The organism is Trinickia mobilis (assembly GCF_017315705.1).
Classification (GTDB): domain Bacteria; phylum Pseudomonadota; class Gammaproteobacteria; order Burkholderiales; family Burkholderiaceae; genus Trinickia_A; species Trinickia_A mobilis.
Genome location: NZ_JAFLRF010000007.1, coordinates 2,178 through 117,520, shown reverse-complemented (window position 1 = coordinate 117,520; position 115,343 = coordinate 2,178). Strand labels below are relative to the sequence as shown.

Genomic DNA, 115,343 nt, shown 5'->3' with positions numbered 1-115,343 from the left:
CCGTATTCCTTGGCGACGTTTTCCGCCGTGACGCCCATGTGGTACTGGTTGTAGACGTCCCACAGGCCGTCGACGATCATCGTGTCGATCAGCTTCGCGTCGCCCATGCGAAAGCCGTCGCGCGAACCGAGCAGCACGTGCGGCGCGGCGGTCATGTTTTCCTGACCGCCGGCGACGACGATCTCCGCCTCGCCCGCGATGATCGCGTTGGCGGCCAGCATCACGGCCTTCAGGCCCGAGCCGCACACCTTGTTGATCGTCATGCCCGGCACCGCGCTCGGCAGACCGGCCTTGATCAGCGACTGGCGCGCCGGGTTCTGCCCGGAACCGGCCGCCAGCACCTGTCCCATGATGACTTCGCTCACTTGCTCGGGCTTGATGCCCGAACGCTCGAGCACCGCGCGGATCACCGTCGCGCCGAGCTCGGGTGCTGCGATCTTGGCGAGAGCGCCGCCGAATTTGCCAACCCCGGTACGGGCGGCCGATACGATCACTACGTCAGTCATTTCCAAGTCCTCCGAGCGAAGCGGCGCATGGCGCCGCAACTCGTACAGTTAAAAAAACCATTCCTGCGCGACTCGTTCCCACCGGTGCTCCGAAGCCATGCCTCGGGAGCCGGCTAACGGCCTTGGTCCGCCGGCCGCGAGTTCAGGCGCGCTGCTGCACATAGCGCCCCGGCGCCGCCTCGATCACGGGATACTCCGCGGAACCGAGTTGCGCCGACGGCTTCACTTTCTTGCCGCCGTATTGATCGAGCCAGCTGACCCAATCCGGCCACCAACTGCCCGGCTTTTCGGTGGCCTGGCCGAACCATTCGTCCGGATTCTCAGGCAGCGTCCTCTCTTCGCTTTCGCCTGCCCAGTAGCTGCGCTTGTTCTTCGCAGGTGGATTGATGACGCCCGCAATATGCCCCGACGCGCCCAGCACGAAGCGCTGCGGCCCGGTGAGCAAAGGCGCGGACGCATAGGCCGTTTGCCACGGCACGATATGGTCCTCGCGTGAACCGTAGATGAAGGTGGGCACATCGATGTGCGACAGATCGACCGCTTCACCGCATACGGTCAGCGCACCCGGCTCGCGCAAGCGATTTTCCAGATACGTATTGCGCAGATACCAGGCATACATCGGCCCCGGCAGATTCGTCGAGTCGCCGTTCCAGAACAGCAGATCGAACGGCGCAGGTGTACGGCCCTTCAGATAGTTGTCGACGACGTAGTTCCACACGAGATCGTTCGGACGCAGGAACGAAAACGCATTGGCGAATTCAATGCCGCGCATCAGGCCCGGCGGCGTGCCGTTCTTGCCGCCGATCGTTTGCTCGCGCATCTGCACGTGCGCCTCGTCGATGAAGACATCGAGCACGCCCGTATCAGAGAAGTCGAGCATCGCGGTCAGCAGCGTCATCGACGCCGCGGGATGTTCGCCGCGCGCGGCCAGCACCGCGAGCGCCGTCGCGAGCATCGTGCCGCCGACGCAGAAGCCGAGCGTGTTGACCTGCTCGCGCCCGCTCACCTGCTTGACGACGTCGATGGCGGCAAGCACGCCATCTTCGATGTAGTCGTCCCACGTCTTGCTCGCAACCGACGCATCCGCATTGCGCCACGAAATCATATACACCTGATGCCCGCTTTCCACGGCGTGCGCGACGAGCGAGCTTTCGGGCTGCAAATCGAGGATGTAGTACTTGTTGATGCAAGGCGGCACGAACAGAAGCGGCCGTTCGAAGACGGTGCCCGTGCGCGGCTTGTACTGAATCAGCTGGATCAAGTCGTTTTCGAAGACGACAGCCCCTTCGGTCGTCGCCAGATTCTTGCCGAGCACGAAACGCGATTCATCGCTCTGCGAAATCTTCCCGCGCTGCAAATCGGCGAGCAGATTCAGCACGCCCTGCCGCAAGCTCTCGCCTTGACTTTCCAGTAAGGTTTTCTGAGCCTCGGGATTCAGCGCGAAGAAATTGCTGGGCGCCGCGGCTGCCGTCCATTGTTGAACGGCGAAGCGGATGCGCTCGCGCGTTTTCGGGTCTGTCTCGATCGCATCGGCCAGCTCTTGCAGATAGCGGGCATTGAGCAGGTACCACGCTGCGGTGTACGCATAAGCCGGCGTGGCTTTCCATGCGTCCGCGCTGAAACGCCGGTCCTTTAATTCAGGCACCGTATTGTTTGCTGTGCTGGCTTGCTTAAGGAGTTCGAGACAATCGCGCGAGTAGTCCGCCTGCAACTGCTGCAGACGAGTGGGCGGAACGGCTGCAGTCGGCACTTTCAGGCCGGCGAGCGCTTGCGATGCCGCCTGGCCGAAGGCGGCCCCTCCGAAATCCGGCATCCCCGGCATCCCCGGCATCGAGGGCATGGACGGCATCTGCGGCATCGAGAACGGAAACGCTCCGCCGTTGCCCACGGCGCCCATCTGAGCTGCCGCCTGTTGGCCGGCTTGCTGCCAGTTTGCGGGATTCGCGAGCGAGCGCCACGTATTCATCCAGGCGTCGAACATTTGCTGCATGTCGGCGGCGCCTGCTCCGGCTTGCTGCTGCGCGCGGCCCGACGAGGCGCCCGTGTGAGAGGAAGTCGATGAATTTTTTGATGCAGTCATACCCGCTTTTGACCTGTGAGTCTCGGAAGACCGATTGAGAGGCGGGCGTTCGCGCACGCGGGCGAATTCTCGCAACCTACGACACGCTCGCCCTTGCGAGGGGTCATTCTTGCTCCCCGCCGCAAGCCGTGTCAATGCTTACATTCCGATTTTGCCGCAGTGCGATAGTTTTTTAATTATCGTTTTCCCCATGTCGATTGATGCGACCTTGCCGTGTTTTGCCGCGTGTCTGTCGTAGTCCTCGAAGTTTTGCCAGCGAGGCAATCCAGGCGCGGCTCGCGCTCGATCGATTCGTCCGCTGCGGCAGTCAATCACGGCGCTATATGCGGTGCCGCATAGACATGGTTTGCGCGGCGCATTGCAGCAAAAAGCGTCGTCGACAGTCAGACAATTGCCCGTTTTCAAGCACCCGCGGCGATAGGCTGCGCTGATGCAATTTGCATATCGCACGAACGTTCGGCACCACGAAATCGATCTCAGTCGGCAAGCCAGATCATCGCGGCCATGCGGCCGGTCACGCGATCGCGCCGATAGGAATAGAACCGCTCCCGGTCGGTTACCGTGCATGCGTCACCGCCGCTGATCTGCGCAATGCCGAGCCGCGCGAGCCGCACACACGCAAGCGCATAGAGATCGGCGAGGTATTTGCCGGGCGTCGACCCATGATCGACGAAGGCACGCGCGACGAGATCGCGCTCGCCGACGCGGGCTTCGGTCATGAACACGTCACGCACATCTGCCCCGACTTCGAAGGCGCCGGGACCGATCGCAGGTCCAAGATAGGCGCAAAGATTTTCGAGTTTCGCGCCGGCCAATTCAGCCACACGCTGCGCCGTCTTTTCGACGATTCCAGCGGCGAGGCCCCGCCACCCCGCGTGCGCCGCGCCGACAGCGCGCCCCGCCTCATCGCATAGCAGAACCGGCATGCAATCCGCGACCATCACGAGGCACGCCACTCCGGGCGTCGCGGTCACGCTGGCGTCGGCACGTACCGCCGGCGCCCCACCGCTATCGGCAGCGGCGATCACATCATCGGCGAGCACCACTTCGTTGCCGTGCACTTGTACGAGCCACGCCGCACGCGTGCCGGCGAGCGACAGCAAACGCGCGCGATTCGCAGCGACCGCGACCGGATCGTCACCCGTGTGCAGGCCGAGGTTCAACCCGCCAGCCTGATCGGCGCCCGCGGTCCAACGCCCATAGGGCGGTTCGCTCACGCCGCCGTTGCGTGTCGTCACGAGCGCGCGCACGTGCGGCGACACGCACCATCCGGGTTGCAGGCAATCAGCGAACGTCAGGTTCGGCAAGGTCATGCGGATCGATCCTCGTTTTCATTGTTGGTGGATGTCCGGCGCGCGCCGGCGCGTCGTCTGATTTATTCGTCCTCGTCCTCGTCTTCGTCGCAGGACGATTCGTAGCCTTCGCCGGCGCCGTCGAACTCGTCGTCGTAGACATCGTAGTCGTCATCGAGTTCGGACTCGCCGCCGCCCAGACCCAGCGCCTGGGCGAGCGCGGCCATGTCCTCGGGCGGGTCCGCACGCCACTGCATCGTGCGGCCCGTGCGCGGATGAATCAGGCCGAGCCGCCATGCGTGCAGCGCCTGGCGCGCGAAGCCGCCGGGCAGCGGCTTCACTGAACGCTTGCCGCGCGCGTGTCCATAGACGGGGTCACCGAGCAGCGGATGACCGATATGCGCGCAATGCACGCGGATCTGATGCGTGCGTCCGGTCTCCAGGTCGCAGTGAATCGCAGAGACGGGCTGGCGCTCCCAGATTGTTTCGTCGACCGTACGAAAATGCGTGCGCGCAGGCTTGCCCGCGGCGCCGGTCACGACGGCCATCCGCGTGCGTTCGCGAGGATCGCGGCCGATCGGCGCGTCGATCGTGCCGTCGGACGGCATGTTGCCCCACACGAGCGCGAGATAGCGCCGCTTGACCGTGCGCGCCTGCAGCTGGCGCACGAGGTCGGTCTGCGCTTCGAGCGTGCGCGCGACGACCATGAGCCCCGAGGTCTCCTTGTCGAGCCGGTGGACGATTCCCGCGCGCGGCAGCCCGGCCGCCGCGTCGCCGTAGCGATGCAAGAGGCCGTTCAGAATCGTGCCGCTCCAATTGCCGGCGGCCGGATGCACGACGAGGCCCGCGGGCTTGTTGATGACAACGAGCGCGTCGTCTTCGTAGACGATATCGAGCGGCACCGGCTCCGGCGCGAACGCGAGCTGCTCGGGCAGCAGATCGGGCGTCAGCTCGATGGTGGCGCCAAGCGGAACCGGCTGCCGCACTTTCGCGGGTGCGCCGTCGACGAGCACGCGCTCCGCTTCGATCCAGCTCTGCAGACGGCTGCGCGAAAACTCCGGGAACACCTTCGCGAGCACCTTGTCGAGCCGTTCGCCGGCGAGTTCCGGAGGTACGAGCGCAACGCGCGGCTCGGTATCGCCGGCATGGCGCCCCGCGGTGCCGGATGCGTCGTCCGCACGAGCGGCGAGGGAATCCGGCGCGTCGCCCGCGAAATCGTCATCTAGGGGTTCCCCTGCCAGCGCGTCGGCGGGGTCGGCGCTTGGGCTATAATCTTTGTCGGAATCTTTGGGGCCGGATTTGCTACGTGAATTGGCGCCTGAAGCACTTGAGCGGGTCATTTTGACTGGGTCACTGAGACTTATAGCTAGGAAATGCGAGCCCTGAACACCATCATCAAATCGGCCCTCGGCGCGGCCGCCCATGCGGCAAAGCACGCAATCAACCCCGTTGGCACCTATCTGGCACTGGGCGCAACTGCTGCGCTCGTGGCAGCTTGCCACGGCCTGCCGCAAAAGACCGATGAAACGGCGACCTGGACGAACAACAAATTATACTCGGAGGCCCAAGACGCCTTGAGCGGCGGGGATTGGGGCAAGTGCGCGAAATACTTCGAAGCGCTTGAAGGCCGCGACCCATTCGGCCACTTCGCGCAGCAGGCGCAGATCAACGTCGCCTACTGCGACTGGAAAGACAGCGAAACGGCCGCTGCCGACACCGCTGTCGATCGCTTCATCCAACTGCACCCGGATCACCCCGATATCGCGTACGCACACTATCTGAAGGGAATGATCCACTTCAACGACGACCTCGGTCTCTTCGGCCGCTTCTCCGGCCAGGACATGAGCGAGCGCGATCCGAAGTCGCTGCGCGAGTCGTATGATGCGTTCAAAGTCGTCGTCGACAAATATCCGAACAGCAAGTACGCTCCGGATGCCGCCGCCCGCATGCGCTACGTCGTGAACGCGCTCGCTTCGCACGAAGTGCACGCTGCCGACTATTACTATCGCCGCGGCGCCTATGTGGCAGCCATCAATCGTGCCCAGCTCGCGATCAAGGAATACAAGAACGCACCGGCGATCGAAGATGCGCTGCATATCATGATGCTGTCGTACACGCAGTTGAACGAGCCGCAACTCGCCGACGATACGAAGCGCGTGCTCGCCGCCACCTTCCCCGACAGCCCGTACCTCACCGGGCGTGCGCGCTCCGGCGAAACGAAGTCGTGGTGGCAGATCTGGTGAGCCGCCTTCTCCGATAACGGCGAACCGCTAGTAAAAAAACCCGGCTGACGCCGGGTTTTTTTATTGCCTGCTTCGTCGCACATCAGCGCGCCTGGCCGGGCGGGTCCGGCCGACGCGGACCGATCACCCGCCTGCCGCCGCACGCTCCGCGAAGAATTCACGCACGACGTCGATCTCGCGCGTCCGCTTGAACGGCGGAAGACTCTGCCAGATGCGCCGGCCGTAGGGTTTGTCGACGAGACGCGTATCGCAGATCATCAGCACGCCGCGATCGGTCTCAGCGCGGATCAGGCGCCCCGCGCCCTGCTTGAGCGTAATCACCGCCTGCGGCAACTGATGGACCGCAAACGGACTCAGGCCCTTCTTCGCCAACGCATCGAGCCGGGCAGACAGCACCGGATCGTCCGGCGGCGCGAACGGCAGCTTGTCGATCACGACGAGCGACAGCGCGTCGCCGCGCACGTCCACGCCCTCCCAGAAGCTCTGGCTGCCCACCAGAATCGCGTTGCCGTACGCGCGAAAGCGGTCGAGCAATTCGGTCCGGCTCGCGTCGCCCTGCACGAGCAGAGGTGTCTTCCAACCGCGAGATTCGATGACGTCGCGCAGCTTGGCCGCGATCCGGTCGACGGCGCGCAGCGTCGTGCACAGCATGAAGACGCCGCCCCCGGACGCTTCGATCGCCGGCAGCGCCGCGTCGAACACGGCATCGGCAAACATCGGCGAGGAAGGTTGAGGCAAGTTGCGTGGCACGTACAGCAAGCCTTGCGTGCCGTAGTCGAACGGGCTCGGCAGCGTCATCGAACGCTGGGCGCTCAAGCCCATTTGCGCGGCGTAGTGCGTGAAGTCGCCGCGCACCGAGAGCGTCGCCGAGGTGAAGATCCACGCGCGCGGAACGCCCGCACGCTGCTTCGCGAAGATCGGCGCCACCGACAGCGGCGTCTCGTGCAACTGCACCGTGTGCGAGAACACTTCGATCCAGCGTACCTTTTCGTTCGGATCGCCGGCTGCGTCCTGCTTTGTTTCGGATTCGGAGCCCGGCACTTCGGCCTCGGGCAGCGCAGTCCAGCCCTTCAGCAAATCCTGCAATTCGCGCGCGCGTCGCTGGCAGGCGCCGATCGATTCCGCGCGCTCGGCCTGCCCCGCCAGCGCCACCGCGAGCGCATTCAGTTCGGTCTCCAATGCATCGAGCGCCGCGAAGAGCGGGTGATCGCCAGACAATTGGCTGAGCGACAGCCGCACCGAGTCTTCCTTGAATGCGAGCCGCACGTCGCGCGCCGCCCGCTCCAGCGCGGCGCCGAGCTTCACCCACTCGACGGCGTCGCGCGCATGGCTCAAACCTTCAGCGACCGAATCGCGGGCGAGTTCGAGGATCTGCGCGGTCGACAGGGTCTCGCCGAAAAATAGCGTCGCGGTCTCGGGCAACTGGTGTGCTTCGTCGAAGACGATCGTGTTCGCGGACGGCAGCAACTCCGCCATGCCCGTATCGCGCAGCATGATGTCCGCGAAAAAGAGGTGGTGGTTGACGACGACGATATCCGCCTGCTGCGCCTCGCGGCGCGCCTGCATCACGAAGCATTCCTTGTAGTGCGGGCATTCCTGGCCGAGGCAGTTGTCGCGCGTCGACGTGACCATCGACCAGACAGGCGCCGTCTCCGGCACGCTCGCGAGTTCCGCCTTGTCGCCAGTGCGCGTGAGCTTCGCGAAGCGGACGATTTCCTGCAGATAAGCCGTGTCTTGCCGCGACGGCAGGCGGCCGTTGTCGGCCGTGCGTTGCAGGTAGTAGTGACAAAGATAGTTCGCGCGCCCTTTGAGCATCGCGACCGTGACAGGCACGGCGAGCGCGTCGCGGACGGTGGGGATGTCGCGCTGGAAAAGCTGATCCTGCAAGTGCTTGGTGCCGGTCGAGACGACGACCTTGCCGCCCCACAGCATCGCCGGGACAAGGTACGCATAAGTCTTGCCGGTCCCGGTTCCCGCCTCGACGATCAGCGTGTTGTCCCCGGTATCTTCGGCGACCTCGCGTGCGATCTCGGCCGTATCGGCACCGCCGCGCTCGCCGCTTTTTTGCAAGCGGCGCGCCGGGCGCGCTTGCGCCTCGAACATCGCCGGCTCCTGCATCGCCCGCCCCGACGCCTCCATCGCGGCCGCAACCGCGCGCGCCATTTCGATCTGCGACGCACGCGGCCGGTAGCCGTCGATCCGCTGCGCGAGCAGACCGTCGGCGGCGAAGATCGCATCGAGTTCGGCGCCGCGTTTCGGATTCAGCGGAAGCGGCTCGCGCGCGGACGTCCGCGCGTCGGAAGCGCCGGCGCGCGGCTTGTTGGAAGAAGCATCGAGCGGTGAATTCAAGGCAAGCGGTTCCTGCAAAGACCGGTGCGCCCGGCGCGACACCGGCGCTTGCCAGGTCGCAGCTTATGCGTGCGTATCCGGTTCGAGCTGCAATTGCAGCAAGAGAATGTTGTCTTTGACCTTGAGCTTGCGCTTTTTGAGGCGCTGCAGTTCGAGGTCGCTGATATCCGACGAGGTCGCCAGTTGGTCGATCATGCGATCGAGCTCACTGTGCTCCGACTGCAACTGCAAAATCCGGTCACGAAGCACATCCGGTTTGATCGCTTGCTGCTCGCGCATGCTGGCCTCCTCGGTCGAAAAGGCGTCGCGCCGCTCGTCGCGGCCCCGGCACCTGAGGTTGCTGTACGGCAAAAAACGCGTTATTCGCTCTGTTGCTGTTGTTGCTTGAGCTGCTCTTGCTGCTGTCGTTCCTGCAACTGCTGCTGTTGCTGTTGTTGCTGCTTCTCGGCGGCCTGCTTCTGGCGCGCTGCGACATCCGCCTTGTGCTGCGCGGCGTCGGACTGTTTCTGCTGGTAGCGCTGCACGTTTTCCGCGCGCTGCTGAGCCTTTTGCGCGGCTTGCGCATGAGCCTCGTCGAGCTTGCGCTGATAGTCGGCCTGCTTTTGGTTGTACGCCGCCTCGTTAGCCGCGCGCTGCGGGCCTTCCGCGTTGCGCTGCGCCTGATCGAGTTCGTGCTGGCGTTGCTTGTCTTCGAACTGTTGCTGGTTGTGCGCCTCGTTGGCCGCGCGCTGCGGCGCGTCCGCCTCGTCCTGCACACGCTTGATCGCCGCCTGCTCGTCGCGTTGCTGCGCGCGCGCGGCGCGCTCTTCGTCGTTGAGCGCCAATTGCCCTTTGCGGATCTGCGAGCGGACGTCGCGCATTTTGTCGCGTGCGTTGCCGAGGCAATGATTCACGAAGAACTTGCTGTAGCAATCGTGAGCCGCCACGCCGTACTCGTAGTCGTTCTGTTCGCTGCGGCGATCGAGCGCTTTCTGGCGTGTGTCGAAGTCATTGGCTGGCGCCGCGCCAGATGCGCCTTGCGCGGCTGTGCCAAACGTGATGGCGCTTGCCGCCGAAGCCGGCATATCCTGTGAGAAGGCAGCAGACGGCAGCCCGAGCGGCACCGCGAAGGCAGCCGCAGTCACCCACGCAGCGGGCGAAGCAAGCAAAAAACGGGAGGTTGGCAACGTCGTAGAAGAGCATCGGGACATGCTCGAAATTCTAACACCCCGCGCTTGAGCGCTCGGGCATTTATGGCAAAATGCCCCGCTTCGACAACCCCGGCTCCCGCCTCCCGCGCCGTCCCCGGCTGCGGATATCCGGGTTGGAGCCCCGATTGAGCCTCGCAGGCCGACGCACTTCACATGACGGAAACCGTAGCACTCAAGATCGTACAGCGCATCGCCACTGAATTGACCGTCCAGCCGCGCCAGGTCGCGGCGGCGGTTCAACTTCTCGACGAAGGGGCGACCGTTCCGTTTATCGCCCGTTACCGCAAGGAAGTGACCGGCAATCTCGACGACACGCAACTGCGTCAGCTCGAAGAGCGGCTCCTGTATCTGCGCGAGCTGGAAGACCGGCGCGCCGCGATCCTTGCGAGCATCGACGAGCAAGGCAAGCTCACCGACGAGCTGCGTACGGCGCTCGAAGCCGCCGACAGCAAGCAGGTGCTCGAAGACCTGTACCTGCCCTATAAGCCCAAGCGCCGCACGCGCGCGCAGATCGCGCGCGAAGCCGGCCTGGAGCCGCTCGCGCAGGCGCTGCTCGCGAATCCGCTGCTCGATCCGCAGACGGAAGCCGCCGCGTACGTGGACGCCGAAAAGGGCGTCGCCGACATGAAGGCAGCGCTCGACGGCGCCCGCGACATCCTCTCCGAGCAATTCGGCGAAACCGCCGAGCTGCTGGGCAAGCTGCGCGATTACCTGCACAGCCAGGGCAGGGTGTCGTCGGCCGTCGTCGAGGGCAAGGAAGGCGAAGAAGGCGAGAAATTCCGCGACTACTACGACTACTCGGAAACCATCAAGACGGTGCCGTCGCACCGCGCGCTCGCCCTCTTCCGCGGCCGCAATGCAGGCGTGCTGATGGTGAAGCTCGGCTTGGGCGAGGAACTCGACGCCCAGGTGCCGCATCCGGGCGAGGCGATGATCGCGCGCCATTTCGGCATTGCAAACCAGAACCGTCCCGCCGACAAATGGCTTTCCGACGTGTGCCGCTGGTGTTGGCGCGTCAAGGTCCAGCCGCACCTCGAGAACGAATTGCTTACGCAGTTGCGCGACGAAGCCGAGCATGAGGCGATTCGGGTGTTCGCGCGCAACCTGAAGGATCTGCTGCTCGCAGCCCCTGCCGGCCCGAAGGCCGTGATCGGTCTCGACCCGGGCCTGCGCACGGGCGTGAAGGTCGCCGTCGTCGACCGCACGGGCAAGCTGCTCGCCACCGACACGATCTACCCCCACGAGCCGCGCCGCGACTGGGACGGATCGCTCGCGAAGCTCGCGCGCATTGCCGCGCAGACGCAGGCTGAGCTCATCAGCATCGGCAACGGCACGGCCTCGCGCGAAACCGACAAGCTCGCGAGCGAGCTGATCTCGCGCCATCCCGAGCTGAATTTGCAGAAGATCGTCGTGTCCGAAGCCGGCGCGTCGGTCTATTCGGCTTCCGAACTCGCTGCGAAGGAATTTCCGGAGCTGGACGTATCGCTGCGCGGCGCCGTGTCGATCGCGCGCCGCCTGCAAGACCCGCTCGCCGAGCTCGTGAAGATCGAGCCCAAGGCGATCGGCGTCGGCCAATATCAGCACGACGTGAACCAGCGCGAGCTCGCGCGTTCGCTCGACGCGGTCGTCGAGGATTGTGTGAACGCAGTCGGCGTCGATGCAAACACGGCGTCCGTCGCGCTGCTCGCGCGGGTGTCGGGCCTGAATGCGACGCTCGCGCGCAATATCGTCGAGTATCGCGACGCGAACGGTCCGTTCCCGTCGCGAGACCATCTGCGCAAGGTGCCGCGTCTCGGCGACAAGACTTTCGAGCAAGCCGCAGGCTTCCTGCGCATCAACGGCGGCGAGAACCCGCTCGACCGTTCGTCCGTTCACCCCGAAGCGTATCCAGTCGTCGAGCGGATGCTCGCGAAGATCAAGAGGCAGATCGGCGACGTGCTCGGCAACCGCGACGCGCTCTCGGGTTTGTCACCGACGGAATTCGTCGATGAGCGCTTCGGCCTGCCGACGGTGCGCGACATCCTGACCGAACTCGAGAAGCCGGGCCGCGACCCGCGCCCCGAGTTCAAGACCGCGACGTTCCGCGAAGGCGTCGAAAAGGTTTCCGATCTGGTCCTGGGCATGGTGCTCGAAGGTGTCGTGACGAACGTCGCGGCGTTCGGCGCATTCGTCGACGTCGGCGTGCATCAGGACGGCCTCGTCCACGTGTCGGCGATGTCGACAAAGTTCATCAAGGACCCGCACGAAGTCGTGAAGGCCGGCCAGGTCGTGAAGGTGAAGGTGCTCGAAGTCGACGTGAAGCGCCAGCGCATCGCGCTGACGATGCGCCTCGACGACGACGCGTCCGCGGGCTCGTCGTCGCGCGGCGGCGCACAGCAGGACCGCAGCGGCCGCCCAGGCGGCGGCGCACGGCCGCCGCGCTCGCGCGATCCGGAACCGGCTGGCGCAATGGCCGCGGCGTTTGCGAAGCTAAAACAGCGCTAGGCACATGGGCTGGCAGCGCAATGCCAGCCGCAGTGCCAATAAGAAAAAAAGCCCACGCTAAATTTCGGCGTGGGCTTTTTGTTGTGCACGCAACGGACGCATTCACGTTGCGCGCTCGTTCAGCACGATCAGATCTCGATCTTCGTTCCGAGCTCGACCACGCGATTTGCTGGAATCGCGAAGAAGTCAGTCGGCTTCGCAGCATTCTGATGCATCCACGCGAACACGCGCTCGCGCCACACCGACATGCCCGGCAACTGTGTCGGCACGACGGTTTCGCGCGCGAGGAAGAACGAGGTATCCATCAGCTCGAACGTCAAGTCGTACATGCGGCCGACTTCGAGCAGCGTCGCCTTCACGTCCGGCGTTTCGTTGAAGCCGTACGCCGCCTTCACGATATAAAGCCCGCCCCCGACATCGCGCACGGTGACGCGGTCTTCATCCTTCACATACGGAATGTCGCGCGTGACGAAAGTCAGGAAAATGGTCCGCTCATGCAGCACTTTGTTGTGCTTCAGGTTGTGCAGGAGACTGACTGGCACGAGCGTATCGCTGCCCGTCAGATAGATCGCGGTGCCCGACACGCGGTGCGGCGGATGCGCGAGCAGGCCTTGCAGGAACGGCGCGAGCGGAATGCCGTCGGCGGCCGTGCGCTCCTTCACGATCATGCGGCCCTTGTGCCAGGTCATCAAAAGGAAGAACAGCACCGCGCCAATGCCGAGCGGAAGCCAGCCGCCCTCCTCGACCTTCAGCAGATTCGCGCCGAAGAAACCGAGGTCGACGATCATGAAAGCGCCGATGATGAAGGCCACCAGCGCCTTGTTCCACTTCCAAACCTTCACCATCGAGACGCACAAGAGGATCGTCGTGATGACCATCGTGGCCGTCACTGCAATGCCGTACGCCGCGGCCAAATTGTCCGAGCTCTTGAAGCCGATCACGATGCACAAGATGATGAAGAGCAGCATCCAGTTCACGACCGGCACGTAAATCTGGCCGATCGCCAACTCCGACGTGTGCAGCACCTTCATCCGCGGCACGTAGCCGAGCTGGATCGCTTGTGACGTGAGCGAGTACGCACCCGAAATCACGGCTTGCGAGGCGATCACGGTCGCCACCGTCGACAGCACGACGAGCGGCAGCAGCGCCCAGTCGGGCGCGAGCAGGAAGAACGGATTTTCGATTGCCTTCGGGTCCGTCATCAGCAATGCGCCCTGGCCGAAGTAATTCAGCACGAGCGACGGCATCACGAGCACGTACCAGGCCATCCGGATCGGCTTGGCGCCGAAGTGACCCATGTCCGCATAGAGCGCTTCGGCGCCGGTCAGCACCAGCACGACCGAACCGAGCACCACGTACGCTTGCAGCACGTGCGCCGACATGAACGATGCCGCGTAGTAAGGATTGAGCGCGGCTATGACGCCCGGCGTGCGGACGATGTGATAAGCGCCCAGAATGCCGATCGTGATGAACCAGATAATCATGATCGGCCCAAACAGCTTGCCCACGAGCGCTGTGCCGTGCCGCTGAATCCAGAAAAGCGCAATCAGAATGACGATCGTAATGGGCAGCACGAGATGCGATAACTGCGGCGTCGCGATCTCCAAACCCTCGATGGCCGAAATGACGGAAATCGCCGGGGTAATGACGGCATCGCCGTAAAACATGCAGGAACCGAAGATTCCCAGCGCCATCAACACGGCGGCCGCCTTGCTTTTCGTATCGAACGAACGCAGCGAGAGCGCCATTAACGCGAGCACGCCGCCCTCGCCGTTATTGTCGGCGCGCATCACGAAAAGCACATATTTGATCCCGACCACGATCACGATCGCCCAGAACAGCAGCGAAATGACGCCGAGAATCGAATTATTGGTGAGCGCAATCCCGTGCGACGGGCTGAATGCTTCCTTTAGCGAGTAAAGCGGGCTGGTTCCGATGTCGCCGAAAACCACACCGATCGCCGCAATGGCAAGAGAATGCAAAGGCTGCTTATGCGTATGTGCCTGGTTGTTATCTTTCATAAACGCGGGGTAAATCCGATCTCGGAGGGGCGGAAGAAACGAGCGCAATTCTAACGGGGCACGCAAACGCGCCGCCTTGCGTGTTGTGCATACGCTACGAGCGGCAGCCCGCGAAGTTTAGCATCGCCATGCACCAGAGTCAGGCGCATTTTGCGCACTGCAGCATGATTGCGGTCAACGGGCGGGCTAAAGCGCATGCACCGCGTTGCATGGGGCCCGAGTAACCGCTGAAGCGCTAACTCGGGTCGACATAAAAAAAGCGGAGTCGGAAGACTCCGCTGGACCATGGTGCACCAACGATCGCACGGCAGGGTCGTGCTAAACGTCACTCGTTCGACGCCGAATTTCGCGCCAAGCCGCGCTTGATCCATGCCCCGAGATTGTGCGGACGCACGGTATCCCATTCCTCGAACGGCTGGTGAATCCACGGGTTCGTCGGAAGGTATTGCACGTGGTAGTCGGGCTTGACCTTCGAGCAGCCCTTATACCAGAGCACCGCGGAACGCACGGCGGCAATCGCCGGATAGCGGTCCTTCAAATGCTGCTGCACGCGCGACAGTGTAACGCCGGAATCGACCAGGTCGTCCACGAGCAGCACGTTGCCCGACAGCTCGCCGCGCGTCATCGTGATGTATTGCGCGATATCGAGCTCGCCCTGCTCGGTGCCGGCGGCCTCGCGATAGGAACTCGTTGCAAGGATCGCGAGCGGCAGGTCATAGATGCGCGACAGTTGGTCGCCGACGCGCAGGCCGCCGCGCGCGAGGCACAGGATCTTGTCGAACTTCCAGCCGGATTCGTGAACGGCCAGTGCGAGCAATTCGATCAGCCGGTGGTACTCGTCCCAGCCGACCCACAAATTCTTGTCGTCGTTGCGCGGGTCCGTCATCGCGATCATGGTCAAGCCTTGCGTCATCGTTAAACCTTGAACGGATGGCGAAGCAGAATCGTCTCATCGCGATCCGGGCCAGTCGAAACCATGTCGATCGGCACGTCTGCCACTTCCTGCACGCGCGTCAGGTAGGCTTGCGCGTTCGCGGGCAGCTTGTTCCATTGCGTGATGCCGATCGTGCTTTCCTTCCAGCCGCCGAACGTCTCGTACACCGGCTCGCAGCGTGCGACTTCCGACGCGCCGCGCGGGAGGATGTCGGCGTCCCTGCCGTCGATCTTGTAGCCGACGCACAGCTTGACTTCGTCGAGGCCGTCGAGCACGTCGAGCTTCGTGATGCACAAGCCCGAAACGCCGTTGATCTGGATCGAGCGGCGCAGCGCGGCGGCATCGAGCCAGCCCGTGCGGCGCGGACGGCCTGTGACGGAGCCGAATTCCTTGCCGACGTTCGCGAGCGTCACACCGATCTGGTCCTGGCGCGCCTCGTTCTCAGCGTCGTACAGCTCACTCGGGAACGGCCCGGAACCTACGCGCGTGCAGTATGCCTTCGTGATGCCGAGGATGTAGTTGAGCTTCTGCGGACCGACGCCCGCGCCTGCAGCCGCCGCACCGGCGACGCAGTTGCTCGAGGTGACGAACGGGTAAGTACCGTGATCGATGTCGAGCAGCGTGCCTTGCGCGCCTTCGAACAGGAAGTTGCGGCCCGCGGCGTTTTCGTCATACAAGCGGCGCGAAACGTCGGTGACCATTGGCGCCAAGCGATCCGCGTAACTCAGCATCGTATCCAGCGTCTGCTGAAAATCGACGGCCGCGGCGCCCAGGTATTGGGTCAGCACGAAGTTGTGGAAATCGAGGCTGTCGCGCAGACGTTCCGCGAACGCCTCCGGCTCGAACAGGTCTTGCACGCGCAGCGCGCGGCGGCCGACCTTGTCTTCGTACGCCGGACCGATGCCGCGCCCGGTCGTGCCGATCTTGCCGGCGCCGCGACGCGCCTCGCGCGCCTGGTCGATCGCGACGTGATAAGGCAGGATCAGGGTGGTCGCTTCGGAGATGAACAGCCGCTTCTGGACGTCGACACCGGCGGCTTCGAGCTCGCCGATTTCCTTGAAGAGCGCCTCGGGCGACAGCACCACGCCGTTGCCGATATAGCAGGCGACGCCTGCACGCATGATGCCCGAAGGAATGAGGCGCAAGATGGTTTTCTTGCCGCCGATGATGAGCGTGTGGCCAGCGTTGTGACCGCCCTGGAAACGCACGACGCCTTGGGCGTGGTCCGTCAGCCAGTCGACGATCTTGCCTTTGCCCTCATCACCCCACTGGGTCCCCACGACGACGACGTTGCGGCCGGGGGTCACATTCACTGCACTGGCAGACATGTTGATTCGTTAGCTGGTTAAAAACGTATTCTACCCATGTTCGCCGACGGTTCCGAGTTTTTCCGTTTCGGCTCAACGGCATGGGTCATTTTTGCGATGCTGCCGGAAACGCCCGGAAGGCCGTCTCGAGCAGCGCCGCGAAGGCCCCTGACGCCCCGCTCTAGCGAGCCTCGACGACCCACGCTCCGTTGCGCTCGACGAGCACGCGGTCGCAGGCGAATTCGTCCAGCGCGTGATCGTGGCCGGGCAGCGCCTGAATCACGACTTCGCCCGCGTCGCGCAACAAGGCGACACTCGCGCGCAGCGCATCGTCGTGCTTCCAGGGCGCGAGGATCGCGCTGCTGCGTGCCTCGATCGGCGAAATGCGCGCGACTTCGCGCAGATCCAGCGAAAAGCCCGTCGCGGGCCGCGCGCGCCCGTACGCCTGCCCGACGTGGTCATAACGGCCGCCGCGCGCGACCGCGTTCGGCACGCCATCGACATAGGCCGAGAACATCGCGCCGCTGTGATACGCGTAGCCGCGCAAATCGGCCAGATCGATCGTGACCTCGGCGCCGTCGACCTGTGCGGCCAAAAACTCGAGATCGCCGAGCGCGCTTGCAATCGCCGGCAGATTCGGCAAACGCTGCCGCGCCAGCGCGAGCATCGACGCGTCGCCGTAAAGCGCGGGCAGCGCGCGCAGCGCGTCGCGCGCCACGTCGCTCATGCCCTGTGTCAGCTCGTCCAGGCGCGCGACGTCCTTGCCCGCGAGCGCCTCATAAAGCGCTTCACCCGCCGCGGCCGCCGTCGGATCTTGCGCAAAAATCGCAGACAGCACGCCCGCGTGACACAGGTCGAGACGGATCTTCGTCAGACCGGTAAGCCGCAAAACGTCGAGCATGAGCTGCTGGATTTCGATGTCCGCTTCGAGGCCCGCATGACCATAAATTTCCGCGCCGACCTGAATCTGCTCGCGCGTTGCGTGCAGGCCCCGCGGACGCGTATGCAGCACGTTGCCCGCGTAGCACAGGCGCGTCACGCCTTGACGATTAAGCAGGTGCGCGTCGATGCGAGCCACTTGCGGCGTCGTGTCGGCGCGCAGCCCGAGCGTGCGCCCCGACAGTTGATCGACGAGCTTGAACGTGCGCAGGCTCAAATCGCTGCCGCCGCTCGTCAGCAGCGACTCGAGGTATTCAAGCAGCGGCGGCATCACCATCTCGTAGCCGTATGCTCGGAAGCGATCGAGCAGCGCGCGTCGCAATTCTTCGATCTTGCGCGCCTCCGACGGCAGCACGTCGGCGATATTTTCAGGAAGCAACCAGGTCGACATCGGTACAGTCCTACTGCGAAAGTGAGCGGCACGCCAGCGCATGCCGCGAGATGAAGATTCGACGAAACCGCCAGTCAGGCGGTAAAACACACCCGCCAAATCGGGGCGAAGTTCGGCGCAAGGCGCTCAGGTCGCCGCGAGCAGCAGCAACAGCCCGAGCGCCATGACGATGAGCCCGCCGATCCGGATGTGGTTGACCGGCCGCTCCGCTATTCTACGAAACGTCTCCCGCCAGGCGGTGGGAAACACGAAGGGAAACATCCCCTCGATGATGAGCATCAGTGCGATCGCGAGCAGTAACGAGCCGGCCATGTCCATACGAATGCCAGCGCCGCAACTCGTGTGCGGCGCCCCTGAATCAGTGTTTGCGTGAGGCTGCTGCGGGCGCGGGAGCGCTGCCGTCGGCGCTGCGCATGAAGCGGAAGAAGTCGCTGTCCGGATCGACGACGATCACGTCGTTCGGCTTGAAAATGCTCCGGTACGCCTGCAGGCTTTGGTAGAACTGATAGAACTGCGGATCGCGGCTGAATGCGTCCGCAGCGATAACCGCAGCCTTGCCGTCGCCCTCGCCCTTGATCGACTGAGCCTGCTTATAGGCGTCCGCCAGCACCGCCTGCTGCTTGCGCCCGGCATCGGCCTTGATCTGCTCCGCTTCGGCCGCACCCTGTGCGCGCTCGTGATCCGCTGCCTGTTCGCGGGCAGCAATCATCCGCTTGTAGACGGCATCCGTCATCGCGGCCGGAAAATCGACGCGCGTGAGTTCAATGTCGACGATATCGATGCCGAGCGGGCTCGCCTGCTTCTGCATCGCCTCGCGCGCCTCGCCGGCGATCGCCTGCTGCTTGCCGAGCGCATCGGCGAGCGCGTACTTGGCGAATGCATCGCCGAGCACGCCGCGCAATTGCGTGACGAGCTGCTCGGACACGCTCTGCGGATCGCCCTTCGTTTCGACGAACAGCTTCAGCGGGTCGGAGACGCGGAACTTAAGTACCGGGTTCACGAGAAGATCGATCTTGTCGGACGTCGCGTAACGGTCGGCATCCGGCGCATCGAGCGTCTGGATGCGCGTATCGACGAGCGTTGCAGTCTGCAACGGCGGCGGCAGCTTGAAGTGCAGCCCCGGACCTTCGACCAGCGGGTTCGCCCCGCCATGCGACGAAACGACGGCGGTTTGCTGCTGATCGACGACATAAATCATCGACGACCCTGCGAACAGGACGGCCACGACAACCACGACGAGCGCGATGATTCGATTCATGTGTTTGCGCTCCTTATTACGGCAGATCGTCTTCGCGGCCGCGGCTGCGGAACGCATCGCGCGAACGCAGGACGTCGCTTGCCGCGGCGGCCTGACTTGCCGCGCTCGGCGCAGAAACGGCGGCCGACGACGCGGCGGCACTGCTGGCGGCTTGGCTCGCGCCCGCCGCGGACGCGCTGGAGGCGCCGCTTGCCGCTTCGCTCGCACGCTGACGGCCTTCCTCGACGATCTTGTCGAGCGGCAGGATCACATTGGCGCCGGTCTTGCCCCCGACGTAGACCTTCGTCACGTTCGAATAGATTTGCTGCATCGTTTCCAGGTACATCCGCTGGCGGATCACCGCGGGCGCCTTCGAATACTGCGCATAGACTTGCTCGAAGCGTTCGGCATCGCCCTGCGCTTCGGCCACGACGCGGTCCGCGTAGGACTTCGCATCGTCGATCATGCGCGCGGCGTCGCCTTGCGCGCGCGGCACGAGCTCGCTCGCGTAAGCTTGCGCATCGTGTTTCGCGCGCTCGCGGTCCTGGCGCGCCTTGGCCGCGTCGTCGAACGCGCTTTGCACCTGCTCCGGCGGCGTCACGCTCTCGATCGTGACACCTGTGACGGCAAGGCCGGTCCGATATTGATCGAGCTTGCGCTGGATCGAATCCTGCAGCTGCTGACGCATTGCTTCGCGATCCTGATAAAGCATGTCTTCCGTGCTGCGCGTGCCGACGATTTCGCGCACCGACGCCTGCGCGGCCTGCGTCACGCTTTGATCAGGATCGGTGGTGCGGAACAGATAGTCGGTGGGTGTCTTGACCTGGTATTGGACTGCAAAGCGCACATCCAGGAAATCGCCGTCGCGCGTGAGCATCGACGAGTCCTTCACGTTGGCGCCGGCAACGGCGTTGTTGCGCCCGATTTCCACCGCGCGCACCTGTCCGACGTTGACGATTTCCTGCGTTTCGAACGGAAACGGCAGGCGCCAGTGCACGCCTTGCTCGACGGTTCCCCGGTATTTGCCGAATTGCAGCACGACGCCGGCCTGGCCGTCCTGCACGATGAAAATGCCGCTGCCGAGATAAATCGCGACCAGCACGCCGATCACGATACCCACGCCGACGCGCGCGGCGCGCCCGTTATCGGGACGGCGGTCGCCAGGGCCCAAACCCTTCCCTTTACCCTTGCCGCCGAACAAGCCGCTCAGGCGGCGATTGAAGTCGCGCCACATCTCGTCGAGATCGGGCGGCCCTTCGCCGTCGCCTTGCGGACGCTTTGGCTCATTCGGGCGCTGCTTGTCGCCATTACCTTCGCTACGCCCCCATCGAGGATCGTTGATCGAAAGAATGGCGCGCAAACGCAGCCAAGTACTCCGCTCTTTGTATTCGTTCACCTGTGTTCGTTCACTTGAGTAGTGAGGGCCCCCAGACCTGCCGCTACGCGCCAGGCCCCCCGAGGGGAGCAATAAAACTTGGGGCGGCCCGGCGTTTTCTTGAGAGGGTCGGTCAAAGCAAATTGGAACGCGTCAGCACCTCGTTTCCGGCGTCCATCGCGACCTTGAGTTCTTCGCGTTGTTCTGCCAACCGGTCTTCTTCCGGCAGTGCTCGCCCAGTGTCTGGAAGATTTTCTGAAGTCGCGATCTCGGCGATCGCGGCACGCAGCGCGTCCAATCCTTGGCCCGTGCGCGCGCTCAAAAAGACGCGCGAAATATTACCATACTCGTCCCTTTCGACCGCCTCGCCACGCGCCGCCAGCTCGGGCACGGCGTCGATCTTGTTGAAGACGAGAATCTGCCGGATCGAGTCGGCGCCGATCTCGTGCAACACGTCGTTCACCTGATCGATCTGGTCGAGCCGCACCGCACTCGATGCATCGACCACATGAAGCAACAAATCCGCATGAATCGTTTCCTCGAGCGTCGCGCGAAACGCCGCGACGAGCTGGTGCGGCAACTCGCGGATGAACCCGACCGTATCGGACACCACCACTTGCCCCGCTTCGTCGCCCAAGTAGACGCGGCGCGAGGTGGTATCGAGCGTGGCGAACAACTGATCGGCCGCATAGGCCTGCGCCTTCGTCAATGCATTGAACAGCGTCGATTTGCCGGCGTTGGTGTAGCCGACGAGCGACACCGACATCGTCCGATTGCGTTCGCGCTGGCGGCGCTGCGTGCCGTGCTGGCGGCGCAGCTTGTCGAGCCGCGTCTTCAGCATCTTGATGCGCTCGCCGATCAGCCGGCGGTCGGTTTCGAGCTGAGTTTCGCCGGGGCCGCGCAGACCGATACCGCCTTTCTGCCGCTCGAGGTGGGTCCATGCGCGGATCAGCCGCGTCGACAGATACTGCAACTGCGCGAGTTCGACCTGCAGCTTGCCTTCGTGGCTGCGGGCGCGCTGCGCGAAGATGTCGAGAATCAGGCTGGTGCGGTCGACGACGCGCCTGTTAAGCGCACGCTCCAGATTGCGCTGTTGCGCGGGAGCCAACGCGTGATTGAAGATGACGATTTCTATGTCGTTCGCTTCGCAGGCAAGGCGCAGTTCTTCGGCCTTGCCGCTGCCGACGAACATCGCGGCATCGGGGCTGGAACGTCGTCCGGTAAGCGTGACGGCAGGATGGGCTCCCGCGCTCTGCGCGAGCAGGCTGAGTTCTTCTAGACTGGCTTGGAAATCGATCTTTCCAAAGTCGATGCCGACGAGGGCTGCGTTGATCAAATTGGAGGATGTCAAAATGAAGCGACCGGCATGTATCGCCGACGGCGACGCAATGCCGGCCGCGACGATGGGTTTAGGACTGTTCGGTATCCGGGTGGAAATTGACCGGACGGGCAGGCACGACAGTCGAAATGGCGTGCTTGTACACCATCTGGGTCACGGTATTCCGGAGCAACACGACGTACTGGTCGAACGATTCGATGTTCCCCTGGAGCTTGATGCCGTTGACCAGATAGATGGACACCGGCACATGCTCTTTACGCAGCGCGTTCAAAAACGGGTCTTGTAACAATTGCCCTTTGTTGCTCATAGCAAACTCCGTCATTTTTTTGCAGGTTGATCGTGATTGAGCGGCGAAGAAAAAGAAATTCCCCGTCAATCGCTACACTATAGCCGATTTTCGTTATCGCACCAGCGGGCTAGCCATTCGGCCAAACCCTTGACGCACGCGGGTTTCAGCCTTTGTCCGCGTAAGGGTTCGTCGACGAACGAAACTCTATTCGTAATGGAGTCCCCGTCAGCGAGAAAGTTTCTCGGAAGCGGTTCTCGAGGTAGCGCTTATAGGTTTCAGTCACCGCGTCGAGCGCATTGCCGTGGATCACGATGATCGGCGGATTCTGCCCGCCCTGGTGCGCATAGCGCAGCTTCGGACGAACCGGTCCACGGCGCCGCGGCTGCTGGAACTCGACCGCCTCGATCAGCGCGCGCGTGAGCTTCGGCGTCGGCAGCTTCGCCATCGCGGCAGCATACGCGTCGTCGACCGAGCGCATGAGTGCGCCGATCCCCGTCTTCTCCACCGCCGATATGTAGTGGAATTTCGCAAATTCAAGGAATTTGAGCTTGCGCGTCAATTCGGATTTCGTGCGCTCGCGCACATGCGAATCGAGCCCGTCCCATTTGTTCACCCCGACCACGAGCGCACGGCCCTGCTCGACGACGAAGCCTGCGATGTGCGCATCCTGATCCGAAATGTCCTGTTGCGCGTCGAGCAATAAAATCACGACGTTCGCGTCCGAGATCGATTGCAGCGTCTTCACGACCGAGAATTTCTCGATCGCCTCGAACACCTTGCCGCGGCGGCGCAGGCCCGCTGTATCGATCAGCGTGTACTTCTTGCCCTGCCGCTCGAAATCGACGTAGATCGAATCGCGCGTCGTGCCAGGCATGTCGAACGCAATCACGCGGTCTTCGCCGATCAGCGTGTTCACGAGCGTCGACTTGCCGACGTTCGGCCGGCCGACAATCGCGATCTTCACGCCGCGATGCGCCTTTTCCTCCTCGCTCTCTTCCGGATGGCCCGCGTACGCGACGCCGAGCGCCTCGTCGATCATCTCCGTGACGCCGTCGCCATGCGCCGCGGAAATCGCGCGCGGATCGCCCAAGCCGAGTTCATAGAAATCGGCGGCGACCGACGTGTACTTCATCCCCTCGGCCTTATTGACGACGAGGAAAATCGGCCGGCCGGTCTTGCGCAAATAATCCGCAATCGACTTGTCCTGCGGCGCGAGCCCGTTGCGCCCGTCGACGATGAACACGACGATGTCCGACTCCTCGACCGCCTGACGGGTCTGGCGCGCCATCTCATGCAGGATGCCGTCCTTCGCGACCGGCTCGAAGCCGCCCGTGTCGACCACCAGATACGGCCGGTCGCCGACGCGCCCTTCGCCATAGTGGCGATCGCGCGTGAGGCCCGGCAGGTCCGCGACGAGCGCGTCGCGCGAGCGCGTCAAGCGGTTGAACAGAGTGGATTTCCCCACATTGGGGCGCCCGACGAGGGCAATTACGGGTTTCATCTGATGTTGTCTAAAGTGAAACGCAGAGGCGTCGTCCCCTTGCTGCCGCGGCGATGCCGCCCGGCAACCGACAGGCTGCGTTTGACAAAAATTATCACGAATTCATTGCGGCCCGGCTCCGGCCGGCCGCCGTGTCTTAAGCGGGCGATAGTTCGGCCGAAGGCACGGTGGGCTGGCGCCCTATGCCTTCGCACTGCCGATAAAAACGCGTGCAGGCCGGCACGGGCCGGCCTGCACGACGTACGTACAGAAAATACAGAAAACGGTTGCGAACCGTTACAGGCAGCCGCGTTTATTGCGGCCGAAAACCGTACAGATCGCCGTCGCGCGTCTGCACGACGAGGGTATCGCCCGCCATCACCGGCGCCGAAATGATCGGGCTGCCGTCCGTCTTCATCCGCGCGACGAACGAACCGTTGTCCCGCGACAGGAAGTGCACGTAACCCTGATAGTCACCCACCACCACCGACGGCCCCAGCAGGAACGGCACGCCAAGATCGCGGCTCTTGAGCTTGTCATTGCTCCAGAGCTTCTTGCCGCTTTGCACGTCGAACGCGCTCATCACCGACCAATCGTCGGGCGCCGCGACGATCGCGTCGTCCTGCGCCACTCCGCGCGCGCTCGAGAACGCTTTCTGCCACAGCGGGCGGCCCGAGTTCGCGTCGAAACAGCCGATTTGCCCCTGGAACGTCACCGCGCAGGTCTCGGCGCCGATCAGCGTCGGTGCGCCCGTCACGTCGTTGATCCGCTCGACTTCGGTCACGCCCTTCGGATACGACACCGGCGCTTCCCAGTACTCGTCGCCGGTGTGCAGGTTGATCGCCGCGAGGCCGCCGCCGGGGAAGCCGGCGAGCACCGCGGCGTCGCCGGCGAAAGTCATGCCGGCCGACACGCGCAGATTGAGCGGCACCGCGCGATTGCGGTACACCCACTTCAACTCGCCCGTATCCGCGTTGAATGCGCTGATTGCGCCGTCGATCGTCCGCACGATCACGAGACCGTTGCCGACGAGCGGCGGCGAAATGATTTCGCCTTGCGCCGTTGCCTTCCACAGCAGCTTGCCGTCCGCGCCCAGTACGTAGACCCCGCCCTTTTCCGCGCCAACAGCGGTCAGCGTGCCGTCGCTGCCGACGCCCGCGGTCAGGTCGACGCCCACCTTCGTGCGCCACACTTCCTGACCGGTCTTCGCATCGATCTTCTCGACCGAGCCGTTCGCACCTGCGGCGTAGACCGCGCCACCGGCCGCGACCGGCGCGAACAGATAGCGCCCGCCCTTGCCGACGCTAGCCTTCCAAGCCTGCTGAACGTTGAGCACGGGCTTGAAGTCAGTCAGCGGCGTCGGCACGCGGCGCTCGTCTTTCGTGGATGAGCAAGCCGCCACGGCGAGGACGGTCATCGCACAGACAACGGGCGCAGCGTAACGTTTCAGCAGATTCATCGGTGGGCAAGCTAGGTAAGGTTGGTCAATGGAAAGGGAGCCGAGCGCGGCGCACACGGCGCCGCTCAGCTACCCAGCGCGTCCAGCTTGAACTGGATCAGTTGGCGCGCTGACGTATCGTTCTTCGCCACCGTGTCGAGTGCGAGTTGATAGGCCGTGCGGGCGTCGTCGCGCTTACCCTGGGCGGCCAGCAAATCGCCGCGGCGGTCTGCGACGAGGCCCTTGAACGCGTCCGGCGGCGTATCGCCGAGGAGCGCGAGGCCCTGGTCGTATGCCTTCTCGTCGAGCAGCAGTCCGGCCAGGCGCAGCTTGGCGATTTCCTTGTACTCGTCGTCCTTGGCGTGGTCGACGGCCCATTGCAACTGCGCCTTCGCCGCGGCTTCGTCGCCCGCGTCGTAGAGCGCCTTCGCCGCGGCGAGCGCCGTCATCTGCCCGTAGGCCGTACTGCCGTAGCGGTCTTCCATGTCGGCTGCGACGCGGCTCACCTTTGCCTTGTCGCCCGATGCGACAGCCTGCTGGACCTGCTCGTAGAACACGGCGGCTTGCGCCGCTTCGCGCCGCTGCCAGAAATTCCAGCCGTTCCAGCCTGCCCCGGCAACGAGCGCGATGAGCACGATCCAAGTGGTGGCATTGCCCCACTGCGCCCACCAAGCCTTGACACTTTCTATCGATTCTTGTTCGTCGTGGTAACTCATCGCTAAGCGATTCCTTCTTCTACGTGCCTAATGTTTATCGAGCGACAGCCGCTATTCAGTCGCGGCCGTCATCGGCGGTTGCAACCATCGCATTGATCAGAAATTCGGTCAAGTCTTCGACTGGCACGTTCCGTTGTTCGTTCTTTCCGCCACTTTGCGCCATGTCACGCAACGGTTTCACGCCGACTGTACCGTTCGCGACCTCGTCTTCGCCGAGGACAACCGCGAATGCGGCACCGCTCGCATCGGCGCGCTTCATCTGCGATTTGAAGCTCGCCGATGCGCCGTCGGCGCTGCAATGCAGGATCACGTCGAGCCCGGTGTCGCGCAGGCGCTCGGCGATGATGAAGGCCTGCTCGCGCGCCGCGTCGCCCTGATGCGCGACGTAGACGTCGCAACCGTCGTCTTCCGGTACGAGGCCGTCTTCCTTCAGCAATTCGAGAATCCGCTCGACGCCCATCGCCCATCCGCATGCTGCCGTCGGCTTGCCGCCCAATTGCTCGATCAGCGGATCGTACCGGCCGCCGGCCGCCACCGTGCCTTGCGCGCCGAGCTTGTCGGTGACCCACTCGAACACGGTCAGGTTGTAGTAGTCGAGGCCACGCACGAGCCGCGGATTGATCGTGAACGGAATGTTGTTCGACTTCAGGATGCGCTGCAGCCCTTCGAAGTGCGCGCGCGATTCGTCGCCGAGAAAATCGATCAGCTTGGGCGCGTTTTCGGCGATCTGCTGGAGCGCCGGGTTCTTCGTGTCGAGCACGCGCAGCGGGTTCGTATACAGGCGGCGCTTCGCGTCTTCGTCGAGCGCCTCGACGTGCTTCTCGAGGTAGGCGATCAGATCGACACGGTGCGCGGCGCGCTCCTCGGCGAGACCGAGCGAGTTGATCTCGAGGCGGATGCCCGTCAGGCCGAGGTCGTCCCACAGGCGCTGGCACATCAGAATGATTTCCGCATCGGCATCCGGACCCGCGAAACCGAGCGCCTCGACGCCGACCTGATGGAACTGGCGATAACGGCCGCGCTGCGGACGCTCGTGGCGAAACATCGGCCCGACGTACCAAAGGCGCTTCGGGCCGTCATACAGAAGATTGTGCTCGATGGCGGCGCGCACGACGGCCGCGGTGTTCTCCGGACGCAGCGTCAAGTTTTCGCCGTTCAGCGAGTCGGTGAAGCTATACATCTCCTTCTCGACGATGTCGGTCACTTCGCCGATGCCGCGCGTAAACAGCTGCGTGTGTTCGACGATCGGCGTACGGATGTTCTGATATCCGTACGCGCGCAACATCGACTTCACCGTCGTTTCGAAGAATTCCCACAACCCGGCATCCTGCGGGAGGATGTCGTTCATGCCTTTTACGCCAGTCAGCTTTTCGAGCTTTCTCTTCTGTTCAGTCATCGGTATTCGGTTGACGAATTAATTGGCGGCACTCGCGCACCCGTAACGGCGCTCGACGTAGTCGCTCACGATTTGCTGGAATTCTTCTGCGATGCGCTCGCCGCGCAGCGTCTTGACCTTTTCGCCGTCGATGAACACCGGGGCTGCCGGATTCTCACCCGAACCCGGCAGGCTGATGCCGATGTTCGCCTGCTTCGACTCGCCCGGGCCGTTGACGATGCAGCCCATCACCGCGACGTGCATCTTTTCGACGCCGGGGTACTGGTCCCGCCAAACGGGCATCTGCGTGCGCAGGTAGGTCTGGATTTGCGATGCGAGTTCCTGGAACAGCGTGCTCGTCGTGCGGCCGCAGCCCGGGCACGCGATGACCATCGGCGTGAACGAGCGCAGGCCCATCGTCTGCAGTATTTCCTGGCCGACGATCACTTCGCCGGTACGCGACGCTCCCGGTTCCGGCGTCAGCGAAATGCGGATCGTGTCGCCGATGCCCTGCTGAAGCAGCACGCCGAGCGCCGCCGTCGACGCGACGATGCCCTTCGAGCCCATACCGGCCTCGGTGAGCCCGAGGTGCAGCGCAAACGAGCAACGGCGCGCCAGCTCGCGGTAGACGGCGATCAGGTCCTGCACGCCACTCACCTTGCACGACAGGATGATCTTGTTGCGGCTCAAACCCAACTCGACCGCGCGTTCGCCAGAACCGATCGCCGATTGGATCAGCGCTTCGTACATCACGCTCTGCGCTTCCCACGGCTCGGCGCGCGCGGCGTTCTCGTCCATCATGCGCGCGAGCAGGTCCTGGTCGAGGCTGCCCCAGTTCACGCCGATGCGCACTGGCTTGTCGTACTTGATTGCGGCTTCGATCATCTGCGCGAACTGCGTATCGCGCTTCGCGCCCTGGCCGACGTTACCGGGATTGATCCGGTACTTCGACAGCGCCTCGGCGCAAGCCGGATAGTCGCGCAGCAGCAAGTGGCCGTTGTAGTGAAAATCGCCGATGAGCGGCACCGACACGCCCATGCGGTCGAGCTGATCGCGGATCGCCGGCACGGCCGCCGCGGCTTCCGGCGTATTGACCGTGATGCGCACGAGCTCCGAACCCGCTTGCGCAAGCTCCTTGATCTGAACCGCGGTGCCGATCGCGTCAGCGGTATCGGTGTTCGTCATCGACTGCACGCGCACCGGCGCGGCGCCGCCGATCGTCACAAGCTGCCCGCCCCAGCGGACGTCGACCGCGTGCGACACACGACGCGGCGCATGGCCGCCGAAAATCGGTTCTGAGGAACAAATCTGACTGCTGCTTTCGGAATGTGCTTCGGAGTGCATCGAAGGACCCATTGACACCGAATGCGGCGCGCCCGAAAGCGCGCCGCATGAATTGAAAAAGCGCCCTGACCGCCGGCCGGGGCGCCTGCCGTCAAGGCAGCGAGAAGCGAGCCACGTTGCCCTTTGCTGCCGAATACTTCGCGGAATCGACCGGCTGACCGTCGAGCGTCATCGATTCGAGTCCCGCCTTGTTGCCGATCGTCACCTTGAACGGCGGCTCACCGGAAATCTCTTTTGCATCACCGGCGTGAACGAGACCGGAGAATACCTCTTTCCCGCTCTTGTCGCGCACGCTGAACCAACTGTCCTGCGTCACGCGGAGCGCCACGATCGATTCCCCGGCCGGCGCGTCGGCAACCGCTGACGCCGCGTCCGTGGCCGATGACACAGCAGCGGCAGCCGAAGCCGCCTTCACGGCCGGCGCAGCCGCTTGCGGCACGCTTGCGCCTGGCGTGACCGCAAGAGCGGCAGACGACGAAGTCGCTGCGGGCGGCGTTGCCGGCGCGGGGGCCGCCACGGCCGGTGCCGCGAGCACCGGCGCCGGCACTTGCTGAACAGCGCTTGCAGCCGCTGCCGCGCCGCTGGCCTCATTCGGAGCCGGCGCGGCCGTTGCGGCGGCGCCAGCCGATGCACCGTTTTCGACCGTCACAGCCGCGGAAGCCGCCGTCTGCCCTTCGACCGCCGTCGTCGGCGTGCTCCTCGCGGCGCCAGTCGCGCCGCCGGCTTTCAGGCGTGCGAGCCATGCCGACGAATCGCCGCCGCCCGTATGCCACATCGCGAGCGCAATTACGGCGACGATGATCGCCGCCACGCCCCAAAGCCACGAGCGATGCTTCGGACCGCCGCCCAGCGACACGGACACCTTTCCGCGCGGCAAGCCCGTGCCCGCCGACGCCGGCATAGAAAGATCAGGCTCCGGCACACCCTTTTCGCGGCGCAGCGCCTGGGTAAACGGTGCCGGATCGACACCCAGCATCTTGGCGTAGCTGCGCACGACGCCGACAGCGAAAGTCGTGCCGGGCAGTTGGCTGATGTCACCCGCCTCGAGCGCGCGCATTTTCGGCGACGGGACCTTGAGCCGGGCAGAGACATCGTCGATCGACAACCCTTTGGCCTCTCGAAGCTGCGCGAGACGCGCCCCTGTCGCCGCCAGCGAGTCAAGCCCCGCCTGCTCGCCTGCGGGCTGCGACGCAAGCGGCGTGACGCCTTGCCCGGAGGCCGGCTCAGAAGGCCCAGCGCTCGTATCGTTATCGTGTGGCTGCGGATGCTGCGGCTCACTCATCCCAAATCCTCGCGTCGATTCTCTTTTTGACCTGTGCGCTCCGGAACGTCCAAGTCCGGATTCGCAGACCGTTTATAACAAAATGTGCGGCTCGAGTGCCGTTTCCGATCGATTTGCTGCCTGCCTTACTGCTTACCTCAGCGCCCGCTGCCCCGTTTTCGGCGAGCGCTGCGTCAACTTCACGCCGCTTAATGCACCTGCCGTACTTCGATCACTTTGCCCGGTCGCGCCTCGGCCGTGCGCTCCATGCGCTCGGCAAGGCGAGTGCGGTCCTTCACCGCGCCGGCGAGCTGGCCGCACGCGGCGTCGATATCGTCGCCGCGCGTCTTGCGCACGGTCGTGACGACGCCCGCGTCGATCAGCACCTGCGCGAAACGCTTGATCTGTTCCGGCTTCGATCGAATCAGCCCCGATTCCGGAAACGGATTGAACGGAATCAGATTGAATTTGCACGGGACGTCGCGCGTCACCGCGAGCAGCTCGTGCGCATGTGCGTCGCTGTCGTTGACGCCGTCGAGCATGCAGTATTCGAAGGTAATGAAATCGCGCGGCGCGACTTTCAGATAGCGCCCACAGGCGGCCATCAGTTCGCGCAGCGGATATTTCTTGTTGAGGGGCACCAGCACGTCGCGCAGCGCGTCGTTCGGCGCGTGCAGCGAGACCGCCAGTGCGACGGGAAGATCGGCGCCGAGGCGGTCCATCATGGGCACGACGCCCGACGTGGACAGCGTGACGCGGCGGCGCGACAGACCGTACGCGTTGTCGTCGAGCATCAGCCGCATGGCCGGCACGACGGCGTCGTAGTTCAGGAGCGGCTCGCCCATGCCCATCATCACGACGTTCGTGATGACGCGCTCGCCCTTGCCTTCCTGCGCGGGGTCTAGGCCGTGCGCCTCGCGGCGTGCGGCGCGCAGTGCGAACTCCGCCATCCGCAATTGGCCGATGATTTCGCCTGTCGTCAAATTGCGGGAAAAGCCTTGCTTGCCCGTCGAACAGAACCGGCAGTTGACCGCGCACCCCGCCTGCGACGATACACAAAGCGTGCCGCGCGTTTCCTCAGGGATGTACACGGTTTCGACCGCATTGCCGTTGCCGACGTCGATGAGCCACTTGCGGGTGCCGTCGGCGGAAGTGTGGTCGCTGGCGATGCCCGGCATCGTGATCGCCGCGCGGCCCTTGAGCTTTTCGCGCAGCGACTTGGCGAGGTCGGTCATGCCGTCGAAATCGGCGGCGTTGTATTGATGAATCCAGCGCTGCAATTGCTTGGCGCGAAACGGCTTCTCGCCGAGGCTGTCACAATAAGCGACGAGGCCCGCGGCGTCGAGGTCGAGAAGGTTGACGGTTGAACTGCTCGTCATATCGATTCCTGCCATTTCAGTGCGAAAAACCGTGCGTGCCGCCGTGCCCATTCAACTGCTTATTGGACACTGGACCGCATGCACGGTGCCATTCGCGCCAGTTCCTGCGAGTTCTACTTTAGTGCTTCCGTTGGACGATCAGCGCGAGTAAACGTTGACTTCCGGGAAGAAGAACGCAATTTCGACAGCAGCCGTTTCCGCTGCGTCCGAGCCGTGCACGGCGTTGGCGTCGATGCTGTCGGCGAAATCGGCGCGGATCGTGCCCTTTTCAGCCTTTTTCGGATCGGTCGCGCCCATCAGTTCGCGGTTCAACAGGATGGCGTTCTCGCCTTCGAGCACTTGCACCACTACCGGGCCCGAGATCATGAATTCGACCAGATCCTTGAAGAACGGACGCGCAGCGTGAACCGCGTAGAACTTCTCTGCGTCGGCGCGCGACAGGTGCACCATGCGGGAAGCCGCGATCTTCAGACCAGCGTTCTCGAAACGGCTGTAGATCTGGCCGATCACGTTCTTGGCCACTGCGTCCGGCTTGATAATCGACAGGGTGCGTTCGATCGCCATAAAAACTCCAGAAAATTAAGAAGTTACAGATTCAAATGAATCCGCAATTGTAGCATGATCCCGTGTATTATTGTGATTGAACCCTTACGCAGCCGTAAGGTTTGAAGGATTTATTCGGTACCCCTCTTCGGCTGGCCGCAGCCGTTGAAACTCCGAGCCGCCGCGCATATCTTATGGAGTGGTACGGCTCTATCCAAGCGGCGGCGCCTCGTGCGGGCGCCGCGGCATAATCACAGAGCATCACTGCGTTTGACGCAAGGAGAAACCATGAACGAATATCCCTATAACTTTGGCCGCGGCGGCACCGTCACCACGGCCGAAACCCGCAACCGCGTACTACGCAACACCTATTGGCTGCTCGCGCTGTCGATGGTGCCGACCGTGCTCGGCGCGTGGGTGGGTGTCGCGACCGGCTTCTCGCTGTTTGCCGCCACGAGCCCCGCGATGAGCATGCTTGCGTTCTTCGCGATTGCGTTCGGCTTCATGTTCGCGATCGAGCGCACGAAGAACGGCGGCATGGGCATCGTCGTGCTGCTCGGCTTCACGTTCTTCATGGGCCTGATGCTCTCGCGTCTCCTGAGCTTCATCCTCGGCTTCACGAACGGGCCGTCGCTGATCATGCTCGCATTCGGTGGCACCGGTGTGATCTTCACGGCGATGGCCACCATCGCCACTGTCAGCAAGCGTGATTTCTCCGGTCTCGGCAGGTGGCTCTTCGTCGGCGTGATCGTGCTGCTGCTCGCGATGGTCGCCAACATGTTCCTGCAACTGCCGGCGCTGCTACTGACGGTTTCGGTACTCGCGATCGCGATCTTCTCGGTGTACATGCTGGTCGACGTGCAGCGCGTCGTGAACGGCGGCGAAACGAACTACATCACGGCCGCACTGGCGATCTACCTGGATCTGTACAACGTTTTCGTGAACCTGCTGGCGCTGCTCGGCATCTTCGGCGGCAACCGGAACTGATCTTGCACCCTGCTGCGACGCAAAAAAACCGGCCTTCGGGCCGGTTTTTTTATGCACGGAAGACACCGAAACGCCGATTTAATCGCGTTCGAATAACGCGATGGATTCCACGTGAGACGTATGCGGGAACATGTTGACCACGCCCGCGCCTTTCAGCCGATAGCCCGCCTCGTGGACGAGCAAACCCGCGTCGCGCGCCAGCGTGGCCGCATTGCAAGACACGTAGACGATCCGTGCCGGCAGCGGCCCGTCGCCGCTCCGGGCGATCTCGGCGAGCGCCTTCGAGACCGCCAGCGCGCCCTCGCGCGGCGGGTCGACGAGAAACTTGTCGAATGTGCCGAGCGCGCGCAGGTCGTCGGCGGTGACTTCGAACAGGTTGCGGCAAGCGAACGACGTGTGCCCATCGACACCGTTTTCCTTGGCATTCGCTAGCGCACGCGTCGTCAGCGCTTCGCTGCCCTCGATCCCGACGACTTCGCGCGCCAGACGCGCCAGCGGCAGCGTGAAATTGCCGATCCCGCAGAAAAGATCGAGCACGCGGTCGCCACGCTGCGGCGCCAGAAGCCGCAGCGCGCGCCCCACGAGCACACGGTTGATCTGATGATTGACCTGCGTGAAATCGGTCGGCCTGAACGGCATTCGGATATTGAACTCCGGCAGCGTGTAATCGAGCGGCACGTCGAGCGGATAAAACGGCACGACCGTATCGGGACCCTTTGGCTGCAGCCAGAACTGCACTTTGTGGGCATCTGCGAATTCGCGCAGCAGCGTCTCGTCGGCTGCGTTGATCGGCTCGAGCACGCGCAGCACCAGCGCGGTCACTTGCGAGCCCACCGCCAGTTCGATCTGCGGCATCCGATCGCGAATCGACAGCCCCTCGACGAGCCGTCGCAACGGCACGAGCATCGCCGACACGTGCGGCGGCAGCACTTCACAGCTCGTCATGTCGGCCACGTAGCTGCTTTTGCGCTCGTGAAAACCCACCAGCACGCCGCCTTTTTTTGCGACGTTACGCACGGTCAGCCGCGCGCGGTACCGGTATCCCCACGACGGGCCGTGAATCGGCCGGAAGACCGTCTCGGCGCGCAGCTTCGCCAGATGCTGGAGACTGTCTTCCAACACGCGCTGCTTGACGGCGACCTGCGCGCGCACGTCAAGGTGCTGCATCGAACACCCCCCGCAAGTGCCGAAGAAGCGGCATTGCGGCTTAGTGCGCAGTACGCTTTCACGCAGCACGTCGACGACCTGCGCCTGCTCGAAACTCGGCTTCTTCCGATAACTCGAATATGTGACACGCTCGCCCGGCAGCGCGCCTTCGACGAAGATCACCTTGCCGGGCTCGCCGGTTTCCGTGACGAGGCGCCCCACGCCGCGCGCTTCCATATCGAGCGATTCGATCTCGAGAATCGGGGCACTAACGGGAGCGGCGGACGGCGCCGGCGCGCTTTTCAGCTTGCGCACGCTACGATTGGGGGATTCGGACACCTGCGGATTCCTGACAGACATTGAAGAAAGGCGAGATTGTAGACGAACGGCAAACCGCAACGGAGATTTGACGATGCGACTGATCTGTTGGAATGTCCAGTGGGGACGCGACGCGAGCGGCGACGTCGATCTCCCTCGAACGCTCGCCGAAGCGAAGCGGATTGCCGATTTCGACGTGCTCTGCCTGCAGGAAGTCACGCGCGGCTTCGGCGCGCTGCCCGGGGGGCCGTCCGGCGATCAGTTCGCGGAGCTCGAAGCCGCCCTGCCGGGGTTCACGGTGCTCGACGCGATCGGCGCCGATCTGCCGGCGCTCGAAGCCGGTGCGCCGAGGCGGCAATTCGGAAACGCGATCGTGACGCGGCTGCCAGTCGAGCAGGTGATCCGCCACACGCTGCCCTGGCCCGCCGATCCCGACGCGCCGTCGATGCAGCGGGTGGCGCTGGAAGCGGTGCTGCGTGCGCCGGGCGGATCAGTGCGCGTCGTGACCACGCATCTGGAGTTCTATTCGCTGAAGCAGCGGCTTGCGCAAGTCGACGAGCTGCGGCGCCTCCATCTCGAGGCCGCCGCACATGCGGCACGCCCGGCGCGCGCTGAAAACGCGACTGGACCCTTTGCCGCGACCGCTCGTCCTGTCGGCGCGATTGTCTGCGGCGATTTCAACAGCGCGTTCGACAGCGAGGCGTATCAGCGCTTCATCGCTCCGCTCACCGAGAATCCGCACGGCGCGCCGGGTTTCATCGACGCCTGGACAACGCTGCACCCGGGCAAGACGCCGCCGATGACGGCTGGCGTCTACGACAAAGAACAGTGGTCGTCAGGGCCGATGGCATGCGATTTCGTGTTCGTCACCGAAGATTTGCGGTCGCGTCTGCAACGCTGCGAAATCGACAGCGCGACGCGCGCCTCGGACCATCAGCCCGTGCTGCTGGAGCTCGGCTGAAACGTTTTCAGCCGTACCCGCTTTTCAGTTCTCGAAGGCTTCGAGATATTCGGCCCAGTGCGGCGCCAGTTCCTGCGCGAGGGTGTTTTTGACGAACGCGATCTCATCGGCGTATTCGTCCTGCGAAAACGCGCCGCGCATCAACTGGAAGCGGCAGTACAGAAGGTAAGTGTTGACGACGTCCGTTTCGCAGTAGTTGCGGATTTCTTCGATGCGCCCTTCCTGAAACGCTGTCCACACCTGGCCGCCGTCCATCCCGAGCTTGCCGGGAAAGCCGCAGAGCTTCGCAAGAGCGTCGAGCGGCGCGTTCGCGCGCGCCTGATACATCGCGAGCACGTCCATCAGATCCGTGTGGCGGGAGTGGTAACGGCTGATGTAGTTGTTCCACTTGAATTCGCGATCGTCCTCGCCGAGATCCCAATAGCGCGACGCGGCAATGCCGTGGACCAGCGCGCGGTAATGCAGCACCGGCAAATCGAATCCGCCGCCGTTCCAGGAAACGAGCTGCGGCGTGTACTTCTCGATCACACGATAGAACGACTGGATCAGGGTGGCTTCGGAGTCTTCGGGCGTGCCGAGCGAGCGCACGCGCCAACCCGTGCGGTCGCGAAACACGCAGGAGATCGCGGCAATGCGTTGCAGGTGATGCGGCAGGAAATCGCTGCCGGTCTTTTCACGGCGCGCCGCAAAAGCGTGTTCGGCCACTTCGGCATCGGTCAGCGTGGCGGGAAGATCGTCAAGACGGCGAATGCCGGCGACATCGGGAATCGTTTCGATGTCGAACACTAGAACGGGTGTCATCGCTTAGAGAACAGCGTCCTTGCGCACGCCGTTGGACGCGAAAAAGCGCTTCAACCGCACGAGCGCCTCCTGCTGGATTTGCCGTACGCGTTCGCGCGTGAGGCCCATTTCGTCGGCGAGCTCCTCGAGTGTCGCGGGCTCGATGTGATTCAAGCCAAAGCGGCGTTCGATCACATGCCGGTGCTTGTCCGACAAACGCGACAGCCACGCGCGCGTAAGCGTCTCGAGCTCGCGGTGCTGGACTTCGGCATCGGGAGATTGGCTCTGGTCGTCGGACAGCAGATCGAGCAGGCTGCTCGCGGGATCGAGATCGAGCGGCGCGTCGAGCGACGCCGTGTGCTCGTTCAACGCGAGGATATCGGTGACCTCGTCGGTCGTCTTGCCGGTCAGGTAGGCGATATCGTCGATGCTCGCGTCGCGACGGTCTGCCGCCTCGCCGGAGTTCATCGAATTCTTTTCGAGGTGGCGCTTCGCGCGCAGCACCTGATTGAGCTCGCGGATCACGTGGACCGGCAGCCGCACCGTGCGCGCCTGGTTCATGATCGCCCGCTCGATGCTCTGGCGAATCCACCAGGTCGCATACGTCGAAAAACGGAAGCCGCGCGTCGGGTCGAATTTCTCGATCGCGTGCATGAGGCCCAGGTTGCCTTCTTCGATCAGGTCGAGCAGCGGCACGCCGCGGTTCAGATAGCCCTTCGCGATACTGACGACGAGCCGCAAGTTGCGCTCGATCATCACCTGCCGCGCCTCGAACTCGCCCGCTTTGGCGAGCCGCGAATAGCGCTGTTCTTCCTCGACGGTCAGAAGCGGCTTGACGCTGATTCGGTTCAGATAGTGCTGAATCGTGTCAGCAGTCAGCTCGGCCTGCAGCAAGGCACGGAAATCGTCGGGATCGGGTGAGGCATCGCTCGCCGCATCGGCCCCTTCGCCGGAATCGTCCGCGCCGTTGTGACGTTCTTCGAGCTCGGGCTCGTTCTCGACGGGCTCGTCGTCGGGCTCGCTCGTCGAAGCGCCGGAATTCTGCTCCAGTGCGCGCGCTGCACGGCTGAGCGTTTCGGTCTCATCTTGCGGCGGGCGGCGCTTCGATTTCGGCATGGTCGTTTCGCTTATTGCGGCGGCAAGTACTTCAGCGGGTCGACAGGTTTGCCCTGCCGGCGAACTTCGAAATGCAACATCACGCGGTCCGAATCGCTATTGCCCATTTCGGCGATCTTCTGCCCTTTGGTCACCGCGTCCCCCTCTTTTACCATCAAAGCGCGGTTATGTGCATACGCGGTGAGATAAGTTGCGTCATGCTTGATGATAATGAGATTGCCGTAGCCGCGCAGCCCATTTCCGGCGTAAACGACACGTCCGTCCGCTGCGGCCTGCACTGGCGTACCTGCCGCGCCGCCGATATTGATGCCCTTGTTGTTGGCGTCGTCGAACGTGCCGAGGATCGGCCCGTGCGCCGGCCACGCGAAAGCGACGTTGCCGAGCGCCGCGGCTGCATCGCTTGCGGCGGGTTGAGGCGGAATGGTCGTCACTGCGGGAGCGGAGCCGTACATCGCCGGCTGCGCCGGGCTGACGCCCGATGCAGCAGCCGGCGCGTTGTTCGCAAGCGGTGCGCTTTGCACGGCGCCGCCTGCGATCGGCGCAGTCGCGACACCCGGTGTGGCGGCCGCGACGTTCGCGCCCGGCGGCACGACGCGCAGCAATTGGTCGACTTCGATTTGGTTCGGATTCGAGAGATTGTTCCAGGTCGCGATGTCGCGATAATTCTGGCCGTTCTCGAGTGCGATCCGATAAAGCGTATCGCCCGGCTTCACCCGGTAGTAACCGGGAGGCGGCGGGCCGAGCGGCACCGGAGCCTGAGCGGCAGCCGCAGCGCCCTGGCCTGCGGAGCGGTCGACGACCGGCGCGTTATCGAGCCGCGTCGCGCAAGCCGCCAGCACCGAGAGCCCCCCCACGCAGACGGCACGCCGAGCTACGGTCAACCAGACATTCGAACTATTACTATGCATCGCGCGCAACATACTCATCGGTGTCAAATCACTCCGGATTTTAAAGGGACAAAGAAGACGCGATCAAGCCGCGACTCGCGCCACTGGCTGGGCCCGAGACGCTCGACGAGCGTGAGCACCTGAGCCTGTCCGCTTTGCGCGCCGACCGGCGCAACGAGGCGTCCGCCCACGGCAAGCTGCTCGAGCAGCGCTTGCGGAACGTCGAGACCGGCAGCCGCGATCACGATCGCGTCGAACGGCGCCGCCGGCGGCAGGCCAACGCGCCCATCGCCGTAATGCAAGCGGATGTTCGGCACGCGCAGCGGCCGCAAGTTGGTCTTCGCTCGCTCGTAAAGCGGCCTGATTCGTTCAATCGAATACACATCGCGCGCCACCTGACTCAGCACGGCTGCCTGATAGCCGCAGCCTGTGCCGATTTCGAGCACGCGTTCGAGCTTGCGGCCCGCCGCCGCGAGTTCGATCATCCGCGCGACGACCGACGGCTTCGAAATGGTCTGGTGATGACCGATCGGCAGCGCTGCATCCTCGTAGGCCTGAGTTGCGAGGCCGGGATCGACGAACATGTGGCGCGGCACGACCGACATCGCGTTCAAGACGCGCGGATCGGTCACGCCATTGGCTCGAAGGCGTTCGACCATCCGCTCGCGCACGCGTTCCGACGTCAGCGCAAGCGTGCCGTTCAACGCGACATTCGGCGCGTTGCTCTTGTCGGTCGCTTTGGTCGGGTGGCGTTCGACGCGCGGCTCGTGCGCACGCGCCGACGCGCGAGCCGGCTCGGGCCGCGCCGCCGCCGGGGCGCGCGACTCGCCCGCGCGGCCTTGCTGCTTGCGCGACTCGCGTTTGAGGTCGGCGAGTTCCAGGGGAAAACGCTTGGCGCGCTCGCTCGTCATGAAGCGTGACGTCCGGCGCGCGCCCATTCGCGCGTCGCGGCCAGCATTTGCGTATGAGTGAGATCGAGTTGCAGCGGCGTGATCGACACGTGGCCGTTCGCCACTGCGTGGAAATCGGTGCCCTCGCTCGCGTCGAGCACGGCACCCGACGGCCCGATCCAGTAAATCGGCTCGCCGCGCGGATTGGTTTGGCGGATCACGGGCTGCGAGGGATGACGCTTGCCGAGCCGCGTCACTTGCCAATCGCTCAACTGCTCATACGGCAGGTTCGGGATATTGACGTTCAGAAGCGGATGACCGGGGAGCGGATTCTCGAGGAAGTGCCTCACGATATCGACCGCCACGCACGCCGCGTCTTGCAGATGTACCCAGTCTTTGTCGACGAGCGAAAAGGCGATGGACGGCACGCCGAACATCACGCCTTCCGTCGCCGCGGCGACCGTTCCGGAGTAGAGCGTGTCTTCGCCGATATTTTGGCCGTTGTTGATGCCCGAAATGACGAGGTCGGGCTTGTCGTCGAGCATGCCGGTGAGCGCGATGTGCACGGAGTCGGTCGGCGTGCCGTTGACGTAATAGAACCCGTTCGCCGAACGCAGCACGGACAGTGGCCGCGATAGCGTAAGCGAGTTCGATGCACCGCTGCAATTCTGCTCGGGCGCCATCACTGTGATATCGGCTAGCGGCTTGAGCGCTTCGTAAAGCGCGGCGAGCCCGGGCGCCAGATAACCGTCGTCGTTACTCAGTAGGATTCGCATGCGGCGATTGTAACCGAGGAAAGAAGGCACGCGAACGACAGCCCGGCAGGCGCTTCGGGGCACGTGGCGCCGGCCGGTAAACGTACGGTCGTTCGTGGTGGTATACACTGGCTCGAGCCGAACTCCGCCACTCGGATTCGCTACGCTTTCAATACGCTAGTTATCAACAGCTTTGCGTGGGACCAGACTGAGCGCTAACTCTGGTCGACGGCTTTGCATGGGACCCGAGTAAGCGCTAAAGCGCTAACTCCGGATCGACAGCTTTGCATGGGACCAGAGTAAGCGCTAAAGCGCTAACTCCGGGTCGACAGCTTTGCATGGGACCAGAGTAAGCGCTAAAGCGCTAACTCCGGGTCGACAGCTTTGCATGGGACCAGAGTAAGCGCTAAAGCGCTAACTCTGGTCGACACAGGAGGCACGATGCGCGCTATCCGCTGCAACCAATACGGACCGCCGGAAACCCTGACGGTCGAAACGTTGCCTGACTTGCAACCGCAGGCCGGTCGGGTCGTGATTGACGTAAAAGCTGCCAGCGTCAACTTTCCCGACGTACTCATCATCGAGAACAAATACCAGCTCAAACCGGCTTTGCCATTTACACCCGGGGCAGAAGTGGCCGGAATCGTTCGCGCGGTCGGCGGCGGCGTCGAGCATGTGCGGCTGGGCATGCGTGTCGTGGCGTACACGGGGCTGGGCGGGTTCGCCGAGCAGGCACTGGCGCCGGCGAGCGCCTGCATGCCGCTGCCCGACGAGGCCGATCTCGCCGTCGCCGCCGCGTTCACGCTGGCGTACGGCACGTCGCATCACGCAGTCGTCGATCGCGCCGCGCTGCAAGCCGGCGAAACGATGCTCGTGCTCGGTGCGGCGGGCGGCGTCGGGCTCGCCGCCGTCGAAATCGGCAAGGCGCTCGGCGCGCGCGTGATCGCCGCCGCCTCGAGCGATGACAAGCTCGCGGTGTGCGTCGAACACGGCGCCGACGCGACGATCAACTACGCGCACGACGACTTGCGCGAGCGCATCAAGGCGCTGACCGACGGCAAAGGCCCGGACGTGATCTACGATCCGGTCGGCGGCGTCTATGCGGAGCCGGCGTTTCGCAGCATCGGCTGGCGCGGGCGTTATCTGGTGGTCGGGTTTGCGAACGGCGAGATTCCGAAGCTGCCGCTGAATCTGGCGCTGCTCAAGGGCGCGAGCTTGGTCGGCGTGTTCTGGGGCGACTTCGCAAAACGCGAGCCGCATCGCAATGCCGCGGCGTTCAAGCAGATGGCCGGGTGGATGCAGGAAGGCAAGCTGCGTCCGCATATCTCGGCGCGCTATGCGCTCGACGACACGCCGCGCGCGCTGCGCGACATGGCCGAGCGGCGCGTGACCGGCAAGATTGTCATCACGCCGTAACCGCTGCGCGTCAAATGACTTTCTGTTCCCGCAATGCGGCGATCCGGTCCGCGTCGTAACCGAGCGATTGCAGGACTTCATCCGTATGCTGGCCGAGTTCCGGACCGAGCCAGCGCGTCTCGCCGGGCGTTTCCGATAGCTTCGGCGTCACGTTCGGCAATGCGATCTCTCGCCCGTCCTGCCACTTGAATTGCTGGATCATCTGCCGCGCGAGGTACTGCGGATCGGTGAACATGTCGGCGACGCTGTAGATGCGTCCGACCGGCACATCTGCCGCATTGAGAACGTCGAGCGCTTCTTCGATCGTGCGGGTCGAAAGCCACGCAGCGATCGCACCGTCGATTTCCTGCGTGCGCGGCACGCGTCCGTCGTTGCGCGCGAGACCGGGATCGTTCGCGAGATCGGCGCGGTCAATGGCCGTCATCAGGCGCGTGAAAATCGGATCGCTGTTGCCGCCGATCACAATGCTGCCGTCCTTGCACGGATAAGTATTCGACGGCACGATGCCCGGCAGCGATGCGCCGGTGCGCTCGCGCACCATGCCGTACACGCCGTATTCGGGCACGACGCTCTCCATCATGTTGAAGACGGCCTCATACAACGCGACATCGACGACCTGCCCCTTGCCGCCGTTCACCTGCTTGTGATGCAGCGCCATCAGGGCGCCGATCACGCCGTGGAGCGCGGCGATCGAGTCGCCGATCGAAATGCCGATGCGCGGCGGCGGCAGATCCGGATAACCGGTGATATGACGCAGCCCGCCCATCGATTCGGCGATCGCGCCGAAGCCGGGGCGGTCGCAGTACGGCCCCGTCTGCCCGTAGCCCGACAAGCGGACCATCACGAGGCCGGGGTTCTCGGCCGACAGCACGTCGTAGCCGAGCCCGAGCTTTTCGAGGAGCCCCGGGCGGAAATTTTCGACGACGATATCCGCGTCCTTCGCGAGCCGCCGCACGATCTCCTTACCCTCTTGCGCTTTCAAGTTGACCGTCACCGACTTCTTGTTGCGCGCCTGCACGGCCCACCACAGCGACGTGCCGCCGACCTCCGGGTACAGCTTGCGCCATTTGCGCAGCGGATCGCCGCCGTTTGGGTCTTCGATCTTGACGACGTCAGCACCGAATTCGCCGAGAAAACGCGCGGCGAACGGTCCGGCGATCAGCGTGCCGAGTTCGAGGACTTTGATGCCCGCCAACGGGCCAGTGGGGGTTGCGGTCATGGGGTTTCCTGCAGATCCGGCTAGAGCGCGCGCCGATCGAGCATCGCGCGGGCGATCGTGCCGGCGTCGACGTATTCGAGCTCGCCGCCTACCGGCACGCCGCGCGCGAGCCGCGTCACCGCAAGGCCGCGCGCCTTGAGCGTCTGCCCGAGGTAATGCGCGGTGGCCTCGCCTTCGTTCGTAAAGTTGGTTGCGAGCACAACTTCCTTGACGACGCCGTCGGACGCGCGCTTCACGAGCCGGTCGAAATGAATTTCCTTGGGGCCGATGCCGTCGAGCGGGCTCAACCGCCCCATCAGCACGAAATAGAGCCCGCGATAGGTCAGCGTCTGTTCGAGCATGATCTGGTCGGCGGGCGTTTCGACGACGCACAACAGCGTCGGATCGCGTTCCTCGTCGCTGCAGACCTCGCAGATCTGCGCTTCGGTGAACGTGTTGCACCTCTCGCAGTGCTGCAGATGCCCGGTCGCGAAGAGCAGCGCCTGGCCGAGCTTTTCGGCGCCCTCGCGATCATGCTGCATCAGGTGGTACGCCATCCGTTGCGCGGACTTCGGTCCGACGCCGGGCAGCGCGCGCAGCGCTTCGACGAGCGCCGACAAGGCGGAAGGTTGTTTCATGCGAATCGGCGCTGTCGATCGATACGGCTGCCGCTCAGAACGGCAGCTTGAAGCCCGGCGGCAGCGGCAGGCCGGCCGTCATGCCGCCCATTTTTTCCTGGGCGGTCGCCTCGGCCTTGCGCACGGCGTCGTTGAACGCGGCGGCGACGAGGTCTTCGAGCATGTCCTTGTCGTCGGCAAGCAGGCTCGGGTCGATCTGCACGCGGCGCACGTCGTTCTTGCAGGTCATCGTGACCTTGACGAGGCCAGCGCCCGACTGCCCCTCGACTTCGATCTGGGCAAGCTGCTCCTGCATCTTCTTCATGTTTTCCTGCATTTGCTGGGCTTGCTTCATCAGCCCGGCGAGTTGGCCTTTCATCATGGACTTGCTCCTTCGTGTTCGTTTGGGTTTTCAATGCGGCGCGTTGGGGGGAACGCGCCGCGAATTCAAGGAAACCGTGCCGACGTATCGGCGTCAGTGCGCGGCGCCGCTCGCGCCCGCCCCTGCATCGGGCGCAATCGGCCGGATCGAGCCCGGCACGATGCTCGCGCCGAACTCGCGGATCAGCGATTGCACGAACGGGTCGGCGCCGATCTCGCGTTCGGCTTCGCGCTGACGCTCGGCTCGCGCGGCAGCGTCGAGCGCCGCTGCCGTGCGGCGCGCCGGCCCGACCTCGACTTGCACGTCGACCGGATTGCCGAGCTTCTCCGCGAGCGCGGCCTTGAGCTTCGCGACCTGCAAGCTTTCCGCGTATTGCGGCACAGGGACGCTCAGCTTCAGCGTGCTGCCTTCCAATGCCGTCAGCTCGCTATTGAACGCGAGCTGATATGAAATGCCTTTCAACGGTAGGCCGGCGGCAAGCGCAGGCCAGTCGCCGTCAAAACCGATCGCGTCGAGCGGAATGGGCGGCGGCATCGGACGCGTGTCGGCCGACGCTGCGGCTTGAGGCGCTTTGGGCTCGATCCGCCTATCGTCGCGGCCGCCGTCGAAGGCCGGAACGAAGCCGTCGTCGGGTTGAGCGAAATACGCGTCTTCGGCGGACGCCGGAACGTAGTCGTCGAGTGGGATGTCGTCCCAAGGGGGAGGCGGCGCGGCGTTTGAAGCTGACGGGCCAGCCGGTTCTTCTCGACGCACGGGGCGCGGCGCTGGCACGGGGACCTTGACTTGCGGCGCGGCCGCTGTGGGCGCAACAGCCGGCGCCGGTTTCTGGCCTGCCGCCGCGGTCGCTGCGCGGCCGCGATCCGTCGATACGCGCATGCCGGCATTGCGCAGCACATCGAGCGCGGCGCTTGCGCCGCCCGCGCGCGGGCGCGGTGCGGCTTCCGGCAGCGGCGCCGACGATGCTGGCGCCGAAGCGGCCGGCGACGGCGAGGCGGTCATCGGCTCGGCAGGCTGCGCCGCTTCGTTACGCGTCGCGCTCGCGGTTTCGGAAGCAGCCTCGGGCTTCGCCGCAGTACGTTTCGGTTCTATCCCTTCCGGCACGCCGGGAGCTTGCGGTGCCGTTGCCGCTTGCACCGGCGACGCATCATCACGGCAAGGCTCGACGCCCGCCGGTGAAGCAGCCGGTCGCTGCGCGGGCGCAGTCGCTTGAACGGCAACCGTCGGCGCAGTGGCCGCCCGCCGGCCCGCACCGCCGACAGCCGGCGTCGCCGCCCGCGGTGCCGGCGCAGCACCGCCGCCGCCCGGCGCGGCCGGCTCGAACGCCAGCATGCGCAAGAGCGTCATCGTGAAACCCGCGTACTCGTCGGGCGCGAGACCCAGCTCGCTCCGGCCAAGCGTGGCGATTTGATAGAAGAGCTGCACCTGTTCGGGCGTCAGCGCATCGGCGAAACGCCGCAGGTCGTTGGCCTCGGGCCACTCATCGAGCACCGACGACGGCGCGAACTGCGCCCACGCGATCCGATGCAGCAAGCCCGCGAGATCCTGCAGCGCATTGGAAAAGGACAAGCTGCGCAACGACATCTCATCCGCGACGGCCAGCACCTGCGGACCATCGCCGGCGACGAGCGCATCGAGCAGACGAATCAGGTAGCTCTGATCCAGCGCCCCGAGCATGCCCCGCACTGCATCCTCGGTAACCTGATTCGCCGAGTAGGCGATCGCCTGATCGGTCAGCGACAGTGCATCGCGCATGCTCCCTTCGGCCGCACGCGCCAACAGACGCAGCGCCTGCGGCTCGAACGTGATCTGCTCTTCACCGAGAATCCGCTCGAGGTGCGACACGATGTGCCCGGCCGGCATCTGCTTCAGATTGAACTGCAGGCAACGCGACAACACCGTGACCGGAATCTTTTGCGGATCGGTGGTCGCGAGAATGAATTTGACATGCGGCGGCGGCTCCTCCAGCGTCTTCAACATCGCATTGAACGCGTGGTTGGTCAGCATGTGCACTTCGTCGATCATGTACACCTTGAAGCGCGCATCGACCGGCGCGTACACCGCCCGCTCGAGCAGCGCCGCCATTTCGTCGACGCCGCGATTGCTTGCCGCATCCATCTCGACGTAGTCGACGAAGCGCCCTTCGTCGATCTCGCGGCACGCGCGGCACACGCCGCACGGCGTGGCGGTCACGCCGGTTTCGCAATTGAGCGCTTTGGCGAAGATACGCGAGAGTGTCGTCTTGCCGACGCCGCGGGTTCCGGTGAACAGATAGGCGTGGTGCAGACGTCCGCCGTCAAGCGCGTGCGTGAGCGCGCGCACGACGTGTTCTTGTCCGACGAGCGAAGCGAAATCCTTCGGTCGCCATTTGCGTGCGAGAACTTGATAGGTCATCGGGAAATTGTATCAGGACACAACGACACACAGACGCGACACGCCAATGTCGGCCAGCAACGATTTTAAAAGGCTGAGCGGGAATTGAAAGCGGAAGATGAGGAAAAGCGGAAGGTGACGAGCCCGACCCTCGGCACTGGTGGAAAACGGCTGTGGCTGCTTCGTTCCCGACCTGACCAGGTTGACCGCCCCTCCATGCGAGGAGGCCCGTCACGGCGCATTCTATCATCGGTCCCAGGTGAGCGCGACGCTAAATCGCGAGAATATCGCCAAGCGCGCCTATTGCATTCACTCGCGGCGCCTCCATTTTCGAGTCGAGACGATAGCCGGGCGAAGGCCTGGCGAGGTGTTGAAGCGCATACAACCCTACTGTGCGAATGAGTACTATCGCTACCGGCAACACATAGCAATTTAGGCTAATATGACGCTTGGATGACCCGCAAACTGCGGTTTCCGGCAGGTTAAAACGCTTCGAAGCATCCCTTCAACGCGTTCAGTCCGGTACGCATCGAGCGGTAGCGCGAACGGAACTTTTCCCAGTTTTTGTGTATCGTGGCGAGCAATTTTCAGGCGGGCCTCGAACCGAAAGAGGTATTCATATATGAGCGAACAAATCAAGCACATCAGCGACGCATCGTTCGAACAGGACGTCGTTAAATCCGATAAACCCGTCCTGCTCGATTTCTGGGCCGAGTGGTGCGGTCCCTGCAAGATGATTGCCCCGGTACTCGAGGAGGTCGCGAAGGATTACGCCGACCGCCTGCAAATCGCAAAGATCAATGTGGACGAGCATCAGTCGACGCCGGTCAAGTTCGGCGTGCGCGGCATTCCCACGCTGATCCTGTTCAAGAACGGCGCGGTCGCCGCACAGAAAGTCGGCGCCTTGTCGAAGTCGCAGTTGACGGCGTTCCTCGACGGCAACCTTTAATCGTTGTTCTCCGCGCGTGTTGTGAGTGGACAACACGCGCGGCGCACGTGTGCCGATCCGCCGCCCGGGCGGGTTTTCGCGTGTGCTATGCTAGAATCATAAGACTTCAAGAAGACGTGTAAGTCCCTGAGCGGTTCCGCTCGATTCCTCCTCCCAGATTTCATTTCGTCGCACCTTCTCTCCCCGGCGGGATCTCCGTATGCATTTATCCGAGCTTAAGTCTCAGCACGTGTCTCAATTGATCGAGATGGCCAATGGCCTCGAGATCGAAAACGCGAACCGCCTGCGCAAGCAGGAACTGATGTTCGCCATTCTCAAGAAGCGCGCCAAGACCGGCGAGACCATTTTCGGCGACGGCACCCTCGAAGTGCTGCCCGACGGCTTCGGCTTCCTGCGCTCGCCGGAAATGTCGTACCTCGCGAGCACCGACGACATCTACATCAGCCCGTCGCAGATCCGCCGCTTCAACCTGCACACCGGCGACACCATCGAAGGCGAAGTCCGCACGCCGAAGGACGGCGAGCGCTACTTCGCGCTGGTGAAGGTCGACAAAGTCAACGGGCAGCCGCCCGAGGCCTCGAAACACAAGATCATGTTCGAGAACCTCACGCCGCTGCATCCGAACAAGCCGCTGCTGCTCGAGCGCGAAATGCGCGGCGAAGAGAACGTCACCGGCCGCATCATCGACATGATCGCGCCGATCGGCAAAGGCCAGCGCGGCCTGCTCGTCGCCTCGCCGAAGTCGGGCAAGACCGTGATGCTTCAGCACATCGCGCACGCGATCAAGCAGAACCATCCCGACGTCGTCCTGTTCGTGCTGCTCATCGACGAGCGTCCGGAAGAAGTGACGGAAATGCAGCGCTCGGTGACGGGCGAAGTGATTGCGTCGACGTTCGACGAGCCGGCCACGCGTCACGTGCAGGTCGCCGAAATGGTGATCGAGAAGGCCAAGCGCCTCGTCGAAATGAAGCACGACGTCGTGATTCTGCTCGATTCGATCACGCGTCTCGCGCGCGCCTACAACACGGTCATTCCGGCGTCGGGCAAGGTGCTGACGGGCGGGGTCGACGCGAACGCGCTGCAGCGTCCGAAGCGCTTCTTCGGCGCGGCGCGCAATATCGAGGAAGGCGGCTCGCTCACGATCATCGGCACCGCGCTGATCGAAACCGGCAGCCGCATGGACGACGTGATCTACGAAGAGTTCAAGGGCACGGGCAACATGGAAGTGCACCTCGAGCGGCGCCTCGCGGAAAAGCGCGTGTACCCGTCGATCAACCTGAACAAGTCGGGCACGCGCCGCGAAGAATTGCTGATCAAGCCGGAAGTCCTGCAAAAGATCTGGGTGCTTCGCAAGTTCATCCACGACATGGACGAAGTCGAGGCAATGGAATTCCTGCTCGACAAGATCCGCCAGACGAAGGGCAATTCCGAGTTCTTCGATCTGATGCGCCGCGGCGGCTGATACCCGCAGCCCTTCGCTCCCAAAAACCGTCCGCCCAGGGGACGGTTTTTTTTCGCCAGCACGCTAGACATTCCAATCACGGCGGCTCACCTCTCAACCTGTACGTGAACGTTCACGTTTTGCGATACCGCCAACATTCGATCAGTACCTCGCAAGCTCCCCATGAACAAGGAATCCGCCGCCCTCTTGACCGCTCGCGAGGCCGCCGTTCATGAGCACGGTCACCGGCAACAGACCGTTCATTGCCGTCGAGCGCCTACGCGCTCGCCGCCGTCGCCGCTTTCCTGATGACGCGCCTGTCGCCCGATGTCGGCCAGCCGGCGCTGATGGTTCCGCTCTTGATGCGCGGGCTGCTGCTGTTCATCGTGCTGCCGGCCGCCAACGTGACCTTCAGCATCTTCGCGATCGCCGCGCTCACGCAGGGCTTCGCCGCTGCGGGCCATACGCTTGGCGAGGCGCATTCGCTGGCGGTAGTCGAGGCGAGCAAGAGGGTCTCGCAGCAAGCGAGCCTCACCTCGCTCGAAGGCTTTTACTTTCTGATCGGGGTTGCCGTCTGCGGCGGTATATTTGCGGCGTGGCAAAAGCAGATAGATTGAGTTACGTTTCCTTCACCGACTGACTCACGCGATGCGCCTGAAGCGCGCACCGCGCCCTCTCCGACGATGCTCTCCAAACTCACCCAGTGGTTCGATAACCGGCGCCGCGACCGCGCGCTGCGCGAGCACGCGATTGCCGACGACGTCTGGCAGGCGACGCTCGACGGCCTGCCGTTTCTCGCACACCTCGACGCGTCCGACCTCACCCGACTGCGCGACCTGACGAGCCTTTTCATCGCGCAGAAGGCGTTCTCCACCGCGCACGAGCTCGAGCTGACCGACGCGATGACCGTCGCGATCGCGGCGCAGGCATGCCTGCCGGTGCTGAACCTGAGCCTCGACTTGTACCGCGGCTGGGTCGGAGTGATCGTGTATCCGGGCGAGTTCGTCATCCGCAAGACCGTCGAGGACGAGGACGGCGTCGTGCACGAAGTCGAGCACGACGCGAGCGGCGAGGCGTGGGAAGGCGGCCCGGTGATCCTGTCCTGGGAGGACGCGCAGATGACCGACGGCCAGGACGCCTACAACGTCGTCATCCACGAGTTCGCGCACAAGATCGACATGCTGACCGGCGAGACCGACGGCCATCCGCCGCTCTTTCGACGCTGGCACGCGCCGCTCGACGCGGCCGGCTGGGCCGACGTGTTCGATCACGCCTACGACCGGTTCTGCGCCCGCGTCGATGCCGTGCCCGAGCGGCGCTGGGCGCGCTTTGAGCGCGAATCGCTGATCGATCCCTATGCGGCCGATCACCCGTCGGAATTTTTTGCCGTATGCACGGAGGCGCTGTTCGTGAAGCCGCGCGCTTTCGAAGCCGAATACCCTGAGCTGTACCGGCTGCTCGCACGCTATTACCGGCAGGACCCGGCCCGCACGGGTGTGCTGGCGGGCGGAGGCGGCGAAATCGCCGCGGCGGCCAAAAATTCGTCAACCAACTGATTTTCTGGCATAATCGCCGTTTTTCGACCTTAGGCAAGTGGCTCGCGCCTGGGAACGTCCACGGCAATCGCCGAACGACCGCAGCGGGCTGGCTACCGCCAGACTAAAGGAAAGACCATGAAAGAAGGCATTCACCCGAATTACCGCGAAGTCCTGTTCGTCGACATGTCGAACGACTTCAAGTTCGTGACGCGCTCGACGATCCAGACGCGTGAAACCACCGAGTACAACGGCAAGACCTACCCGCTCGCGAAGATCGAAGTGTCGTCGGAATCGCACCCGTTCTACACGGGTCAGCAAAAGATCATGGATACGGCCGGCCGTGTCGAGAAGTTCAACAAGAAGTTCGGTGTGCGCGCTACCGCCAAGGCAGCGAAGTAATACCCCAGGTTCGGGCGCCGGCCGTAAGCCGGCTCGAAACGAGAAAGGGCAGCTTCGGCTGCCCTTTTTTGTCGCGCGCTCATTGCCGATCGGGGCCTATCGTTGCCGGCTGCAAGGTGCGCTGTCGCAAGGCATGCACCGCGTCTACAATGCCGGATGCTCAAAAAAGCCCGCGCGGCGCTCAAGCGGGATGAACTGCTCACCGATATCCGCTCAATCTGCATGCGACCCGTTGTCCGCCTCACTGCCTCTGCCACCCGCGCGCTGCCGCGCTGGCTCCTGCTCACGCTGACCATCGTCTACGCGGCCTTCGGTCTCTTCGGCCGTGATCCGTGGAAGAACGAGGACGCGGCCGGCTTCGGCGTGATGTGGACGATGGCCAACGGCGGCACGCACGATTGGCTGCTGCCGAATCTCGTAGGCAAATACATCACCGACAACGGCCCGCTCGGCTACTGGCTCGGCGCTGCGTCGATCCGCGGGCTCAGTCCGTGGGTCGAGGCAAGCAACGCGTCGCGCCTCTTCACCGGCCTGCTCTTTTGCGCGGCCTGCGCGTTCGTCTGGTACACCGCCTATCTGCTCGGCCGCCGCGCCGAGGTGCAGCCGTTCAAGTACGCGTTCGGCGGCGAGCCGGAACCGCGCGACTATGGCCGCACGCTCGCCGACGGCGCGCTGCTGATCCTGCTCGCGTGCTTCGGCCTAGCCGAGCGCGGCCACGAAACGACGCCGCAGCTTGCGCAGTTCGTCTGCATCGGCATGCTCGTCTATGGGCTCGTGCGCGGCATCGACAAGCCCGTGCAAGGCGCGCTGTGGTGGGGGCTCGCGCTCGGGCTGATCGCATTGACGAGCAATCCGCTCGTCGTCGCCGCGCTGCTTGTCGGGACGCTCGCCATGGTCATCATCGTGCCCGAAGTGCGTTCGGTCTGGCGGCCGCTGATCGGCTTGCCGATCGCGGCCGCGCTCGCACTATCGTGGCCGGTCGCGGCGCTGCTCGCGTTTCCCGACGACGCCAAGTGGTTCCTCAACCAATGGGCGAACGGCAGCTTCAACCGCTTTTCCGCGCCGCCCGGCTATGTGCTCGTCTACGCGCTGAAGAACCTGCCGCTCTTCACGTGGCCCGCCTGGCCGCTCGCAATCTGGGCGTGGTTCAGTTGGGGCGGCCTGCGCCGCAAGCCGCACGTCGCGATTCCGCTGCTCGTGATCGCGCCGCTGCTCGTGCTGGTCGTGCTGCAAAGCCATCAGAGCAACCTCCTCTACATGCTGCTGTTGCCGCCGCTCGCGACGCTGGCCGCCTTCGCTCTGCCCACGTTGAAGCGCGGCGCCATCAACGCGATCGACTGGTTCGCGCTCCTGTCCTTCACGATCCTCGGCACGTTCGTCTGGCTCGTGTGGCTCGCGAGCCTCACGGGCGTGCCGCATCAGCTCGCGCGCAACCTCGCTCGTATCGTGCCGGGCTACGTCGGGCAATTCAGCGCGATCAGCTTCGTCTGCGCGGTGGTCGTGACGCTGAGCTGGTTTGCGCTCGTGCGCTGGCGCTTGGCGCGCCATCCGAAGGTGCTCTGGCGCAGCGTGGTGCTTTCGAGCGCCGGCACGACGCTGATGTGGGTGCTCCTGATGACGCTGTGGCTGCCGATAGTCAACTACAGCCGGACCTATCGCGACGTCGCGATGCAAATCGCCTTGCACCTGCCCGACGACTACACCTGCATCTCGCCGATCCGGCTAGGCGATGCGCAGATCGCCACGTTCGCCTACTTCGGCGACATGCAGTTCTCGTTCGCCGACGACTGCGACGTGATCCTGCGGCAGGACACGCAGGACTTCAGCGCGCCGAGCCCGATGCTGAGCTACGTGTGGAAGCTGGTCTGGGAAGGCCGGCGCGCGGCCGACCGCGACGAGCGCTTCCGTCTGTACGTGCGCGTGGACCGTCCGAAACCGGCGCCGGCCGTCAAGCGCCGCATCTATCGCCACCCGAAGGGGTGAGCCGGGCCATGTTCGCCGATGTGCGAAAAATCACGAGCCTCGCTTGGCCGGTGCTGATCGGCCAGCTTGCGATCATCGCGTTCGGCGTGATCGATACGGCGATGGTCGGCCGCTACTCCGCGACCGATCTCGCCGCACTGGGGCTCGGTTCCTCGATCTACATCTCGGTGTATATCGGCTTAACGGGCATCCTCGTCGCGCTGCAGCCGGTGGCGGCGCAGCTCTTCGGCGCGCGCCGCGAACAGGAGATCGGCGAAGAAGTCCGGCAGGCGCTATGGCTGGCGGCGGTGCTCGCGGTCATCGGCTTCTGGATTCTGTTTTCGCCCGAGCCGCTGCTGCGCATCGCGCGTGCGCCGGAAGCGCTGCACGATCGCACCGTCGCCTACCTGCGCATCCTGGCGTTCGGCTTGCCGGCCGCGCTCGCGTTTCGCGTCTACAACTCGCTCACGAACGCCGTCGGCAAGCCGCGGCTCGTCATGTTCCTGCAAGTCGCCGCGCTGATCGTCAAGTTTCCGCTCAATACGTGGTTCATCTTCGGCGGGCTCGGCGTGCCGGCGCTCGGCGGTCCGGGCTGCGCGCTCGCGAGCATCGCGATCAACTGGGCGCTCGCCGCGTCCGGCATGACGCTCCTCGCGAAGCTCGAGGTGTTCCAGCCGTTTGCGATCTTCTCGCGCTTTTGCTGGCCAAGCTGGCGGCGTCAGGCCGAGCTGCTCAAGCTCGGCTTGCCGATGGGCCTGTCGTACCTGATCGAAGTGACGTCCTACACGTTCATGGCGCTCTTCATCGCGCGCTTCGGCACGACGACGCTCGCCGGACACCAGATCGCCGGCAACATCGGCGCAGTGCTCTACATGACGCCGCTGTCGATCGGCATCGCCGCCTCGACGCTCGTCGCGCAGGCGCTCGGCGCGAACCGGCCGGAGGCCGCGCGCACGCTGTCGCGGCACGGCATCTTGATGGCCTGCGCGATCGCGTGCTGTTTCGGGTTTGCCGTCGCGCTGCTGCGTCCCTTGATCATCGAGGGCTATACGCCGAACGCGAACGTCGCGGCGGCAGCGATGCCGCTCGTCCTGATCGTGACCGTCTATCACCTGTTCGACGCGCTGCAGGTCAGCACCGCGTTCGTGTTGCGCGCGTACAAAGTCGTGATCGTGCCGACCGTGATCTATGCGGTCGCGCTGTGGGGCGTCGGGCTCGGGGGCGGCTATTGGCTCGGCTTCGACGTCGGCGGCTTCGCACCCGAGTGGGTCACGGGCGCGCGCGGCTTCTGGTCCGCCAACGCCGCGAGCCTCGCGGTCGCGGGCTGCGGGCTGTTCCTGTATTGGCGCCGTGTGAGTTCGCGCCACCTGCGTGCCGCTCAGATGGCGTCGACAGACGCCGTCTGAGAGCAGCAGCCGGCCAGGCGCGTTCTGGCAACCGCTACGCGCGCGTCATGCAGCCGCGGGCGCATCGCGCTGCTCGAACCCCTCGCGCGCTGCGAAGAGCGCATTCAGCGCCGCCGGGAAACCCGCGTAGACCGCCCGATTTGCTTACAACCGCTTACAGCGCTCAGGTAGAATCGCCAGCACTCTGAAAGCCTTGGGGAGTGCAGCCGATGCGAAGCGACAAAGTCAAACAACAATTCAGGTGGGCCGTCGCGACGGCTGTGGTCATCGGTCTCGCCGGCATGACGGCTTGGCGGGCGGATGCCGCGCGCACGGTCAGCGTGTCGCCGCAAGGCAAGGTCGCCCAGGTTCGGCAGGCCGTCGTCAAATTCGATGAAGCGATGGTCCCGTTCGGCGCGCCCGATCTGCCGAACCCCGCGCAGCTTCACTGCAACGACGCAGCGGCGACGAGCGGCCAAGGCCGCTGGATCGACGAAAAGACCTGGGCCTACGATTTCACGAACGACCTGCCTCCCGGCGTGCGCTGCACGATCGACTTGAATAGCGGCTTGAAGTCCAGCGCCGGCAACGCGGTGACGGGCGCGCGCCGGTTTGCGTTCGAAACGGGCGGACCGTTCCCCGCCGACGTCATGCCGCACGGCGGCGAGATCGAAGAGAACCAGGTTTTCGTCGTGAAGCTCAACGGCCCCGCGACCGAAGCGTCGGTGCGCGAGCATGTCTGGTGCGAATCGAACGGGCTCGGTAATCGCATTCCGGTGCAGTACGCCGATGCCGCGACGCGCAACGCGCTCCTCGATCACTTCCGCTTGAAGAAAGAAAGCGCGCGCGTGCTGACGCTCGCTTGCCAGCAAACGCTGCCGTCGAGCGCGAAGATGCAGCTCGTCTACGGCAAGGGAGTGGCAAGCCCGAGCGGCATCGCGAACGACGTCGAGCGGCGCTTCGACTACACGGTGCGCGAGCCGTTCGCCGCGAGCTTTTCGTGCGAGCGCGAGAACGCGAAGGCGCCCTGCACGCCGCTGCGGCCGATCCGCCTGCAGTTCAACGCGCCGATCAAGCGCGCCGATGCCGAGAAGCTCCGCGTGCAAGGCCCGAACGGCGCGATCGCGCCGAGCTTCGCGCCGGACGACAAAGACCCGGAAACGGCCGCCGTCGAATTCGCAGCGCCCTTGCCCGAGCACGCGGAACTGACGATCGACGTACCCAAGTCGCTCAAGGACGCGAGCGGCAGATCGCTCTCGAACGCCGACCTCTTCCCGCTGAAAACGCGGACCGCGCCGATGCCCCCGCTCGCGAAATTCTCGTCGTCGACGTTCGGCATCATCGAGCGCTATGCCGAAGCCGACATGCCGCCGCTCGTGCCCGTCACATTGCGCCACGTCGAAGCCGACCTGCACATCGAGGGTCTCAACGCGGGCAACGCGCAATTCACGAAACTGCAAGTCGGCGCGGACAGCGACATTCGCCGCTGGATGCAGCTCGTCGAGCGCTTCGACGAATACGGCATGAACAAGTCGTCGATCGACAAGCTCGTGCCGGGCCTGCTCGCACGCAACCCCAAGGCGGCGATCGTGCCGCCGCCGCGAAGCGCGTCTGACGACGAAGCACTAGCCGATGACGAAAGCCGCAAAGACCCGCTCATCGATGTCCGTTCGCTGTCGCTGCTCGCCGGGCAAAAGGGCGTCGAAACGCTGAACCTGCCGAAGGCCGACCCGAAGACGCTGCGGCCGTTCGAAGTCGTCGGCGTTCCGGTCGCGAAGCCGGGCTTCTATGTGATCGAACTGGCGTCGCCCGCGCTCGGCGCATCGCTGCTCGGCAAGCCAGCGCCGATGTACGTGCGCACAGCGGTGCTCATCACGAACCTCGGCGTGCATTTCAAGCAGGGCCGCGAGAACAGCGTCGTCTGGGTGACGACGCTCGACAAGGGGCAGCCCGTGCCGAACGCGAACGTGCACGTGTCCGATTGCAACGGCGACGAAATCGCGTCGGGCAAGACCGACGCGCGCGGCCTCCTGACGATCGACGGGCCGCTCGAAGCCAAGCGGCGCTGCGACGACGACCGTTTCAGCGGCTTCTTCGTGTCGGCACGCATCGACGATCCGAAGACCGGCCCGGACATGGCCTTCGTCCAGTCGGACTGGAATCGCGGCATCGAATCGTGGCGCTTTAACGTGCCGACCGATCTCGGCACGAACGAGACCGTGCGCGCGCATACCGTGTTCGACCGGACGCTGTTGCGCGCGGGCGAGACGGTGTCGATGAAGCATCTGATCCGCGTCGAGACGCTGCACGGCTTCGCGTTTCCGAAGCAGTACCCGACGCGCGTCACGATTCGCCATCTCGGCAGCGGCCAGACGTACCGTCTGCCGCTCACCTGGGCCGCCGATCACACCGCCGATTCGACGTTCACGATTCCGGCGTCGGCGAAGCTCGGCGAGTACAGCGTGTCGCTCGACGACGGCGACGCGGGCGCGAGCACGATCGACAGTCAAGGCGACCACGGCGACGACAACAGCGACTCAGGCGATTCCCCGCGCGGCAGCTACGGCAGCGGGAGCTTTCGCGTCGAGGAATTCCGCTTGCCGGTGTTCAAGGGCACGATCGCCGTGCGCAATGAGAAGACGAGCCCGCTCGTCGCCGCGAAGGAAGCCCCCGTCGCGGTGCAGATCGACTACGTGTCGGGCGGCCCGGCGTCGAATCTGCCGGTGCAGGTGTCGGCGCTCGTGAAGCCGGCGACGCCCTCCTTCACCGGCCGCTTCCCCGATTTCAGCTTCGCGCCGTACCGGCGTCACGCGGACGACAACAACGGTGGCGCCGAGAACGCCTCGTCCGACGAAGACAGCGACACGCAAGAAGCCGAGGAAGCCGCGAAGCTCGTCGCCGACAAGGAGCCCATGACGCTCGATCGCAACGGCTCGGGCAGCCTCGTGCTGAAAAACCTGCCGAGCGTCGATGCGCCGAAACGCCTCGCACTCGAAGCCACGTTCGCCGATCCGAACGGCGAAGTGCAGACGATCGGCGGCAATGCGACGCTGTGGCCCGCGGCCGTCGTCGCGGGCATCAAGTCGGGGCGCTGGGTGTCGGTCGGCCATACGGTGCCGGTCAAGGCGCTTGCCGTCGATCTGCAAGGCAAGCCGCGCGCGGGCGTCGCGCTCGAAGTGCGCGGCGTCGCGCGCATCATGACGACCTCGCGCAAGCGCATGGTCGGCGGCTTCTACGCGTACGACAACCACACCGAAACGCGCGACCTCGGCACGTTGTGCCGCGGCACGAGCGACGATCACGGCCTCCTGGCTTGCGACGCGAAGCTGCGCGACGCCGGCAACATCGACCTGGTCGCGGTCGCGAAGGACGGCGACGGCCACACATCGACGGCCAGCACCTCCGTCTGGGTCACGCGCGAGGATGAACTGTGGTTCGGCGGCGAGAACACCGACCGCATCGATGTGCTTCCGGAAAAGACCCGCTACGAGCCGGGCGAGACCGCGCGCTTCCAGGTGCGCATGCCGTTCCGCTTTGCGACGGCGCTCGTCGCGGTCGAGCGGGAAGGCATCATCGAGACCCGCGTCGTGCAGCTCGACGGCCAGGACCCGACCGTCGAACTCAAGGTCGACGAAGCGTGGGGGCCGAACGTGTACGTGTCGGTGCTCGCGCTGCGCGGGCGCATTCACGAAGTGCCGTGGTACTCGTTCTTCACCTGGGGCTGGAAGGCGCCGCTCGAATGGGTGCGCGCGTTCTGGTACGAGGGCCGCCAGTACAGGGCACCGACGCCGCTCGTCGATCTCTCGAAGCCCGCGTTCCGCTACGGGCTCGCCGAGATCGAGGTCGGCACGTCGGCGCACCGGCTCGCGGTGACGGTCACGCCCGATGCGAAGTCGTACCCCGTGCGCGGCAAGTCGCACGTCACCGTGCGCGTGCAATTGCCGGGCGGCAAGCCGGCGCCGGCCGGCACGCAGATCGCGGTCGCCGCGGTCGACGAAGCGCTCCTCGAGCTGATGCCGAACCCTAGCTGGGACGTGCTCGACGCCATGCTGCCGCGGCGCGCCTACGGCGTCGAGACTTCGACCGCGCAGATGGAAATCGTCGGACGCCGCCACTTCGGCCGCAAGGCGGTGCCCGCGGGCGGCGGCGGGAGCAGAAGCGCGACGCGCGAGCTGTTCGACACGCTGCTTGTGTGGAACCCGCGCGTGACGCTCGATGCGAACGGGCAAGCGAGCGTCGAGGTGCCGCTCAACGATTCGCTGACGAGCTTCAGGATCGTTGCCATCGCCGCGGTCGGCACGGGCCAGTTCGGCAGCGGCAGCGCGTCGATCCGCAGTACGCAGGATTTGCAGCTGATCTCGGGCCTGCCGCCGCTTGTGCGCGAGGGTGATCAGTTCCGCGCGCAGTTCACGGTGCGCAATACGACGGCGCGCGCGATGAAGGTTGTCGTCACACCGAGCGCGGCGCCGTTGACGCTCGCGCCGCAGACGATCGACCTCGCGCCCGATTCGGCGCGGGAAATCGCGTGGACGGCGACAGCGCCCGACGGCATTGCCGACGCTCCGCTGCCAGCGCTCACGTGGACCGTGAACGCCGCCGAGCAAGGCGGCGCGCATGCGGCCGATGCGCTCAAGCTCTCGCAGCGCGTCGGCGCGGCGGTGCCCGTCACGGTCCAGCAGGCAACGCTCGCCCAGGTGGACGGCACGCTGTCGATTCCAGTGGCTGCGCCCGCGAACGCGACATCGACGCAAGCCGGCGTCCTGCGCGGCGGCATTGCGGTCTCGCTGCAGCCGAAGCTGTCCGACGGCATGCCCGGCGTCACGCGCTGGTTCGAGCGCTACCCGTATACCTGCCTCGAACAGCAGACCTCGCGCGCGATCGGCCTGCGCGACGCGGGAGCATGGCAGACAGTGATCGCGCGCATGCCCGTCTATCTCGACCGCGACGGCCTCGCCAACTACTTCCCGCCGAGCGACGACGGCCCGAGCCGAGGCAGCCCCACGCTGTCGGCATACTTGCTCGCCGTCACCGACGAGGCGTCGAAGCTCGATCCTCGCTTCGCCCTCCCCGACGACTTGCGCAGCAAGCTCGAAGCGGGCCTCACGAGCTTTGTCGAAGGCCGTATCGAGCGCAATTTCTGGGCGCCGCGCAAGGATCTCGACCTGCGCAAGCTCGCAGCGATCGAGGCGCTGTCGCGCTATGGCGCGGGCAACGCGCGCATGCTCGGCTCGATCGAGATTGCGCCGAACCAGTGGCCCACCTCGGCAGTGCTCGACTACTACCAGATCCTGTCGCGGATGAAGGACGTTCCGCAACGCGCCGACAAGCTCGCGCAGGCCGAGCAGATTCTGCGCGCGCGGCTCACGTACCAGGGCACGCGCCTGACGTTCTCGACCGAAGCCGGCGACACGCTCTGGTGGCTCATGACCGATCCCGAAGTCAACGCCGCGCGCACGGCCCTCGCGTTCATCGACAACCCCGGCTGGAAGGACGAGATGCCGCGGCTCGTGGCCGGCATGCTCGCGCTGCAGAGCCGCGGCGCGTGGCAAACGACGACAGCCAACGTCTACGGATCGCTGGCCGTCGAGCGATTTTCGCGCGCATTCGAGAGCACGCCCGTCACGGGGCAAACGAAGCTTCAGCTCGACGGCGTCACGAAGACGATCGGCTGGCGCGCGGCCATTCCGGCCACGGCCACGCCCGCCGCGAGTTCTGCGCAGGCCGCATCGAATGTCACCGCCTCGCCCGCCGCTCGCACCCGCAGCGTGCGCAGCGAGCTGCTGCCGTGGCCCGCTGCCCAAACCACCGCGCCGCTCACGTTAACGCAGGAAGGCACGGGCAAGCCGTGGGCGACGATCGAAAGCCTCGCCGCCGTCGCCCTGAAAGCGCCCTTCGCGGCCGGGTACCGGATCACGAAGTCCATGACGCCGCTCGAACCCGCGGACAAAGGCGCCCCCCAAGGCACCTTCACGCGCGGCGACATCGTGCGCGTGCACCTCGATATCGACGCACAGACGGACATGACCTGGGTCGTCGTCAACGATCCGGTGCCGGCCGGCGCGACGATCCTCGGCTCGGGCCTCGGCCGCGACTCGGAAGCGGCGACGCAGGGCGAAAAGCAGCGCGGCGACACCTGGCCCGCGTTCGTCGAGCGCGGCTTCGACGGCTATCGCGCGTACTACGAGTACGTGCCGAAGGGCAAATTCTCAGTCGAGTACACGGTGCGCCTCAACAACGCCGGCACGTTCGGCCTGCCGCCGACGCGCGTCGAGGCGCTCTATGCGCCCTCGACGTTCGGCGTGCTGCCGAACGCGCAATGGGTCGTGCATCCGGCGCCTGCGGCGAAGTGAGCCTGCCATGCCGACTTTGACGTTCGCCCTCCAGTTGCCAGCGCATGACGACGCGCCGCCGCGCTGCGGCGCACGCCGGGCTGCGACGCGTGCCACGCTGCGGACTGCAGCCGTAGCCATGCTCGCGATGCTCCCGCTTTACGCCGTCGCGCTGCCGACGTTCGACACCGTCAAGAGCGACTGGCGCAGCTCCGACTGGGTGCTGCTCTCACGCGACGGCGAGCCGCTCGAGCGCACGCGCGTCGGCCGCAGCGAGCGGCGCGGCGACTGGGTCGCACTAGCGGAGGTATCGCCCGCGCTGCGGCAAGCGATCGTCGTCTCCGAGGACAAGCGCTTCTACGCGCATAACGGCGTGGACTGGCGCGGCGTCGCGGGCGCGGCCTGGGGCAATCTGTGGAACACGCGCACGCGCGGCGCGTCGACGGTCACGATGCAGCTCACCGGCCTGCTCGACGACGACCCGAAACGCTCAGGACAACGATCGATCGCGCAGAAGACCGCTCAGGCCGCGAGCGCGCTCTGGCTCGAGCGGACTTGGCGCAAGGACCAGATCCTCGAAGCGTACTTGAACCTCGTGCCGTTTCGCGGCGAGACTGTCGGCCTCGCCGCGCTCTCGCAAACGCTCTTCGGCAAGGCGCCGTCCGGGCTCGACGAGCGCGAATCGGCCGTCGCCGCGGCGCTGATCCGCGCGCCGAACGCGCCCTATCGCAAAGTGGCGGATCGCGCGTGCCGCATCCTGCGCGACATGAATTCGGCAAGCGGCTGCGCGAACCTCGACGGCTTCGTGCAGCTTGCGTTTGCGCGTCCGGCGCCAACTGCCGCGACCGCCGTCGCGACCCCGGCCGCCGATTCGGATGCGCTCGCGCCTCACTTCGCGCGCCGCGTCGCTAACGAAGTCCATCCGAGCGCGGGCATGCGCGTACGCTCGACGCTCGACGCCCGCCTACAGCGCTTCGCGCGCGACACCCTCACGCGCACGCTGATCGAATTGAACGCGCCCGCCCACCGGCGCAACGTGCAGGACGGCGCGGCCATCGTCATCGACAACGCCACGGGTGACATCCTCGCGTACGTCGGCTCGTCGGGGGCGCTGTCGAAGGCGCGCGACGTCGATGCGGTGCTCGCGCTGCGGCAGGCCGGCTCGACGCTCAAGCCGTTCCTCTACGCCGAGGCGATCGACGAGCGGCGCGTGACGACCGCTTCGCTGCTCGACGACGCGCCGCTCGACCTCGCCGCCGGCGGCGGCCTCTACATGCCGCAGAACTACGACAAAGGCTTCAAGGGCTGGGTTAGCGTGCGGACGGCGCTTGGATCGTCGCTGAACGTGCCTGCGGTGCGCACGCTGGTGATGCTCACGCCGCACCGCTTCGCGAAAACGCTCACCGCGCTCGGCCTGCCGCTCACGCAGGAAGGCGACTACTACGGCTACAGCCTCGCGCTCGGCAGCGCGGACGTGAACCTGCTCACGCTGACCAACGCGTACCGCGCGCTCGCAAACGGCGGCGCGCTGCGGCCGACGTTCGAGGTTCCGCGCGACGCGTCTTCCACCTCGAAATCGGCGGCCCAGGAGACCCGCGTCTTCAGCCGCGATGCGAGCTTCATCGTGACGACCGTCCTGTCGGACAACAACGCGCGCACGCGCACGTTCGGCTTCGACAGCCCGCTCGCGACGCGCTTTTTCTCGGCCGTGAAGACCGGCACCAGCAAGGACATGCGCGACAACTGGACCGTGGGCTTCACGTCGCGCTACACGATCGGCGTATGGGTCGGCAACGCGGACGGTACCCCGATGTGGGACGTTTCCGGCGTCTGCGGCGCCTCGCCGGTCTGGGCGGCGATCGCCGGATATCTCCACCGGAACACGCCGAGCGTCGCGCCGGCCGCCCCGGCGGGCGTCGTGAAGACGCACGTCGTGTTCGAGAACGCGCTCGAACCCGCGCGCGACGACTGGTTCATGTCCGGCACGCAAACGCCGTTCGTCGGCCTGGCCGCGAATGCGGCGGCTACCCCGAACGCAACGGGCAACGCACAAGCGGCCGCGCCGCAGATCGCCGGTCCGACCGACGGCACGATCTTCGCGCTCGACCCCGACATCCCGCCGGCACGTCAGCGCGTCTGGTTCGAACGCGCGCCGGGTTCGTCCTCACGCAGCACGTGGCGGCTCGACGGCCGGGCGCTCGGCAGCGCGTCGCGCGTTGCCTGGCTGCCGTGGCCCGGCGCGCATGTGCTGGAACTCGTCGACACCCGCGGCAACGTCGCCGACAGCGTGCGCTTCGAGGTGCGCGGCGCAAGCGCCAAGCGTGCCGCCTCGCTGGAGGGCACGCGTGAAACGCCGCGTCAATAGCTCTCGAATGAATCGTCAGATAGGGTCAGTTGCGCTTTACACCGCTCTCGCAGCGCGGGCAAACTCTGACCGCGTCATAAGAGGGCGCGCAAATTGTCCTATGCTTATCGGCAGCGCCTGCTGCCATGCGCCGTCCGTTCCTGGCTGTTTCCCCTTGCCCTCAATGGAGTCGTTGCCATGCTGAAGAAGCTGTTACTGCTGTGCGTTGCTTGCTTCCTGACGATGTCCGCGGCGTTTGCGTCGTCCGTCGACGTCAACACTGCCGACCAGACCACGCTCGAAAGCTTGAAGGGGCTCGGCCCCGTCAAGTCGAAGGCCATCCTTGACGAGCGCGCCAAGAACGGTCCGTTCAAGGACGCCGACGATCTCGCGAATCGCGTCAAGGGCCTCGGCACGAAATCGGTGACGAAGCTCGAGGCCGAAGGCTTGACGATCGGCGGATCGTCGGCGCCGCCGACGGGTGCCGGCAGCAAGAGCACGAAGAGCACGATGGGCACGATGAGCCCTGCCGCTTCGGCGCCGGCCGCCAAGGCCATGTCGAAGAGCACCGCGCCGTCGACGACGGCAGCGGCTTCCACCAGCACCGCCGCGAGCGCGCCGATGGCGGCGTCCGGCGGCAAGGCATCGAAGAAGTCGAAGAAAGGCAAGGCGGCGTCGGCCGCCGCTGCTTCGGGCGGCTGATCGCCCTTATTCGCCCCCTGTGCGCCGCGCCCGCGCGCGGCACCGTCCACCCACCGGCATCAAGCGTCACGCGTGAGGCCGTTCGCCCTAGAGAGTCCGTCATGAGCTTGCTCGACACCGTCTCCTCCCTGCTCGGCAGCAATTCGTCGCCCGAAGGCAGCCAGAATCTGATCCAGGCCGCACTGGAGTTCGTCAACAACCAGCCCGGCGGCTTGAGCGGCCTGGTCCAGCAGTTCCACGAAAAAGGCGCGGGCGACATCGTCAATTCGTGGATCAGCAACGGCGCGAATCAAGCGATCTCGCCTGAAACGCTGCAGAGCGTGCTCGGTTCCGACGCGCTCTCCGGCATCGCGCAGAAGGCCGGCGTGTCGCCCGATCAAGTGTCGGGACTGCTCGCGCAGGTGCTGCCGCACGTCGTCAATAGCGCGACGCCGGACGGCCAAGTGCCGGCGAGTGGCCAGCTCGATCTGTCGAGCGTGCTCGGCTCGCTCGGCGGCGCCGGCGGCCTGGCTTCGCTCGCGAGCGGGCTGTTCGGCAAGAAGGACGCCTGAGCGCAGTATCGTCGCGCCCGGTATTCAGGGCTCGCTTTGCAGCACACGGAGGAGCAACAGACGCATCTGTCTCGCGCATAAACAAACACCCCGCGCTAAGGCGGGGTGTTTGCTTTTCCAACACTGATGCACGATGCTCATTCGTGTCGGGCCGTCACGCGCCCGGCAGCGCATCGCGTCGTTCGCTTAGTGAACGACGCGCTCGAACACGAGCTTGCCGTTCTCCGCTTCGACCGGAATCACGTCCTTCGGACCGAACTTGCCGGCCAAAATCAGCTTCGCGACCGGATTCTCGATCTCCTGCTGGATCGCGCGCTTCAACGGCCGCGCGCCGAACAGCGGGTCGTAGCCGACCTTGGCGATCTGTTCGAGCGCCGCGTCGGACACGACGAGCTGCATGTCGAGCTTCGCGAGGCGATCGTGCAGCCGCTGCAGCTGGATCTTCGCAATCGATTCGATGTTCGAACGATCGAGCGAATGGAACACGACGACGTCGTCGATCCGGTTCAGGAACTCGGGCCGGAACTGCAGCTTCACCTCGGCCCAGACCGCTTCCTTCACCGCCTCCTGCGATTCGCCGACCATCGACTGGATCAGCTGCGAGCCGAGGTTCGACGTCATCACGATCACTGTGTTCTTGAAGTCGACCGTGCGCCCCTGGCCATCGGTCATGCGGCCGTCGTCGAGCACTTGCAGCAGCACGTTGAAGACGTCCGGGTGCGCCTTCTCGATCTCGTCGAGCAGGATCACGCTGTACGGCTTGCGACGCACCGCTTCGGTCAGATAGCCGCCTTCCTCGTAGCCGACGTAGCCCGGCGGCGCGCCGATCAAGCGCGCGACGCTGTGCTTCTCCATGAACTCGCTCATGTCGATACGGATCAGGTGATCCTCAGAATCGAACAGGAACGACGCCAGCGCCTTGCACAGCTCCGTCTTGCCGACGCCCGTCGGCCCGAGGAACAGGAACGAGCCGTACGGACGGTTCGGATCGGACAGACCCGCCCGCGAGCGGCGGATCGCATCGGCGACCGCACTGATCGCCTCATCCTGGCCGACCACGCGCTCATGCAGTTTCTCTTCGATCTGCAACAGCTTTTCGCGCTCGCCCTGCATCATCCGCGACACCGGGATGCCTGTCGAACGTGACACGACCTCCGCGATTTCCTCGGCGCCCACCTGCGTGCGCAAGAGACGCGGACGCGTGGGGTTGTTCTGCTCCCGCGCTTCGGCCTGCGTCACCTGTTTCAGGCGCGCTTCGAGCTCGGGCAGCTTGCCGTACTGCAATTCGGCGACCTTCTCGAGTTTGCCTTCGCGCTGCAAGCGCGTGATTTCCGCGCGCGTCCTTTCGATGTCTTCCTTCAGTTGCGCGCTGCCCTGCACCGTCGCTTTCTCCGCGGTCCAGATCTCTTCGAGATCCGAATACTCGCGGTTCAGGCGCTCGATCTCTTCCTCGATCAGCTGCAGGCGCTTCTGCGACGCTTCGTCCTTTTCCTTCTTGACGGCTTCGCGCTCGATCTTCAACTGAATGAGACGGCGGTCGAGCTTGTCCATCTCTTCCGGCTTCGAATCGATTTCCATCTTGATCTTCGAAGCGGCTTCGTCGATCAGGTCGATGGCCTTGTCCGGCAGGAAGCGATCCGTGATGTAGCGGTGCGACAGCTCGGCGGCCGCGACGATGGCCGGGTCCGTGATCTCGACGCCGTGGTGCAGCTCGTACTTCTCCTGCAAGCCGCGCAGGATCGCGATCGTCGCCTCGACCGACGGCTCGTCGACGAGCACCTTCTGGAACCGGCGCTCGAGCGCCGCGTCCTTCTCGATGTACTTGCGGTATTCGTCGAGCGTGGTCGCGCCGATGCAATGCAGTTCGCCGCGCGAGAGCGCCGGCTTCAGCATGTTGCCCGCGTCCATCGCGCCTTCGGCCTTGCCCGCGCCCACCATCGTATGGATTTCGTCGATGAAGACGATGGTCTGCCCTTCGTCCTTCGCGATGTCGTGCAGCACCGCTTTCAGGCGCTCCTCGAACTCGCCGCGATATTTCGCGCCGGCGAGCAGCCCCGCCATGTCGAGCGACAGCACGCGCTTGCTCTTGAGCGAATCCGGCACCTCGCCGTTGACGATGCGCTGGGCGAGCCCTTCGACAATCGCCGTCTTGCCGACGCCCGGCTCGCCGATCAGCACCGGGTTGTTCTTCGTGCGGCGCTGCAGGATCTGGATCGAGCGGCGGATTTCATCGTCGCGGCCGATCACCGGGTCGAGCTTGCCCGCGCGGGCAAGCTCGGTCAGGTCGATGGTGTATTTCTTGAGCGCTTCGCGCTGGCTCTCGGCGTCCTGGCTGTGCACCTGCGCGCCGCCGCGCACCGCAACGATCGCCGACTCCAGCGCCTTGCGCGTCAGGCCGTATTGGCGCGCGAGCTTGCCCGCCTCGCCTTTGTCGTCGGCGACGGCTAGCAGGAACATTTCGCTCGCGATATAGGTGTCGTTGAGCTGCTGCGCTTCCTTGTCGGCTTGGTTCAAGAGACCGTTCAGTTCGCGGCTCACTTGCACGTTGCCGTCGGTGCCCTGCACTTGCGGCAAGCGCGAGATCGCGTCCTTCAGCGCCGTTTGCAGCGCCTGTACGTGCACGCCGGCACGCGAGAGCAAGGAGCGCGCAGAACCGTCTTCCTGTGCGACGAGCGCGGCCAGCAGGTGGAGCGGCTCCATGTACTGATTGCCGTGGCCGACGGCCAAGCTTTGCGCATCAGCCAGCGCCTCTTGGAATTTGGTGGTGAGTTTGTCGATTCTCATCAAGAGACCTCCAATTTTCGAATAACACCAAAATGAGGCGTCTCTTGCGTGTTTCAAGCACTATTTCCCGATTTTTCGCGCGAACGGGCAGCTTCTGTTGAAATACGGCAAGTCCGGCGGCGGCGCTCGTTCAGTCGGGTGGCGCTGCACCGTTGACGGCAATCGGCAGCAGAGGCCGGAAGCCGAGCAGTGCCGCGAGCGGTGCGGCCGGCTGGGCCAGCTCGGCGATCGTGTGGCGATCGAGCTCCGCGAAAAACGCGTTGCGCGCCTCGTGGAAGACCTGCTTGAGACGGCAGTGCGGCTCGATGACGCAAGTGCGCGGCACGACGCCTTCATCCGCGAAACAGCCGACGAGCGCGAAATCGCTCTCGGTGGCGCGCACCACTTCGCCGACACTCAATTGCAGCGACGGCTCGAAAATGCGCAATCCGCCATTGCGGCCGCGGATCGTTTCGATCCAGCCTAATTCTCCGAGCCGCTGCACGACTTTCATCAGATGATTCTTCGAAATGCCATAGGCATCCGAAATATCCTGAATCGTCGCCAATCCGTCTTCGCGCACCGCGAGGTACAGCATTACGCGCAATGCGTAATCGGTATAGTCGGTAAGTCTCATGAGTGCAATGGTGGTCAGGCGCACAACGGCAACGCGCGCCATTAACATCCGGCAAAAACCGTGCTGGGCAAAGGGTTGCCGACGATCTGACTTCGCCATAACATGCATTTTAGATGCAGGTTAGCGCATTTCCAGAACGCCATTGTGCTTCATATTTCGCCTAGTCGAGCGATTGGCATAACAATTTAACGTTCTACCAAACAGAGATTTGCTTCACCCGTTTTTAACACCTTTTTATACCCGCAACGAATCATTTAAATTCGCGCAATACGTCAGATGAATTCAACCGCCATGCCGCCTTCGGACATTCCGCCAAATTCCCGCTATATGGAGCCCACCGAGGCGAATATCCGTGAACTGGTCTATGCGTTCTACGACCGCGTCCGCGCCGATGCGCTGCTCGGCCCCGTCTTCGACGCGGTGCTGGCCGGCCGCTGGGACGATCATCTGCCAAAGATGTGTACTTTCTGGGGCAGCCTCGTGCTCGGCGCGAAGCAGTACCGCGGCAATGTTCAGCAGGCGCATGCGCCGCTCGACGGCATCGAGCCGCGCCATTTCAGCCGGTGGCTTCATCTCTTTTTGGATACCGTCGAAGGCCGTTATGAGCCGGCTGCCGCCGTGCGCTTCATGGAGCCGGCGCTGCGGATTGCGCAAAGCCTGCAGTTGAGCCGGTTCGGCTGGGACTATGCGGTCCCGGCCGAGCAGCAGGCCTTGCTTGATCGGGTCGCGCCCAAACGGCGCGATCAAGATGAGGGCGGCGGTGATCCGCCCGCGCGGCGCGGCGAACCGTTTCCGGCGAAGATCATCGGCCGTACGGCGAGCGACGACGACACTCCGGCTCACTGACGCCTCCGGGCGCTCACATCATCACAGCTGAACGGCCGGCGCCCTACTCGTCGTATTCGGCGCGGTCCGCATTGCCGGCCGGCGCGCCTGCCGGCCCACCTGCGTGGCCCGAATCGATGCTCCAGCGCGCGAGCGCCGCGTCGTCGGTCACGCGCGCATCGACCCAGCGCTCGCCCGTTTCCGTCGTTTCCTTCTTCCAGAACGGCGCCTGGGTCTTCAGGTAGTCCATCACGAACTCGCAGGAGGCAAACGCGTCGCCGCGATGCGCCGCCGTCGTCGCGACGAGCACGATCTGATCAAGCGGATAGAGCTTGCCGACGCGGTGAACGATCAGCACGTCGGCCCCGGGCCAGCGGCGGCGCGCATCGGCGGCGATCGCTTCGAGCGCCTTTTCGGTCATGCCGGGATAGTGTTCGAGTTCCATCGCCTCGACACTCTCGCCGTCGTTCAAGTCGCGCACGGTGCCGACGAAGCACGCAACCGCGCCTACTTTCGGATTGTCCGCACGCAATGCCGCCACCTCGGCGGTCAAATCGAAATCGGCAGTTTGAACGCGGACTCTCATCGATACCTCCCATCGGAACGCGCCGTGTCGCGCGTGTCAGCCGCCCGTGACGGGCGGGAAGAAAGCGACTTCGCAGCCGTCGGTGATGCGCGCGGCGGCGTCCGTCATCGTGTGATTGCAGGCCATGCGCAACGCGCGGCCCTCGGCGAGCGCTTCGGCCCACACGCCGCCGCGCACGCGCAGCCACGCGCGCACGTCGCCGATTGTCGCGATGCTGTCGGGCAGCTCCACCGACTCGTCGGCGAGACCCACCGCCTCACGCACGCTTGCGAAATATCTCAGTTGAATCTTCATCTTGCTGGGGTTCCTCGACGTTGCAGCGCCATGCCTCGGTTCGCTCAGGCAAGCGCCGCGCCCACCGTCAACTCAGGAGTTCGGAAAAAGGAATGAAGCGCACGGTCTCGCCGGCGCTGATCGCGTGGTTGGGCGGATTGTCGATTAGACCGTCACCCCATACCGTCGACGTCAGTACCGCCGAGCTCTGGTTCGGGAACAGGTCGAGACCGCCCGCCGCGTTCACGCGTGCGCGCAGGAATTCGTTGCGGCGATCGCCCTTCGTCTGCGTGAAATCCGCGCGCAGCGACAGTGTGCGCGGCGCCACGTGCTGCACGCCTGCAATGCGCAGCAGGAACGGCCGGACGAACAGCAGGAACGTCACGAAGCTCGACACCGGATTGCCGGGCAAACCGATGAAGTACGCTTCGTTCGCCTGCCCCTCTTCGTCTGCGCGGCGGACCGCGCCGAACGCGAGCGGCTTGCCGGGCTTCATCGCGATCTGCCACATCGCAAGCCGGCCCTCCGCCTCGACGGCGGGCCTCACGTGATCCTCCTCGCCCACCGATACGCCGCCCGACGTCAGGATCAAATCGTGCTCGCGCGCCGCTTCGCGCAGCGTCGCGCGCGTCGCGTCGCGCTGATCGGGGACGATGCCGTAATCGGTGACTTCGCAATTGAGCCGCTCGAGCAAGCCGCGCAGCGTGAAGCGGCTCGAGTTGTAGATCGCGCCGGGCTTGAGCGGCTCGCCGGGCATCGTCAATTCGTCGCCGGTGAAGAACACCGCCACCTTCACGCGCCGCGTGACCGTCAATTCCGCGCAGCCGATCGATGCCGCCAGTCCGAGCGCCTGCGGCGTCAACCGCGTGCCGGCCGGCAGAATCACGGAATCGCGCCGGATGTCGGCGCCTTGCGCAGTAATCCATTCGCCCGCTTTCGGCGTGTGCAGAATCTCGACCTCGTCGCCCGCGGCCTGGGTTTGCTCCTGCATCACCACGGCATCCGCGCCCGGCGGCAGCGTGGCGCCGGTGAAAATGCGCGCCGCCGTGCCCGCCGCGAGCGGCTGCGGCGCGTGGCCCGCGGGAATCCGCTGCGAGACCGGCAGGCGCCGGTCGCCGTGGGACAGGTCAGCTGCGCGCACCGCGTAACCGTCCATCGCGCTCGTATGCATCGGCGGGACGTCGAGCGGCGAAACAACGTCGGCGGCGAGCACCCGGTTCAGCGCATCGAGCGTGGCGACGGTTTCCGTTTCGCCAAGGGGACGTGCCGCGGCAAGGAGCGTGGCGAGCGCCTCGGCGGTCGACAGCATCGGCGCGCGCGGCGCTGGGGAGGAAGGCGTGGACATCGATCTGACGGACGAGTCTTAAAAGGACATTGTAGCGGCCTCGTCGAGAGGCCGCGCAAGGCGCCGCTTAGAGGGAAGCTGCGCGTCTCGCCCGCTACGGCCGGTTGTTTCGATATTCGGATCAGCGTCGCTCAATCGCGCACATTCGCGGCGATGAAGTCCTTGACCTGCTGCACATCGGCCGGCAGCACTTCGAACCGCTGCGGCAGCGCTTCCAGCCCGGCAAACGCGGCGGGCCGCTCCGGCTCGCGCGCGAGCGCCTCGCGGATCGTTTCGCCGAATTTGAGCGGCTGCGCGGTCTCGAGAACGATCATCGGAATGCCTGCTTGCAGGTGCTCGCGCGCGACCTTCAGGCCGTCGGCGGTATGCGTGTCGATCATCGTGTCGTAGCGCCGATGGACGTCGCGAATCGCCTCGACGCGGTCCGCGTGCGTGCTGCTGCCCGACACGAAGCCGAACTCGCGCACACGCGCGAAATCGCCGCTCGCCGCGAGATCGAAGCCGCCCTGCTCCTCGACGTCGCGGAACAGTTGCAGCACACGCTTCGGGTCGCGGCCGAGCAGGTCGAACACGAAGCGCTCGAAGTTCGACGCCTTCGAGATGTCCATGCTCGGGCTGCTCGTGTGATAGGTCTCGGCCGAGCCGCGCACGCGGTAGATGCCGCTCGTGAAGAACTCGTCCAGCACGTCGTTCTCGTTCGTCGCGACGACGAGCTTTTCGATCGGCAGGCCCATCATCCGCGCGATGTGGCCCGCGCAGACATTGCCGAAATTGCCCGACGGCACGGTGAACGACACGCGCTCGTCGTTGCTCTTGGTGGCCGCGAAATAGCCCTTGAAGTAATAGACGACCTGCGCGACGACGCGCGCCCAGTTGATCGAATTGACCGTGCCGATCTTGTAGTTCGCCTTGAACGCGTGGTCGTTGGAGACCGCCTTCACGATGTCCTGGCAGTCGTCGAACACGCCGTCCACGGCAATGTTGAAGATGTTCGGGTCTTGCAGGCTGTACATCTGCGCGGTCTGGAACGCGCTCATCTTCCTGTGCGGCGACAGCATGAAGACGCGGATGCCCTTCTTGCCGCGCATCGCGTACTCCGCAGCGCTGCCGGTATCGCCCGACGTCGCACCGAGGATGTTCAGCGTCTGGCCGGTCGTGCCGAGCGTGTACTCGAACAGGTTGCCGAGCAACTGCATCGCCATGTCCTTGAACGCGAGCGTGGGACCGTTCGACAGCTCCAGCAAAGACAACTGCGCGCCCGACTCGACGCCGAGCGGCTTGAGCGGCGTGATCTGCGCGGCACTTTCGCTGTCGCGCACGTTGCAGTAGACATCGGCCTTGTACGTGCGGCGCGTGAGCGCGCGCAGATCGTCGGCCGGGATGTCGTCGCTGAATTTCGACAGCACCTCGAAGGCCAGATCCGCGTACGACAGCGTGCGCCAGCGCGCGAGTTCGTTGGCCGGGACGCGCGGATATTCGGCGGGCAGATACAGGCCGCCGTCCTTCGCGAGACCGCCGAGGAGAATGCCGGAGAATGTATGGCGCTCGCCGATGCCGGCGCCGCGCGTGGAGATGTAGTTCATGTCAGTACTCGCCGGGGCCGCCCCAAGAGTACCGCCCCCTCGGGGGGCAGCGACCACTGGGAGCGTGGGGGTTATTTGGGTGACCTAGTTCAGCGCTTCCATGCGCAGCTTCGTTACCTTCGAGACGACCGTGGAGAGTGCCTCGATCTCGCGGATCGCCGCGTTCACGTTCTTCTCGAGCGTTTCGTGCGTGATGATGACGATGTCGGTCTCGTCCCCGCCGTCCACTTCCTCCGATTCCTTCTGAAGCAGCGCATCGATCGAGATGCCCGAATCGGCGAGAATGCGCGTGATGCCGGCGAGCACGCCGGTCACATCGGCCACGCGCAGACGCAGGTAATAGCCGCTCGTCACCTCGTCGATCGACAGGATCGGCGTGTTCGAGAGGCTATCCGGCTGGAACGCGAGATGCGGCACGCGATGCTCGGGGTCGGCCGTGTGCAGGCGCGTCACGTCGACGAGATCGGCGACCACCGCGGACGCCGTCGGCTCCGCGCCCGCGCCCTTGCCGTAGTACAGCGTCGAACCGACCGCGTCGCCGTGCACCACCACCGCGTTCATCGCGCCCTCGACGTTCGCGAGCAGGCGCTTGGCCGGAATCAGCGTGGGATGCACGCGTAATTCGATGCCGCGCTCGGCGCGGCGCGCGATGCCGAGGAGCTTGATCCGGTAGCCGAGGTCTTCCGCGTATTTGATGTCGATCGCGGCGAGCTTGCTGATGCCCTCGATGTAGGCGCGCTCGAACTGCACCGGCACGCCGAACGCGATCGCGCTCATGATCGTGAGCTTGTGCGCGGCGTCGACACCTTCGATATCGAATGTCGGATCGGCTTCCGCGTAGCCTAGCTCCTGCGCGCCCTTCAAGGCGGTCGCGAAGTCGAGCCCGCGCTCGCGCATCTCCGAGAGGATGTAGTTCGTCGTGCCGTTGATGATGCCCGCGATGTACTGGATGCGGTTGGCCGTGAGCCCTTCGCGCAGCGCCTTGATGATCGGAATGCCGCCCGCGACGGCCGCTTCGAACGCGACCATCACGCCCTTCGCGTGCGCCGCCTCGAAGATCTCGGTGCCGTGCACGGCAAGGAGCGCCTTGTTGGCCGTCACCACGTGCTTGCCGTTGGCGATCGCGCGCAGCACGAGATCGCGCGCGATCGTCGTGCCGCCGATCATTTCGGCGACGATGCCGATCGACGGATCGTCGACGACGGCGTCGAAGTTGTCGGTGACGAGCGAAAACAGCGCGTCATCGTCGAGCGCGGCGCGCGCCTTGGCCGGATTGCGCACGGCAATGCGCGCGACCTCGATGCCGCGGCCCGCGCGGCGTTTGATTTCTTCCTGGTTGCGGCGCAGTACCGTAAAGGTGCCGCTGCCCACCGTGCCGAAGCCCAAAAGGCCAACTTTGATCGGTTCCATGCAGCGTGTGTGTTCTATGAAAGTGAAGCGTTAATGATAAGGGACCGGTAAGGCGCCCCGAGCCAGGGCGTCGGCGAACCCGAAATTTGCGTGAGGCACGTCAACCGGCATGCCGTTTCCGGTAGCCGTCGAGGAAACGGGCAATGCGGTTGATCGAATCGGCCAGATCGTCCGCATTCGGCAGAAACACGACGCGGAAATGATCCGGCTTCGGCCAGTTGAAGCCCGTGCCCTGCACGAGCAGCACGCGCTCTTCGAGCAGCAGATCGAGGATGAACTGCTGGTCGTCGTCGATCGGATACATCTTCGGATCGAGGCGCGGGAACATATAGAGCGCCGCCTCGGGCTTCACGCAGGTCACGCCCGGGATCGACGTCAGCATGTCGTAGGCGATCTGGCGCTGCTTGTAGAGCCGGCCGGTGGGCACGATCAGATCGTTGATGCTCTGATAGCCGCCAAGCGCGGTCTGGATCGCGTATTGGCCCGGCACGTTCGGGCACAGGCGCATCGACGCGAGGATGCCGAGGCCTTCGAAATAGTCTTTCGCCCGGCGGCGGTTGTCGCCGGTCAGCCCCGAGACGAACATCCAGCCCGCGCGATAGCCGCACGAGCGGTAGCTCTTCGAGAGGCTGTTGAACGTGACCGTCAGCACGTCTTCGGACAGTGCCGCCACCGAAGTGTGCTTTTTGCCGTCGTAGACGATCTTGTCGTAGACCTCGTCGGCGAAGATCACGAGGCCGTGCTGGCGCGCGATCTCGATCAGGTCGAGCAGGAGTTCGTCGGAGTACAGCGCGCCGGTCGGGTTGTTCGGGTTGATGATGACGAGCGCGCGCGTGTTCGGCGTGAGCTTCGCGCGGATGTCGTCGAGATCGGGCATCCAGGCGTTCGCCTCGTCGCACAAGTAGTGCACGGGCGTGCCGCCCGACAGGCTCACGGCGGCCGTCCACAGCGGATAGTCCGGAGCCGGCAGAAGGACTTCGTCGCCGTCGTTCAGGAGGCCCTGCGTGGCCATCACGATCAGTTCGGACGCGCCGTTGCCGATGTAGATGTCGTCCAGCTCGACGCCCTGCACGCCCTTTTGCTGCGTGTAATGCATGATCGCCTTGCGGGCCGCGAACACGCCCTTCGAATCCGAATAGCCGGACGACATCGGCAGATTGCGGATCATGTCCTGAATGATCTCGTCCGGCGCGTCGAAGCCGAACGGCGCCAGGTTGCCGATGTTCAGCTTGATGATACGGTGGCCGTCCTCCTCCAGGCGCTTGGCGTGTTCGAGCACGGGCCCGCGGATGTCGTAGCAGACGTTTAGCAGCTTGTTCGATTTCAGAATCGGTTTCACGGCGGGCACTATTCCTGGGAAAGCCTGAAGACGGGGAAGCCTAGCACTGGCCGGCGCTCGGGGGCGGCCGGTCCGAGCACGCTCACGAAGGACTTGTCTGATGGGGGCTGTGCGCGGCGGCTGTGCGCGGCGGCTGTGCGCGGCGGCTGTGCGCGGCTTATGGCGGCGCACAAAGCGGCAGCCGCAGTGGAGCGGCTAAAAAGTTATAATTTAGCGGATTTTGGCCGACTTCCGCAATGCACCAATCGCGTGCGGCAAGCGCTTTCGGCCGTTCCCGGGCGCGCCTTCGCCCTCTGTTGCCCCGTTCCGGCGCCTTTGCCCCTGGCATCTTGTTGCGTGGCCCGGCCGCACGGGGAAAAGAGGCCGGCTGTCCGCTTGGCGGGCCCGGCGGGCGCGAGACCCATCGGCACAACGGATAACCAATTTGAAATTACATCAGGATTCGAGCGGCGCCCTCAATACCGTGACCGGTTACGGCGCCGGCTACGTCGAAGTCAATCTGCGGCGCTACGAAGGCAGCATCATCGTGCTGCCCGATGCCCCCGTCATCCCCTGGCCCGTGTCGTCGTTCGATGCGCTCACACCCGAGCTTTTCGAGTATCTGATCGCGCCGGCTCCGGAAGTCGTCGTGTTCGGCAGCGGCTCGCGCCTGCGCTTTCCGCATCCGCGTCTCACGGCCGCACTGGCGGCCAAGCGTATCGGCGTCGAGAGCATGGATTTCATGGCGGCCTGCCGGACCTACAACATTCTGATGGCAGAAGGCCGCAAGGTGGCGGCCGCGCTGCTGATCGAGGCATAAGCCGCTGCTAAGGCAGCGCGTGTATCATCCGCGCCGCTAGCTGCCGCTTGGGGTTTGTCGCCGGCGGCACGGCGCTCGGCTGCGCGCCGCCGGATTTGCGCGAACCCAATTGGTTCGCCGCCGGCGCCGGCCAGGCTGCGCAAGCGCTCGCGCTTCACCATGCTCACCACGCCGCCTTCGTGCGGCACCGACTGACAGGCACATACAAAAATGAACGATACGCCTACCCGGCTACCGCTCAATCGCACCGCCCTGCTGCTCCTCGTTCTTGCGCTTGCCATCGTGTGGTTCGTGCCGCTCGGCTGGCGCCACCTGCTGCCGAGCGACGAAGGCCGCTACGCCGAAATGGCGCGCGAAATGCTCGTCACCGGCGACTGGATCACGCCTCGCTACAACGGCTACAAGTATTTCGAAAAGCCGCCGCTGCAAACCTGGGCCAATGCGCTCACGTTCGCGTGGTTCGGCATCGGCGAATGGCAGGCGCGTCTGTACACCGCGCTGACCGGCTTTGCGGGCGTGCTGCTCGTCGGCTACACGGGCGCGCGCCTGTTCAACGCGACCGCCGGTCTCGCCGCCGCGGTCATCCTCGCCTGCTCGCCGTACTGGAACCTGATGGGCCACTTCAATTCGCTCGACATGGCCCTGTCGTTCTGGATGACGCTCACGCTGTGCTCGCTCTTGATCGCGCAGCGGCCAGGGCTCCCGAAAGGCGAGGTCAGACTCTGGATGTGGGTCTGCTGGGCGTCGATGGCGCTCGCGGTGCTGTCCAAGGGGCTCATCGGCCTGATCCTGCCGGGCGCGGTGCTGGTCGTCTATACGCTGATCGAGCGCGACTTGGGGCTCTGGAAGCGTCTGTATCTGGCGAGCGGGCTCATCCTCTTCTTTGCGATCACGACCCCGTGGTTCGTGCTCGTCCAACTGCGCAATCCGGAGTTCTTCAACTTCTTCTTCATCGTCCAGCAGTTCGCGCGCTACCTGACGCCCGAGCAGAACCGGCCCGGCCCGTTCTACTACTTCGCGATCGTGATCCTGGTCGGTTTCCTGCCGTGGCTGTCGATCGGCTGGCGGAGCATCCGCCATGCGGTGTTGCTGCCGCGGCAGCCGAACGGCTTTGCGCCGGCCAAGATGCTGCTCATCTGGTCGGCCTTCATCTTCCTGTTCTTCAGCGCGTCGCATTCGAAGCTGATTTCGTACGTGCTGCCGATCGCGCCCTCGCTCGCGTTGCTGCTCGGCATGCACCTGCCGCTCATCGAGCGGGAGACGCTGCGCCGTCACTGGATCGGCTACGCGATCTTCCTCGTGGTCGCCGCCTTCGGGACGATCTTCCTCGGGACCCAGGGCGACGCGCGCACGCCGAATGCGCTCTATCGCGACTACCAGGTGTGGGTCTGGGCGGCGATCGGCGTCGCGTTCGTGCTGACGCTCGCGGCGATCGCGCTGATCCGGCGCAAGCACGCCGGCCCGATGCCCGCGGCCATCGCGTTCGGCGCGGCGTGGCTCATGCTCGGAACCATCGCCGGCACCGGCCACGACGTGTTCGGCCGCCAGAGCTCGGGCGTGCTGCTCGCGCCCGCCGTCAAGGCGGCGCTCGCGAAGCTGCCGCCCGATACGCCGTTCTACTCGGTCGGCGTGCTCGACCATACTGTGCCGTTCTACGTCGGCCATACGATGATCATGGTCGAGAACGCCGACGAGCTGCGCTTCGGCGTGACGGAGGAGCCGCAGAAATGGGTGCCGACCATCGCCGAATGGGAGGCGCGCTGGAAGGCCGGCAAATACGCGCTTGCGCTGATTCCGGTCGACCGCTACCACGCGCTTGCCGCCGCTCAACTGCCGATGCAGGTGATCGCCCAGGACGCACGCCGCGTGATCGTCGAAAAGCCCGTCGACGCGACGCAACCTTGACCCAATCCCGCCTGACACCCAAGTACCGATGAACCCGATCTCGCTCTTTTGCATCCTGACCGGCGTCGCCCTGAACGCCGGTGCGCAATTGCTCCTCAAAGCCGGCGTGAATGCCGTTGGACACTTCGAATTCACCCGTGCGAACATTCTGCCCATCGGATTCAAGCTCGCGACGCAATTGCCGATCATCGGCGGCCTCGCCTGCTATGTGGTGAGCGTGGGCGTGTGGATCGTCGGGCTGTCGCGGGTGGACGTGTCGATTGCGTATCCGCTGCTCTCGCTCGGCTATGTCGTCAACGCGTTCGCCGCCTGGTATCTGTTCGGCGAGGTGCTGTCGGTCCAGCGTCTCGTCGGCATCGGCATCATCCTGATCGGCGTAGTCGTGCTTGCGCGCAGCTGACCATGCCGGATGGTCCGCGCCTTGCGCATCGCGAGATAGAGTCACGCGTAGATTGATACCCGAACCCACGCGCTGATGCCGTCGTCAGTGCGTCAGTGCTTTAAGCAAATGCATAAACCGCGGCCGCGCCGCCACAAGTGGCGCGAACCGCTTGCCAACCCTTACACGAGCCACGCATCCATGAGTCAGGAATCACTCCCCTTTTTGCCGTTCGTGCGGCCCGAGATCGACGAGGAAACGATTCAGGGCGTCGCCGACGTGCTGCGCTCCGGCTGGATCACGACCGGCCCTCAGAACCAGAGCTTCGAAGCCGCGCTGTCCGAGTACTTCGGCGGCCGCCCGGTGCGCGCGTTCAACTCCGGCACGGCGACGCTCGAAATCGGTCTGCGCATCGCCGGCGTCGGCCCCGGAGACGAAGTGATCACGACGCCCGCGTCGTGGGTCGCGACGAGCAACGTCATCTATGAAGTCGGGGCGACGCCGGTGTTCGCGGACATCGATCCCGTCACCCGCAATATCGATCTCGAGCTCGTCGAAAAGGCGATCACGCCGCGCACCAAGGCCATCATCCCGGTCTATCTCGCAGGCCTGCCCGTCGACATGGACCGGCTCTACGAGATCGCCCGCGCCCACCAGCTGCGCGTGATCGAAGACGCCGCGCAGGCGTTCGGCTCGACCTGGAAGGGCGAGCGCATCGGCAAGCTCGGCGACATCGTCTCGTTCAGTTTCCATCCGAACAAGAATCTGACGTCGATCGAGGGCGGCGCGCTCGTCTTGAACAACGAGGAAGAAGCGGTCCTCGCGACGAAGTACCGTCTGCAAGGCATCACGCGCACCGGCTTCGACGGCATGGACTGCGACGTGCTCGGCGGCAAGTACAACCTGACCGACGTCGCCGCGCGCGTCGGCCTCGGCCAGCTCGCGCACATCGAGCGCTTCAACGCGCAGCGCCGCAAGCTGGTGCGCGCGTATTTCGAGCGCCTCGAAGGCGGCGCGGCGGTGAAGCTCGGCGCCGGGCTGCCGGTCGCCGACTTCGAGAACACCAACTGGCACATGTTCCAGATCACGCTGCCGCTCGAGCGCCTGACACTCGACCGCGCGGGCTTCATGGAGCAGTTGAAGCTGCGCGGCATCGGCTCGGGCGTGCACTATCCTGCGATCCACCTCTTCACGCTGTACCGCGAGCGCGGCTTCAAGCCGGGCATGTTCCCGCACGCCGAGCGCTTCGGGGCGACGACGGTCACGCTGCCGCTCTTCACGCAGATGACCGAAGGCGACGTGGCGCGCGTGTGCGCCGCGGTCAATGAAATTTGCGAACAATACGGAAAATAAGCGGAAATGAGTCAAACGGATCAGCGCTTCGCGCCACCGGAAGTCTCGGTCGTCATCCCCGTGTACAACGAGGAGGCGGGGCTCGCCGCGCTCTTCTCGCGCCTCTATCCGGCGCTCGACGCATTGGGGACAGCCTACGAAATCATCTTCATCAACGACGGCAGCCGCGACAAATCCGCGGCGATGCTCGCCGAGCAGTTCCGCGCGCGGCCGGATACGACGCGCGTGATTCTCCTGAACGGCAACTACGGCCAGCACATGGCGATCCTGGCGGGCTTCGAGCAGTCGCGCGGCGACATCGTCATCACGCTCGATGCCGACCTGCAAAACCCGCCCGAGGAGATCGGCAAGCTCGTCGCGAAGATGCACGAGGGCTACGACTACGTCGGCTCGATTCGCCGGCAGCGGCAGGACAGCCTGTGGCGCCGCAAGGCGTCGCGCGCGACGAACCGTCTGCGCGAGCGCATCACGCGCATCAAGATGACCGACCAGGGCTGCATGTTGCGCGCGTACAGCCGCCACATCATCGACACCATCAACCGCTGCGGCGAGATCAACACCTTCATCCCCGCCCTCGCGTACACGTTCGCACAGAACCCGATCGAAGTCGAAGTCGCGCACGAGGAGCGTTTCGCCGGCGAATCGAAGTACTCGCTCTATAGCCTGATCCGCCTGAATTTCGACCTCGTGACCGGCTTCTCGGTCGTGCCGCTGCAGTGGCTGTCGTTCATCGGCGTGATTCTGTCGATGGGCTCGGCGGGCCTCTTCGTGCTGCTCGTGATTCGCCGCTTCATCATCGGGGCGGAAGTCCAGGGCGTGTTCACGCTCTTCGCCATCACGTTCTTCCTGCTCGGCGTGATCATCTTCGCGCTCGGTCTGCTCGGCGAGTACATCGGCCGCATCTATCAGCAAGTGCGCGCCCGGCCCCGCTATCTCGTGCAGACGATCCTCGAACAGCGCGACGGCGAGCACGTCGCGAGCGCGCCCGTTCAGGAGCCGGTGCAAGCCGTGCAGCCCGCCAACATCGCCGATCAGGGCATCAACCGATGAAACCGCGCGCCGTCGTCTTCGCCTATCACAACGTCGGCGTGCGCTGCCTGCAGGTGCTGCTCGCGCGCGGCGTCGACGTCGCGCTCGTCGTCACGCACGAAGACAGCGCAACCGAGAACATCTGGTTCGGCAGCGTGGCGGCCGTGGCGGCCGAGCACGGCATCCCCACGATCACGCCCGCCGACCCGAAAAGCGCCGAGCTGCGCGTCGCGGTGAGCCGCGCCAAGCCCGATTTCATCTTCTCGTTCTACTACCGGCACATGCTGCCGGTCGACCTGCTCGCGATCGCCGCGCGCGGCGCGTACAACCTGCACGGGTCGCTGCTGCCGAAGTACCGCGGCCGCGTGCCGACCAACTGGGCCGTGCTGAACGGCGAGACCGAAACCGGCGCGACGCTGCACGAAATGGCCGCGAAGCCCGACGCCGGCGCGATCATCGCGCAGACTCCGGTGCCAATCCTGCCCGACGACACGGCCGCCCAAGTCTTCGACAAAGTGACGGTCGCCGCCGAGCAGACGCTCTGGCGTGTGCTGCCCGCGCTCATCAAAGGCGAAGCGCCGCATCTGCCGAACGATCTCGCGCACGGCAGCTACTTCGGCGGGCGCAAGCCGGAGGACGGCCGCATCGACTGGTCGCAGCCGGCGCAGCAGGTCTACAACCTCATACGCGCAGTCGCGCCGCCCTATCCCGGCGCCTTCACCGACATCGGCGCCGAACGTTTCATCGTCGCGCGGGCGCGCTTGGCCGGCCCTGGCGCGCCCAATTTGGCACAGGCGACGGTAAGCCTTGCAGATTTGCCGCCGGGAGTGCACGTAAGCGATAATGCGTTTCTTGGCGTCTGCGGCGACGGCCGGGCCGTCGCCATTTCCGAACTGCGGCACCAGCGCGACGGCGATCAACCCGTCGTCACCCCCTCACAGTTCGTTCAGCTCATTCACTCGTCCCGTCATTCATGAAAATCGAAGGTTCCGGTAAAAAAGTCCTGATTCTGGGTGTCAATGGCTTCATCGGCCACCACCTGTCCAAGCGCATTCTAGAGACCACCAACTGGGAAGTCTTCGGCATGGACATGCAGACCGACCGCCTTGGCGACCTCGCGAATCACGAACGGATGCACTTCTTCGAAGGCGACATCACGATCAACAAGGAGTGGGTCGAGTACCACGTGAAGAAGTGCGACGTGATCCTGCCGCTCGTCGCGATCGCCACGCCCGCCACCTACGTGCAGCAGCCGCTGCGCGTGTTCGAGCTCGACTTCGAGGCGAACCTGCCGATCGTGCGCTCGGCCGTGAAATACAAGAAGCACCTCGTGTTCCCGTCGACCTCCGAGGTCTACGGCATGTGCGCCGACGAGGAATTCGATCCGGAAGCGTCGCAGCTCACCTACGGCCCGATCAACAAGCCGCGCTGGATCTACGCGTGCTCGAAGCAATTGATGGACCGCGTGATCTGGGGCTACGGCATGCAAGAGGGCCTGAACTTCACGCTGTTCCGCCCGTTCAACTGGATCGGCCCGGGCCTCGACTCGATCTACACGCCGAAGGAAGGCAGCTCGCGCGTGGTCACGCAGTTCCTCGGCCACATCGTGCGCGGCGAGAACATCAGCCTCGTCGACGGCGGCTCGCAAAAGCGCGCGTTCACCGATATCGACGACGGCATCAGCGCGCTGATGAAGATCATCGATAATCCGAACGGCGTCGCGTCGGGCAAGATCTACAACATCGGCAACCCGAAGAACAACTTCTCGGTGCGCGAGCTTGCACACAAGATGCTCGCGCTCGCGGCGGAGTACCCCGAGTACGCCGAGTCGGCCAAAGCGGTGAATCTCGTCGAAACGTCGTCGGGCGCCTACTACGGCAACGGCTATCAGGACGTGCAGAACCGCGTGCCGAAGATCGAAAACACAATGCAGGAATTGAACTGGGCGCCCCAAGCCACGTTCGACGACGCCTTGCGCAAGATCTTCGAAGCGTATCGCGGCCACGTGGGCGACGCCCGCGCGCTCGTCGAACAACAGGGATAAGGACCGCTCCTTGGCCCGCATCGTCCTGAAGATCGACGTCGACACGCTGCGCGGCACGCGCGAAGGCGTGCCGAATCTCGCGCGCATGCTCGATCGCTTCAAGGCGCGCGCCACCTACCTCTTCAGCCTCGGGCCCGACCACACCGGTTGGGCGATGCGCCGTGTGCTGCGTCCGGGGTTTCTGAAGAAGGTGTCGCGCACGTCGGTGGTCGAGCACTACGGCGTGAAGCAATTGATGTACGGCGTGCTGCTGCCCGGGCCCGATATCGGCGTGCGGGCAGCGGCCGACATGCGCGCGATCCACGAAGCCGGATTCGAGTGCGGCATCCACACGTGGGACCACGTGTATTGGCAGGACAACGTGCGCTCGCGTTCGTCCGACTGGACCGCGCACGAAATGCAGAAGAGCTACGAGCGCTTCATCGACATCTTCGGCGCGCCGCCCGTCACGCACGGCGCGGCCGGCTGGCAGATGAACGGCCACGCGTTCAAGCAGATCGACGCCTGGGGCATGCGCTACGCGTCCGACGGGCGTGGGCATACGCCGTACTTTCCGGTCGTCGATGGCAAGACGCTGACCCACGTGCAAATGCCCACCACGCTTCCGACGCTCGACGAAGTGTTGGGGATCGACGGCGTCGACGAGGCCAGCGTCGCCGCGCGCATTCTGCGGCAGACCGAAAATAATCCGCACGACCAGGTCTTCACGCTGCACGCGGAACTCGAAGGCCAGAAGCTCGCGCCGGTGTTCGAGCAATTGCTGGCAGGCTGGCGCGCGCAAGGTCACACGTTTGCGACGATGGGCGACTATCATGCTGCGCTGGACCGCGACACCTTGCCGTCATACCCTGTCGTATGGGGCGAGATTGCGGGCCGCTCCGGCGAACTGGTCGTCCAGCCCGATTAATCCAGCCCGACCAAGCGCGTACCGCAGGCCTGGGTCGCCTCCTCCGCTTCAAGCCCTCGTGGGCCGCCTGCGCATCGAATGGCAGCCCTCGCCATAACAATAGGAGAACCACGTGTCCATCGCAGTCGACCAACCCGTCCCCGATTTCACCGCCGCTGCGACCGGCGGCGATTTCACGCTGTCAGGTTTGCGGGGCAAGAAGGTGGTGCTGTATTTCTATCCGAAGGACAACACGCCCGGCTGCACGACCGAAGGCCTGCAATTTCGCGACCTCTATCCGAAGTTCGAGAAGGCGGGGGCGGAGATCGTCGGCGTGTCGCGCGACAGCATCCGCTCGCACGACAACTTCAAGGCCAAGCTGGAACTGCCGTTCCCGCTGATTTCGGACCCCGACGAGACGCTCTGCACGCTCTTCGACGTCATCAAAATGAAGAAAATGTATGGCAAACAGGTGCGTGGAATCGAACGCTCCACGTTCCTCATCGACGCTGACGGCGTCCTGCGCCACGAGTGGCGCGGCGTCAAGGTGCCGGGCCACGTTGACGAGGCGCTGGAGGCTGTACAAGCGCTTTGAGGCGCGTTATATTGGGTTGCAATGAGTGCCTGTCCACCCCATTTTTTTCGCTGCCGCGCCGGCTTCACGGCCGTTGAAGCCTTAGTCGCCAGGCGCCGCGCGATACTCGAAGTCGAGCCGCTTGCTCCGGTTACGGGGCAGCGGCTTTTTTGTCGACCCGAGTCAGCGCTTCAGCTGTCGACCAGAGTCGCGCTTTAGCGCGTGATTCTGGTCCCATGCGGAGCACTGACTCTTGTCCCATGCAACGCGATTTGGACCGAGCCGGCCTAGCACGCCGGCAACTCTCTTCTGTCAAGGAGTCGATCGAAAACTAGGCGAACCGGCGTTTCGAAATTGAAAGCGCGCTGCTTGTCAGAACCGCGTGCGTCACACGACGGGAAACAGCGGGTCGATCAAGCAGCGCACGATATGCGACCCGATTTTTTCGAGGGAACTCATGCCTTTGCCTACCCCACCCAGCAAGCTCGGCAACCTGTTGTCACCCGATGAATACAAGGCCAAAGCACGGCCTGCCAAACACGCGAAGAAACAGGACACTGTTGGGGAGCAAGCAGAATCGGCCGACTACAGCTCGATGAGCGGTCCGGCAAGCGTCGCCGAACCGATGACGCGCGCAGCCAATACCGCCACGACCCTGCGTCCCGTCGAGACTGCCGCCCCCGCCGCAGAAACTGCGCCGGCCGCGCGCGGTCGAAAACCCAGGCAGACGGCGGCGCTGTTGCAGCCCGTGCCGGCCCCGCAGCCGGCGCACACGCCCGTCGCACGCCACGACAAACCCGCTGCGGACACGCCTGCCGCTGCCGCGCCGAAGGCCCGCAGCGCGGAGAGAGCCCGCGCCCGCAAAACCGGCGAGACCGAAGTCCGCAAGCTGTTCGTGCTCGACACGAACGTGCTGATGCACGACCCGACCTGCCTCTTCCATTTCGAGGAACACGACGTCTATCTGCCGATGATGACGCTCGAAGAGCTCGACGATCACAAGAAGGGGATGTCGGAAGTCGCGCGCAATGCGCGCCAGGTCAGCCGCACGCTCGACTCGCTCGTCGCGAACGCGGGCGACATCGCCGAAGGCCTGCCGCTGTCGCGGCTCGGCAGCCGCGAGGCGCTAGGGCGCCTCTACTTCCAGACCAAGCTGACCGATATCGAGCCGGTCGAAGGCCTGCCGCAGGGCAAGGCCGACAACCAGATTCTCGGTGTCGTGCGCGCGCTGCAGCGCGGCCGTGTCGACCGCCAGGTCGTGCTGGTGTCGAAAGACATCAACATGCGGATCAAGGCGCACGCGCTCGGCCTGCCCGCCGAAGACTACTTCAACGACCAGGTTCTCGAAGACAAGGACTTGCTCTTCTCCGGCGTGCGCGCGCTGCCGCAGGACTTCTGGACGAAGCACGCGAAGGGCATGGAGAGCTGGCAGGAAACGAAGACCGGCACCACGTACTACCGTGTGACCGGTCCGCTGTGCTCGTCGCTGCTGGTCAACGAGTTCGTCTATCTGGAGCCGCAGAACGGCGAGCCCGCGTTCCACGCGATCGTGCGCGAGCTGAACGGCAAGACGGCGTTGCTGCAAACGCTGCGCGACTACGGCCACCATAAGAACAACGTGTGGGGCATCACGGCGCGCAATCGCGAGCAGAACTTCGCGCTGAACCTGCTGATGAACCCCGAGATCGACTTCGTCACCCTGCTCGGCCAGGCGGGCACCGGCAAGACGCTCGTCGCCCTCGCGGCGGGCCTCGCGCAAGTGCTCGACGACAAGCGTTACAACGAGATCATCGTCACGCGGGCGACGGTGCCGGTCGGCGAGGACATCGGCTTCCTGCCGGGTACCGAGGAAGAGAAGATGCAGCCGTGGATGGGCGCCTTCGACGACAACCTCGAAGTGCTCCAGAAAACCGACGACGCAGCCGGCGAATGGGGCCGCGCGGCGACGCAGGAGCTGATCCGATCGCGCCTGAAGGTGAAGAGCATGAGCTTCATGCGCGGCCGGACCTTCGTCGACAAGTACTTGATCATCGACGAGGCACAGAACCTGACGCCGAAGCAGGTGAAGACGCTGATCACGCGCGCGGGTCCGGGCACGAAGATCATCTGCCTCGGCAATATCGCGCAGATCGACACGCCCTATCTCACCGAAGGCAGCTCGGGCCTCACGTATGTCGTCGACCGCTTCAAAGGCTGGGCGCATAGCGGTCACGTGACGCTCGCGCGCGGCGAGCGTTCGCGATTGGCCGATTACGCCTCCGATATCCTTTAAAGCGCGTTTCTCGTTGTTCGAAAGCCGCATCCGGGACGACCCGATGCGGCTTTTTTTTAGCGTTTCGATGCTCAATAGGTAGCCGGCACGCACAATTCGCTCTTGCTCGCCAAGCAACACTTAGCCGCGATAGTTCAGGTAAGTTCTGAAGAACCCTTGCCGGAGGCCTGTCTGGCGGGCTACCATCGGCCCATCGCCCGTTAGTCATACGATAGGCGAGCCTCGCTCGCGCTCTGTCGCCCCTATCCATGCGCCGACTTTGGTTCCCGCTGCTGATCGTCCTGTTGCTTGCCGCGTGTTCGAGCGCGCCGCAAAAGGTTTCGCGCAGCTCGGGCCCGGCAGGCAGCGCGGGCAGCGCCTATCGGACCGAGCCTCCACCGGGCTTCCCGAACTTCGTCGATCACAGCATCGGCCGCGAAGAGATTTCCATTCAGGCAATGGGCCTCGTCGGCGTGCCGTACCGCTGGGGCGGCAATACGCCCGACAGCGGCTTCGATTGCAGCGGCCTCGTTCACTATGTCGTCCTGCGAGCCGCTTCCGTCAATCTGCCGCGCACGACCGCCGACATGAGCGGTCGAGGCGAATCGATCGACCCCGACGAAATCGCGCCGGGCGACCTGATCTTCTTCAATACGACCGGCCGGGCGCATTCGCACGTCGGCATCTACGTCGGCAAGCTGCGCTTCGTCAGCGCGCCGGCGACGGGCGGCACCGTGCGGCTGGACTATTTGACGAACCCGTATTGGGCGAAGCGCTTCGACGGCATTCGGCGCGTGGCGCCGCCGCTCGAAAAACCGGCGCCGTTCGATGCGCCGACCTATCTCGCCGCGCCACGCGAAGCGCCCGCGCCAAGTTCGCCGGTGCCGGCGGCAGCTGGAACTGCGTATGCCACGGCCGCGCCCGCTCCGGCCGGAACAACCGGCGCAGCCGCTCCATCGCTCGCCACTGCCGCGCCGGCAAACACCGCCAACGCACCCGACGCCGTCGACGCCGCCGCCACCGACGCATTCGAGCCGCCGCCCCCAGCGGCTGTCGCCGAGCGTCAGGTCCAGCAAGCTGCCGCATCGGCCTCGCCCGCTGCCACGAATGGCGTGCGGATCATGCGGGCGTCCACGGCATCGCCCAGCGTGCCCGCCCCGACCTCCACCTCCGACGACCCGATCGCTCGCTTCGCCAACGGCGGCGACTGACGGCCGACCGGCGCGCCGATTCTCGCGCCAGCCCCCCAATCGACAGCGCGGCCCACATCGTTCTGCTATCGTTTCCTACGCGACAACACATTAATGGGCGAGGAGCGGCGATGGATCTGGGTCTCGAAGGCAAGGTGGTGTTGATCACGGGCGGCAGCAAGGGCATCGGACTGGCTTGTGCGCGAGCGTTCGCTGCAGAAGGCGCCAAAGTCGCGATCGTGTCGCGCGATCCGGCCAATCTCGCGCGAGCGCGCGAGGTACTTGCCTCGGACGGCCATCACGTCCATCTCGCCCGCGCCGACCTGCACGAGGCACACAGCGCGGAGGACGTGGTCGAAGAAGCCACGACGGCTGTCGGCCCGATCGATATCCTCGTCAACAGCGCCGGCGCGGCGAAGCGCTACGAGCCGGCAACGCTCGACGCCGCCGCGTTCAAGGCGGCGATGGAAGCCAAATATTTTCCGTACATCCACACGCAGCAAGCGGTGCTGCGTCGCATGGCCGACCGCCTGAAAGCAGGCGGTGCAGCCGAGCCGGGAGCGGTCGTCAACATCATCGGGATGGGCGGCAAGATCGCGAGCGACATCCATATCGCGGGCGGCGCGGCCAATGCCGCGCTGATGCTCGCAAGCGTCGGCCTCGCGCACTACTACGCGCGCCTCGGCATTCGTATCAACGCGATCAATCCCGGTTCGACGCTGACCGAGCGTGTCGAAGAAGCGCTTCGACTGGAAGCATCGAGGCAAGGCATCAGCACCGAAGAAGCCCTCGCGCGCGGCGAAGCGCAGGTGCCGCTCGGACGCTACGCCAAGCCGGAGGAGATCGCGGACGTCGCGCTCTTTCTCGCGAGCCGCCGGGCGAGCTACGTGACGGGAGCCATCGTGCCGATGGACGGCGGCGCTTCGGCCCTGATCTGACGGCCCTGGGAGCGCCGCAGCCAGCTGCGGCAAAACCCGACGACTACATGAAGCGATGGCCGAACCACCAGCCGACCGCCGCGAGCAGCGCTGAGGCCGGAATCGTCAGCAGCCAGGCCCAGACGATATTGCCCGCCACACCCCAGCGCACCGCAGAGAGTTTCTGCGTCGCGCCCACGCCGACGATCGCGCCGGTGATCGTGTGCGTGGTCGACACCGGGATGCCGAGCGCCGACGCAACAAACAGCGTAATCGCGCCGCCCGTCTCCGCGCAGAAGCCGCCGACGGGTTTCAGCTTCGTGATTTTCTGCCCCATGGTGCGGACGATGCGCCAGCCACCGAACAGCGTGCCGAGCCCCATCGACAGATAGCACGCGCCGATCACCCAGATCGGCGGCGCATCGGCGGTCGCCGACGCGTAGCCGGTAGCGATCAAGAGCATCCAGATAATCCCGATGGTCTTCTGCGCGTCGTTGCCGCCGTGCCCAAGGCTATAGAGACCGGCCGACACGAGCTGCATGCGCCTGAAGCGCCCGTCGACCTTGCTCGGCGGCGTGCGGAAGTACATCCACGACACGGCCAGCATGAAGAACGAGCCGAGCACGAAACCGAGCAGCGGCGAGACGAAGATGAACGCGACGGTCTTCAGAAGGCCGTCCCAGTTGAGCGAGCCCCAGCCCGACTTCGCGAGCGCCGCGCCGACCAGCCCGCCGATCAAGGCATGCGACGAACTCGAGGGAATGCCGTAGCGCCAGGTCACGACATTCCAGCCGATCGCGCCGACGAGCGCGCCGAAGACGACGTAGTGATCGACGATATCGGGATCGATCGTGCCTTTGCCGACCGTCTGCGCAACTTTGAGGCGGAAGATGAAATAGGCGATGACGTTGAACGCGGCGGCGAAGGCCACCGCTTGCTGCGGCTTCAGAACGCCGGTCGACACGACCGTGGCGATCGAGTTCGCCGCATCGTGGAAACCGTTCATGAAGTCGAACACCAGCGCGACCACGACCAGCGTCGCAAGCGCCCAAAGGGCGAGTTGGATCGATTGCATCGGTGGCGGTCCGCTCGCTTACGCGTTTTCCAGCACGATACCTTCGATGATGTTCGCGACATCCTCGCACTTGTCGGTGATCGTTTCGAGCAGCTCGTAGATCGCCTTCAGCTTGATGAGCGTCTTCACATCGTCTTCTTCGCGGAAAAGCTTCGAGATCGCCGAGCGCAGCACGCGGTCGGCGTCCGACTCCAGGCGGTCGATCTCCTCGCAAGCTGCCAGGATCCGCGCTGCCTGGTTCATGTCCGACAGGAGGCCCACCGCTGCCTGCACGTGCTTGACACTCGCCGTGCATAAGTGGGCAAGCTCGCGCGCCTCCGGCGTGACGGCCTGCACGTCGTATAGGGAAATAGCCGTGGCGACGTCCTCCATCAGGTCGAGGGTGTCGTCCATCGTCGTGATCAGCTTGTGGATTTCGTCGCGGTCGAGCGGCGTGATGAAGGTCTTGTGCAGCAGGTCGATCGCTTCGTGCGTGACCTTGTCGGCCGCTTTTTCGTTCGCCTGGACGTTCTGCTTGTGAATCTCGGCGTCGTCGAGATTGTCGATCAGGAGCTCGAGCTCCTGACTGGCGGTCACGATGTAGTTCGCGTGCGTATTGAAGATTTCAAAGAACTTGCCCTCGGTGGGCATGAATCGGCCGAACATTGGAATCCCAGAAAATGGTCACGGTGTGGCTGACATAAAACCGCAACATTGTAACGGTTCCGGATTCCCTGCCGAACCTGCAAAGTCGCACGAACGAGGAAAGCAACGTTTTCTCACGCAGCGCTTTACTTTGCGGCCGACCTTCGTGCTCTTCGGTTTCTTCGTGCTTATTCGCCGCCGTAGAAGTTCTGCGCGCCCGCGAAGTTGTCGAACTTCGTGTATTGCCCGATGAACGTCAGCCGCACCGGCCCGATCGGACCGTTACGCTGCTTGCCGATAATGATTTCGGCCGTGCCTTTGTCCTGGCTGTCGGGGTTGTAAACCTCGTCGCGATAGATGAAGAGGATCACGTCCGCGTCCTGTTCGATAGCGCCCGATTCCCGCAAGTCCGACATCACCGGACGCTTGTTCGGACGCTGCTCCAAACCGCGGTTCAACTGCGACAGCGCGATCACCGGCACATCCAACTCTTTCGCGAGGCCCTTGAGCGAACGCGAGATTTCGGAGATTTCCGTCGCGCGGTTCTCGCCCTGCGACGAGCCCGACATCAGCTGCAGGTAGTCGACGATGATGAGGCCGAGCTTGCCGCACTGGCGCGCGAGCCGCCGCGCGCGCGAGCGCAATTCCATCGGATTCAGGCCGCCGGTTTCGTCGATGAAGATTTGCGCCTCGCTCATCTTCTGCACCGCGTGCGTGAGCTTCGGCCAGTCTTCGTCGGTCAGACGCCCGGTCCGCATGCGATGCTGGTCGAGCCGGCCGACCGACCCGAGCATCCGCATCACGAGCTGCGTGCCCGGCATTTCCATCGAGAACACCGCGACCGGCAAGCCGTATTCGACGGCGACGTATTCGCCGATGTTCATCGAAAACGCCGTGTTATGCGTGACTACGTAGTCGTCGGTGAGATAGAGGCGTGTCGGGTGCGAGACCGAGATGCACTGCGTATTGGCGGTCCGGGTCGGCTCGATCGCCGTGATCACCGGCAGCTTGCGGCGCACACGTCCCGCCGAGAGCCGGTCGCGCTTGCCCTCGAACAAGAACAAGTTTTGCGGATCGGGATGGCTGATCGTGCAGAGGTACACCAACGCGCCGGCAGCGCGTACGCCGTCGCGTGTAAAGGACGTTTCTTTTTCGGTGATCGTGCACCAGCCGCCAAGCGAGCGGACGAGCTCGCAAACGTCGCGCGCGAGCTGCGGGCTCGCGGTCGAGTAACGCACGGTGCCCCACGATTCGACCCAACCGTCGGTATCGAGCAGCCCGCGCAGCAGATCGAGCCGCACCGGCTTGGCCGCATCGAGATAATCGCGCGGAATGAACTTGTCGTAGCTCGTGCGCCCCCACAAACCAAGCTGCTCGAGGGACTGCTTGAGCGGATTGACCGGTGCGCGCGCCGCGCCTTCCATGCTGCTGCGCTTGATGCGCCAGTCGTACTGGCCGGCGTATTCGAGCTCCAGCGTCCCCCCGACTCGCTCGCGCATCCGGTTCAAGGTCTCCTCGGCCTTGACGCTAAAGCGCACTGCCGTGCCGCCCAGCGTGCCGTCACCGAGCAAGGCGCCAAGTACCCATGCATCGACAGGCAATGCCTCGTTATGGCCGAAATCGCCGCTCGGCAGATCGATCCACAACCGGTTCTTGTAGCGCTCGCGCGTGACCAACGTGCGAATCTCGGCTGTGTTCAGGATGCGGGGCACAGGCCACTGGCGGTAATGGACTCGCCAAAGATGCTCGTCGCAGCACTCCGTCGAACGGCCATCGGAAAACCGCATGCGATAAACCTGCCGCTCGCCTTGCGGATAAAGCCCCGTCACGATCGAAGGCGCGCCGTCGACCGAGGCGAGCGCGTCGCCGACCTCGAGCTCGCCCATCCTTTTCCAGCCTGACAGCGTCTTGATGCACGCGTCGAGCGGTTGCGCCTTACCCATTGACGGTCTTCCCGCCACGATGATCAGCTCGCCGCCATGCATGCCGGAGGTCATCCGGTCGAGATCGACGAAACCCGTCGGCGTACCCGTCACGTCGCTCGGGTTCGCGGTGTGGTACAGCGTGTCGATCCGCTCGACCACCTGCGTGAGCAGCGGCCCGATCTCCAGAAAGCCCTGCGTGCCGCGCGCGCCGTCCTCGGCGATCGAAAACACCTTCGATTCCGCTTCGTCGAGCAGTTGGCGGACTTCCTTGCCTTGCGGATTGAACGCGTCGGCCGAAATTTCGTCGGCCACCGACACGAGCCGGCGCAGCACCGCCCGGTCGCGCACGATTTCCGCGTAGCGGCGGATATTGGCCGCGCTCGGCGTGTTCTGCGCGAGTGCATTCAAGTACGCAAGGCCGCCCACCTCCTCCGCCTTGCCCGAGGTGCCGAGCGCCTCGTAGACGGTGATCACGTCGGCGGGCCGCGTCGAGGCGATCAGCTTGCCGATGTGCTCGAAGATGATCCGGTGATCGTAGCGGTAGAAATCGCTCTGCGACAGGAAGTCGGCGATACGGTCCCATGCCGCGTTGTCGAGCAGGAGCCCGCCGAGTACCGACTGCTCGGCCTCGATCGAATGCGGCGGGACTTTCAGAGACTCGAGTTGGGGATCTTTCGGCGGTGCGTTCATGGGGAGGAATTATCGCGAAATGGGCGTCATAGTGCCAGCCCGGCTGGCGCCGATAGCCATAAAAAAGACAGGGGCCGGTTACCCGGCCCCTGTCCTCTTTACTGTGCACCGAACCGGCGATTCACCGGCTCGGCGCAATACGGCTTGTGCTACGCGCCGTGCCCCAAGCGAGGCTTAGGCGTGCTCGCCCAGCACCGACACGGTGACGTCGACGAGGACATCGGTGTGCAGCGAGACGTGCACCGGATGGTCGCCGACCATCTTCAGCGGGCCTTCCGGCATGCGCACTTGCGCCTTTTCCACGTCGAAGCCTTGAGCCTTCAGCGCTTCGGCGATGTCCGCGTTGGTCACCGAGCCGAACAGACGGCCGTCAACGCCCGCTTTCTGCGCGATCTGAACGGTCAGGCCAGCGAGCTTTTCGCCTTGCGCTTGAGCGGCGGCCAGCTTTTCAGCAGCTGTCTTTTCGAGTTCCGCGCGGCGGACTTCGAATTCGGCGATCGCTTCCTTGGTCGCGCGGCGTGCTTGCTTTTTCGGGATCAGGAAGTTACGTGCGTAGCCGTCTTTCACCTTGACGATGTCGCCGAGGTTGCCCAGGTTGACGACTTTTTCCAAAAGAATGATTTGCATTCGGATTCTCCTTATTGCGTCGTCTGATTAGGCCTTGTGCAGATCGGTGTACGGCAGCAGCGCGAGGAAACGTGCGCGCTTGATGGCCGTGTCGAGCTGCCGTTGATAGTGGGCCTTCGTACCCGTCAGACGAGCCGGCGTGATCTTGCCGTTTTCGCCGATGAAGTCCTTCAGCGTTTCCGTGTCCTTGTAGTCGATGTACTCGACGCCGGCAGCCGTGAAGCGGCAGAACTTCTTGCGCTTGAAGAGCGGATTTTGTTGCTGACGACGCTTGTCGAATTTCTTACCAGTCGGGCGGGGCATGTTCAGTCCTTTCCAATGTCCTGCAATTCAGTGATGTGAAACACCAAGGTTCGCGCGTTGCGGCTTTTCTTCGCCAGGAAGCCGGTGAAGAGCGTATCGACGCCCATCTCGCAGGCCTCCAGCTTGCCGCTCGCGGCTCCCGCGGCAACCGCCGGCATCGTCAGTTCGATTTGCCGGGCAATGCCCGCCTCCACGACTTCCGTGCGGTGCTGCAACGTGCAGCTTGCGATCGGAACGCCGGCGGGGGTGTACCGCACCGGTTCGCGTTCGACGACGCTGGCCGTGAGTTGCAGCCGGTTCACGAGAGCAGATTGAGCCTTGGTGGCTTAGTAACTATGAGTAAAACCCGAGTCCTTAAGCCTGCGCTTCGGACGGTTGCGACGACGCAGCCGCCTTCTTGGCTTCTTCGCGCTGCACTTCCTTCATCATCGGCGACGGGCCGGTTTCGGCCTTCTTCATCTTGACGATGAGGTGACGCAGCACGGCGTCGTTGAACTTGAATGCGTGCTCGAGTTCGTCGAGCGTGGCTTGGTCGCATTCGATGTTCATGCAGACGTAGTGAGCCTTCGCGAGTTTCTCGATCATGTAGGCCAGTTGGCGACGGCCCCAGTCTTCGATACGGTGGACTTGGCCGCCGTGCGTGGTGATCGTGGACTTGTAACGCTCGATCATCGCGGGCACTTGCTCGCTTTGATCGGGGTGCACGATGAAGACGATTTCGTAATGACGCATACACACTCCTTGTGGATTAAAGCCACCCGGGCGTCGGAACCGGTGTGGCAAGTGAGAAGCCGAAGATTCTAACCCGGCTTTGGCCCGGCATGCAAGCCAAATAGCACTTCCCCGGACGGAATCGGCCGTGTTTTCAAGGATTTAGGGGGACGGGGGACGGCCGCCGGCGTGGGCCTCAGCCCGCGCCGTGCAGCCGCGATTGCAGCGCGGCTTTGAACGCGACGAGTGCATCCGGCGACGCATCGGTGATCGCCCAGTACGTCATCCCGCCTTCCTGCCAGCGCGAGAGCGCGTAGCCTTCGCGCACGAGCGTGTCGGGCGGACGATCTGCGCTGTCCGACGATTCTGGGAACACATAGAGGTCGAGCGGATGCTTCCGGTACCGGTAGATCATCACAGCGACACGCCGGTGTGCGACATAGTCCAGCCGCCCGCCGACCAGCGGAAAGCCGCTGGCCGCCAAATCCTCGACCGGCGGCGAATAGTCGATCTTGCCGTTGAACCAGGGCTTGACCGTGTGCTGGTCGGTCGAGATCACGTCGATGTCGCGGTCCGACAGCAGCGCGCGGACATGGCTCGACACCAGCTCGTCGGCGATCGGGCCGACTCCCGCCGGACGATGGAGCGCGAGCGTCACCCCTACCGCCGCGGCCGCGATCGCGATGACGAGCGCGCCCGCCCAGCCGACCGACCACGCGGCCCCGCCCGCCGGCTGCGGCCCGAACGAAGGCCGGCGGCCGCCGAACCAGCCGCGCCAGCCGTCGAGCGGACTGCGGCCGCGCGCTTTGGCCCGCGCGGGCTCGGGCCGAAATTGGGCATCCGGCTGTCCAGCAGGCTCGACCTCCGGTTCCGGCTCCGCAAGCGGCGGCAACTCGGCCAGAATCCGCGCCCGCAACGATTCGGGCGCCCGATGGTAGCCGGCCGCGCGCAACGTGTCGCCGAGCGCCCGCACGTTTGCGCTTTCGCGCTGGCAATCGGGGCACTCGGCCAAATGCGCTTGAACGCGGCGGGCGTCGGGCGCCGAAAGTTCGCGGTCGGCATTCGCATCGATCAGCGGCCGCGCTTCTTTACAGTCCATCTAAATTCTCCTGTGTCGACCCGAGTTAGCGCTTTAGCGCTTACTCGGGTCCCATGCACCGCGGTCGACCCGAGTTAGCGCTTTAGCGCTTACTCGGGTCCCATGCACCGCTGTCGGCTGCGGGCGTGGCGGGCAAGCGCCGGGTTGGCCAGGCATCGGCACCGGTGTCGCGCGAAGCGTCCGCCGCATGCGCGGCTTGGGCATCCTGCACGGCCCCCGCCCCCGGCGCTTGCAGCGCGTGCAGCGCGGCAGCCAGCTTGCGGCGCCCCCGCGCGAGCCGCGACATCACCGTGCCGACCGGCAGATCGGCGATCGCCGCGATGTCGCGGTAGCTCATGTCCTCCAGTTCCCGCAGGATCAGCACCTCGCGAAACTCGACCGGCAGCTTTTCGAGCGCCGCGTGCACGAGGCGCACGTCTTCGTCGCGGATCAGCACCGTCTGCGGATCCTCGATCGAGCGCGACCAGCCTTCGAACGTCTCGTCGGCGGATTCGTCGCCCGGCTCGGCGTCCTCGAACGCCTGAACCTCGGGCGACGACGCGCGCCGCCGCCATTCCGTGTACCAGGTGCGCCGCACGATCGCGAAGAGCCACGGCCGCATGCTGTCGCCGCGGAAGTTATCGAAGAAGCGGAACGCGCGCAGATAAGCCTCCTGCACGACGTCGTCCGCATCGTTCGCATTGCCGCATAGCCAGCGCGCGAGGTTGTAGGCCGCGTCGAGATGCGGCAGCGCCATCTGCTGAAAGCGGCGGTTGCGCTCGTCGAGCGTCCGCTGGTCAGCCGCACATTGATTGGTGTCGCCCACCCTTAGTCCCCAAAAGGCTCACGCATGGAATACCGACGACGAGTCGAGTTTATTCCCACGGCCCCCGCATCAACTGAAATCGGCCGAAAAAAAGCGGGAATGAAACACGGCGTGCTTTGGCGGCTCGGGGCGCGAGACGATGAACGGGACGATCGTCGCCGGCTGAGGAGCGCCTCGCTTGCGCGCCTGCGGCGGCTCGCGCCTATTCGTTCTCGCTCCAGTACCCCGGGCGCGCGTACGCCTCTTTCAGGTAATCGATGAAGTAGCGCACTTTCGCGGGCACATAGCGCTGCTGCGGATAGACGGCGAGGATGTCGTAATCGGGCAGCGCATATTCGTCGAGCACGGTTTCGAGCTCCCCGCGCGCGAGCTGCTGATTGATTTCCCACGTCGAGCGCCAGCCGAGCCCGAGCCCCTCCGACGCCCAGCGGTGCAACAGCTCGCCGTCGTTGCAATCGAGCGTGCCGGCGACGCGCACCGTCACGAGCTTGCCGTTGCGGCGGAAATACCAGCCGCGGTTCTGCCCGCCTTGCAGGTTGAAGGCGAGGCAGTTGTGGTTCGGCAGATCTTCGAGTGACGTCGGCCTGCCGTGCTTCTTGAAGTAGCTGGGCGTGCCGCACACCACACGCCGGTTCGAGGCGAGCTTCACCGCGACGAAGTTCGGATCGACCGCGCCGCCGATCCGGATCGACAGGTCGTAGCCTTCGCGCACCAGATCGACGACGCGGTCGGTCAGATTGAACGACATCTGCAAGTCGGGCTTGTCCATCAGGAACGCGGGGGCCAGCGGCGCGACGTGCTTGCGGCCGTAGGCGGCCGGCGCCGACACGATCAGGTGCCCGCCCACCGAGCGCCGTCCCGCCGCGAGTTCGTTCTCGGCCTGCTCCCATTCGGAGAGCAGCCCCCGGCAGCGTTCGAGAAACGACGCGCCCTCTTCGCTGACGACGAGCCGCCGCGTCGAGCGGTACATCAGCTTGACGCCGAGCCGCTTTTCGAGCGCGTCGATGCGCCGCCCGAGGATCACCGGCGAGACGCCCTCCTCCAGCGCCGCGGCCGCGAGGCTGCCGGCATCGGCGACGCGCACGAAAGTTTCGATTTGCTTGAAGCGGTCCATCGTGTTGTCTCCCACCCATCAGGGTTTCCGCTTAGGCACGACTGCCAGCCTGGACATGGCAAAGCGCGCCGCGCCGACGCTGACTCGGCATCCGCACATTCCATACTTTTTGTTTCGAAATAAGCGACCCGGACTGATCTTATCAAACCTTGGACGCGGCCTTACAGTGCTTCTCAACACCCTTTAGCTGACATTCAGGAGACATTCCATGGCCAAGATGAGAGCCGTCGACGCAGCCGTGCTCGTGCTCGAAAAAGAAGGCATCGACACCGCTTTCGGCGTTCCGGGCGCCGCGATCAACCCGCTCTACTCGGCGATGAAGAAGGCCGGCGGCATCAGCCACGTGCTCGCGCGCCACGTCGAGGGCGCCTCGCACATGGCCGAGGGCTATACGCGCGCCGCGCCGGGCAACATCGGCGTGTGCATCGGCACGTCGGGCCCGGCCGGCACCGATATGATCACCGGTCTTTACTCCGCCCAGGCTGACTCGATTCCTATTCTCGCCATCACGGGCCAGGCACCGCGCGCGCGTCTGTACAAGGAAGACTTCCAGGCCGTCGACATCGAATCGATCGCCAAGCCCGTCACGAAGTGGGCCGTCACCGTGCGCGAGCCGGCGCTCGTGCCGCGTGCGTTTCAGCAGGCCTTCCACCTGATGCGCTCGGGCCGTCCCGGCCCCGTGCTGATCGACTTGCCGATCGACGTGCAGCTCGCCGAGATCGAGTTCGACATCGACACCTATGAACCGCTGCCGGTCTACAAGCCGAAGGCGACGAAGAAGCAGATCGAAGCTGCGCTCACGCTGCTCAACGACGCCGAAAAGCCGCTGATCGTCTCCGGCGGCGGCGTGCTCAACGCCGCGGCTGAAGACCTGCTCGTGCAATTCGCCGAAACGCTCGGCGTGCCGGTGATCCCGACGCTGATGTCGTGGGGCGCGATTGCCGACGACCACCCGCTCATGGCCGGCATGGTCGGCCTGCAGACGTCGCACCGCTACGGCAACGCGACGATGCTCGCGTCCGACTTCGTGCTCGGCATCGGCAACCGCTGGGCGAACCGCCACACGGGCAGCGTCGACGTCTATACGAAGGGCCGCAAGTTCGTGCACGTCGATATCGAGCCGACGCAAATCGGCCGCGTGTTCGGCCCGGATCTCGGCATCGTGTCGGACGCCAAGGCGGCGCTCGAACTGTTCGTCGAAGTCGCTACGCAATGGAAGGCAGCCGGCAAGCTGAAGGACCGCAGCGCCTGGGTCAAGGAATGCCAGGAGCGCAAGCGCACGATGCTGCGCAAGACGCACTTCGACAACGTGCCGATCAAGCCGCAGCGCGTCTACGAAGAAATGAACCGCGTGTTCGGCCGCGACACCTGCTACGTGAGCACGATCGGCCTGTCGCAGATCGCCGCCGCCCAGTTCCTGCACGTCTTCAAGGCGCGCAACTGGATCAACTGCGGCCAGGCGGGCCCGCTCGGCTGGACGATTCCGGCCGCGCTCGGCGTGCGTGCGGCAGACCCGCAGCGTCCGATCGTGGCGCTCTCGGGCGACTACGACTTCCAGTTCATGATCGAAGAGCTGGCGGTCGGCGCGCAATTCAAGCTGCCGTACGTGCACGTCGTCGTGAACAACTCGTACCTGGGCCTCATCCGCCAGGCACAGCGAGCGTTCGACATGGACTACTGCGTGCAGCTCGCATTCGAGAACATCAACGCGCCGGAAGTGAACGGCTACGGCGTCGATCACGTGACGGTTGCCGAAGGCCTCGGCTGCAAGGCGATCCGCGTGTTCAAGCCGGAAGACATCAAGCCCGCGCTCGAAAAGGCGCAGTCGATGCTCTCCGAGTTCAGCGTGCCGGTCGTCGTCGAAGTGATTCTCGAGCGCGTGACGAACATTTCGATGGGCACCGAGATCGACGCAATCAACGAGTTCGAAGAACTGGCCGAGAAAAAGCAGGACGCGCCGACCGCGATCTCCATGCTCGACTGATTCGACTAGCACTTTGAACGACCACTGACCGACCAGCGAGACACATTGCCATGCCGAAATTTGCAGCCAACCTGACGATGCTCTTCAACGAAGTGCCGTTCCTCGACCGCTTCAAGGCGGCCGCCGACGCGGGCTTCAATGCAGTCGAATTCCTGTTTCCGTATCCGTTCTCGACGGCGGAACTCGCCGAGCGGCTCGAAGCGAACAAGCTGCGCCTCGTGCTGCACAACCTGCCCGCCGGCAACTGGGAAGCGGGTGAACGCGGGATCGCTTGCCTGCCCGACCGGGTCGGCGAGTTTCAGGAAGGCGTCGGCCGCGCGATCCAGTACGCGAAAGCGCTGAAGGCGCCGCAGCTGAACTGCCTCGTCGGCATTCCGACGGCCGGCGTCGACAAAGACCGTGCGCGCGCGACGATCGTCGACAACCTGCGCTTTGCCGCGGGCGAGCTGAAGAAGGAAGGCATCAAGCTGCTCGTCGAGCCCTGCAACGCGTACGACATTCCCGGCTTCGCGCTGAACCGCTCGAGCGAAGGGCTCGACGTGATCCGCGCGGTCGGCTCGGACAATCTGTTCCTGCAGTACGACATCTATCACATGCAGCGGATGGAAGGCGAGCTGGCCGCGACCATCAAGAAGAACCTGCCGTCGATCGCGCACATCCAGCTGGCCGACAACCCGGGCCGCAACGAGCCGGGCACGGGCGAAATCAACTACGCGTTCCTGTTCGCGCTGCTCGATTCGCTCGGCTACGAAGGCTATATCGGCTGCGAGTACAAGCCGCGCACGACGACCGTCGAGGGCTTGGGCTGGCTGCAGCGCGTCGCGGGACAGAAAGCGGCGTAAGTCGGGGCGCTCGTCGCATGCTGCGCGGCGCATTCATTCCAAGATCAAACATACGGAAGACAACCAAATGGCAAAGATCGGTTTCATCGGCCTCGGCATCATGGGCGCGCACATGGCGCGCAATCTCATCAAGGGCGGCCATACGCTGTTCGTGAACGGCGCCTACCCGGTGCCGGACGACCTGCGCTCACAGACGACGGTCGCCGCGAACTCGACGGCGGTCGCGCAAGCGGTGGACATCGTCATCTCGATCGTGCCGGACACGCCCGACGTCGCGAACGTGCTGTTCGCCGACGACGGCGTCGCGAAGGGCCTCTCGGCCGGCAAGCTCGTGATCGACATGAGCTCGATTTCGCCGCTCGAGACGCAAGAGTTCGCGAAGAAGATCAACGCGCTCGGCTGCGACTACCTCGACGCGCCGGTGTCGGGCGGCGAAGTCGGTGCGCGCGACGCGACGCTCTCGATCATGGTCGGCGGCCCCGAAAAGGCGTTCGAGCGCGCGAGGCCGCTCTTCGATCTGATGGGCAAGAACATCACGCTCGTCGGCGACAACGGTGCCGGCCAGACGACCAAGGTCGCGAACCAGATCATCGTCGCGCTGAACATCGAGGCGGTGGCCGAGGCGCTCCTGTTCGCGTCGCGTTCCGGCGCCGATCCCGAGCGCGTGCGCCGTGCGCTGATGGGCGGCTTCGCGTCGTCGCGCATTCTCGAAGTGCATGGCGAACGGATGACGAAGCGCACGTTCAACCCGGGCTTCCGCATCGAGCTGCACCAGAAGGACCTGAACCTCGCGCTCGACGGCGCACGCAAGCTGGGCATCGCCCTGCCCCACACGGCGAGCGCGCAACAGCTCTTCAGCGTCTGCGCCGCGAACGGCGGCAAGGCCTGGGATCACTCGGCGTTGATCCGCGCGCTCGAAATCATGGCGAACTTCGAAATCGCCAGCGCTTAAGACGGCAAAAGTGAATGCCAAGGCCGCGTCAGCGCGGCCTCAGGCAGCAAGGGAGGTAGATACATCGGCGCCATGCCCCGTGCGTGGCCGCCGGAATGTGGGGCGCCTCGTCCGGCGCGCGTGATTCGAGCGGTATCGAGCCACGCGCGCCGGACAGGCAAAACGGCCGCTCTGGGCTGAGAGCGGCAGGTGGGGTCCGCAGCGGCACCCGGCGGCGCCGGGGAAGCCTTGGTCGGTCAGACGTCGTCGTCGGGTGTCCGGCTGTCGGATTGCTACGTTTCAATCGGATCAGTATTGGTCGAAGATCGGCTGCAGCTCGGCGGCCGCCGACTTGCCCGAGGCCAGCGCAAGCATCAGCAACACGCGCGCCTTGTACGGATTCAACGTCCCGGCGCTCACGAAGCCGAGCGCATCGTCAGGCGCCGCGCCGTTGCGCATGACGTGGCCCGAGCCCACGCGCGACGAACGCACCACGGCAATACCCTTCTTCACCGCTTCGGCCAGCGCGCTTTGCAGCGTCGCGTGGATCGAACCGTTGCCCGTGCCGGCGACGACGATGCCGCGCACGCCCGCCGCCACCAGCGCATCGACCATCACGCGCGACGCACCCGCATAGCTCGCGACGATATCGACGACGGGCCATTCCACCGCAACCGAGCCGACCGAAAACGGCGTGCCGGAAGTATGGGGCCGCACCACGCCGCGCTGAAACTCGACACGCCCATCCTGCACCCAGCCGAGCGCGCCGATTTCCGGCGACTGGAACGCATCGACCGCATAAGTGCTGGTCTTGACGATGTCGCGCGCGCTGTGAATCCGGTTGTTGAACGCGACGAGCACGCCCTGCCCGCGCGCGGCCGGGCTCGCCGCCACCGTCACGGCGCCGAGCAGGTTCAGCGGACCGTCGGCCGAAAGCGCCGACGACGGCCGCATCGCAGCCGTCAGCACGACGGGTTTTGCGCTCTTGACGGTCAGATGCAGCAGGTACGCGGTCTCTTCGAGCGTATCGGTGCCGTGCGTGATGACGACGCCGTCGACGTCGCCGCTCGCGAGCAAGGCGTCGACGCGCCCGGCGAGCGTCGCCCACAGCGCGAGCGGCATGTCCTTGCTGTCGATGCTCGCGACTTGCTCGGCCTCGATGTGCGCGACGTTCGCGAGGCCGGGCACCGCGGCGAGCAGCTTGTCGACGCCGACGACGCCGGCCTGATAGCCCGCCGTCTGCGCGGAATCGGCCGCCGAGCCGGCGATCGTGCCGCCGGTCGCGAGCACGGCGATGCGCGGCAGCGCGCGCGGGGAGGAGGAGATGGAAGTGGTCGAGGTAGCCATGGGCGCCATTTTAGACGCGTCGACTCCCTCCTGAGCGGGGATTTAAGCCGCTTCCCTCAACTGACCGGCGATTTCCGCCTCGCTCAGATGCGGCGCGAACATCTCGATCAGCTTGTAAGCGTACGCGCGCAGGAACGCCCCCCTGCGCAGCCCGACGCGCGTCGTGCTCGCCTCGAACAGATGCTGCGTATCGAGCGCGGCAAGCTCCGTATCGCGCTTCGGATCGAACGCCATCGCGGCCACCACGCCGATCCCCATGCCCAGCTCGACATAAGTCTTGATGACGTCCGCATCGATCGCGGTCAGCACGACGTCCGGCAGCGCACCCGCCTGCGCGAACGCCTGGTCGACGTGCGAGCGGCCCGTGAAGTCCTGGTCGTAGGTGACGATCGGATACTCGGCGATCTCTTCGAGCGTCAGGTTCTCGCGGCCGACGAGCGGATGGTGCTTCGGCACGACGACGATGTGGTGCCACGAGTAGCACGGGAACGTCACGATGTCGGGAAAGCGGTCGAGCGCTTCGGTCGAAATCCCGATATCGGCCTCGCCGTTGATGATCATCTGCGCGATCTGCTGCGGGCTGCCCTGGCGCAGCGCGAGATGCACCTTCGGGAACACCTCGGTGAACTGGCGGATCACCTTCGGCAGCGCGTAGCGCGCCTGCGTGTGCGTCGTCGCGACGACGAGGCGGCCGCTGTCCTGGTCCGCGAATTGGCGCGCGACGCGGCGCAGGTTCTCCGCATCGAGCAGCATCCGCTCGATCAGCTGATGCACCGCCTTGCCCGGCTCGGTCAGGCCGGTGAGCCGCTTGCCGCGGCGGATGAAGATATCGACGCCGAGTTCGTCCTCGAGATCCTTGATCTGCTTGGACACGCCCGATTGCGACGTGTAAAGGACATTGGCGACTTCGGTCAGATTCATGTTCTGACGCACGGCTTCGCGTACGAAGCGCAATTGCTGGAAGTTCATGGGTGCTTCTCCGGACAGGTGTTCGTTTTCGTGTTTATTGGAATATGGGCGTGCTGGGCCGTTGCCGCTCAGCGCGCGGGAAATACACGCAGCGAGCGCGGCACCGCGGTCACGCCGTCGCCGACGTCGAGCCGCAATTCGCGCCACGTGTCGCGGTCGAGTTCGGCTTCGAGCACGTTGCCGCCGCGTCCTTCGAGCTCGACGCGCACCGAGCCGCCCAACGTCACGACGCGCCGCACGTCGACGACGATGCCCTCTTGCGCCTTCTCGCCGGCATTTGCGCGCGGATAGAGCGTCAAGTCGTGCGGCCGCACGTACGCAAGCGCCGGCCCCGCGAACCCTGCCGCGACCGCGATCGGCTGCGCGGCGCCGTCCGCGACGAAGCCGCCGGCTTCGACGCTGCCGCTCAAGCGGTTCGCAGCACCCAGGAACTCGTAGACGAAGGATGTCAGCGGATGGTCGTAGACGTCCTGCGGATGGCCGCCTTGCTCGACGCGCCCATGATTCAGCACGACGATCCGGTCGGCCACTTCGAGCGCCTCTTCCTGATCGTGCGTCACGAAGATCGTCGAGATGTGCAGATCGTCGTGCAGCCGCCGCAGCCAGCTGCGCAACTCCTTGCGGACTTTCGCATCGAGCGCGCCGAACGGCTCGTCGAGCAGCAGCACCTTCGGCTCGACGGCGAGCGCGCGCGCGAGTGCGATCCGCTGCCGCTGCCCGCCCGACAGTTCCGACGGATAGCGCTGCGCGAGCCAGTCGAGCTGCACGAGCTTCAGCAGCTCGTGCACCTTCTCGCGAATCACGGCCTCGGACGGCCGTTCCTTGCGCGGCTTCACGCGCAGCCCGAAGGCGACGTTCTCGAACACCGTCATGTGCCTGAAGAGCGCGTAATGCTGGAACACGAAGCCCACTTGCCGCTCGCGTGCGCCGACGCCGCCCACGTCCTGCCCTTGCAGCACGACCTGCCCGGCATCCGCGTGTTCGAGGCCGGCGATCACGCGCAACAGCGTGGTCTTGCCGCAGCCGGACGGCCCGAGCAGCGCGACGAGCTCGCCCGGGGGAAAGTCGAGTGACACGTTATCGAGCGCGGTGAAATCGCCGAAACGTTTGTGCAGATTGCGAACGGTGATGCCCATGCGTGATACGCCTCTTTACTTGACCGACTGGGTTGCGCCCGGCCGCGCCGCGGCCATCCCGCGTTCCGCGGCGAGCTTCAGGCCGAGCGTCACGAGCGCGAGCAACGCGAGCAGCGACGCCACCGCGAACGCGGCCGAAAAGTTGTACTCGTTGTAGAGAATCTCGACGTGCAGCGGCATCGTGTCGGTCTGCCCTCGAATATGCCCGGACACCACCGACACCGCCCCGAACTCGCCCATCGCGCGCGCATTGCAGAGAATCACGCCGTAGAGCAGGCCCCATTTGACGTTCGGCAGCGTGACGCGCCGGAAGATCTGCCAGCCCGATGCGCCGAGCACGTGCGCGGCCTCTTCCTCGTCGTTGCCCTGCGCCTGCATCAGCGGAATCAGCTCGCGCGCGACGAACGGGAAGGTGACGAAGACCGTCGCGAGCACGATGCCGGGCACCGCGAAGATGATCTGCACGTCATGGTCGGCGAGCCACGGGCCGAACCAGCCTTGCGCGCCGAACATCAGCACGTAGATGAGCCCCGAGATCACGGGCGACACCGAGAACGGCAGATCGATCAGCGTCGTGAGCAAAGCCTTGCCCTTGAATTCGAACTTCGCGATCGCCCATGACGCGGCAAGACCGAAGACGAGATTCAGCGGCACGGCAATGGCCGCGACGAGCAGCGTGAGCTTGATCGCGGACCAGGCGTCGGGATCGGCAAGCGAGTCGAAGTAGTAGCCGACGCCTTTCCTGAACGCCTCATAAAACACGGCCGCGAGCGGCACGGCGAGAAAGAGCGTGAGGAATACGAGCGCGATGCCGGTCAGCGCCCAGCGCACGAAGCGCGGCTCGGCGACCGGGTCCGGCTCGCGTACCGCGCGTGCGCGCGGCGCTTGCTGGAGGACGGCGGCATCGTGGCTCATCGCACGACGCCTTCGATCGCCGGCGCAGGCACAGCCGCAGCAGAACCCGCTGCACCGCTCGCCCCGCGGCTCGTGCGCCGCTGCAAATACCATTGCAGCGTATTGATCAGCAGCAGCATCACGAACGAGACGACGAGCATCACGACGGCCAGCGCCGTCGCGCCCGCATAGTCGTACTGTTCGAGCTTCGTGATGATCAAGAGCGATGTGATCTCCGATTTCATCGGCACGTTGCCTGCGATGAAGATCACCGAGCCATACTCGCCGAGCGCGCGCGCAAACGCGAGCGCGAAACCGGTCAAGAGCGCGGGCGTCACCGCGGGCAGCACGATGCGGCGAAACGTGAGCCAGCGCGACGCGCCGAGGCACGCCGCGGCCTCTTCCTGTTCGCGCTCGAAGTCTTCGAGCACGGGCTGCACCGTGCGCACGACGAAGGGCAGGCCGATAAACGTCAGCGCGACCAGCACGCCCAGCGGCGTAAACGCGACCTTGATGCCGAGCGGCGCGAGGAATTGGCCGATCCAGCCATTGCCCGAATAGACGGCGGCAAGCGAGATGCCCGCGACCGACGTCGGCAGCGCGAACGGCAAGTCCACAACCGCATCGACGATGCGCTTGCCCGGGAACGGGTAGCGCACGAGCACCCACGCAACGAGAAAGCCGAACACGGCGTTGATGAGCGCGCCGCCGAGCGCCGCCGAAAACGTGAGACGGTACGACGCCAGCACGCGCGGCGACGCGACCGCACGCACGAACTGCCCCCACTCGAGCGTGGCCGTCTTCAGGAACGTCGCGGCAAGCGGGATCAGCACCACGAGGCTCAGATACGCCACCGTGATGCCGAGCGTCACGCCAAAGCCGGGCAAGGCGCTCGGCTTGCGGAAAGTGAACGTCGTCATGCGGATGCTCTTCTTGGGTGCGGCCCCGGAGGGAGCCGTTCGCGAGCGGCCGGCGCGTCGTCGTGACGCAATGGCCGCTCGTCGTCGTTGTTATGTCCGGCGGGGCCGGCGGTCTGACGGTGTTGCTGTCTCACTGCGGCTGATAGATCGAATCGAACACGCCGCCGTCGGCGAAGTGCGTCTTCTGCGCGTTCGTCCAGCCGCCGAACGTGTCGTCGACCGTGTACAGCTTCAGCTTCGGGAACTTGTCCGTCAGCGCCGCCGGCACCTTGCCGGAACGCGGCCGGTAGAAGTTCTTCGCGGCGATCTCCTGCCCTTCGTCGCTATAGAGGAAGTTCAAATAGGCCTCGGCGAGCTTGCGGGTGCCGTGCTTGTCGACGACTTTGTCGACCACCGCCACCGGCGGCTCGGCCAGGATGCTCACCGACGGCACGACGATCTCGAACTTGTCCGCGCCGAACTCCTTCTGCGAGAGAAACGCCTCGTTTTCCCACGCAATCAGCACGTCGCCGATACCGCGCTGCACGAAGCTCGTCGTCGCGCCACGCGCGCCGGAATCGAGCACGCCGGCGTTCTTGTAGAGCTTGGTCACGAACGCCTTCGCCGTCTCTGCGTTGCCGCCCGGCTGGTGCACCGCGTACGCCCAGGCCGCGAGGTAGTTCCAGCGCGCGCCGCCCGAGGTCTTCGGGTTCGGCGTGACGATCGACACGCCCGGCTTCACCAAGTCGTCCCAATCCTTGATGTGCTTCGGATTGCCCTTGCGCACGAGGAACACGATCGTCGACGTATAGGGCGACGCGTTATCGGGCAAGCGCTTCTGCCAGTTCTTGTCGATGAGCCCTTTGTTCGCGAGCGCGTCGATGTCATAGGCAAGCGCAAGCGTCACGACATCGGCCTGCAAGCCGTCGAGGACCGAGCGCGCCTGCGCGCCCGAGCCGCCGTGCGACTGCTTGAAGGTCGCCGATTCGCCGGTCTTCGCTTTCCACTCCTTGCCGAATGCCTGATTGATGTCCTGGTACAGCTCGCGCGTCGGGTCGTACGACACATTCAAGAGCGTCGTATCCGCATGCGCGGGCGTGCTCGCGGCAAACGCCAATACCCCGGCCACCGTCGACAGCGCGCCCAATGCCAGCGTCGCGACCCATCGACGAGCCTTGCCCGCCTGCCCCGTCATGCTTTCGGCCATTCGTTTGTTCTCCGTTTCCCAGACTGATGCTGATTGCGTCGGGCCAGTCTAGCGAAGGGCCTACATACTCAAAAATAATAAATCTTCATTTTTTAATGACAAAAAGTGGATAACGACAGGCGGAACCGGCGCTATGCGCCCCGTTAGGCTGCTCCGGCGTTACGAATGACCTCGATCAAGCATCGCGGCTGGCCCGGATGGCGACACTTAAAGTAACGCTTGAAATGTGACGAATACTGTATAAAAATACAGTCACCTGTCTATCCATACAGTGCGCCATGACCAAACTCACCGCAAGGCAGCAGCAGGTTTACGACTTGATCCGCCAGACGATCGAACGCAGCGGCTTTCCGCCCACGCGGGCCGAAATCGCCGCGGAACTCGGCTTCAGCTCGGCCAACTCGGCCGAAGAGCATCTGCGGGCGCTTGCGCGCAAAGGGGTGATCGAGCTCGCCGCCGGCGCGTCGCGCGGCATCCGCCTCTTGATGGGCGTGGACGACGCACCGCATCAATTCACGCTGCCGCATACGAGTCTGATGCAACTTTCCTTGCCGCTCGTCGGGCGCGTCGCGGCGGGCAGCCCGATCCTCGCGCAAGAACATATCTCGCAGCATTACGCGTGCGATCCGGCGCTTTTCTCGAACAAGCCCGACTACCTGCTGAAAGTACGCGGGCTGTCGATGCGCGACGCCGGCATCCTCGACGGCGATCTGCTCGCGGTGCAAAAGCGCAGCGAAGCGAAAGACGGCCAGATCATCGTCGCGCGGCTCGGGGACGACGTCACCGTCAAGCGCCTCAAGCGCCGCAAGGACGGCATCGAACTGATCGCCGAGAACCCCGATTACGAAAACATCTTTGTTCAGGCCGGCAGCGCCGATTTCGCGCTCGAAGGTATCGCCGTGGGGCTGATTCGCCCCACCGAATTCTGAACGCTGCCCGGACTCTGCCTGGAGAAACGCCATGGACCGCCTTGCCCGCCTTTTGCCCTTCCGTCAATTTGGCCGCCTGCGCCATTTGCGCGGCGCCGTGCCATGCGCGCCGCTCGAAACGAGCGCAGCGCTCACCCGCTCTGCGCGATTCGATGAGCAGCGATTTGATCAGCCGGATTTGCTAGCGGAGGCATTGGGGCCTGCGCTGCCGTCGGCGCTGCCCGCGTTCGCCCGCGTGTCGCTGAATAGCGGGTTGAACACGGAACCCGCACGGCGCGGCCCGGTGCGCGTCTATCACGGCGCTTCGCGCCTGATCATGGTCGGCACCATCGATGCGGTCTGCCGGATGATCGATCGCTGCATCGCGGCCGAACATGCGGGCGCGCAGCAAGGGCTTTTCGATTGACGGGCCCATTTGCCCAGGCGGTTGCCCACGCAGTTGCCCACTCGGTTGCGCAAGTTGCAATAGCTAACAATTGCGACGGGATCATTTTCTCGAGTTGACGGTCCACCGTTCATCGTCATTCTTTACGGAGACCTTTCCTTCATGTCCGATCCCGTGCGCTCAACGCAACGCAAGCCGGTTGCTCTTGCGATTACTGCCGTTATCGCGATCGCTGTAATCGCGGTATTGGGCTATGCCTACGCGTCGCCGTACGTCGCGCTCGATCATCTGAAACGCGCAGCGGACGCGCGCGACGCGCAAACGCTCAATCAGTACGTCGACTATCCGGCTTTGCGTCAAAGCCTCAAGGATCAAGTCACGCAAATGCTGACGCGGCGTATCGACGAGCAAAAGCTCAATAACCCGTTCGCCGCCATCGGGGCCATGATCGGGGTCGCGCTGATCGGGCCGCTCGTCGACGCATACGCAACACCCGACGGCGTCGCCGCAATCCTCAACGGCTTGCCACCGCGGGGTACGCCCGGCGAGCGTCCGCCAGCGCCGCCGGAACCTTCGGAGGACACGGCGTCAAATACGGCTCCGTCGCAACCGGCATCGGAACCGGCCCCTTCCTCGAGCCAGCCGGCATCGGCCCCGGCCCCACGGCAAACCACGGCGGCCTATCGCAGCGTCAATGAATTTGCTGTCACCTACCGGCGCGTTGCGGGCAGTGCGCAGTATTCGGCGCTTCTGCATCGCGACGGGTTGTTTTCATGGAAGCTAGTGGCGGTCGAACTGAACGATTGATCGCGCCCCGCGACGCTTGACCAAAGCGACGTGCGGCCGGTCCGAGCGAGCGGCCGCACGAGAGACACGACTTAGCGCACGGTCCCCGCTTCGCCGCTCAAGGCTGCTTCGGTTTCCGCTTCTTTTCGTTGTTCTTGCGCCGTCGAGCACGCAACGAGAATGCTGCACGATACGCGGTCGAGCAACTGCGTGTTGCCCGAGCCCATCCACCAGCGCGAGAGGCCGCTTCGGCAGCGGTGGCCTACCACGACTAGATCGGCCTGGAGTTCGTTCGCGAGATTCGCGATCTCGTCGATCGGGTGGCCGAACGCGAAATGGCCGTGCGCCTGCACGCCCCGCTCGGTCAGCCAGTTCACGCCTTCCTGAAGAATCTCGCGCGCGGCGTCCTCGAAGCGCCCGCACGCGACATCGGTCAAGAGCCCGGCGCTCTGTGCGATGCTCGTCCGCATGTCGACGACCGACAGCAGATGCGTCTCCGCCTTCAAATCGAGTGCAAGATCGGCGCCGCAGCGCAGCGCCTTGCGGCCTTCGCGCGTGCCGTCGTAGCACAACAGAATTTTTTTGTAACTAGCCATGGTTGCCTCCCTTTCACACTTCCGCGCTTGCGCGCACCTTCGTTCTAATCATGGTGCGCCGCAATTCCGCTTGCAAGGGATGGAAAACGCTTAGGGAGTAGGTCGATTCGTGCGCCAAATCGAACCGGAGCCGAATGAGAGCTCGGCTCGATGCCCGCTAGCGGCACGAGGCCCGTTGCAGCGCACAAGTTCAGGGCAAGGTCTGCGCAGAGCCGTATTTGCCGATGCACTAGAATGGCCCAAGCCTCTCAACACTCGCCTGCCGGAACCCACGCGCCCATGTCCGACGCTGCCATCGAGTTTCACGAAGTCGAAAAGCATTTCGGCGACAAAGCCGTCGTGAATGGCCTGTCGTTTCACGTGCGCGTCGGCGAATGTTTCGGCCTGCTCGGGCCGAACGGCGCCGGTAAGACGACCTCGATCAAGATGCTGCTCGGCATGAGCGAACCCGACGCCGGCATGATCCGGCTCTGCGGCGAGCCGATTCCGGCGCGGGCGCGTTTTGCGCGTCAACACGTCGGCGTCGTGCCGCAGTTCGACAACCTCGACCCCGACTTCACCGTCCGCGAAAACCTGCTGGTATTCGGACGCTACTTCGGGCTCTCGTCGACGCAAACTCGCGCGATGGTGCCTACGCTGCTCGAATTCGCGAGGCTCGAAAACAAGGCCGATGCGCGCGTCGGCGAACTGTCGGGCGGCATGAAGCGGCGCCTCACGCTGGCGCGCGCGCTCATCAACGACCCGGACGTGCTGATCATGGACGAGCCCACGACCGGTCTCGATCCGCAGGCGCGGCACCTGATCTGGGAACGCCTGCGCTCGCTGCTCGCGCGCGGCAAGACCATCCTGCTCACGACGCATTTCATGGAGGAAGCCGAGCGGCTCTGCCATCGCCTGTGCGTCATCGAAGAAGGACAAAAGATCGCCGAAGGCGCGCCGAAAGCACTCATCGAGGCCGAGATCGGCTGCGAAGTCATCGAGATCTACGGCGCCGACCCCGCGGCATTGCGCGACGAACTTGCGCCGTTTGCCGTACGCACGGAAATCAGCGGCGAGACGCTCTTTTGCTATGTGCGCGATCCGCAGCCGGTGCATGCGCGGCTCGACGGCCGGGCCGGCTTGCGCTATCTGCATCGTCCTGCCAATCTCGAAGACGTGTTCCTGCGGCTCACCGGCCGAGACATGCAGGACTGACAACCCATACCTAGAACACGCGCCAGGACCGACCGACATGGACGCTCGCCGCTACGACATGCCCAACACGCCCGACACGTCGCCTTCGACGGTCTCGCGCCTGCGCAGCGCACTGCCTGCGAACGCGACGCACTGGATTGCAGTGTGGCGCCGCAACTATCTGGTTTGGAAGAAGCTCGCGCTGGCGTCGATGATCGGCAATCTCGCCGACCCGATGATCTATCTGTTCGGTCTTGGCCTCGGGCTCGGGCTCATGGTGGGACGCGTCGAGGGCGTGTCGTACATCGCGTTTCTCGCGGCGGGCACGGTGGCGTCCAGCGTGATGATGTCGGCGAGCTTCGAATCGATGTATTCGGGATTCTCGCGGATGCACGTGCAGCGCACGTGGGAGGCGATCATGCACACGCCCCTCACGCTCGGCGATATCGTGCTGGGCGAGATTGTCTGGGGCGCGAGCAAGGCGGTGCTGTCGGGCGTCGCGATCATGCTCGTGGCGGGCCTGCTCGGCTACGCGAGCTTTCCGTCGATGCTGCTCGCACTGCCGGCCATCGTGCTCGCGGGCCTGGCCTTCGCAAGCCTCGCCATGATCGTGACGGCGCTTGCGCCGTCGTACGACTTCTTCATGTTCTACCAGACGCTCGTGCTCACGCCGATGCTGTTGCTTTCCGGCGTGTTCTTTCCGATCACGCAGTTGCCCGGACTTGCGCAGCGCGCAGCGCTTGCCTCGCCGCTGCTGCACGCGGTGGAGCTGATTCGTCCCGCGATGCTCGGCCGGCCGATGCAGGATGCTGCGCTGCACATCTACGTGCTGGCCGGCTACGCGCTGGTGTCGTTCTTCGTCTGCGCGGCGCTGTTCAGGCGCCGGATGATGCGCTGAATCCGAACGCGCAGCGGGCCGCAGCGCTCAGTCCTCGTCGTCGCTCCATGGAATCTCGACATCGCTGATGAACGCGACGGTCGCGAGCGGCCGCCCTTCCTGGCGGCCGATCTTGCCGTCCGCCCGATGCCATTCGACACGGAACACGGTGTTCGGCGTATCGGCGAGCAGCCAGACGGTGCGCAATTCGTCCGGATCGGCGTCCTCGACCGGTCCGTCGAGCGACACCAGCAGTTTCTGCGGCCACAGGCCGCCGGCCGGATCGTAAATGCGGTCGCCATCGGGAATCGACGTGAAGGCCTCGACACCGATCGTCGCCGACGACTCGACGATCATCTTGCCAAGCGCGCGCAAAAGCGCGGTCGCCCGGGCGGAATTCGCCTGCCGCATCGCAAGATCGCCGCGCGTCAGCGCTTGCTCGAGTTTGGGATTGGTTTTCTGTTGCGCCATTCGATTTCCTGGGTCCAAAGAATTGCTCTCCGGCAGCCTGCGCGGCCGGTGTTTTTGCCGGGCGAATCCTACCATCGAAGCACGCTTTCGCCGCCGGCGAGGCTCCGTGCCCGGCTCCGCCGCCGGAGGCACCGGCGCTGTCACACCTCGTCTTGCTAAAAAGTGTAGATCGCTTTTGCGCTCGAATCGTCCGATTTGAGCGGCACGCGCCTATCCCGCGCCGCGCTTTGAGCCGATCGGCCCAGCAAGCGCCGGGCAGTCGCATCCTCACGTTCCAGGCACGAGAGGCGCGAGAGGAGCACGCCCGCTAGAATGACGGACCACAGCGGCAACGCCCGACGCGCCACCTAGAGGAGAGTCTCGCCGATGTCAGGTTCCGCACCGCCGTCCACCGCGCCCGCGCGCGCAAACGAAGCGTCGCTGATCGTCATGCTCGTCGCGGCCGCGTTCTTCATGGAAAACCTCGACGGCACGATCATCGCCACCGCGCTCCCGCAGATGGCGCGCTCGTTCAATGTCCATCCGGTTGACTTGAGCATCGGCATCACGTCGTACCTGCTCACGCTCGCGGTCTTCATTCCGGTGAGTGGCTGGGCTGCGGACCGCTTCGGCGTGCGCTCCGTGTTTACAAGCGCAATCGCGGTGTTCACGGCGGCGTCGGTAGTCTGCGGAATGACCCAGGGGCTCGTCGAGTTTACTGCGGCGCGCATCGTGCAAGGCGTCGGCGGCGCGATGATGGTTCCGGTAGGCCGGCTCGCCGTGCTGCGCGCGACGCGCAAGGAAGACCTGATGCGCGCGATCGCGATCATCACGTGGCCAGGGCTCGTCGCACCTGTGATCGGGCCGCCGCTCGGCGGCTTCATCACGACCTATTCGTCGTGGCGCTGGATCTTCTATCTGAACCTGCCGCTCGGCCTGATCGGCATCGCGCTCGCGTGGCGCTTCATCGGCAATGCGCGCGAAGACGCGAAGCGTCCGTTCGACGCGCTTGGTTTCGTGCTATGCGGGTTCGCGTGCACGACGCTGCTGTACGCGACCGAACTGATCGGCCGGAGCGTCGCGCCCTGGCGCGAAGCGCTCGTCTTCCTCGCCGTGGGCAGCGCTGCGGGCGCGGTTGCGCTCGTGTATTTGCGACGCGCGCGCAATCCCGTCGTCGACTTGTCGGCGTTTCGAGTGAAGACCTTCGCCGTCTCGATGACAGGCGGATCGCTCTTTCGGATTTCGATCAGCGTCGTGCCGTTCCTGCTGCCGCTGATGTTCCAGGTCGGGTTCGGCATGAACGCGTTCCGCTCAGGCCTGCTGACGCTCGCGGTGTTCGCGGGCAACCTGTCGATGAAGCTCGTCACGACCCCCGTCATGAAGCGCTTCGGCTTTCGCGCAGTGCTGCTCGCGAACGGCGCGTTCGCCGCCGCGACGCTCGCGGCGATGAGCCTGCTCACGCCCGCGACGCCCTACGTCTGGATCGTCGCCCTGCTGTTCGTCAGCGGTTTGTCGCGCTCGCTGCAGTTCACCGCACTCAACACGCTCAGCTTCGCCGACGTGCCCAAGCTGCAAATGAGCGGCGCTTCGACACTCGCCAGCACGCTAAACCAGATGGCGATGGGCATGGGGGTCGCGTTCGGCGCGATCGCGCTGCGCACCGCGACCTGGCTGCACGGCCATTCGGCGCAACCGAGCACGCCGGACGACTTCGCGCTCGCGTTCCTGCTCGTCGCGGCGCTCGGGCTCGCAGGCATCTTCGACGTGTTCGGCCTCGATCGCGACGCGGGCGCGCACGTGAGCGGGCACGTCAGGCGGGAAACCGCACCGTTGCGGTAAAATTGCGGCCTGAGTTGCGCGCCGCGCCCGGCTTGTTCGCCGCCGCGCGTGCAAGCTTTCCGCCCTTCACCGCCGATTTTTCCCATGCCGTCATTGCCTCGTTCCAGTCCTCGCCGCGTATCCGTAGCGCCGATGATGGATTGGACTGACCGCCACTGCCGTTCGCTGCACCGGCTGATCTCGCGCCATACGTGGCTGTACACGGAAATGGTGACGACGGGCGCCCTGCTTTACGGCGACGTCGCCCGCCATCTCGCGTTTTCGGCTGAGGAAGCGCCGGTCGCGCTGCAACTCGGCGGCAGCGAGCCGGCCGACCTCGCGCGCTCGGCGAAGCTCGGCGAGCAATGGGGCTATGACGAGATCAATCTGAATTGCGGCTGCCCGTCCGAGCGCGTGCAGCGCGGCGCGTTCGGCGCGTGCCTGATGAACGAGCCGCAGCTCGTCGCCGATTGCGTGAAGGCGATGCGCGATGCGGTGTCGATTCCGGTGACGGTCAAGCACCGGGTCGGCGTCGATGTCGTCGAGGATTATGAATTCGTGCGCGATTTCGTGGGCACGATCGCGGAAGCGGGCTGCGAGGTCTTCATCGTGCACGCGCGCAACGCGATCCTGAAGGGCTTGTCGCCGAAGGAAAACCGCGAGATCCCGCCGCTCAAGTATGAGTACGCGTACCGCCTGAAGCGCGATTTCCCGGCGCTCGAGATCATCATCAACGGCGGAATCAAGACGCTCGACGAAGTCGAGTCGCATTTGCAGCACGTCGACGGCGTGATGCTCGGGCGCGAGGCGTACCACAATCCGTACGTGCTGGCGGAGGTCGACGCGCGCTTCTACGGCGCAACCGAGCCGCCGCGAACGCGCGAGCAAATCGAAGCGGACCTGATCCGCTACTGCGCGGACGAGCTTGCGGGCGGTACGTTCCTCGGCGCCATCACGCGCCATGCGCTCGGCCTCTATCGGGGCGTGGCGGGCTCGCGCGGCTGGCGCCGCGTGTTGTCGGATAACAAAAAGCTGGCCGCGCGCGACCTCGCGATCTTCGACGAAGCGCGCAATTGTTTGCGCGAGCCGATCGAATTTATCGATTAAGGGGGCTTGGCAAGCCTGGTCTATGTTCGTATAATCTCGCTTCTTGATTGATCGGCAAGCTAGTTCTGGCAAGCCAAGCAGCAAGTGTCAATGGTGGCTGTAGCTCAGTTGGTAGAGTCCAGGATTGTGATTCCTGTCGTCGTGGGTTCGAGTCCCATCAGCCACCCCAACAAAATCAAGCGTTTAGCCCGGTCTCTATGACTGGGCTTTTTGCTTTCTGGCGTCCGTGTAGGCGCTGTGCAAGCAAATCCGGTCAACGCGCCGACCGTTCGCATGGGGCCCGAAAAAAAGCCCGTCACCGGCGTGAGTCGGGACGGGCCTTATTACAGCGTGTTGCGTCAGCCGTCAGTCAAGTCCGATCAGAACTTGTGACGCAGGCCGAGGACGAACAGCTCTTGCGTGCTGCTGCCGCCGCCGTAGCCGTACGAGCCGATCGAAGCGACGGCGCTGACGGTTTGCGTGCCGAGCGCGTTAAGCGTATCGCCGCTCGCGTGCTGGTAAGCGCCAACCAGGTACACGTCGGTGCGCTTCGACAGGCTGTAGTCCGCGCCCAGCGAAACCTGATGGTAGGTCGCGCCCGTGTTGCCGCTCGACTTCGTGTAGCTGTAGCCGAGGCCCAGCAGCAGCGCAGTGTTCGCTTGGTAGATCAAGAAGCCTTGTCCGGTGTTGTACTTCTCGGTCGAGGTGAACGCAGAGAAACCGTCGTTCTTGTACTGCGAGTTGCTGTAGGCGGCGCCGACCGTGAAGGGGCCGGCGACGTACTGTGCGGCCACGCGCGCGATGTTGATCGACTTGGCCGTCTGGTAGCCGAGGTTGACCAGCGATCCGTCGAACGGGCCGTCCGACGTGCTGCTCCAGCCGCCGGCGCCAGCCGTTGCCGTGCGCGCGCCGTTGTTGTTGTCGGCCACGAAGTAGCCGGCAGCCACGGACAGCGGGCCGTTGTTATACGTTGCGGCAAGCGACCACGTCTGGCCCGAACCCGTCTGGCCTGCCTTGCCGCCCAGCGCGTACATGCCC

At 64.7% G+C, this 115,343-nt stretch carries 98 protein-coding genes, 1 tRNA gene, 1 other RNA gene and 3 pseudogenes (1 of these 103 only partly in view); 40 read left to right on the top strand and 63 right to left on the bottom strand.

The annotated features are described in order from the left end of the window. The 4 genes from J3489_RS12200 to J3489_RS12185 all read right to left on the bottom strand — a co-directional run. A protein-coding gene (locus J3489_RS12200) for an acetyl-CoA C-acetyltransferase (protein WP_206998256.1) crosses the window boundary here: on the bottom strand, window positions 1-506 show its 5' portion. Its footprint begins 676 nt before the window's first position; 506 of the gene's 1,182 nt are visible here — the first part of the coding sequence; it begins with the start codon at window positions 504-506; its stop codon lies beyond the left edge, outside the window. A 142-nt stretch (window positions 507-648) separates the two neighbouring features. Beyond that, window positions 649-2,496: a class I poly(R)-hydroxyalkanoic acid synthase gene (gene phaC / locus J3489_RS12195; RefSeq protein WP_374193449.1), complete on the bottom strand. Its 1,848-nt coding sequence runs from the start codon at window positions 2,494-2,496 to the stop codon at window positions 649-651. Between the two features lie 566 nt (window positions 2,497-3,062). After that, window positions 3,063-3,899: a peptidoglycan editing factor PgeF gene (gene pgeF, locus J3489_RS12190; protein ID WP_206998254.1), complete on the bottom strand. Its 837-nt coding sequence runs from the start codon at window positions 3,897-3,899 to the stop codon at window positions 3,063-3,065. Window positions 3,900-3,961: 62 nt separating this feature from the next. After that, window positions 3,962-5,218: an RluA family pseudouridine synthase gene (locus J3489_RS12185; RefSeq protein WP_206998252.1), complete on the bottom strand. Its 1,257-nt coding sequence runs from the start codon at window positions 5,216-5,218 to the stop codon at window positions 3,962-3,964. Window positions 5,219-5,251: 33 nt separating this feature from the next. On the opposite strand from J3489_RS12185, the gene J3489_RS12180 reads away from it, so the two are divergent. Next, window positions 5,252-6,121, top strand: a complete 870-nt coding sequence (locus J3489_RS12180; RefSeq protein ID WP_206998250.1) for an outer membrane protein assembly factor BamD — start codon at window positions 5,252-5,254, stop codon at window positions 6,119-6,121. A gap of 123 nt (window positions 6,122-6,244) precedes the next feature. Here the strand turns inward: J3489_RS12180 and yoaA are convergent, their stop codons facing one another. The 3 genes from yoaA to J3489_RS12165 form a co-directional block, all read right to left on the bottom strand. Next, window positions 6,245-8,470, bottom strand: coding sequence for a DNA repair helicase YoaA (yoaA, locus tag J3489_RS12175; RefSeq protein WP_206998248.1), 2,226 nt, complete (start codon window positions 8,468-8,470; stop codon window positions 6,245-6,247). A 63-nt stretch (window positions 8,471-8,533) separates the two neighbouring features. Continuing rightward, window positions 8,534-8,749, bottom strand: coding sequence for a DUF465 domain-containing protein (locus J3489_RS12170; RefSeq protein WP_206998246.1), 216 nt, complete (start codon window positions 8,747-8,749; stop codon window positions 8,534-8,536). 80 nt (window positions 8,750-8,829) lie between these two features. Then, window positions 8,830-9,660, bottom strand: coding sequence for a hypothetical protein (locus J3489_RS12165; RefSeq protein ID WP_206998244.1), 831 nt, complete (start codon window positions 9,658-9,660; stop codon window positions 8,830-8,832). A gap of 153 nt (window positions 9,661-9,813) precedes the next feature. Here J3489_RS12165 and J3489_RS12160 point away from each other — a divergent pair, with 153 nt between their 5' ends. After that, window positions 9,814-12,144, top strand: coding sequence for a Tex family protein (locus J3489_RS12160; protein WP_206998243.1), 2,331 nt, complete (start codon window positions 9,814-9,816; stop codon window positions 12,142-12,144). A 128-nt stretch (window positions 12,145-12,272) separates the two neighbouring features. Here the strand turns inward: J3489_RS12160 and J3489_RS12155 are convergent, their stop codons facing one another. From J3489_RS12155 to ndk, 17 genes are all read right to left on the bottom strand, one after another. Next, a complete protein-coding gene (locus J3489_RS12155) occupies window positions 12,273-14,165 on the bottom strand; it encodes a potassium transporter Kup (RefSeq protein WP_206998242.1) in 1,893 nt (630 codons plus the stop codon). 325 nt (window positions 14,166-14,490) lie between these two features. After that, window positions 14,491-15,078, bottom strand: coding sequence for a phosphoribosyltransferase (locus tag J3489_RS12150; RefSeq protein WP_206998241.1), 588 nt, complete (start codon window positions 15,076-15,078; stop codon window positions 14,491-14,493). A gap of 2 nt (window positions 15,079-15,080) precedes the next feature. After that, the gene (locus J3489_RS12145) at window positions 15,081-16,427 is read right to left on the bottom strand and encodes an adenylosuccinate synthase (RefSeq protein WP_206998240.1); all 1,347 of its coding nucleotides are present in this window, start codon (window positions 16,425-16,427) and stop codon (window positions 15,081-15,083) included. Window positions 16,428-16,587: 160 nt separating this feature from the next. Further along, window positions 16,588-17,736: an ATP phosphoribosyltransferase regulatory subunit gene (locus tag J3489_RS12140; RefSeq protein ID WP_206998239.1), complete on the bottom strand. Its 1,149-nt coding sequence runs from the start codon at window positions 17,734-17,736 to the stop codon at window positions 16,588-16,590. Between the two features lie 126 nt (window positions 17,737-17,862). Further along, a complete protein-coding gene (locus J3489_RS12135) occupies window positions 17,863-18,054 on the bottom strand; it encodes a DUF2065 domain-containing protein (protein WP_206998237.1) in 192 nt (63 codons plus the stop codon). A 40-nt stretch (window positions 18,055-18,094) separates the two neighbouring features. Beyond that, complete coding sequence (gene hflC / locus J3489_RS12130; RefSeq protein ID WP_206998236.1) at window positions 18,095-18,994, bottom strand: protease modulator HflC; 900 nt, start codon at window positions 18,992-18,994, stop codon at window positions 18,095-18,097. Between the two features lie 16 nt (window positions 18,995-19,010). Continuing rightward, entirely contained in the window at window positions 19,011-20,369 is a 1,359-nt protein-coding gene (hflK, locus tag J3489_RS12125; RefSeq protein WP_206998234.1) for an FtsH protease activity modulator HflK, read from the bottom strand. A gap of 112 nt (window positions 20,370-20,481) precedes the next feature. Then, window positions 20,482-21,699 (bottom strand): GTPase HflX, encoded by a 1,218-nt coding sequence (hflX, locus tag J3489_RS12120; RefSeq protein WP_206998233.1) that lies wholly within the window; start codon window positions 21,697-21,699, stop codon window positions 20,482-20,484. 58 nt (window positions 21,700-21,757) lie between these two features. Beyond that, complete coding sequence (hfq, locus tag J3489_RS12115; RefSeq protein ID WP_063496600.1) at window positions 21,758-21,994, bottom strand: RNA chaperone Hfq; 237 nt, start codon at window positions 21,992-21,994, stop codon at window positions 21,758-21,760. A 145-nt stretch (window positions 21,995-22,139) separates the two neighbouring features. After that, complete coding sequence (der, locus tag J3489_RS12110) at window positions 22,140-23,477, bottom strand: ribosome biogenesis GTPase Der (RefSeq protein ID WP_206998231.1); 1,338 nt, start codon at window positions 23,475-23,477, stop codon at window positions 22,140-22,142. Between the two features lie 292 nt (window positions 23,478-23,769). Continuing rightward, window positions 23,770-24,915, bottom strand: coding sequence for an outer membrane protein assembly factor BamB (bamB, locus tag J3489_RS12105; protein ID WP_206998229.1), 1,146 nt, complete (start codon window positions 24,913-24,915; stop codon window positions 23,770-23,772). Between the two features lie 65 nt (window positions 24,916-24,980). Then, window positions 24,981-25,610 carry a tetratricopeptide repeat protein gene (locus J3489_RS12100; protein WP_206998227.1) on the bottom strand — a complete coding sequence of 210 codons (630 nt, stop codon included), beginning with the start codon at window positions 25,608-25,610 and terminating at the stop codon, window positions 24,981-24,983. A gap of 55 nt (window positions 25,611-25,665) precedes the next feature. Then, a complete protein-coding gene (gene hisS, locus J3489_RS12095) occupies window positions 25,666-27,006 on the bottom strand; it encodes a histidine--tRNA ligase (RefSeq protein ID WP_206998225.1) in 1,341 nt (446 codons plus the stop codon). Window positions 27,007-27,024: 18 nt separating this feature from the next. Beyond that, complete coding sequence (ispG, locus tag J3489_RS12090; RefSeq protein WP_206998223.1) at window positions 27,025-28,341, bottom strand: flavodoxin-dependent (E)-4-hydroxy-3-methylbut-2-enyl-diphosphate synthase; 1,317 nt, start codon at window positions 28,339-28,341, stop codon at window positions 27,025-27,027. A 79-nt stretch (window positions 28,342-28,420) separates the two neighbouring features. Beyond that, window positions 28,421-29,611 (bottom strand): RodZ domain-containing protein, encoded by a 1,191-nt coding sequence (locus J3489_RS12085; protein ID WP_206998221.1) that lies wholly within the window; start codon window positions 29,609-29,611, stop codon window positions 28,421-28,423. A gap of 188 nt (window positions 29,612-29,799) precedes the next feature. Then, on the bottom strand, window positions 29,800-30,969 hold the full coding sequence (gene rlmN, locus J3489_RS12080) for a dual-specificity RNA methyltransferase RlmN (protein WP_206998219.1): 1,170 nt from the start codon (window positions 30,967-30,969) through the stop codon (window positions 29,800-29,802). A gap of 138 nt (window positions 30,970-31,107) precedes the next feature. Continuing rightward, on the bottom strand, window positions 31,108-31,533 hold the full coding sequence (ndk, locus tag J3489_RS12075) for a nucleoside-diphosphate kinase (protein ID WP_206998217.1): 426 nt from the start codon (window positions 31,531-31,533) through the stop codon (window positions 31,108-31,110). A 267-nt stretch (window positions 31,534-31,800) separates the two neighbouring features. Here ndk and J3489_RS12070 point away from each other — a divergent pair, with 267 nt between their 5' ends. After that, window positions 31,801-32,499 (top strand): Bax inhibitor-1/YccA family protein, encoded by a 699-nt coding sequence (locus J3489_RS12070; RefSeq protein WP_206998215.1) that lies wholly within the window; start codon window positions 31,801-31,803, stop codon window positions 32,497-32,499. Between the two features lie 78 nt (window positions 32,500-32,577). On the opposite strand, the gene rlmD is transcribed toward J3489_RS12070, so the two are convergent. Next, window positions 32,578-33,882, bottom strand: coding sequence for a 23S rRNA (uracil(1939)-C(5))-methyltransferase RlmD (rlmD, locus tag J3489_RS12065; RefSeq protein ID WP_242539981.1), 1,305 nt, complete (start codon window positions 33,880-33,882; stop codon window positions 32,578-32,580). A 175-nt stretch (window positions 33,883-34,057) separates the two neighbouring features. Between rlmD and J3489_RS12060 the strand changes: the two genes are divergently transcribed. After that, on the top strand, window positions 34,058-34,924 hold the full coding sequence (locus tag J3489_RS12060) for an endonuclease/exonuclease/phosphatase family protein (protein ID WP_206998205.1): 867 nt from the start codon (window positions 34,058-34,060) through the stop codon (window positions 34,922-34,924). A gap of 24 nt (window positions 34,925-34,948) precedes the next feature. Here the strand turns inward: J3489_RS12060 and J3489_RS12055 are convergent, their stop codons facing one another. Genes J3489_RS12055 through surE form a run of 5 tightly spaced genes read right to left on the bottom strand, consistent with a single transcriptional unit; the run spans window position 34,949 to window position 39,373 of the window. Beyond that, the gene (locus J3489_RS12055; protein ID WP_206998203.1) at window positions 34,949-35,725 is read right to left on the bottom strand and encodes a 3'-5' exonuclease; all 777 of its coding nucleotides are present in this window, start codon (window positions 35,723-35,725) and stop codon (window positions 34,949-34,951) included. Window positions 35,726-35,728: 3 nt separating this feature from the next. Next, complete coding sequence (rpoS, locus tag J3489_RS12050; protein ID WP_206998201.1) at window positions 35,729-36,820, bottom strand: RNA polymerase sigma factor RpoS; 1,092 nt, start codon at window positions 36,818-36,820, stop codon at window positions 35,729-35,731. An 11-nt stretch (window positions 36,821-36,831) separates the two neighbouring features. Continuing rightward, window positions 36,832-37,746 carry a peptidoglycan DD-metalloendopeptidase family protein gene (locus J3489_RS12045; protein WP_206998199.1) on the bottom strand — a complete coding sequence of 305 codons (915 nt, stop codon included), beginning with the start codon at window positions 37,744-37,746 and terminating at the stop codon, window positions 36,832-36,834. Between the two features lie 5 nt (window positions 37,747-37,751). After that, window positions 37,752-38,618 carry a protein-L-isoaspartate(D-aspartate) O-methyltransferase gene (locus J3489_RS12040; RefSeq protein ID WP_206998197.1) on the bottom strand — a complete coding sequence of 289 codons (867 nt, stop codon included), beginning with the start codon at window positions 38,616-38,618 and terminating at the stop codon, window positions 37,752-37,754. Beyond that, window positions 38,615-39,373, bottom strand: coding sequence for a 5'/3'-nucleotidase SurE (gene surE, locus J3489_RS12035; protein ID WP_206998196.1), 759 nt, complete (start codon window positions 39,371-39,373; stop codon window positions 38,615-38,617). The genes J3489_RS12040 and surE overlap by 4 nt, the downstream gene beginning before the upstream one ends. A 420-nt stretch (window positions 39,374-39,793) precedes the next feature. Here surE and J3489_RS12030 point away from each other — a divergent pair, with 420 nt between their 5' ends. Then, window positions 39,794-40,768, top strand: coding sequence for an NADPH:quinone oxidoreductase family protein (locus J3489_RS12030; RefSeq protein WP_206998194.1), 975 nt, complete (start codon window positions 39,794-39,796; stop codon window positions 40,766-40,768). Between the two features lie 10 nt (window positions 40,769-40,778). On the opposite strand, the gene J3489_RS12025 is transcribed toward J3489_RS12030, so the two are convergent. The 5 genes from J3489_RS12025 to ffs all read right to left on the bottom strand — a co-directional run bounded on the left by J3489_RS12025 (window position 40,779) and on the right by ffs (window position 45,568). Next, a complete protein-coding gene (locus tag J3489_RS12025) occupies window positions 40,779-41,987 on the bottom strand; it encodes a CaiB/BaiF CoA transferase family protein (protein WP_206998193.1) in 1,209 nt (402 codons plus the stop codon). A 20-nt stretch (window positions 41,988-42,007) separates the two neighbouring features. Next, window positions 42,008-42,604: a recombination mediator RecR gene (gene recR, locus J3489_RS12020; protein ID WP_206998191.1), complete on the bottom strand. Its 597-nt coding sequence runs from the start codon at window positions 42,602-42,604 to the stop codon at window positions 42,008-42,010. Between the two features lie 34 nt (window positions 42,605-42,638). Then, window positions 42,639-42,965, bottom strand: coding sequence for a YbaB/EbfC family nucleoid-associated protein (locus J3489_RS12015; RefSeq protein WP_136893548.1), 327 nt, complete (start codon window positions 42,963-42,965; stop codon window positions 42,639-42,641). 93 nt (window positions 42,966-43,058) lie between these two features. Next, window positions 43,059-45,356: a DNA polymerase III subunit gamma/tau gene (dnaX, locus tag J3489_RS12010; RefSeq protein WP_206998188.1), complete on the bottom strand. Its 2,298-nt coding sequence runs from the start codon at window positions 45,354-45,356 to the stop codon at window positions 43,059-43,061. Between the two features lie 113 nt (window positions 45,357-45,469). Beyond that, an RNA gene (ffs, locus tag J3489_RS12005) (signal recognition particle sRNA small type) lies at window positions 45,470-45,568 on the bottom strand. Window positions 45,569-45,957: 389 nt separating this feature from the next. On the opposite strand from ffs, the gene trxA reads away from it, so the two are divergent. The 7 genes and pseudogenes from trxA (at window position 45,958) to J3489_RS11970 (ending at window position 53,030) form a co-directional block, all read left to right on the top strand. Beyond that, entirely contained in the window at window positions 45,958-46,284 is a 327-nt protein-coding gene (trxA, locus tag J3489_RS12000; protein ID WP_206998187.1) for a thioredoxin TrxA, read from the top strand. Window positions 46,285-46,483: 199 nt separating this feature from the next. Beyond that, entirely contained in the window at window positions 46,484-47,746 is a 1,263-nt protein-coding gene (gene rho, locus J3489_RS11995) for a transcription termination factor Rho (protein WP_206998185.1), read from the top strand. A 257-nt stretch (window positions 47,747-48,003) separates the two neighbouring features. After that, a pseudogene (locus tag J3489_RS11990) lies at window positions 48,004-48,342 on the top strand (MFS transporter); the annotation flags it as partial. A gap of 66 nt (window positions 48,343-48,408) precedes the next feature. Continuing rightward, on the top strand, window positions 48,409-49,281 hold the full coding sequence (locus J3489_RS11985; protein ID WP_206998181.1) for a M90 family metallopeptidase: 873 nt from the start codon (window positions 48,409-48,411) through the stop codon (window positions 49,279-49,281). Window positions 49,282-49,398: 117 nt separating this feature from the next. Beyond that, complete coding sequence (locus J3489_RS11980) at window positions 49,399-49,662, top strand: type B 50S ribosomal protein L31 (protein ID WP_206998179.1); 264 nt, start codon at window positions 49,399-49,401, stop codon at window positions 49,660-49,662. Window positions 49,663-49,884: 222 nt separating this feature from the next. Next, window positions 49,885-51,645, top strand: coding sequence for an ArnT family glycosyltransferase (locus J3489_RS11975; protein WP_206998501.1), 1,761 nt, complete (start codon window positions 49,885-49,887; stop codon window positions 51,643-51,645). Between the two features lie 8 nt (window positions 51,646-51,653). Next, window positions 51,654-53,030: an MATE family efflux transporter gene (locus tag J3489_RS11970; RefSeq protein WP_206998178.1), complete on the top strand. Its 1,377-nt coding sequence runs from the start codon at window positions 51,654-51,656 to the stop codon at window positions 53,028-53,030. A 45-nt stretch (window positions 53,031-53,075) separates the two neighbouring features. Here the strand turns inward: J3489_RS11970 and J3489_RS37595 are convergent. Beyond that, window positions 53,076-53,165 (bottom strand): annotated as a pseudogene (locus J3489_RS37595) (carboxymuconolactone decarboxylase family protein); the annotation flags it as partial. 74 nt (window positions 53,166-53,239) lie between these two features. On the opposite strand from J3489_RS37595, the gene J3489_RS11965 reads away from it, so the two are divergent. From J3489_RS11965 to J3489_RS11950, 4 genes are all read left to right on the top strand, one after another. After that, window positions 53,240-59,359 (top strand): alpha-2-macroglobulin family protein, encoded by a 6,120-nt coding sequence (locus tag J3489_RS11965; protein ID WP_206998177.1) that lies wholly within the window; start codon window positions 53,240-53,242, stop codon window positions 59,357-59,359. A 118-nt stretch (window positions 59,360-59,477) separates the two neighbouring features. Continuing rightward, the gene (pbpC, locus tag J3489_RS11960; RefSeq protein ID WP_242539980.1) at window positions 59,478-61,703 is read left to right on the top strand and encodes a penicillin-binding protein 1C; all 2,226 of its coding nucleotides are present in this window, start codon (window positions 59,478-59,480) and stop codon (window positions 61,701-61,703) included. Between the two features lie 177 nt (window positions 61,704-61,880). Then, entirely contained in the window at window positions 61,881-62,384 is a 504-nt protein-coding gene (locus tag J3489_RS11955) for a ComEA family DNA-binding protein (protein WP_206998175.1), read from the top strand. 101 nt (window positions 62,385-62,485) lie between these two features. Continuing rightward, window positions 62,486-62,935 (top strand): YidB family protein, encoded by a 450-nt coding sequence (locus J3489_RS11950; RefSeq protein WP_206998174.1) that lies wholly within the window; start codon window positions 62,486-62,488, stop codon window positions 62,933-62,935. Window positions 62,936-63,121: 186 nt separating this feature from the next. Here the strand turns inward: J3489_RS11950 and clpB are convergent, their stop codons facing one another. Further along, window positions 63,122-65,719, bottom strand: a complete 2,598-nt coding sequence (gene clpB, locus J3489_RS11945; RefSeq protein WP_206998172.1) for an ATP-dependent chaperone ClpB — start codon at window positions 65,717-65,719, stop codon at window positions 63,122-63,124. A 130-nt stretch (window positions 65,720-65,849) separates the two neighbouring features. Further along, entirely contained in the window at window positions 65,850-66,335 is a 486-nt protein-coding gene (locus J3489_RS11940; RefSeq protein WP_206998170.1) for an RrF2 family transcriptional regulator, read from the bottom strand. Window positions 66,336-66,626: 291 nt separating this feature from the next. Between J3489_RS11940 and J3489_RS11935 the strand changes: the two genes are divergently transcribed. Next, window positions 66,627-67,181 (top strand): group III truncated hemoglobin, encoded by a 555-nt coding sequence (locus tag J3489_RS11935; protein WP_206998168.1) that lies wholly within the window; start codon window positions 66,627-66,629, stop codon window positions 67,179-67,181. A gap of 43 nt (window positions 67,182-67,224) precedes the next feature. Here J3489_RS11935 and moaE read toward each other — a convergent pair whose 3' ends face one another. The 6 genes from moaE to J3489_RS11905 all read right to left on the bottom strand — a co-directional run bounded on the left by moaE (window position 67,225) and on the right by J3489_RS11905 (window position 73,705). Further along, on the bottom strand, window positions 67,225-67,746 hold the full coding sequence (moaE, locus tag J3489_RS11930; RefSeq protein WP_206998166.1) for a molybdopterin synthase catalytic subunit MoaE: 522 nt from the start codon (window positions 67,744-67,746) through the stop codon (window positions 67,225-67,227). Window positions 67,747-67,782: 36 nt separating this feature from the next. Continuing rightward, on the bottom strand, window positions 67,783-68,040 hold the full coding sequence (gene moaD / locus J3489_RS11925) for a molybdopterin converting factor subunit 1 (RefSeq protein ID WP_206998164.1): 258 nt from the start codon (window positions 68,038-68,040) through the stop codon (window positions 67,783-67,785). 67 nt (window positions 68,041-68,107) lie between these two features. Further along, a complete protein-coding gene (locus J3489_RS11920) occupies window positions 68,108-69,364 on the bottom strand; it encodes a molybdopterin molybdotransferase MoeA (RefSeq protein WP_206998162.1) in 1,257 nt (418 codons plus the stop codon). 131 nt (window positions 69,365-69,495) lie between these two features. Further along, a complete protein-coding gene (gene thrC, locus J3489_RS11915) occupies window positions 69,496-70,947 on the bottom strand; it encodes a threonine synthase (RefSeq protein WP_206998160.1) in 1,452 nt (483 codons plus the stop codon). Between the two features lie 84 nt (window positions 70,948-71,031). After that, on the bottom strand, window positions 71,032-72,357 hold the full coding sequence (locus tag J3489_RS11910; protein WP_206998158.1) for a homoserine dehydrogenase: 1,326 nt from the start codon (window positions 72,355-72,357) through the stop codon (window positions 71,032-71,034). A gap of 100 nt (window positions 72,358-72,457) precedes the next feature. Beyond that, entirely contained in the window at window positions 72,458-73,705 is a 1,248-nt protein-coding gene (locus tag J3489_RS11905) for a pyridoxal phosphate-dependent aminotransferase (protein WP_309491366.1), read from the bottom strand. A 415-nt stretch (window positions 73,706-74,120) separates the two neighbouring features. On the opposite strand from J3489_RS11905, the gene J3489_RS11900 reads away from it, so the two are divergent. The 12 genes from J3489_RS11900 (at window position 74,121) to J3489_RS11845 (ending at window position 87,044) form a co-directional block, all read left to right on the top strand. After that, entirely contained in the window at window positions 74,121-74,495 is a 375-nt protein-coding gene (locus J3489_RS11900; RefSeq protein ID WP_206998154.1) for an Mth938-like domain-containing protein, read from the top strand. Window positions 74,496-74,705: 210 nt separating this feature from the next. After that, window positions 74,706-76,400, top strand: a complete 1,695-nt coding sequence (locus tag J3489_RS11895) for a glycosyltransferase family 39 protein (protein WP_206998152.1) — start codon at window positions 74,706-74,708, stop codon at window positions 76,398-76,400. 28 nt (window positions 76,401-76,428) lie between these two features. After that, window positions 76,429-76,800, top strand: coding sequence for an SMR family transporter (locus tag J3489_RS11890; protein ID WP_206998150.1), 372 nt, complete (start codon window positions 76,429-76,431; stop codon window positions 76,798-76,800). A 180-nt stretch (window positions 76,801-76,980) separates the two neighbouring features. After that, window positions 76,981-78,132 (top strand): DegT/DnrJ/EryC1/StrS family aminotransferase, encoded by a 1,152-nt coding sequence (locus J3489_RS11885; RefSeq protein WP_206998148.1) that lies wholly within the window; start codon window positions 76,981-76,983, stop codon window positions 78,130-78,132. Window positions 78,133-78,138: 6 nt separating this feature from the next. Next, complete coding sequence (locus tag J3489_RS11880) at window positions 78,139-79,182, top strand: glycosyltransferase (RefSeq protein ID WP_206998146.1); 1,044 nt, start codon at window positions 78,139-78,141, stop codon at window positions 79,180-79,182. Then, on the top strand, window positions 79,179-80,138 hold the full coding sequence (locus tag J3489_RS11875; protein WP_206998144.1) for a formyltransferase: 960 nt from the start codon (window positions 79,179-79,181) through the stop codon (window positions 80,136-80,138). Before J3489_RS11880 ends, J3489_RS11875 begins: the two co-directional genes overlap by 4 nt. After that, window positions 80,135-81,205, top strand: coding sequence for a bifunctional UDP-4-keto-pentose/UDP-xylose synthase (locus J3489_RS11870; RefSeq protein WP_206998142.1), 1,071 nt, complete (start codon window positions 80,135-80,137; stop codon window positions 81,203-81,205). Before J3489_RS11875 ends, J3489_RS11870 begins: the two co-directional genes overlap by 4 nt. 10 nt (window positions 81,206-81,215) lie before the next feature. After that, on the top strand, window positions 81,216-82,112 hold the full coding sequence (locus J3489_RS11865) for a polysaccharide deacetylase family protein (RefSeq protein ID WP_206998140.1): 897 nt from the start codon (window positions 81,216-81,218) through the stop codon (window positions 82,110-82,112). Window positions 82,113-82,224: 112 nt separating this feature from the next. Next, on the top strand, window positions 82,225-82,686 hold the full coding sequence (locus J3489_RS11860) for a peroxiredoxin (RefSeq protein WP_206998138.1): 462 nt from the start codon (window positions 82,225-82,227) through the stop codon (window positions 82,684-82,686). 436 nt (window positions 82,687-83,122) lie between these two features. Beyond that, the gene (locus J3489_RS11855) at window positions 83,123-84,937 is read left to right on the top strand and encodes a PhoH family protein (protein WP_206998136.1); all 1,815 of its coding nucleotides are present in this window, start codon (window positions 83,123-83,125) and stop codon (window positions 84,935-84,937) included. A gap of 248 nt (window positions 84,938-85,185) precedes the next feature. Further along, window positions 85,186-86,127 carry a C40 family peptidase gene (locus J3489_RS11850; RefSeq protein ID WP_206998134.1) on the top strand — a complete coding sequence of 314 codons (942 nt, stop codon included), beginning with the start codon at window positions 85,186-85,188 and terminating at the stop codon, window positions 86,125-86,127. A 110-nt stretch (window positions 86,128-86,237) separates the two neighbouring features. Continuing rightward, entirely contained in the window at window positions 86,238-87,044 is an 807-nt protein-coding gene (locus J3489_RS11845; RefSeq protein WP_206998132.1) for an SDR family oxidoreductase, read from the top strand. Between the two features lie 43 nt (window positions 87,045-87,087). On the opposite strand, the pseudogene J3489_RS11840 reads toward J3489_RS11845, so the two are convergent. From J3489_RS11840 to J3489_RS11795, 10 genes and pseudogenes are all read right to left on the bottom strand, one after another. Continuing rightward, a pseudogene (locus J3489_RS11840) lies at window positions 87,088-88,160 on the bottom strand (inorganic phosphate transporter). Next, window positions 88,117-88,743, bottom strand: coding sequence for a DUF47 domain-containing protein (locus J3489_RS11835; RefSeq protein ID WP_206998129.1), 627 nt, complete (start codon window positions 88,741-88,743; stop codon window positions 88,117-88,119). The pseudogene J3489_RS11840 and the gene J3489_RS11835 overlap by 44 nt, the downstream one beginning before the upstream one ends. 167 nt (window positions 88,744-88,910) lie before the next feature. Next, window positions 88,911-91,337 carry a replicative DNA helicase gene (dnaB, locus tag J3489_RS11830; protein WP_206998128.1) on the bottom strand — a complete coding sequence of 809 codons (2,427 nt, stop codon included), beginning with the start codon at window positions 91,335-91,337 and terminating at the stop codon, window positions 88,911-88,913. A gap of 174 nt (window positions 91,338-91,511) precedes the next feature. Then, entirely contained in the window at window positions 91,512-91,964 is a 453-nt protein-coding gene (rplI, locus tag J3489_RS11825) for a 50S ribosomal protein L9 (RefSeq protein ID WP_206998127.1), read from the bottom strand. Window positions 91,965-91,991: 27 nt separating this feature from the next. Continuing rightward, window positions 91,992-92,267, bottom strand: coding sequence for a 30S ribosomal protein S18 (gene rpsR, locus J3489_RS11820; RefSeq protein WP_007000150.1), 276 nt, complete (start codon window positions 92,265-92,267; stop codon window positions 91,992-91,994). A gap of 2 nt (window positions 92,268-92,269) precedes the next feature. Beyond that, a complete protein-coding gene (gene priB, locus J3489_RS11815) occupies window positions 92,270-92,569 on the bottom strand; it encodes a primosomal replication protein N (protein ID WP_206998126.1) in 300 nt (99 codons plus the stop codon). Window positions 92,570-92,621: 52 nt separating this feature from the next. Continuing rightward, window positions 92,622-92,999 carry a 30S ribosomal protein S6 gene (gene rpsF, locus J3489_RS11810; protein WP_137332243.1) on the bottom strand — a complete coding sequence of 126 codons (378 nt, stop codon included), beginning with the start codon at window positions 92,997-92,999 and terminating at the stop codon, window positions 92,622-92,624. A gap of 175 nt (window positions 93,000-93,174) precedes the next feature. Further along, window positions 93,175-94,077 (bottom strand): anti-sigma factor family protein, encoded by a 903-nt coding sequence (locus J3489_RS11805; protein ID WP_206998125.1) that lies wholly within the window; start codon window positions 94,075-94,077, stop codon window positions 93,175-93,177. 82 nt (window positions 94,078-94,159) lie between these two features. Then, window positions 94,160-94,882 (bottom strand): RNA polymerase sigma factor, encoded by a 723-nt coding sequence (locus tag J3489_RS11800; protein WP_206998123.1) that lies wholly within the window; start codon window positions 94,880-94,882, stop codon window positions 94,160-94,162. A 202-nt stretch (window positions 94,883-95,084) separates the two neighbouring features. Beyond that, window positions 95,085-95,996, bottom strand: coding sequence for a LysR family transcriptional regulator (locus J3489_RS11795; protein WP_206998121.1), 912 nt, complete (start codon window positions 95,994-95,996; stop codon window positions 95,085-95,087). 208 nt (window positions 95,997-96,204) lie between these two features. On the opposite strand from J3489_RS11795, the gene gcl reads away from it, so the two are divergent. From gcl to J3489_RS11780, 3 genes are all read left to right on the top strand, one after another. Continuing rightward, on the top strand, window positions 96,205-97,980 hold the full coding sequence (gene gcl / locus J3489_RS11790; protein WP_206998119.1) for a glyoxylate carboligase: 1,776 nt from the start codon (window positions 96,205-96,207) through the stop codon (window positions 97,978-97,980). Between the two features lie 50 nt (window positions 97,981-98,030). After that, window positions 98,031-98,822 (top strand): hydroxypyruvate isomerase, encoded by a 792-nt coding sequence (gene hyi / locus J3489_RS11785; RefSeq protein WP_206998118.1) that lies wholly within the window; start codon window positions 98,031-98,033, stop codon window positions 98,820-98,822. 67 nt (window positions 98,823-98,889) lie between these two features. Next, on the top strand, window positions 98,890-99,774 hold the full coding sequence (locus J3489_RS11780) for a 2-hydroxy-3-oxopropionate reductase (RefSeq protein ID WP_206998117.1): 885 nt from the start codon (window positions 98,890-98,892) through the stop codon (window positions 99,772-99,774). A 288-nt stretch (window positions 99,775-100,062) separates the two neighbouring features. Here the strand turns inward: J3489_RS11780 and J3489_RS11775 are convergent, their stop codons facing one another. The 6 genes from J3489_RS11775 to J3489_RS11750 form a co-directional block, all read right to left on the bottom strand. Continuing rightward, window positions 100,063-101,100 (bottom strand): asparaginase, encoded by a 1,038-nt coding sequence (locus J3489_RS11775; RefSeq protein WP_206998116.1) that lies wholly within the window; start codon window positions 101,098-101,100, stop codon window positions 100,063-100,065. Between the two features lie 42 nt (window positions 101,101-101,142). Further along, complete coding sequence (locus tag J3489_RS11770) at window positions 101,143-102,069, bottom strand: CysB family HTH-type transcriptional regulator (protein WP_206998115.1); 927 nt, start codon at window positions 102,067-102,069, stop codon at window positions 101,143-101,145. Window positions 102,070-102,137: 68 nt separating this feature from the next. Further along, entirely contained in the window at window positions 102,138-103,205 is a 1,068-nt protein-coding gene (locus J3489_RS11765) for a sulfate/molybdate ABC transporter ATP-binding protein (protein WP_206998114.1), read from the bottom strand. Between the two features lie 15 nt (window positions 103,206-103,220). Beyond that, complete coding sequence (cysW, locus tag J3489_RS11760; RefSeq protein ID WP_206998111.1) at window positions 103,221-104,120, bottom strand: sulfate ABC transporter permease subunit CysW; 900 nt, start codon at window positions 104,118-104,120, stop codon at window positions 103,221-103,223. After that, window positions 104,117-105,019 (bottom strand): sulfate ABC transporter permease subunit CysT, encoded by a 903-nt coding sequence (cysT, locus tag J3489_RS11755; RefSeq protein ID WP_206998109.1) that lies wholly within the window; start codon window positions 105,017-105,019, stop codon window positions 104,117-104,119. Before cysT ends, cysW begins: the two co-directional genes overlap by 4 nt. Window positions 105,020-105,149: 130 nt before the next feature. Then, on the bottom strand, window positions 105,150-106,205 hold the full coding sequence (locus tag J3489_RS11750) for a sulfate ABC transporter substrate-binding protein (protein WP_206998107.1): 1,056 nt from the start codon (window positions 106,203-106,205) through the stop codon (window positions 105,150-105,152). 278 nt (window positions 106,206-106,483) lie between these two features. Here J3489_RS11750 and lexA point away from each other — a divergent pair, with 278 nt between their 5' ends. From lexA to J3489_RS11735, 3 genes are all read left to right on the top strand, one after another. Further along, complete coding sequence (gene lexA, locus J3489_RS11745; RefSeq protein WP_206998105.1) at window positions 106,484-107,134, top strand: transcriptional repressor LexA; 651 nt, start codon at window positions 106,484-106,486, stop codon at window positions 107,132-107,134. A 31-nt stretch (window positions 107,135-107,165) separates the two neighbouring features. After that, complete coding sequence (locus tag J3489_RS11740; protein WP_206998103.1) at window positions 107,166-107,540, top strand: hypothetical protein; 375 nt, start codon at window positions 107,166-107,168, stop codon at window positions 107,538-107,540. Window positions 107,541-107,681: 141 nt separating this feature from the next. After that, window positions 107,682-108,326: a DUF2939 domain-containing protein gene (locus J3489_RS11735; protein ID WP_206998101.1), complete on the top strand. Its 645-nt coding sequence runs from the start codon at window positions 107,682-107,684 to the stop codon at window positions 108,324-108,326. 71 nt (window positions 108,327-108,397) lie between these two features. On the opposite strand, the gene J3489_RS11730 is transcribed toward J3489_RS11735, so the two are convergent. Then, window positions 108,398-108,901 (bottom strand): universal stress protein, encoded by a 504-nt coding sequence (locus tag J3489_RS11730; RefSeq protein WP_206998099.1) that lies wholly within the window; start codon window positions 108,899-108,901, stop codon window positions 108,398-108,400. Window positions 108,902-109,180: 279 nt separating this feature from the next. Between J3489_RS11730 and nodI the strand changes: the two genes are divergently transcribed. Then, the gene (nodI, locus tag J3489_RS11725) at window positions 109,181-110,095 is read left to right on the top strand and encodes a nodulation factor ABC transporter ATP-binding protein NodI (RefSeq protein WP_206998097.1); all 915 of its coding nucleotides are present in this window, start codon (window positions 109,181-109,183) and stop codon (window positions 110,093-110,095) included. Window positions 110,096-110,132: 37 nt separating this feature from the next. Beyond that, entirely contained in the window at window positions 110,133-110,972 is an 840-nt protein-coding gene (gene nodJ / locus J3489_RS11720) for an ABC transporter permease (RefSeq protein ID WP_206998095.1), read from the top strand. A gap of 27 nt (window positions 110,973-110,999) precedes the next feature. On the opposite strand, the gene J3489_RS11715 is transcribed toward nodJ, so the two are convergent. Further along, window positions 111,000-111,422 carry a hypothetical protein gene (locus J3489_RS11715; RefSeq protein WP_206998093.1) on the bottom strand — a complete coding sequence of 141 codons (423 nt, stop codon included), beginning with the start codon at window positions 111,420-111,422 and terminating at the stop codon, window positions 111,000-111,002. Window positions 111,423-111,788: 366 nt separating this feature from the next. On the opposite strand from J3489_RS11715, the gene J3489_RS11710 reads away from it, so the two are divergent. The 3 genes from J3489_RS11710 to J3489_RS11700 all read left to right on the top strand — a co-directional run bounded on the left by J3489_RS11710 (window position 111,789) and on the right by J3489_RS11700 (window position 114,495). Continuing rightward, window positions 111,789-113,240 (top strand): DHA2 family efflux MFS transporter permease subunit, encoded by a 1,452-nt coding sequence (locus tag J3489_RS11710; RefSeq protein WP_206998091.1) that lies wholly within the window; start codon window positions 111,789-111,791, stop codon window positions 113,238-113,240. Between the two features lie 84 nt (window positions 113,241-113,324). Further along, on the top strand, window positions 113,325-114,326 hold the full coding sequence (gene dusA, locus J3489_RS11705; protein WP_206998089.1) for a tRNA dihydrouridine(20/20a) synthase DusA: 1,002 nt from the start codon (window positions 113,325-113,327) through the stop codon (window positions 114,324-114,326). A gap of 93 nt (window positions 114,327-114,419) precedes the next feature. Continuing rightward, a tRNA-His gene (locus J3489_RS11700) sits at window positions 114,420-114,495 on the top strand. Between the two features lie 190 nt (window positions 114,496-114,685). Here J3489_RS11700 and J3489_RS37590 read toward each other — a convergent pair. After that, on the bottom strand, window positions 114,686-115,343 hold a 658-nt coding region (locus tag J3489_RS37590; RefSeq protein ID WP_374193448.1), incomplete at its 5' end, for a porin.

Coding starts and splice junctions, on each gene's coding strand:
- cysT (WP_206998109.1), bottom strand. CDS start 105,019: ATGACGACGTTCACTTTCCGCAAGCCGAGCGCCTTGCCCGGCTTTGGC.
- rlmN (WP_206998219.1), bottom strand. CDS start 30,969: ATGACGAGCAGTTCAACCGTCAACCTTCTCGACCTCGACGCCGCGGGC.
- hflC (WP_206998236.1), bottom strand. CDS start 18,994: ATGAATCGAATCATCGCGCTCGTCGTGGTTGTCGTGGCCGTCCTGTTC.
- J3489_RS12060 (WP_206998205.1), top strand. CDS start 34,058: ATGCGACTGATCTGTTGGAATGTCCAGTGGGGACGCGACGCGAGCGGC.
- J3489_RS12135 (WP_206998237.1), bottom strand. CDS start 18,054: ATGGACATGGCCGGCTCGTTACTGCTCGCGATCGCACTGATGCTCATC.
- J3489_RS11920 (WP_206998162.1), bottom strand. CDS start 69,364: ATGTCCACGCCTTCCTCCCCAGCGCCGCGCGCGCCGATGCTGTCGACC.
- J3489_RS11730 (WP_206998099.1), bottom strand. CDS start 108,901: ATGGCTAGTTACAAAAAAATTCTGTTGTGCTACGACGGCACGCGCGAA.
- J3489_RS12025 (WP_206998193.1), bottom strand. CDS start 41,987: ATGACCGCAACCCCCACTGGCCCGTTGGCGGGCATCAAAGTCCTCGAA.
- hfq (WP_063496600.1), bottom strand. CDS start 21,994: ATGAGCAACAAAGGGCAATTGTTACAAGACCCGTTTTTGAACGCGCTG.
- moaE (WP_206998166.1), bottom strand. CDS start 67,746: ATGAGAGTCCGCGTTCAAACTGCCGATTTCGATTTGACCGCCGAGGTG.
- dnaX (WP_206998188.1), bottom strand. CDS start 45,356: ATGACCTATCAAGTTCTCGCACGCAAATGGCGACCGAAGGATTTCGCT.
- J3489_RS12180 (WP_206998250.1), top strand. CDS start 5,252: ATGCGAGCCCTGAACACCATCATCAAATCGGCCCTCGGCGCGGCCGCC.
- cysW (WP_206998111.1), bottom strand. CDS start 104,120: ATGAGCCACGATGCCGCCGTCCTCCAGCAAGCGCCGCGCGCACGCGCG.
- rpoS (WP_206998201.1), bottom strand. CDS start 36,820: ATGCCGAAATCGAAGCGCCGCCCGCCGCAAGATGAGACCGAAACGCTC.
- J3489_RS11845 (WP_206998132.1), top strand. CDS start 86,238: ATGGATCTGGGTCTCGAAGGCAAGGTGGTGTTGATCACGGGCGGCAGC.
- J3489_RS11770 (WP_206998115.1), bottom strand. CDS start 102,069: ATGAACTTCCAGCAATTGCGCTTCGTACGCGAAGCCGTGCGTCAGAAC.
- J3489_RS11950 (WP_206998174.1), top strand. CDS start 62,486: ATGAGCTTGCTCGACACCGTCTCCTCCCTGCTCGGCAGCAATTCGTCG.
- J3489_RS12145 (WP_206998240.1), bottom strand. CDS start 16,427: ATGTCTGCCAGTGCAGTGAATGTGACCCCCGGCCGCAACGTCGTCGTC.
- J3489_RS12040 (WP_206998197.1), bottom strand. CDS start 38,618: ATGACGAGCGAGCGCGCCAAGCGTTTTCCCCTGGAACTCGCCGACCTC.
- J3489_RS12165 (WP_206998244.1), bottom strand. CDS start 9,660: ATGTCCCGATGCTCTTCTACGACGTTGCCAACCTCCCGTTTTTTGCTT.
- J3489_RS12160 (WP_206998243.1), top strand. CDS start 9,814: ATGACGGAAACCGTAGCACTCAAGATCGTACAGCGCATCGCCACTGAA.
- ispG (WP_206998223.1), bottom strand. CDS start 28,341: ATGGGTCCTTCGATGCACTCCGAAGCACATTCCGAAAGCAGCAGTCAG.
- J3489_RS11805 (WP_206998125.1), bottom strand. CDS start 94,077: ATGGACTGTAAAGAAGCGCGGCCGCTGATCGATGCGAATGCCGACCGC.
- der (WP_206998231.1), bottom strand. CDS start 23,477: ATGAAACCCGTAATTGCCCTCGTCGGGCGCCCCAATGTGGGGAAATCC.
- recR (WP_206998191.1), bottom strand. CDS start 42,604: ATGAAACAACCTTCCGCCTTGTCGGCGCTCGTCGAAGCGCTGCGCGCG.
- J3489_RS12015 (WP_136893548.1), bottom strand. CDS start 42,965: ATGATGAAAGGCCAACTCGCCGGGCTGATGAAGCAAGCCCAGCAAATG.
- ndk (WP_206998217.1), bottom strand. CDS start 31,533: ATGGCGATCGAACGCACCCTGTCGATTATCAAGCCGGACGCAGTGGCC.
- J3489_RS11715 (WP_206998093.1), bottom strand. CDS start 111,422: ATGGCGCAACAGAAAACCAATCCCAAACTCGAGCAAGCGCTGACGCGC.
- J3489_RS12055 (WP_206998203.1), bottom strand. CDS start 35,725: ATGACACCCGTTCTAGTGTTCGACATCGAAACGATTCCCGATGTCGCC.
- J3489_RS11850 (WP_206998134.1), top strand. CDS start 85,186: ATGCGCCGACTTTGGTTCCCGCTGCTGATCGTCCTGTTGCTTGCCGCG.
- dusA (WP_206998089.1), top strand. CDS start 113,325: ATGCCGTCATTGCCTCGTTCCAGTCCTCGCCGCGTATCCGTAGCGCCG.
- pbpC (WP_242539980.1), top strand. CDS start 59,478: ATGCTCGCGATGCTCCCGCTTTACGCCGTCGCGCTGCCGACGTTCGAC.
- J3489_RS11890 (WP_206998150.1), top strand. CDS start 76,429: ATGAACCCGATCTCGCTCTTTTGCATCCTGACCGGCGTCGCCCTGAAC.
- J3489_RS11910 (WP_206998158.1), bottom strand. CDS start 72,357: ATGGAACCGATCAAAGTTGGCCTTTTGGGCTTCGGCACGGTGGGCAGC.
- thrC (WP_206998160.1), bottom strand. CDS start 70,947: ATGAACTACATCTCCACGCGCGGCGCCGGCATCGGCGAGCGCCATACA.
- nodJ (WP_206998095.1), top strand. CDS start 110,133: ATGGACGCTCGCCGCTACGACATGCCCAACACGCCCGACACGTCGCCT.
- J3489_RS11895 (WP_206998152.1), top strand. CDS start 74,706: ATGAACGATACGCCTACCCGGCTACCGCTCAATCGCACCGCCCTGCTG.
- lexA (WP_206998105.1), top strand. CDS start 106,484: ATGACCAAACTCACCGCAAGGCAGCAGCAGGTTTACGACTTGATCCGC.
- J3489_RS12170 (WP_206998246.1), bottom strand. CDS start 8,749: ATGCGCGAGCAGCAAGCGATCAAACCGGATGTGCTTCGTGACCGGATT.
- J3489_RS12185 (WP_206998252.1), bottom strand. CDS start 5,218: ATGACCCGCTCAAGTGCTTCAGGCGCCAATTCACGTAGCAAATCCGGC.
- J3489_RS11935 (WP_206998168.1), top strand. CDS start 66,627: ATGCCGCCTTCGGACATTCCGCCAAATTCCCGCTATATGGAGCCCACC.
- J3489_RS11750 (WP_206998107.1), bottom strand. CDS start 106,205: ATGGCCGAAAGCATGACGGGGCAGGCGGGCAAGGCTCGTCGATGGGTC.
- J3489_RS12155 (WP_206998242.1), bottom strand. CDS start 14,165: ATGAAAGATAACAACCAGGCACATACGCATAAGCAGCCTTTGCATTCT.
- moaD (WP_206998164.1), bottom strand. CDS start 68,040: ATGAAGATTCAACTGAGATATTTCGCAAGCGTGCGTGAGGCGGTGGGT.
- J3489_RS12070 (WP_206998215.1), top strand. CDS start 31,801: ATGAACGAATATCCCTATAACTTTGGCCGCGGCGGCACCGTCACCACG.
- J3489_RS11980 (WP_206998179.1), top strand. CDS start 49,399: ATGAAAGAAGGCATTCACCCGAATTACCGCGAAGTCCTGTTCGTCGAC.
- J3489_RS11975 (WP_206998501.1), top strand. CDS start 49,885: ATGCGACCCGTTGTCCGCCTCACTGCCTCTGCCACCCGCGCGCTGCCG.
- J3489_RS11710 (WP_206998091.1), top strand. CDS start 111,789: ATGTCAGGTTCCGCACCGCCGTCCACCGCGCCCGCGCGCGCAAACGAA.
- J3489_RS11855 (WP_206998136.1), top strand. CDS start 83,123: ATGCCTTTGCCTACCCCACCCAGCAAGCTCGGCAACCTGTTGTCACCC.
- J3489_RS11875 (WP_206998144.1), top strand. CDS start 79,179: ATGAAACCGCGCGCCGTCGTCTTCGCCTATCACAACGTCGGCGTGCGC.
- surE (WP_206998196.1), bottom strand. CDS start 39,373: ATGCGAATCCTACTGAGTAACGACGACGGTTATCTGGCGCCCGGGCTC.
- J3489_RS11880 (WP_206998146.1), top strand. CDS start 78,139: ATGAGTCAAACGGATCAGCGCTTCGCGCCACCGGAAGTCTCGGTCGTC.
- phaC (WP_374193449.1), bottom strand. CDS start 2,496: ATGCAGCAAATGTTCGACGCCTGGATGAATACGTGGCGCTCGCTCGCG.
- J3489_RS11735 (WP_206998101.1), top strand. CDS start 107,682: ATGTCCGATCCCGTGCGCTCAACGCAACGCAAGCCGGTTGCTCTTGCG.
- hyi (WP_206998118.1), top strand. CDS start 98,031: ATGCCGAAATTTGCAGCCAACCTGACGATGCTCTTCAACGAAGTGCCG.
- rlmD (WP_242539981.1), bottom strand. CDS start 33,882: ATGGAAGCGCGCGGCGTGGGGCGCCTCGTCACGGAAACCGGCGAGCCC.
- rho (WP_206998185.1), top strand. CDS start 46,484: ATGCATTTATCCGAGCTTAAGTCTCAGCACGTGTCTCAATTGATCGAG.
- J3489_RS12085 (WP_206998221.1), bottom strand. CDS start 29,611: ATGAGTGAGCCGCAGCATCCGCAGCCACACGATAACGATACGAGCGCT.
- J3489_RS11795 (WP_206998121.1), bottom strand. CDS start 95,996: ATGGACCGCTTCAAGCAAATCGAAACTTTCGTGCGCGTCGCCGATGCC.
- J3489_RS11870 (WP_206998142.1), top strand. CDS start 80,135: ATGAAAATCGAAGGTTCCGGTAAAAAAGTCCTGATTCTGGGTGTCAAT.
- J3489_RS12150 (WP_206998241.1), bottom strand. CDS start 15,078: ATGACGCAAGGCTTGACCATGATCGCGATGACGGACCCGCGCAACGAC.
- hisS (WP_206998225.1), bottom strand. CDS start 27,006: ATGACTGAACAGAAGAGAAAGCTCGAAAAGCTGACTGGCGTAAAAGGC.
- J3489_RS11835 (WP_206998129.1), bottom strand. CDS start 88,743: ATGTTCGGCCGATTCATGCCCACCGAGGGCAAGTTCTTTGAAATCTTC.
- clpB (WP_206998172.1), bottom strand. CDS start 65,719: ATGAGAATCGACAAACTCACCACCAAATTCCAAGAGGCGCTGGCTGAT.
- J3489_RS11885 (WP_206998148.1), top strand. CDS start 76,981: ATGAGTCAGGAATCACTCCCCTTTTTGCCGTTCGTGCGGCCCGAGATC.
- gcl (WP_206998119.1), top strand. CDS start 96,205: ATGGCCAAGATGAGAGCCGTCGACGCAGCCGTGCTCGTGCTCGAAAAA.
- rpsR (WP_007000150.1), bottom strand. CDS start 92,267: ATGCCCCGCCCGACTGGTAAGAAATTCGACAAGCGTCGTCAGCAACAA.
- dnaB (WP_206998128.1), bottom strand. CDS start 91,337: ATGAACGCACCGCCGAAAGATCCCCAACTCGAGTCTCTGAAAGTCCCG.
- J3489_RS12030 (WP_206998194.1), top strand. CDS start 39,794: ATGCGCGCTATCCGCTGCAACCAATACGGACCGCCGGAAACCCTGACG.
- bamB (WP_206998229.1), bottom strand. CDS start 24,915: ATGAATCTGCTGAAACGTTACGCTGCGCCCGTTGTCTGTGCGATGACC.
- J3489_RS11940 (WP_206998170.1), bottom strand. CDS start 66,335: ATGAGACTTACCGACTATACCGATTACGCATTGCGCGTAATGCTGTAC.
- J3489_RS11955 (WP_206998175.1), top strand. CDS start 61,881: ATGCTGAAGAAGCTGTTACTGCTGTGCGTTGCTTGCTTCCTGACGATG.
- J3489_RS12140 (WP_206998239.1), bottom strand. CDS start 17,736: ATGTCGACCTGGTTGCTTCCTGAAAATATCGCCGACGTGCTGCCGTCG.
- J3489_RS11765 (WP_206998114.1), bottom strand. CDS start 103,205: ATGGGCATCACCGTTCGCAATCTGCACAAACGTTTCGGCGATTTCACC.
- pgeF (WP_206998254.1), bottom strand. CDS start 3,899: ATGACCTTGCCGAACCTGACGTTCGCTGATTGCCTGCAACCCGGATGG.
- J3489_RS11970 (WP_206998178.1), top strand. CDS start 51,654: ATGTTCGCCGATGTGCGAAAAATCACGAGCCTCGCTTGGCCGGTGCTG.
- J3489_RS11775 (WP_206998116.1), bottom strand. CDS start 101,100: ATGGCTACCTCGACCACTTCCATCTCCTCCTCCCCGCGCGCGCTGCCG.
- nodI (WP_206998097.1), top strand. CDS start 109,181: ATGTCCGACGCTGCCATCGAGTTTCACGAAGTCGAAAAGCATTTCGGC.
- J3489_RS11780 (WP_206998117.1), top strand. CDS start 98,890: ATGGCAAAGATCGGTTTCATCGGCCTCGGCATCATGGGCGCGCACATG.
- J3489_RS12045 (WP_206998199.1), bottom strand. CDS start 37,746: ATGAGTATGTTGCGCGCGATGCATAGTAATAGTTCGAATGTCTGGTTG.
- J3489_RS12100 (WP_206998227.1), bottom strand. CDS start 25,610: ATGAGTTACCACGACGAACAAGAATCGATAGAAAGTGTCAAGGCTTGG.
- J3489_RS11985 (WP_206998181.1), top strand. CDS start 48,409: ATGCTCTCCAAACTCACCCAGTGGTTCGATAACCGGCGCCGCGACCGC.
- J3489_RS11740 (WP_206998103.1), top strand. CDS start 107,166: ATGGACCGCCTTGCCCGCCTTTTGCCCTTCCGTCAATTTGGCCGCCTG.
- rpsF (WP_137332243.1), bottom strand. CDS start 92,999: ATGCGTCATTACGAAATCGTCTTCATCGTGCACCCCGATCAAAGCGAG.
- trxA (WP_206998187.1), top strand. CDS start 45,958: ATGAGCGAACAAATCAAGCACATCAGCGACGCATCGTTCGAACAGGAC.
- rplI (WP_206998127.1), bottom strand. CDS start 91,964: ATGCAAATCATTCTTTTGGAAAAAGTCGTCAACCTGGGCAACCTCGGC.
- J3489_RS11965 (WP_206998177.1), top strand. CDS start 53,240: ATGCGAAGCGACAAAGTCAAACAACAATTCAGGTGGGCCGTCGCGACG.